At 45.3% G+C, this 115343-nt stretch carries 90 protein-coding genes and 2 tRNA genes (2 of these 92 cut by a window edge); 42 read left to right on the top strand and 50 right to left on the bottom strand.

The window, feature by feature from the left end; translation table 11 throughout:
* The 5 genes in view from AACV12_RS11950 to AACV12_RS11930 are tightly spaced (at most 35 nt apart) and all read right to left on the bottom strand, a layout consistent with a single transcriptional unit that may run on beyond the window.
* Positions 1-703: the 5' portion of a methyl-accepting chemotaxis protein gene (locus AACV12_RS11950; RefSeq protein WP_094126904.1), read on the bottom strand. The gene continues 917 nt to the left of window position 1, outside the view; 703 of the gene's 1620 nt are visible here — the first part of the coding sequence; it begins with the start codon at positions 701-703; its stop codon lies off the left edge, out of view.
* 35 nt (positions 704-738) lie between these two features.
* Complete coding sequence (locus AACV12_RS11945) at positions 739-2934, bottom strand: chemotaxis protein CheA (RefSeq protein WP_094134084.1); 2196 nt, start codon at positions 2932-2934, stop codon at positions 739-741.
* 17 nt (positions 2935-2951) lie between these two features.
* Positions 2952-3263 carry an STAS domain-containing protein gene (locus tag AACV12_RS11940; RefSeq protein ID WP_013856760.1) on the bottom strand — a complete coding sequence of 104 codons (312 nt, stop codon included), beginning with the start codon at positions 3261-3263 and terminating at the stop codon, positions 2952-2954.
* 9 nt (positions 3264-3272) lie between these two features.
* Positions 3273-3656 (bottom strand): response regulator, encoded by a 384-nt coding sequence (locus AACV12_RS11935; protein WP_013856759.1) that lies wholly within the window; start codon positions 3654-3656, stop codon positions 3273-3275.
* A gap of 17 nt (positions 3657-3673) precedes the next feature.
* A complete protein-coding gene (locus tag AACV12_RS11930; RefSeq protein WP_013856758.1) occupies positions 3674-4846 on the bottom strand; it encodes a methyl-accepting chemotaxis protein in 1173 nt (390 codons plus the stop codon).
* A gap of 433 nt (positions 4847-5279) precedes the next feature.
* Between AACV12_RS11930 and AACV12_RS11925 the strand changes: the two genes are divergently transcribed.
* The 4 genes from AACV12_RS11925 to AACV12_RS11910 all read left to right on the top strand — a co-directional run bounded on the left by AACV12_RS11925 (position 5280) and on the right by AACV12_RS11910 (position 11100).
* The gene (locus AACV12_RS11925; RefSeq protein WP_170900380.1) at positions 5280-6734 is read left to right on the top strand and encodes an HD domain-containing phosphohydrolase; all 1455 of its coding nucleotides are present in this window, start codon (positions 5280-5282) and stop codon (positions 6732-6734) included.
* A 291-nt stretch (positions 6735-7025) separates the two neighbouring features.
* Positions 7026-8216, top strand: a complete 1191-nt coding sequence (locus AACV12_RS11920) for an amino acid aminotransferase (RefSeq protein WP_088717991.1) — start codon at positions 7026-7028, stop codon at positions 8214-8216.
* Between the two features lie 269 nt (positions 8217-8485).
* Positions 8486-10375, top strand: coding sequence for a putative nucleotidyltransferase substrate binding domain-containing protein (locus AACV12_RS11915; protein WP_013856754.1), 1890 nt, complete (start codon positions 8486-8488; stop codon positions 10373-10375).
* 5 nt (positions 10376-10380) lie between these two features.
* The gene (locus AACV12_RS11910) at positions 10381-11100 is read left to right on the top strand and encodes a 3'-5' exonuclease (RefSeq protein WP_069571721.1); all 720 of its coding nucleotides are present in this window, start codon (positions 10381-10383) and stop codon (positions 11098-11100) included.
* Positions 11101-11222: 122 nt separating this feature from the next.
* Here AACV12_RS11910 and AACV12_RS11905 read toward each other — a convergent pair whose 3' ends face one another.
* The gene (locus tag AACV12_RS11905) at positions 11223-13106 is read right to left on the bottom strand and encodes a methyl-accepting chemotaxis protein (RefSeq protein ID WP_170900379.1); all 1884 of its coding nucleotides are present in this window, start codon (positions 13104-13106) and stop codon (positions 11223-11225) included.
* Between the two features lie 234 nt (positions 13107-13340).
* Positions 13341-14918 (bottom strand): BCCT family transporter, encoded by a 1578-nt coding sequence (locus AACV12_RS11900; protein WP_013856751.1) that lies wholly within the window; start codon positions 14916-14918, stop codon positions 13341-13343.
* A 393-nt stretch (positions 14919-15311) separates the two neighbouring features.
* Between AACV12_RS11900 and AACV12_RS11895 the strand changes: the two genes are divergently transcribed.
* Entirely contained in the window at positions 15312-15788 is a 477-nt protein-coding gene (locus AACV12_RS11895) for a MarR family winged helix-turn-helix transcriptional regulator (protein ID WP_010320725.1), read from the top strand.
* Positions 15789-15866: 78 nt separating this feature from the next.
* On the opposite strand, the gene AACV12_RS11890 is transcribed toward AACV12_RS11895, so the two are convergent.
* A complete protein-coding gene (locus AACV12_RS11890; RefSeq protein WP_026027541.1) occupies positions 15867-16256 on the bottom strand; it encodes a hypothetical protein in 390 nt (129 codons plus the stop codon).
* Between the two features lie 199 nt (positions 16257-16455).
* Here AACV12_RS11890 and AACV12_RS11885 point away from each other — a divergent pair, with 199 nt between their 5' ends.
* Entirely contained in the window at positions 16456-17121 is a 666-nt protein-coding gene (locus AACV12_RS11885; protein ID WP_013856748.1) for a DUF2982 domain-containing protein, read from the top strand.
* A 47-nt stretch (positions 17122-17168) separates the two neighbouring features.
* Here AACV12_RS11885 and AACV12_RS11880 read toward each other — a convergent pair whose 3' ends face one another.
* The 8 genes from AACV12_RS11880 to AACV12_RS11845 form a co-directional block, all read right to left on the bottom strand.
* Positions 17169-17825 carry an MBL fold metallo-hydrolase gene (locus AACV12_RS11880; protein ID WP_013856747.1) on the bottom strand — a complete coding sequence of 219 codons (657 nt, stop codon included), beginning with the start codon at positions 17823-17825 and terminating at the stop codon, positions 17169-17171.
* Between the two features lie 75 nt (positions 17826-17900).
* A complete protein-coding gene (locus AACV12_RS11875; RefSeq protein ID WP_017044782.1) occupies positions 17901-18443 on the bottom strand; it encodes a YcbK family protein in 543 nt (180 codons plus the stop codon).
* Positions 18444-18663: 220 nt separating this feature from the next.
* Positions 18664-20217: a L,D-transpeptidase family protein gene (locus tag AACV12_RS11870; protein WP_094147795.1), complete on the bottom strand. Its 1554-nt coding sequence runs from the start codon at positions 20215-20217 to the stop codon at positions 18664-18666.
* Between the two features lie 143 nt (positions 20218-20360).
* Entirely contained in the window at positions 20361-21470 is a 1110-nt protein-coding gene (locus AACV12_RS11865) for a DUF1513 domain-containing protein (protein ID WP_170900378.1), read from the bottom strand.
* Positions 21451-22488: an imelysin family protein gene (locus tag AACV12_RS11860; RefSeq protein WP_170900377.1), complete on the bottom strand. Its 1038-nt coding sequence runs from the start codon at positions 22486-22488 to the stop codon at positions 21451-21453. Before AACV12_RS11860 ends, AACV12_RS11865 begins: the two co-directional genes overlap by 20 nt.
* 9 nt (positions 22489-22497) lie before the next feature.
* Positions 22498-23880: a di-heme oxidoreductase family protein gene (locus tag AACV12_RS11855; protein ID WP_170900376.1), complete on the bottom strand. Its 1383-nt coding sequence runs from the start codon at positions 23878-23880 to the stop codon at positions 22498-22500.
* A gap of 78 nt (positions 23881-23958) precedes the next feature.
* A complete protein-coding gene (locus AACV12_RS11850; protein WP_170900375.1) occupies positions 23959-25221 on the bottom strand; it encodes an imelysin family protein in 1263 nt (420 codons plus the stop codon).
* Positions 25222-25387: 166 nt separating this feature from the next.
* Positions 25388-26035, bottom strand: coding sequence for a GTP cyclohydrolase II (locus AACV12_RS11845; RefSeq protein WP_013856740.1), 648 nt, complete (start codon positions 26033-26035; stop codon positions 25388-25390).
* A gap of 223 nt (positions 26036-26258) precedes the next feature.
* Between AACV12_RS11845 and AACV12_RS11840 the strand changes: the two genes are divergently transcribed.
* Positions 26259-27155 carry an ROK family protein gene (locus tag AACV12_RS11840; protein ID WP_047691821.1) on the top strand — a complete coding sequence of 299 codons (897 nt, stop codon included), beginning with the start codon at positions 26259-26261 and terminating at the stop codon, positions 27153-27155.
* 212 nt (positions 27156-27367) lie between these two features.
* Positions 27368-29506, top strand: coding sequence for a TonB-dependent hemoglobin/transferrin/lactoferrin family receptor (locus AACV12_RS11835; RefSeq protein WP_170900374.1), 2139 nt, complete (start codon positions 27368-27370; stop codon positions 29504-29506).
* 191 nt (positions 29507-29697) lie between these two features.
* Here AACV12_RS11835 and hutZ read toward each other — a convergent pair whose 3' ends face one another.
* Both hutZ and hutX read right to left on the bottom strand, forming a co-directional pair.
* Positions 29698-30228, bottom strand: coding sequence for a heme utilization protein HutZ (gene hutZ / locus AACV12_RS11830; RefSeq protein ID WP_094124607.1), 531 nt, complete (start codon positions 30226-30228; stop codon positions 29698-29700).
* A gap of 54 nt (positions 30229-30282) precedes the next feature.
* Positions 30283-30792: a heme utilization cystosolic carrier protein HutX gene (gene hutX / locus AACV12_RS11825; protein WP_029189810.1), complete on the bottom strand. Its 510-nt coding sequence runs from the start codon at positions 30790-30792 to the stop codon at positions 30283-30285.
* Between the two features lie 301 nt (positions 30793-31093).
* On the opposite strand from hutX, the gene AACV12_RS11820 reads away from it, so the two are divergent.
* The 7 genes from AACV12_RS11820 to trhO all read left to right on the top strand — a co-directional run bounded on the left by AACV12_RS11820 (position 31094) and on the right by trhO (position 36716).
* A complete protein-coding gene (locus AACV12_RS11820; protein WP_026028299.1) occupies positions 31094-31804 on the top strand; it encodes an energy transducer TonB in 711 nt (236 codons plus the stop codon).
* Positions 31804-32511, top strand: coding sequence for a MotA/TolQ/ExbB proton channel family protein (locus AACV12_RS11815; RefSeq protein WP_013856734.1), 708 nt, complete (start codon positions 31804-31806; stop codon positions 32509-32511). The genes AACV12_RS11820 and AACV12_RS11815 overlap by 1 nt, the downstream gene beginning before the upstream one ends.
* Positions 32508-32918, top strand: coding sequence for an ExbD/TolR family protein (locus AACV12_RS11810; RefSeq protein WP_013856733.1), 411 nt, complete (start codon positions 32508-32510; stop codon positions 32916-32918). The genes AACV12_RS11815 and AACV12_RS11810 overlap by 4 nt, the downstream gene beginning before the upstream one ends.
* 51 nt (positions 32919-32969) lie before the next feature.
* Positions 32970-33818, top strand: coding sequence for a heme/hemin ABC transporter substrate-binding protein (locus tag AACV12_RS11805; RefSeq protein WP_019280954.1), 849 nt, complete (start codon positions 32970-32972; stop codon positions 33816-33818).
* Between the two features lie 100 nt (positions 33819-33918).
* Positions 33919-34863, top strand: a complete 945-nt coding sequence (locus AACV12_RS11800; RefSeq protein ID WP_232472984.1) for a FecCD family ABC transporter permease — start codon at positions 33919-33921, stop codon at positions 34861-34863.
* Positions 34860-35642: a heme ABC transporter ATP-binding protein gene (locus AACV12_RS11795; RefSeq protein WP_013856730.1), complete on the top strand. Its 783-nt coding sequence runs from the start codon at positions 34860-34862 to the stop codon at positions 35640-35642. Before AACV12_RS11800 ends, AACV12_RS11795 begins: the two co-directional genes overlap by 4 nt.
* A 90-nt stretch (positions 35643-35732) precedes the next feature.
* Positions 35733-36716 carry an oxygen-dependent tRNA uridine(34) hydroxylase TrhO gene (gene trhO, locus AACV12_RS11790; RefSeq protein ID WP_026027546.1) on the top strand — a complete coding sequence of 328 codons (984 nt, stop codon included), beginning with the start codon at positions 35733-35735 and terminating at the stop codon, positions 36714-36716.
* 93 nt (positions 36717-36809) lie between these two features.
* Here the strand turns inward: trhO and AACV12_RS11785 are convergent, their stop codons facing one another.
* From AACV12_RS11785 to AACV12_RS11770, 4 genes are all read right to left on the bottom strand, one after another.
* Entirely contained in the window at positions 36810-37541 is a 732-nt protein-coding gene (locus AACV12_RS11785; RefSeq protein ID WP_094148120.1) for a transporter substrate-binding domain-containing protein, read from the bottom strand.
* Between the two features lie 25 nt (positions 37542-37566).
* Positions 37567-39105 carry a methyl-accepting chemotaxis protein gene (locus AACV12_RS11780; RefSeq protein WP_013856727.1) on the bottom strand — a complete coding sequence of 513 codons (1539 nt, stop codon included), beginning with the start codon at positions 39103-39105 and terminating at the stop codon, positions 37567-37569.
* A 246-nt stretch (positions 39106-39351) separates the two neighbouring features.
* Positions 39352-41031 (bottom strand): glycoside hydrolase family 32 protein, encoded by a 1680-nt coding sequence (locus tag AACV12_RS11775; protein WP_170900373.1) that lies wholly within the window; start codon positions 41029-41031, stop codon positions 39352-39354.
* Between the two features lie 118 nt (positions 41032-41149).
* Positions 41150-42136, bottom strand: a complete 987-nt coding sequence (locus tag AACV12_RS11770; protein WP_010319758.1) for a LacI family DNA-binding transcriptional regulator — start codon at positions 42134-42136, stop codon at positions 41150-41152.
* 273 nt (positions 42137-42409) lie between these two features.
* Here AACV12_RS11770 and AACV12_RS11765 point away from each other — a divergent pair, with 273 nt between their 5' ends.
* The 3 genes from AACV12_RS11765 (at position 42410) to AACV12_RS11755 (ending at position 46497) form a co-directional block, all read left to right on the top strand.
* Entirely contained in the window at positions 42410-43849 is a 1440-nt protein-coding gene (locus tag AACV12_RS11765; RefSeq protein ID WP_026028729.1) for a sucrose-specific PTS transporter subunit IIBC, read from the top strand.
* A gap of 84 nt (positions 43850-43933) precedes the next feature.
* The gene (locus tag AACV12_RS11760; protein ID WP_019280953.1) at positions 43934-44854 is read left to right on the top strand and encodes an aminoimidazole riboside kinase; all 921 of its coding nucleotides are present in this window, start codon (positions 43934-43936) and stop codon (positions 44852-44854) included.
* A gap of 254 nt (positions 44855-45108) precedes the next feature.
* Positions 45109-46497, top strand: coding sequence for an EAL domain-containing protein (locus AACV12_RS11755; RefSeq protein WP_228376473.1), 1389 nt, complete (start codon positions 45109-45111; stop codon positions 46495-46497).
* Between the two features lie 46 nt (positions 46498-46543).
* On the opposite strand, the gene AACV12_RS11750 is transcribed toward AACV12_RS11755, so the two are convergent.
* Positions 46544-47311, bottom strand: a complete 768-nt coding sequence (locus AACV12_RS11750; protein ID WP_013856721.1) for a potassium channel family protein — start codon at positions 47309-47311, stop codon at positions 46544-46546.
* Positions 47312-47775: 464 nt separating this feature from the next.
* On the opposite strand from AACV12_RS11750, the gene AACV12_RS11745 reads away from it, so the two are divergent.
* Positions 47776-49407: a methyl-accepting chemotaxis protein gene (locus AACV12_RS11745; protein ID WP_013856720.1), complete on the top strand. Its 1632-nt coding sequence runs from the start codon at positions 47776-47778 to the stop codon at positions 49405-49407.
* A 121-nt stretch (positions 49408-49528) separates the two neighbouring features.
* On the opposite strand, the gene AACV12_RS11740 is transcribed toward AACV12_RS11745, so the two are convergent.
* Both AACV12_RS11740 and AACV12_RS11735 read right to left on the bottom strand, forming a co-directional pair.
* Positions 49529-52333, bottom strand: coding sequence for a BamA/TamA family outer membrane protein (locus tag AACV12_RS11740; RefSeq protein WP_170900372.1), 2805 nt, complete (start codon positions 52331-52333; stop codon positions 49529-49531).
* 153 nt (positions 52334-52486) lie between these two features.
* Positions 52487-52906: a hypothetical protein gene (locus AACV12_RS11735; RefSeq protein WP_170900371.1), complete on the bottom strand. Its 420-nt coding sequence runs from the start codon at positions 52904-52906 to the stop codon at positions 52487-52489.
* 396 nt (positions 52907-53302) lie between these two features.
* Between AACV12_RS11735 and AACV12_RS11730 the strand changes: the two genes are divergently transcribed.
* From AACV12_RS11730 to cydX, 8 genes are all read left to right on the top strand, one after another.
* Positions 53303-54259, top strand: coding sequence for an MBL fold metallo-hydrolase (locus AACV12_RS11730; protein WP_094147388.1), 957 nt, complete (start codon positions 53303-53305; stop codon positions 54257-54259).
* A complete protein-coding gene (locus AACV12_RS11725) occupies positions 54249-54563 on the top strand; it encodes a hypothetical protein (RefSeq protein WP_013856716.1) in 315 nt (104 codons plus the stop codon). Before AACV12_RS11730 ends, AACV12_RS11725 begins: the two co-directional genes overlap by 11 nt.
* Positions 54551-55414 (top strand): DUF692 domain-containing protein, encoded by an 864-nt coding sequence (locus AACV12_RS11720; protein ID WP_013856715.1) that lies wholly within the window; start codon positions 54551-54553, stop codon positions 55412-55414. Before AACV12_RS11725 ends, AACV12_RS11720 begins: the two co-directional genes overlap by 13 nt.
* Complete coding sequence (locus AACV12_RS11715; RefSeq protein ID WP_013856714.1) at positions 55407-56153, top strand: HvfC family peptide modification chaperone; 747 nt, start codon at positions 55407-55409, stop codon at positions 56151-56153. The genes AACV12_RS11720 and AACV12_RS11715 overlap by 8 nt, the downstream gene beginning before the upstream one ends.
* Positions 56150-56749, top strand: coding sequence for an HvfX family Cu-binding RiPP maturation protein (locus AACV12_RS11710; RefSeq protein ID WP_017044810.1), 600 nt, complete (start codon positions 56150-56152; stop codon positions 56747-56749). Before AACV12_RS11715 ends, AACV12_RS11710 begins: the two co-directional genes overlap by 4 nt.
* A 120-nt stretch (positions 56750-56869) precedes the next feature.
* Positions 56870-58450 (top strand): cytochrome ubiquinol oxidase subunit I, encoded by a 1581-nt coding sequence (locus tag AACV12_RS11705; RefSeq protein ID WP_013856712.1) that lies wholly within the window; start codon positions 56870-56872, stop codon positions 58448-58450.
* 11 nt (positions 58451-58461) lie between these two features.
* Positions 58462-59598, top strand: coding sequence for a cytochrome d ubiquinol oxidase subunit II (gene cydB, locus AACV12_RS11700; protein WP_170900370.1), 1137 nt, complete (start codon positions 58462-58464; stop codon positions 59596-59598).
* A 12-nt stretch (positions 59599-59610) separates the two neighbouring features.
* The gene (gene cydX, locus AACV12_RS11695; RefSeq protein ID WP_013856710.1) at positions 59611-59712 is read left to right on the top strand and encodes a cytochrome bd-I oxidase subunit CydX; all 102 of its coding nucleotides are present in this window, start codon (positions 59611-59613) and stop codon (positions 59710-59712) included.
* 114 nt (positions 59713-59826) lie between these two features.
* On the opposite strand, the gene AACV12_RS11690 is transcribed toward cydX, so the two are convergent.
* From AACV12_RS11690 to AACV12_RS11675, 4 genes are all read right to left on the bottom strand, one after another.
* Positions 59827-60189 carry a RidA family protein gene (locus tag AACV12_RS11690; RefSeq protein WP_013856709.1) on the bottom strand — a complete coding sequence of 121 codons (363 nt, stop codon included), beginning with the start codon at positions 60187-60189 and terminating at the stop codon, positions 59827-59829.
* Between the two features lie 12 nt (positions 60190-60201).
* Positions 60202-61254 carry a lactonase family protein gene (locus tag AACV12_RS11685; protein ID WP_170900369.1) on the bottom strand — a complete coding sequence of 351 codons (1053 nt, stop codon included), beginning with the start codon at positions 61252-61254 and terminating at the stop codon, positions 60202-60204.
* A gap of 309 nt (positions 61255-61563) precedes the next feature.
* Positions 61564-61640, bottom strand: a tRNA-Val gene (locus AACV12_RS11680).
* Positions 61641-61677: 37 nt separating this feature from the next.
* A tRNA-Val gene (locus AACV12_RS11675) sits at positions 61678-61754 on the bottom strand.
* A gap of 272 nt (positions 61755-62026) precedes the next feature.
* Here AACV12_RS11675 and AACV12_RS11670 point away from each other — a divergent pair.
* Positions 62027-63088, top strand: coding sequence for a GGDEF domain-containing protein (locus tag AACV12_RS11670; RefSeq protein ID WP_017048647.1), 1062 nt, complete (start codon positions 62027-62029; stop codon positions 63086-63088).
* On the opposite strand, the gene AACV12_RS11665 is transcribed toward AACV12_RS11670, so the two are convergent.
* The 6 genes from AACV12_RS11665 to AACV12_RS11640 form a co-directional block, all read right to left on the bottom strand.
* Positions 63076-63747: a DUF2726 domain-containing protein gene (locus AACV12_RS11665; RefSeq protein WP_013856668.1), complete on the bottom strand. Its 672-nt coding sequence runs from the start codon at positions 63745-63747 to the stop codon at positions 63076-63078. The two genes, AACV12_RS11670 and AACV12_RS11665, sit on opposite strands and share 13 nt — an antisense overlap.
* Before the next feature lie 319 nt (positions 63748-64066).
* Complete coding sequence (gene pulA / locus AACV12_RS11660; RefSeq protein WP_170900368.1) at positions 64067-70108, bottom strand: pullulanase-type alpha-1,6-glucosidase; 6042 nt, start codon at positions 70106-70108, stop codon at positions 64067-64069.
* Between the two features lie 488 nt (positions 70109-70596).
* A complete protein-coding gene (locus AACV12_RS11655; RefSeq protein WP_026027355.1) occupies positions 70597-71571 on the bottom strand; it encodes a chemotaxis protein in 975 nt (324 codons plus the stop codon).
* Positions 71572-71595: 24 nt separating this feature from the next.
* Positions 71596-72375 (bottom strand): substrate-binding periplasmic protein, encoded by a 780-nt coding sequence (locus tag AACV12_RS11650; protein ID WP_013856665.1) that lies wholly within the window; start codon positions 72373-72375, stop codon positions 71596-71598.
* Between the two features lie 157 nt (positions 72376-72532).
* Positions 72533-73213 carry a response regulator gene (locus tag AACV12_RS11645; protein WP_013856664.1) on the bottom strand — a complete coding sequence of 227 codons (681 nt, stop codon included), beginning with the start codon at positions 73211-73213 and terminating at the stop codon, positions 72533-72535.
* Positions 73210-74829: an ATP-binding protein gene (locus AACV12_RS11640; RefSeq protein ID WP_017044817.1), complete on the bottom strand. Its 1620-nt coding sequence runs from the start codon at positions 74827-74829 to the stop codon at positions 73210-73212. Before AACV12_RS11640 ends, AACV12_RS11645 begins: the two co-directional genes overlap by 4 nt.
* A gap of 360 nt (positions 74830-75189) precedes the next feature.
* On the opposite strand from AACV12_RS11640, the gene AACV12_RS11635 reads away from it, so the two are divergent.
* From AACV12_RS11635 to AACV12_RS11615, 5 genes are all read left to right on the top strand, one after another.
* The gene (locus AACV12_RS11635; protein WP_013856662.1) at positions 75190-75444 is read left to right on the top strand and encodes a hypothetical protein; all 255 of its coding nucleotides are present in this window, start codon (positions 75190-75192) and stop codon (positions 75442-75444) included.
* Positions 75445-75588: 144 nt separating this feature from the next.
* The gene (locus tag AACV12_RS11630; RefSeq protein ID WP_013856661.1) at positions 75589-77025 is read left to right on the top strand and encodes a TolC family protein; all 1437 of its coding nucleotides are present in this window, start codon (positions 75589-75591) and stop codon (positions 77023-77025) included.
* On the top strand, positions 77022-77996 hold the full coding sequence (locus AACV12_RS11625; RefSeq protein ID WP_017042989.1) for an HlyD family secretion protein: 975 nt from the start codon (positions 77022-77024) through the stop codon (positions 77994-77996). The genes AACV12_RS11630 and AACV12_RS11625 overlap by 4 nt, the downstream gene beginning before the upstream one ends.
* A gap of 5 nt (positions 77997-78001) precedes the next feature.
* The gene (locus AACV12_RS11620) at positions 78002-79150 is read left to right on the top strand and encodes an ABC transporter permease (protein ID WP_017044820.1); all 1149 of its coding nucleotides are present in this window, start codon (positions 78002-78004) and stop codon (positions 79148-79150) included.
* The gene (locus tag AACV12_RS11615; RefSeq protein ID WP_013856658.1) at positions 79143-80279 is read left to right on the top strand and encodes an ABC transporter permease; all 1137 of its coding nucleotides are present in this window, start codon (positions 79143-79145) and stop codon (positions 80277-80279) included. The genes AACV12_RS11620 and AACV12_RS11615 overlap by 8 nt, the downstream gene beginning before the upstream one ends.
* 4 nt (positions 80280-80283) lie before the next feature.
* Here the strand turns inward: AACV12_RS11615 and AACV12_RS11610 are convergent, their stop codons facing one another.
* Positions 80284-80658: an ATP-binding protein gene (locus tag AACV12_RS11610; protein ID WP_029189800.1), complete on the bottom strand. Its 375-nt coding sequence runs from the start codon at positions 80656-80658 to the stop codon at positions 80284-80286.
* A 137-nt stretch (positions 80659-80795) separates the two neighbouring features.
* Here AACV12_RS11610 and metA point away from each other — a divergent pair, with 137 nt between their 5' ends.
* Together metA and pilW are read left to right on the top strand one after the other, a co-directional pair.
* A complete protein-coding gene (gene metA / locus AACV12_RS11605; protein ID WP_013856656.1) occupies positions 80796-81737 on the top strand; it encodes a homoserine O-acetyltransferase MetA in 942 nt (313 codons plus the stop codon).
* A gap of 145 nt (positions 81738-81882) precedes the next feature.
* Positions 81883-82596, top strand: coding sequence for a type IV pilus biogenesis/stability protein PilW (pilW, locus tag AACV12_RS11600; protein ID WP_170900367.1), 714 nt, complete (start codon positions 81883-81885; stop codon positions 82594-82596).
* 22 nt (positions 82597-82618) lie between these two features.
* On the opposite strand, the gene AACV12_RS11595 is transcribed toward pilW, so the two are convergent.
* The 3 genes from AACV12_RS11595 to AACV12_RS11585 all read right to left on the bottom strand — a co-directional run bounded on the left by AACV12_RS11595 (position 82619) and on the right by AACV12_RS11585 (position 84440).
* Entirely contained in the window at positions 82619-82840 is a 222-nt protein-coding gene (locus tag AACV12_RS11595) for a hypothetical protein (protein WP_017048653.1), read from the bottom strand.
* Positions 82841-82902: 62 nt separating this feature from the next.
* On the bottom strand, positions 82903-83937 hold the full coding sequence (gene rlmF, locus AACV12_RS11590; protein WP_170900366.1) for a 23S rRNA (adenine(1618)-N(6))-methyltransferase RlmF: 1035 nt from the start codon (positions 83935-83937) through the stop codon (positions 82903-82905).
* Positions 83937-84440, bottom strand: a complete 504-nt coding sequence (locus tag AACV12_RS11585) for a M48 metallopeptidase family protein (protein WP_094145566.1) — start codon at positions 84438-84440, stop codon at positions 83937-83939. The genes rlmF and AACV12_RS11585 overlap by 1 nt, the downstream gene beginning before the upstream one ends.
* Before the next feature lie 165 nt (positions 84441-84605).
* Here AACV12_RS11585 and AACV12_RS11580 point away from each other — a divergent pair, with 165 nt between their 5' ends.
* Complete coding sequence (locus AACV12_RS11580) at positions 84606-84833, top strand: glutaredoxin family protein (protein ID WP_010318599.1); 228 nt, start codon at positions 84606-84608, stop codon at positions 84831-84833.
* A gap of 23 nt (positions 84834-84856) precedes the next feature.
* On the opposite strand, the gene AACV12_RS11575 is transcribed toward AACV12_RS11580, so the two are convergent.
* On the bottom strand, positions 84857-85726 hold the full coding sequence (locus tag AACV12_RS11575) for a LysR family transcriptional regulator (RefSeq protein ID WP_026027359.1): 870 nt from the start codon (positions 85724-85726) through the stop codon (positions 84857-84859).
* A gap of 154 nt (positions 85727-85880) precedes the next feature.
* Between AACV12_RS11575 and AACV12_RS11570 the strand changes: the two genes are divergently transcribed.
* The 3 genes from AACV12_RS11570 (at position 85881) to AACV12_RS11560 (ending at position 88450) form a co-directional block, all read left to right on the top strand.
* A complete protein-coding gene (locus AACV12_RS11570; protein ID WP_170900365.1) occupies positions 85881-87095 on the top strand; it encodes an MFS transporter in 1215 nt (404 codons plus the stop codon).
* Positions 87096-87164: 69 nt separating this feature from the next.
* Positions 87165-87731, top strand: a complete 567-nt coding sequence (locus tag AACV12_RS11565; protein WP_094147005.1) for a DUF1415 domain-containing protein — start codon at positions 87165-87167, stop codon at positions 87729-87731.
* Between the two features lie 143 nt (positions 87732-87874).
* The gene (locus AACV12_RS11560; protein ID WP_010318603.1) at positions 87875-88450 is read left to right on the top strand and encodes a nucleoside triphosphate pyrophosphohydrolase family protein; all 576 of its coding nucleotides are present in this window, start codon (positions 87875-87877) and stop codon (positions 88448-88450) included.
* A 228-nt stretch (positions 88451-88678) separates the two neighbouring features.
* Here the strand turns inward: AACV12_RS11560 and btuD are convergent, their stop codons facing one another.
* From btuD to rtxH, 10 genes are all read right to left on the bottom strand, one after another.
* A complete protein-coding gene (gene btuD / locus AACV12_RS11555; protein ID WP_170900364.1) occupies positions 88679-89434 on the bottom strand; it encodes a vitamin B12 ABC transporter ATP-binding protein BtuD in 756 nt (251 codons plus the stop codon).
* Positions 89421-90416, bottom strand: a complete 996-nt coding sequence (gene btuC / locus AACV12_RS11550) for a vitamin B12 ABC transporter permease BtuC (RefSeq protein ID WP_029388300.1) — start codon at positions 90414-90416, stop codon at positions 89421-89423. Before btuC ends, btuD begins: the two co-directional genes overlap by 14 nt.
* A 155-nt stretch (positions 90417-90571) precedes the next feature.
* Positions 90572-91600, bottom strand: a complete 1029-nt coding sequence (locus AACV12_RS11545) for a succinylglutamate desuccinylase (protein ID WP_047691738.1) — start codon at positions 91598-91600, stop codon at positions 90572-90574.
* Positions 91601-91819: 219 nt separating this feature from the next.
* Positions 91820-92422: a histidine phosphatase family protein gene (locus tag AACV12_RS11540; protein WP_170898512.1), complete on the bottom strand. Its 603-nt coding sequence runs from the start codon at positions 92420-92422 to the stop codon at positions 91820-91822.
* Positions 92419-93018 (bottom strand): bifunctional adenosylcobinamide kinase/adenosylcobinamide-phosphate guanylyltransferase, encoded by a 600-nt coding sequence (gene cobU, locus AACV12_RS11535; protein ID WP_170900363.1) that lies wholly within the window; start codon positions 93016-93018, stop codon positions 92419-92421. The genes AACV12_RS11540 and cobU overlap by 4 nt, the downstream gene beginning before the upstream one ends.
* Entirely contained in the window at positions 93018-93818 is an 801-nt protein-coding gene (locus tag AACV12_RS11530; protein ID WP_013856643.1) for an adenosylcobinamide-GDP ribazoletransferase, read from the bottom strand. Before AACV12_RS11530 ends, cobU begins: the two co-directional genes overlap by 1 nt.
* A complete protein-coding gene (gene cobT / locus AACV12_RS11525; RefSeq protein ID WP_047691732.1) occupies positions 93818-94846 on the bottom strand; it encodes a nicotinate-nucleotide--dimethylbenzimidazole phosphoribosyltransferase in 1029 nt (342 codons plus the stop codon). Before cobT ends, AACV12_RS11530 begins: the two co-directional genes overlap by 1 nt.
* 192 nt (positions 94847-95038) lie before the next feature.
* Positions 95039-108712, bottom strand: coding sequence for an MARTX multifunctional-autoprocessing repeats-in-toxin holotoxin RtxA (rtxA, locus tag AACV12_RS11520; protein ID WP_170900362.1), 13674 nt, complete (start codon positions 108710-108712; stop codon positions 95039-95041).
* Positions 108713-108734: 22 nt separating this feature from the next.
* Positions 108735-109196, bottom strand: a complete 462-nt coding sequence (gene rtxC / locus AACV12_RS11515) for an RTX toxin-activating lysine-acyltransferase RtxC (protein ID WP_017044044.1) — start codon at positions 109194-109196, stop codon at positions 108735-108737.
* A gap of 15 nt (positions 109197-109211) precedes the next feature.
* Positions 109212-109547: a protein RtxH gene (gene rtxH / locus AACV12_RS11510; RefSeq protein ID WP_013856638.1), complete on the bottom strand. Its 336-nt coding sequence runs from the start codon at positions 109545-109547 to the stop codon at positions 109212-109214.
* Between the two features lie 303 nt (positions 109548-109850).
* Between rtxH and AACV12_RS11505 the strand changes: the two genes are divergently transcribed.
* The 3 genes in view from AACV12_RS11505 to AACV12_RS11495 are tightly spaced (at most 1 nt apart) and all read left to right on the top strand, a layout consistent with a single transcriptional unit that may run on beyond the window.
* Positions 109851-111959, top strand: coding sequence for a type I secretion system permease/ATPase (locus AACV12_RS11505; protein ID WP_170900361.1), 2109 nt, complete (start codon positions 109851-109853; stop codon positions 111957-111959).
* Entirely contained in the window at positions 111956-113308 is a 1353-nt protein-coding gene (locus tag AACV12_RS11500; RefSeq protein ID WP_170900360.1) for an HlyD family type I secretion periplasmic adaptor subunit, read from the top strand. Before AACV12_RS11505 ends, AACV12_RS11500 begins: the two co-directional genes overlap by 4 nt.
* A gap of 1 nt (position 113309) precedes the next feature.
* Positions 113310-115343: the 5' portion of a type I secretion system permease/ATPase gene (locus tag AACV12_RS11495; RefSeq protein WP_170900359.1), read on the top strand. 102 nt of this gene lie beyond the right edge of the window; only the first 2034 of its 2136 coding nucleotides appear in the window; its start codon is at positions 113310-113312; the stop codon falls past the right edge of the window.

Below are 115343 nucleotides of genomic sequence, written 5' to 3'. Positions count from 1 at the left end.
CTGTTAAATCACCCACAGCGAGTCGGTTAGCCAGCGACACTGCTTGCTCTAAAGGATTACAGATCCCGCGGATCAAGGTAACCGCAAATCCAATACCAAACAGTAGCCCCAATATAATTGATCCAATGGCTATTATTTGTAGGTTGTCATAAAGCTCAACCTCATGGTTATAAACATTCTGTGCTTCATTAGATTGCAGCTGAATTAATGCATTTACTGTTTTTTCAACGGGTGCATAGAGTGGGCGCACTTTATCAACCGCAAGGCGAGTCGCTTCATCAATGTCTAAACGTCGCAAAGCATCAATGGTGGGCTGTAGAGCTTGCTCAACAAAGACTTTATTTTGTTCTTCAAATTGTGTTGCTAATTCAGCCTCCTCCTTGGTTAATTTAGTTAACTTGTATTTGCCCCATTTGTCATCAATCACTTTGAGGTGGTTCTCAACCGTCTCAATCTGAGCACGAATAATATCCGCTTCTGGGTACAGTTGTGAGAAAGCCAGCGCTATACGATTGCTCAGAAGACGAGATTTAATGTCACCGATAGACAGTGCTGGTACGGTTCGGTCATAGTAGACCGTTTCTAGCCCATGCAGTGTTTTTTGCATGCCATAAAGCCCGAGTGATCCGACTACAATGAGTAACAAACTTAAGATGCCAACTAGCATACTTAGTTTGAATTTAACTGAAATATTTTTAAACATAGCCTATTCCTTTCTGACGATGTAATTGAGCCAAGTTAGTGCATTGCCAATAAGCGATGCTTCGACTCTTCCTTCATAATATGTTGCGATAAACTGGCGATATCTAAGATAAGAGCAATATCCCCGCTGCCCAAAATAGTCGAACCGCTGATTCCTTTAACCCGTGAAAAAATCGGCCCAAGTGGCTTAATTACGGTTTGTAATTCCCCCAACAAATTATCCACGATCAAACCAGCACTTTGCCCCGCACTACTGACCACCACCACATTTTGGCGTTTTGAGCGACGCGCAGTGAGGTTAAATTGCACTCTTAAATCAATTAAAGGCAGCACTTGTCCCCTGAGATTAATATAAGGTTTGCCTTGGCCATCTTTGAGCCACTGGTCATCAAGTTCGACGCATTCTTGAACGGCATCCAATGGCACAACGAAGGTTTCGCTACTCACTTCAATTAGGAAACCATCAATGATCGCGAGTGTGAGCGGCAATACAATGCGGATAGTTGTTCCTCGATTAAGTAGGCTGTGAATCTCTACTCGACCTCGCAAATCAGTAATATTTCGCTTCACTACGTCCATACCGACACCGCGTCCTGAAATATTGGAAACCTGCTGGGCCGTTGAAAAGCCGGGCTCAAAAATGAGCTGAAAAATCTCGTCATCGCTCACGAGTTGGTTTTCATCAAGTAGCCCTTTTTCAATCGCTTTTGCGCGCAATTTTTCGCTGTTGAGCCCTTTTCCGTCATCGCTCACATCGATCACTATATTGCCTGAGTCATGGTAAGCATTGAGCGTGATGGTGCCGTGAGAAGGTTTACCATTTGCGACACGCTCTTCCTCTGTTTCAATGCCGTGGTCAATCGCATTGCGCACTAAATGCATTAAAGGATCGCCAATTTTTTCAATCACTGATTTATCTAATTCGGTATCCGCACCGGTAATCGTAAGATGGATACTTTTGTTTAGCTCCTTCGCCATATCACGAACAACGCGTTGAAAACGGGCAAATGTCGCACCGATAGCCACCATTCTAAGCTGCAGTGCCGCGTCTCTGACTTCTTCGAGAAGGCCATTGAGCCGTGCAACAGATTCAATCATTACATTTTCGCCAATTAGCTCCGCCTGTAATGCACTGCCGGCACCTGCGGTGACCAATTCCCCGACTAAATTAATTAAGGTATCTAACTTTTCAGCATCCACTCGCAAGCTTTTTTGCTCTTTGGTTAGCGCCTCTCGAGCTTTACTTTGTTTATCGACCGCCGCATTGAGTACGGGTGCTAATTGAGCATCAGCCTGAGTGATAATTTCGCCTATGGGTATCGCGTCCGAACTCGCTTCTCGCCGCTCACTTTGTTGCTGCAATGCACGCTTCAATTCAGTCTCAGTGAGCGCGCCACAACGAACTAATATTTCGCCAATTCTATAATTTTCATCGGGCATTGATTGAATGTGATCAATGAAGTCACCCACTTTGGCACTGGGTGGAAAGATGCGAACGTCACCTTCTTCACGAATGAATTCAAACACGTCTTCGATTTGTTGTTTAGATGCCGGCGAATAGAAACGCAGTTCAAAACCCAAATAACAACATTCCGGATCAAAGTTGTGCCAATCAGGTAATTTTCGGTCGACCGCCTCGATATAAATAACCTCTCCCAGCGTAGTTAAATAAGAAAGAAAAGAGAGCGGATCCATACCATCTTGGAATGCATGAAGCGGGAAAGTTAAAGAGATATGCCAGCAGAAATTGTCGAGTGCGGTGTGATCAGGTTCAGATTCCGTGGTTGGTGAATGACTTTCTGGTTCAGATTGACCTAAAAACTCAGACAATCGGGCTCCTAAGCGCTGTCCGGTAACGTCATCTTCTGATGACTCTTGCCCCGTTTGAGCATCATCAATCAAGCTCACCATGTGATCGCGGCACTCAAGCAACAAGGAAATATGCTTTTCATGCAACTTAAGTTGTTCTGAGCGCAATAAATCAAGCAAGCTTTCTACTTTATGAGTAAAACGAACGATCTCATTTAAGTTAAATATCCCTGCTGAGCCTTTTACAGTATGCGCTGCTCGGAAAATTGCGTTTAATCGCTCATTTAAGCCATCAAGATTCCCGCTATCCAGTTCAAGAAGGTCAGATTCCATCCCTTCAAGCAACTCCCTACTCTCATTAAAATAAGTTTGGAGCGCCGCAGCCATCATTTCGTCCATAGTATCTCCCTGGGGCTTCGTCATTAGCTTGTCACTTTGTCTTATTGTGAACTCGAAAGAACGATAGGGTCATGAAACCATCCCACTAGCCCCAGTTTACCCAGCACATCCACCACGACTTCACTGTGATGAATCAGTTCACATCCCTGTTCTATTCTTGCTTTTTTAAATGCCATTAATACTTGTACGCAACTGCTGTCCAGAGCAGTGACTTGGGAAAGTTCAATGGCGATCTTCTCGCTATGAGACACAAAAGGGGTCAGCTGCTCAAACAAATTTCGAGCCTCATAAATCGTCAGTTCACCGTCAAGTTTTAACATTAATTGCTCATCGGTTTGGTGTGGAGTCAGCATAATCCCCCCTTAGGCTTGGATCAGTTTTGCTACGGCGGCAAGCATCTGTTCAGGTGCAAAGGGTTTTACAACCCAAGCTTTCGCACCCGCAGCACGACCCTGTTCTTTCTTCGATGCCTCAGATTCAGTTGTGAGCATAATCACCGGCGTAAATTTTGTGTCTGGCCTTTGCTTCAGCTCTTTAAGTAAGGTAATGCCATCCATATTCGGCATATTTACGTCGCTGATGACCAAATGAACACGATTCCCGGCCAATTTGGATAATGCATCTTTACCATCATGAGCTTCGATCGTCTGATAGCCTGCTCCTTTTAAGGTCATACTCACAACCTGCCGAATTGAAGCCGAATCATCTACAACAAGTACCGTTTTGTTCATCACAGAGTTCCTCATTTATTCATTTACGGTTCTCAAAAGAAAGTAATGTCCGTGCTAGTCACCTTGCTTTTCACCTCAGTAACCTTGCCTTTGTGGCTTTCATGTTGTTCTATCATGGTGTAGTTCTTGGTCATTTTTTCCAGCCATTTTTGCGGGGATAATTCGCCCGCGATCGCATGATTGCTGTCTTGTTTGAGCAGCTCTAATGAGTCACTGAGTTCTTTGAGATTGGTGCTGATTTGCTCTAATATTTGGCTTACTCGGTCTTGAAATTGCAATTTCACAATCACACTACTGATTGTTTCCTTCACCGAAAATGCATCTTCTTTTAACCGCTCAGACTGTTGCTGTAAGGTTTGTGCCATATCTTGGAAGTGGTTAATGACATAATCGATACGCTGCTCGGTTTGTTCCATTTGTTCACTCTCAGCCGCAATAGCCATTTCAGCCGTCTTAAATGTAGTATTAATCGCATCACTGACAACGTTCACTTTCTCCGTCATGCTGCTAGCGATCTCCCTTGAACGCTGTGAAAGGTTACGCACTTCATCGGCCACCACTGCAAAACCTCGACCTGCCTCTCCTGCTCTGGCTGACTCAATGGCAGCATTAAGTGCTAATAAGTTGGTTTTTTCAGCAATGCCCACCACATCGGTTGCCATTTTTTTTAAATCGACTGTGTATTGATCAAGGCTGCGCATTTCATCAAGCATATGCTCTCTTGTCTTTTGGCTTTCTCTAAGCTCATCAACCGCTTTAGAAAGCATGGCTCGACAACGCTCAATTTCGCTCATTAAATTGCGCTCATCTTTTAAGGTTGAACCTTGCGAGAAGGAGAGTGCTTGTGAAAGCTGCGTGACAAGATCACCAAATTGCTGGCTCAGTTGAGTAACAGAATCGGTAAGTTGCACATTGGCTAAATCAATATGACGAGACCACACTGGCAGAGATTGAGCAAAGAGAGGCTCTAAAGAATGATATCCATCCAGTTGGATCTCTTGTGTTTGAGAAAGGTGTTCAATCGTCTTTTTTTGAGCTTTGACTTGGGAAATGAAGGATTCGTAATTCCAAATTGCATAGCTAACACTAGCAAAAGTAACAAATAATAGAGCCCAAACACCAAAATGTGTTGGCTGTGGCATAAGAGCAACTATCGACAATAGCACTAAGGGCACGTAAACACGTACCAGCCTAATGAGGAGCATGATTTATTATCCTTTAGCCATAAAACACTGACGAAAGCTATGACGTTATGTAAGAAGTTGTTATGCAACGCCTGGAGCTCATAACTAAAGATAGGAAAGCTTGGAGGAATCTGCAATGTAGTCGGTAGATGTAATTTTACTTTTGTTGTGTTAGGTAATTTTAAACAGTCCACTCTTATCAGCCAGAGTAACGATTGACTTTCGTTAAATTCGGCTCAGTAACGTCATTGGGCCCTCTCCTCTGTTTCTCATAACATGACGCACTGATCGGATCACATGGGCTTTATTTTATTTAGCTATCTTTCCTAGAAATACATCACTAGAATCCATCGCTTTTCTGATCCTCCGCACATCGGTTAATCACGAAAACACAACATCGAACGAATTTAATCACCTAAACTTAAGCATCACATACTGTAATGAAATCAAATTCATGAATAATACCAAGCGAAACAACAGCCAACTCACCGCACTGCTCTACCTCTTAGCTGCGCTGCTATTTGCCACCTATGGCGGACGAATCTGTCCGATGTTGTCCAGTTTAAGCGCATTAGAAATCACCACTCATGTCACGATTAGTGTATTTTGTGCATGGGTAATGCGTCGATATCTCTTTATTCACCATCATTGGGCAAAAACAGAGCAGTATGCGAAGCTCGATAGTGTTTTGTTTTTTCTTGTCAGCATTCCACTATCCCTTTACTACAACCAGTACTATCAATTTACTCTCGATAGCAACGTAAAAGTCCTGTTTGGTTTAACACTGTTTGGTTTCTTTACCGGAAGCTTATTACAACTCATCGCTAAACGAGCTCAATATCGCCAGCACGCAGTACAATTGAATCGTCAACAACTCCAAGGTGAAAGGCATTCGATTGTTAAGCAGATGATCGGGTTAATGATGCTGATGATCATCACTCTGACAGCCACACTCACGATGGTCGCGGTGAAAGATCTTTTTTGGCTTGAACATAACCCTGCCAGTTTAATCAATGGGCATGGCAAGATAAGTATTATTAAAGAGTTTATTTATGTTTCTTTGGTTTTGGGCGGTTATGTGATCGCTATCCTCTGGCAGTGGGGAAAGCTGATGAAGCAAATATTGCACGCTCAAGAGCATTCGTTATGCCAAGTAACTCAAGGTGATATAGCAAAACGCTTACCGATTTTTGAAAATAACGAGTTAGGCTCTGTGGCTTGGTTGACCAATCAAATGTTGGATAGCCTACAAAACTCACAGGATGAAGTAAAAACCACGCGTGATGTCGCCATCGTCAGCCTGGCCGCTTTAGCTGAATCTCGCGATAATGAAACTGGCGCTCATATTTTACGTACTCAAGAATATGTCAAAGTACTCGCGCAATATCTAAGCCAAAAACCGAAATATCAGCCTTTATTAACGCCCACTTATATTGATTTACTCTACAAATCAGCCCCATTACACGACGTTGGCAAAGTCGGTATCCCTGATGCCGTCCTGCTGAAGCCGGGCAAACTCACCGATGATGAGTTCACTATTATGAAGGGACACCCTGAGATCGGCGCACAAGCGCTGTCGATTGCCGAGCAGCACCTTGGCACAAGTTCCTTTTTAGCAATCGCGAAAGAAATCGCCCTCACTCACCATGAAAAATGGGATGGTTCGGGCTATCCAAAACAACTCAAAGGGGAAGAGATTCCACTCTCAGGCCGTTTAATGGCACTGGCTGATGTATATGATGCGCTCATCTCAAAGCGCGTTTACAAACCCGCGTTTTCTCATGATGAAGCAAAAGCCATCATCCTACAGGGCGAAGCGACACATTTTGACCCACAAGTCGTAGAGGCTTTTTTGAGTGTTGAACAACAATTTGTCGCCATTGCCGCTCGCCATCAGGATAAACATTAATCTCTTGTTACAGTGACTCCTCCGCTCAATGGCAAAATATCGTATTTGATGATGAATTTTGCCGTTGAGCTGACTACTTCTCAAAGTAAAACCTATTTAATTTCCCCACATGAAAACGGTGGATGATAGAGTTTTTTTAAAAAAATCGCCTTTTTGTTCATGATTCTTAGCCAACACAAATTATTTTCAGTTTTTCTGTTTTGTGTGTTGTAACGGATATTTCATAAAGGTATAAATACCTTAATTTTATGTTTCTAAAATCCCTTCTAACACTTTACATGGATGATGATTATGTTTGAAAAAGTTGTCGCAGCTCCGGCCGACCCTATTCTTGGTTTAACCGAAGAGTTTAAAAAAGATCCTCGCACTGAAAAAATTAACCTCGGTGTTGGTATCTACAAAAATGAAGCAGGTGAAACACCTGTTCTTGCGACAGTAAAGAAAGCGGAAGCGGCGTTGCTTGAGTCTGAAAAGACCAAATCTTATCTCACCATTGAAGGTACTGCTGAATATGGGCTCGCGGTACAAAAACTCCTGTTTGGCGATGAATCTGAGATTGTGACGCAAAAGCTCGCAAAAACGGCGCAAGCGCCGGGTGGTACTGGTGCACTGCGTGTAGCTGGTGAATTTATTAAGCGTCAAATCGGCGACGTGAAAGTGTGGATCAGCAACCCAACATGGGCAAACCATCACGGTGTTTTTAATGCGGCTGGTTTAGAAACCACGCAGTATTCGTACTACAATGCCGAAACGAAAGATAAAGATTTCGCAGCGATGCTTACCGATCTTGAGCAAGCTCAAGCGGGTGATATTGTTCTTCTACACGGGTGCTGCCACAACCCAACTGGCATTGATCCAACCGATAAAGAGTGGGAAACGTTAGCAAAATTAGTCGCTGATAAAGGGCTTCTTCCTCTGTTTGACTTTGCTTATCAAGGTTTTGCGAAAGGTGTTGAAGAAGACGCACAAGGCCTACGTACTTTTGCGAAATACAATAAAGAGATCTTAGTGGCGAGCTCATTCTCTAAAAACTTCGGTTTGTACAATGAGCGCGTGGGTGCGTTTACCATCGTTGCTGGCTCAACAGATGTCGCTGAAACAGCTTTCTCACAAATCAAAGCGATCATTCGTTCTATTTATTCAAACCCACCAGCGCACGGTGCTGCGGTCGTTACTTATATCCTCAACAACGCCGAACTGCGCGCAGAATGGGAAAACGAAGTGACGGAAATGCGTGAACGTATTCAAGAGATGCGTGAGCTGTTTGTTACCACCCTAAAAGCCGAAGGTGTGAAGGCTGATTTTAGCTTTATTGAACGTCAAAATGGCATGTTCTCTTTTTCTGGTTTGAACAAGGAACAAGTTGCTCGTCTGAAAGATGAATTAGCAATTTACATCGTCGGTTCCGGCCGTATCAGTGTGGCAGGCATGACGAAATCGAATATGGGCCCACTGTGCAAAGGTATTGCAGCGGTTCTATAATCGATAATGATAAGAAATAGACAACAATAGCCGCCACTTGTCGGCTATTTTTTTATCTTCAATTCACTGACATGGCACTTGATTCACATCGAAGCGCGTACACTTTCCCCTCTTGCCTGCAAAGCACGTTCTTTTCATGTACTATAACTCTCTGAATCCTATGTCCAATGCCACCGATGTGACCTGCTCCCTTTGACCAGTTACATCGTTTAGCTGGCTCACGACGTCAGAATCCCACAATATGAACTCCGAAACACAAGGAAGCCTCCATGGAAGCAGAATTAATTGAAATCAAGAACTTCCTTGCTCAGTATCCACCGTTCAATGAACTACCTGAAGAAACACTGATCGAAGTGACGCAGAGCGTAGAAATCTCCTATTTTCGACAAGGTACACCCATCATTCATTTTGGTGATCATATCCAGGACTTGTATTTGATCCGCAGCGGCGTCGTCGAGGTGTACCGTCGCAAAGGCGAATTATACAACCGCCTAACCGAAGGCGGTTTATTTGGTCAAATGGGGCTATTGACCAATAACCGTGTTCGTTTTCCGGTCACAGCGATTGAAGATACGCTGGTTTATTGTATTCCAGAGGCAAGGTTTCAGGATTTATATGACAACTATGATTCCTTTGCTGATTTCGTTGAAGTGCAAGATAACGCACGCCTTCGCCAAGCCGTACTGAGTAAAACAGAACAGAATGATCTCACCACCTCGAAAGTGCGAACCTTACTCAGCCGAGAAGCCCCTTTCGTTTACAAAACAGAAACCATTCAACATGCGGCGATCAAGATGGCGGAAGAGAGTATCTCTTCGCTGCTGGTGATTGACCCTGATATTTTGCAAGAGAGTGACGACGATAACAGCCCGGTAATCGGCATCCTGACTGACCGAGATCTCTGCACGCGTGTATTAGCCGTTGGCATCGATCCTAATCACCTCGTCACGGAAGTGATGACAACGGAGGTTATCTCATTAGATCATAATGCTTATGTCTATGAGGCCATGCTGAAAATGCTTCGGTACAATGTTCATCATCTTCCTATACTCAAAGAAAAAAAGCCGATCGGTATCATTGAAGCGACCGACATTGTTCGCTACGAATCACAAAACTCATTGCTGCTCGTCAGTCGCATCTTCCAGCAACAAAGCGTTGAAGAGTTAGCCACACTGTCGCACCAAGTCAAAGACAGCTTTGTTCGTTTAGTCAATGAAGATGCAAACTCACATATGATCGGCACGGCGATGTCAGTGATTGGCCGTAGCTTTAAACAAAGAATCATTGAACTTGCCGAAGAATTACTAGGCTCGCCGCCTATTCCATACTGCTTTTTAGCCTTGGGTTCTATGGGCCGTGATGAACAGTTAATTGTCACGGACCAAGATAACGCTTTAATTTTGGACGATAGCTATGAAGAAACACAGCATGGTGCTTATTTCGAAGCGTTCGCCAAATTTGTCTGCGACAGCTTAGATCAATGCGGTTACAGCTACTGTACGGGGGACATTATGGCAAGCAACCCGATGTGGCGTATGACTCGTAAAGAATGGGAAGCCTGCTTTGCCGATTGGATAGATAACCCTAACCCTAAGGCGCTATTGAATGCATCCATCTTTTTTGACTTATACGGAGTGTGTGGCAGGACCAAATGGGCAGAACAACTGAATGGGTTTATTGTACGACGAGCACGCAAAAATAATCGATTTCTTGCATGCCTTGCACGAAATGCACTGAACCGCACGCCACCATTGGGGTTTTTCAAAGACTTTGTGATGGAAAAAGATGGACGACACAATAACACCATCAATTTAAAACGTCGCGGCACGGCACCGTTAGCGGATTTAATCCGTGTGCATGCATTGGCTGTCGGTTCACGTTCTACCAACTCGTTTGAACGTTTAGATGACATCATTGAAGCCGGAATTCTACCCAAAGGACGGGCGCAAGATCTGCGTGACGCAATGGAGTTTATCGCGATGGTACGCATTCGCCACCAAGCGGCTGACGTTGAACAAGAAATAGAGCCAGATAACAATATCGAGCCAGAAAATCTATCCGATTTTGAAAGACGCAACTTAAAAGATGCGTTTCAAATCCTAAGCAATGCGCAAAATTTCTTGAAATTCCGTTATCAAGCCAGCAATAACTTTAAGTGAGAGTGATGATTAAACAATGGTTTCAAAAACCGAGCATCGATTGGGTAGCAAAATATGCCAATAAGCAGTCGTTGGTTAACCATCCGTTACTCAAAGATTTTTATTCAAGGCCGATTGCTAAGGGTAGCACGCCAATCGATGAAATAGAGTTTGTCGCTTTAGATTTGGAAACAACGGGTTTAAGTGCGCAGCATGATGACATTATCACCATTGGCTTGGTGCCTTTTACCTTAAACCGTATCTATCTAAACCGCTCTAAACATTGGATAGTTCGGCCACGCCAAGCGTTAAAAGAGGATTCGGTGGTTATCCATGGCATCACACACAACGATATTTTAGATGCGCCAGATTTGGCAGAAGTGCAGGAGTCGATACTGAAGGCCTTATCTGGAAAAATTGTTGTGGTTCATTACCGTCATATTGAACGTAGCTTTCTCAATCAAGCATTAAAAGTGCGATTGGGTGAAGGTATTGAGTTCCCTGTGATCGATACTTTGCAATTGGAGACGGAAATTCAACAACGGTTGCATGGAGGTTTATGGAACCAGTTAAAAGGGCAAAAACCACAATCAGTGCGTTTAGGGCAAGCGCGAGCGCGTTATGGGCTACCAGCGTACACCCCACACCACGCTTTAGTTGATGCTATTGCCACCGCGGAATTATTCCAAGCACAAATCGCTCATCATTTTGATCGGCAGCAAAGTGTCCGAACGTTGTGGCTATAACTTTTTGATTATCCTTTCAAGGGATTCTTTCAAGGTTTAGTACCGTGCTCGACACGAGCAAAAAAGAGGAACCCATGTTAGGTTCCTCTTTTTAATCACATCTCGGCTTTTACGCTTAGAACTTACAGCTTAAAGCGACGAATTTCATTTTCTAACTGATGCGAAAGCTCAGAAAGTTGTGATGCTTGTTCTGCTGCTTCATGCGCTTCTTGTGCAAGATCGTTAGAAACATCGCGGATCCCTTCCGTATTACGAGTAATTTCCGACGTCACAGAAGCTTGCTCTTCAGCGGCCGAGGCAATTTGCGTCGCCATGTCACTGATGCGCTCAACTGAATTATGAATTTGCATCAAACTTGCTGCAGCGGCGTTCGCATCATCTACGCTGGTTCCAGCAAGCATACGGCTATCACCCATAATGCCAACCGCTTTACCCGTCGTTGATTGCAACGTTTCGATCATCTGCTGAATTTCTTTTGTCGAAGCATGTGTACGTTGACTAAGCACACGAACTTCATCGGCAACCACCGCAAAGCCACGACCTTGCTCACCAGCACGCGCCGCTTCAATCGCCGCATTCAATGCTAGCAGGTTAGTTTGCTCTGCTATGTTTTGAATAGTCGCCAGAATCGTATTGATGTGTTTACCGTGTGCTTCCAGCTCAAGGATAACATCAGTGGCCACTTGAACTTCTTGAGCCAGATTTTGAATCGAACCTTGTGTTTGTGAAACTTGATTCGAACCATGTACGCAAGCCGTTACCGCTTCGCCAGAGTTTTGAGCGGTATGATCTGCGTTACCGGCAATCTCTTGTGTAGCTGCGGCCATTTCATTGATGGCCGTAGCCACCATATTAATTTCATCTTGTTGTAAACGGATACGCGCACTACGCTCTTTGGCTTGAGCGGCCGTCTGTTTTGACTGTTCAGACAACGCAGCAGAAACAAAGCTGAGCTTAGAAACCATGGTGTGCATGTTACCGACAAAGATATTGAAGTTTTGTGCTAATTGCCCAACTTCATCATCACTTCTTGGTTCAAGACGTTGAGTTAAATCACCGTCTCCAGAAGCAATTTCCTCTAAGGCTTTGGATACTCGGCTAAGATCTCTAAACAAAAAGCTCACTAACCAAGAGACGATTACAATCACAGCAATAGTAATCACAAGCGCAGTCACAATCAGGCCGGTAAGCAAAGATGTATGCGCTGCTTCTTCCGTTGCACGATCCATTTGGATAGCGAAAATCCAATCGGTTTGCGGCACTTTGGCGAAGTAAAATAGCTTATCAACACCTTGTAATGACGAGTCTTCAACGGTACCTGAAGCCACTGCTTGCTCTATCATGTTCATCGTCAACGTCTTCGACAATGACGACACTGGTTTTAATAAGAAATTTTTATCTGGATGCGCTAAAAAGGTTCCATCTTGCGCATCAATCAACATCGCGTAGGCGTTTTTGCCCGCATCTAAACTGATGACATCTTGGATGAGCTGATCGATTAACACATCGGCACCAACGACGCCGACAAATTGCCCATTGCGACGCACAGGCTCTGCAATTGTCACCAACAGTGCATTGGTGATCGCGTCTTTATAAGCGGGGGTGATAATTTGTTTATTCGCTGAAACGGCATCTTTATACCAAGGGCGTTGGCGAGGATCATAGTCAGCACGGTTACGCTCAGGGTGTGAACGATACATCTCTCCTTGCGGTGTACCAAAGAAAATATCATCAAAGCCACCCGCTTTGCGAGCTTGCTGTAAGAAAGGGACGACATCATCTTGAGCGGTGTAGTCATTAAAAGCAGTTGAGATCTCTTTACGGACCACAATCCAGTCCGAAATGCCTTTCGCAGCGGCAGCTGACAAGCTTTCTGCCCGCGAATATACGCCATTTCGAGTTTGTTCAAAGAGTTGATCAGCGGCTAGCCAAGTCAACGCGCTCGCCATAACGACGACGGCAGAAAGACTGGCACCGATTAGCTTTTGCTTTAGGGTCAATTTCATTGGGTTACAAAATGTATGAAGCGGAAAAGGTGGCGAATATTAACCAGATTTCGCATAAGTTGCACTAATTATGTATCTATTTTTGACACAATATAACCTTTTGCTTTTACTAAAGTTATTAATTAATGTTGTCATGACGACTGTCAAAAAAACAGCAAAAAGGCGACTAAAAGTCGCCTTGATGATTGAACGTCCATACCCTTCCCACTTAAAGCAGCCTTGGGTATATCTGAATTAGTGCTTAGATAATTCGGTTCGCATACCTAACAGTAGGCTCACACACATCAATAGTAAGACGATGGTAAATGGCAGCGCCGTTGATATTGCCGCAGCCTGCAACGCTTCAATAGCATTGGTGCCACCAATCCATAACAAGGCTACGGCGATAGCGCCTTCCATCAACGCCCAGAAAATACGCTGTAGGACAGGGGCATCCACTTTGCCTCCAGCAGTAATACTATCAATGACCAGTGACCCTGAATCTGATGAGGTGATAAAAAATACCAACACTAACACAACCGCAATCACTGAAAGTAAGGTGCCATAAGGCAGTGCATCAAACATTTGGAACATCGCCAGTGGCACTTCGGTCAAACCATTCGCGCCTAATTGACCAACATTGTTGATGACTTGATCAATCGCCAAACCACCAAATACAGACATCCAAATCAAAGTAACAGCAGTAGGTACTAATAATACGGCGGTGAGGAACTCGCGGATAGTACGACCTTTTGATACTCGCGCAATGAACATTCCAACAAATGGTGACCATGAAATCCACCAAGCCCAATAGAACACTGTCCAACCTTGGAACCAAGCCTCGTCAGTTCGACCGTGCGGGTTACTGAGTGGGATGATATTTTCAATATACGCCATTAATGTGGTTGGAATGGATGAAAAGGTTACGGTATAGCCAATCAGTGCAACTAAAATCAACAGCAAGAACGCAACGATCATATTGATGTTACTGATGACTTTGACACCACCATCAATACCACGCACCACGGAGACCACTGCTAATAAAGTAACGACGGTAATCACGACAATTTGTAAGCCCATTCCGGCATCAATGCCAAACACATGATGGATACCACTAGCCGCTTGTTGCGCACCCAGCCCTAATGACGTTGCTAAGCCAAATAATGTTGCTAATACAGCCAGAATATCAATGATATGCCCTGCCCAGCCCCAAGCACGATCGCCAAGCAACGGGTAAAAAATAGAGCGAATAGAAAGCGGAAGCCCTTTGTTGTAAGTAAAGAACGCAAGGGAAAGCGCTACCACACCGTAAATGGCCCAAGGGTGTAGACCCCAATGGTACATGGTTGCACCTAATGCTAGTTTAGCCGCTTCGGGTGTGTTGGCTGCAACACCTAAGGGCGTCTCATACCAACCGGTAAAATACGCCACAGGTTCAGCGACACTCCAGAACATGAGACCAATACCCATCCCTGCGGCAAACAGCATAGAGAGCCAAGAAATAAAAGAGTAGTCTGCTGTCGCCTCTTGGCCACCTAAACGTATTTTACCAAAGGGAGAAACTATCAAGCCTAAGCAAAACAGCACAAAAAGATTACCCGACCAAATAAACAGCCAGTCAAAAGTGCCAATAATTTTCCATTTAACGCCATCAAGCACGCTCTTCGCAACCTCAGGATCAACGACTAAAGCGGCGACTAAAAATAGCGCAATAAATCCGGCGCTAAAGCCAAACACTGGGTTATGAACATCAAACCCCCACTTTTGCACGTTATCTTGCCCGACGGTGTAGTCAGTACTGTCGATACTGTACTTATCAATACCTTTTGTCATTTTACCTCTCTAGAAATCTAGACATGATTTTTCAGTTGAGATTAATAACCATGAGAACGAAACAATTTTAAGACAAAAACCAAAAATAACTTCGTACTCATAGCAATTTATTTTTTCAATATGCTGAATACCCTACCAAAATCACAGAAAAAATCCACTAAAAAGCAACATAAAATGCCATAGAAGGCAAGAAACAAGCTTTAATGGTTAAACTTCAACCAATTTAGGGTGAAAATCGAAAACAAAAACATTCGAGCACTAATCATTTTACATCTCAACTTATACACTCATCATCTTAGACCAAAACAAAAGAGGTCGAATGCTACTTTTCAAGTGAAAAGAACTGCGCTATGGTCCCCGCTTATTAATAACTTTCTTTTTGGGACAATGAGTTTGGAAAAACATGAAGAAGTTTTGATCTCAATTCGACAAATTATTCGCGCAATTGATCTGCACTCTAAAAAACTGAATAGAGACGCAGGGCTTACTGGTCCCCAGCTTATTCTAATGCGTTCAATTCAAACCCTTGGTGAGGTGACTATCCGCACATTGTCGGATCATACGAACATGAGCCAGGCCACTGCCACCACCATTTTGGATAGATTAGAGCGCAACGGATACGTACAGCGAATTCGCAGCAATACCGATAAACGAAAAGTGCACGCCCATTTAACGGACGAAGGTAAGAAGCTGCTAGAAAAGGCACCGCAACCATTGCAAGAAAGCTTTGTCGAACAATTTAGGCAGCTTCAAGAGTGGGAGCAAAGCTTGTTGCTCTCATCAGTACAACGTTTATCTTCTATGATGAATGCCGAAAACATCGATGTCGCACCGATGCTCGAAATTGGCTCTATTACCAAAGAAGAGTAGCTTTGATTGCATTTTAAAATTTGATCGTAAAAAAGCCTCGGGGCTACCGAGGCTAATTCATTCACAACGAACAGCAGATTAAATGGCTTTATAGATAACTTTGTTGCCTGCTAACTGCTCTTTCACTACCAGATTTTCTTCTACTAGTTTCTTGAGTGCGCCAGTGGCCCAAGCGGCAGCTTTCGCATCTTCTTGACCAGCACTTAAGCCGATCGATTTAGGATTCATACCTTCTGCGTGGTTAGCGACGATATCTAAAACCTGTTGCTGTTTTGGCGTTAACGCAACATCCACTTTTTTAGAGTTCGCCGCAGCTTTCTCCACAACTACTTTTGTTGCAGCGGTTTTTGCTACGGTCGATTGCGCTGTTACAGGCTTTGCTGATTGAGAGGCGATCAAGTTTGCAACAGTCGCTTTAATACGCTTTTGCAATTTTGCCTGCACCTTACGCTTATGAGCAAGTCTCATCGAATATTTCTCCATTTCACTGCGTTTCAAGCAGTGGTGAAAATTTGAAGCGCGTTTTATATCAAAAATCGTCCTCGATTTGTAGGGCATAGCACAGATTGAGGGGCAAAAACGCATTTTGATGCGGTAACTGACTACAATTTATACAGGTCGCAACAGCCAACAACGATGCTGTAGCTCGAAGGAGTTTCACTGTTTTATGCACACCCAACATTTGTCTAATACGCGCTTTTCTCTGCAATCACCTGTGGTTAAATGGATCAATACGACTTGTATCATCGCTTCAATTTGCATTGTCATGTTCTCATCCAACATTATTCATGCGCTGCTGTTAGTAAGTGCACTGGCAGTGACTCTAATCACCTTCTATCTTTTGATTTTGAAAGGAAAAGTTAGCTACACCCTAACCGCTACCCATTTTCAGCAGCATCTCTTTAAAGGAGGTTGGGTCGTAAAATGGAACAATATCAGCCGCATTGGGGTATGCAGTTATGAATATCATGGTTGGCACCAACCTTTGCCTTGGATTGGGATCAAACTGAAGGATTATTCACCTTACCTTGAGAGTGTGTGTCCCAGAATCGCTAGTGAGATCTTGCTCAGCCAGCGCGCGCTGCTCTACTTAGGAGCAAAACAACAGCGCAAAGAGACTCAATTTGAAGATTTGGTACTCGACAACGCACCTTACACTGCGCCAAACGGTAATTACTATCATGGTCTTATGGCAATGTTAGCCAATCGGATGCGCTATCAACGGCAATTTTTTGATTATGATATTTTTATCTCAGCGCACGATCTGGATCGTGACGCCGAGGCGTTTGTGGGGCTGATTCGGCGCTACCTCGCGGCGGCCGAACCAGACTAAGACATGGTTTAATGAGCGCAGAAGGAACACTCTGAGCCTAATCAAGATCAATACAGGGGCATTTCATCTGCGACATAAGGGTTATTGGCACGTTCACGGCCAAAAGTCGATTGCGGACCATGGCCGGGCACAAACGTCACATCGTTGCCAAGTGGCCATAGCTTAGTTTTGATCGAGTGAATCAGGGTATTGAAATCACCTTGCGGGAAATCCGTACGGCCGATACTACCGTTAAACAATACATCACCAACAAACGCCAATTTCGCTTGCTGGCTAAACAGCACAACGTGACCGGGCGTGTGGCCGGGCGTGTGCAATACTTGTAGAGTTTGAAGGCCAAACTTCACTTCATCACCGTCATTAAGCCATTGGGTAGGTTCAAAGGCTTCCGTCAGTGGAAAACCAAACATTTTGCTTTGACCTTCGAGGCCTTGTAGCCAGAAGTTGTCCGCTTTGTGTGGTCCAATAATATCGACGCCGCCCAACTGCTGCGCCAACGGTTCGGTTCCACCGACATGATCTAAATGACCATGAGTAAGAACCAAACTGACCACTTTTACCCCGAGTTCATTGATCAACATCACGAGCTGTTTCACATCACCGCCAGGGTCAACCACGATCCCTTCCATGGTGTCATCACACCAAACGATAGAGCAGTTTTGAGAGAAGGAAGTGACGGGCACCACTTGATACTTTAACGACATACTAAAACCTTGTTCGAATTCGCAGTTGGCCGAACTATGACATTGACACTTTCATTTGACAAGTCACGAACAGCCTTATGACCAATGACGTACAGGCCCAGTATCAATGTGCACAAAATCACTGCTAGGATAATAACCAACACCGCCAGCGCCCAATTCGATCGCCGCTTCGCGTACTTGACTCAACTGAACACCATCTAACCGAAAATCAATTGCTTGGCCTAGCATATGGAAACTTTTCTTAGCAACCCCAGAGGAGTGAGTGCGCAACATCTCATTGGTGGCAGGAGATCGATAACCAGAGATGATTTGTACTTCCGCTTGAGTGCCAAGTAGAGATTGAATTTTCGATATTTGGTCAAATAGATTTTTGTCCATTGGATGGACTTCGTTGCGGCGGAAATCACGGCAAATATGGTTGAGCCGATCAAGCTCAGATCGAACATAACGAACACCGTTGAAATAACAGGTTTCAAGTGTTTCACCGGTATGTAAATTATTCATCGCGAGTATGCGAGAGGTTTCAGGGTACGATGCCAATACTATTTGGGGGGCACACGCCGCTACAACTACACCACTACCAGCCAATTTTATAAAGTGACGACGAGAAACTAACAAGGTTTGATACCTTCACAACTGAATTTATTTTCAACAAGCCCGGACACTACCGGACTCCATTGTGAAGATCAAATGCATAAATTGTGCTCGAAATGCTCAAGAGAGAGCCACAGCATCGTTACTCTTTGAACATAAAAGAGATCTTTATTAAGTCATTTTTTGGTAAATTGAGAGACGCATCCCTGCTTACTTAGGTGACCACTGTTTTAGCGGTATCCATTCACCCATTACTGGTACTGAATGCATCATAACGATAGATATCATCTCGGTAGTGCAGTTCCCCACCTTCATACCAAACGGTTTGATAGATAATGTGTACGGGGATGCGCTGCTTTAATGGGATCGTGCCATTCGCAGGCCCTTCTTTTCCCGTTAATTTATCACCATTAATACCTTGGGTTTCTAATATCATCGAAGCAAACTTATCGGCATTTTGTACTCGAATACAACCCGAACTAAAGGCTCGCGACGTATTATTGAATAGGTATTTACTCGGCGTATCATGTAGGTAAATCGCTCTACGATTGGGCGTATTAAATTTATACAGACCTAATGCATTATCTTGCCCCGCTTGCTGACGCATTCGGTAGGGAAAAGAGGCCGGATTCACCGCAGACCAGTTGATGTTGCTTGGGTCAATTTGATCGTTCGAGCGCCAGCTCGAAACAATATCAATATTGTGTTGACGCAAATAGTTTTGATCTTTTTTTACCATCGGCAGAATATCTTCAACCATGATTTTGTGTGGCACATTCCACGTCGGGTTTAGGATCAAAGAATCTAATTTGGTGCTCATGAGTGGCGTTTTGCGTGAAACTCGGCCCACCACCACTTTAGACTGAAAGACTTCTTTACCTAAATACCAGTAGCGCATATCAAAACTGGGAACGTTGACTACGATCTGTGTCTCTTTTGATTCTGGCCACAAACGAGTTCGCTCTGCATTTAATGCCAACATAGACAGGCGTGCCTGCAAAGACAAATTTAACCACTTTAAGGTCTCGGGGCCAATCATGCCATCAGCTTTTAAACCGTGCATCGCTTGAAACTCTTTCACAGGTTTGACCAAGCTGTTGTCATACCAAGTTACGTCGTCACGCACTGTGCTAACATCGATATTAACTAATGATAAGCGGGCAATAAGCACACTACGTTGTGAGAGCTTATCGCCAGGTTTTTTTAACCCTTTTTGGCTGTACAACGAGAGCGCTGCATTTTCAGTACTGAGCAGAAAATCATAGGCGTGTAGCAGTTGATCATAAGCCGCGTTGTTGGGCGCATAACCATTGAGCAGATCGCCGATACTGTTAACTTCCACCGCAACATGAAGAGCGAACAAGGCTTCTTGGCTTGGTGGAGCAATGGCAGAGTTGAGCTTACGCTCAAAGAACCAAGCCATACCGACTTTGGGAGCTTGCTCGGCATAACTCAAATACAAAAGTAAAGTATCGGTCGCCAGCAGATCGTATTCGTTGAACGCTTGCTGATTCCGGTACGCTTTCATTTGCGCTAACTGGCGTGAAAATAAAGGGCTAAACCCCGCTCGGCGAATCACTTCCAATTGATGTTCAAATTGACGAACAATCTGCTCATCTTGCCAAATGCGCCGATTCTCATTCTCTTGGTAAATTCGTTCGACTAAATGCGGATATTGGATAAAAGATTGCAACGAGGCATTCTCTTGCGAGACAGCAAAAGGCTGTACCTTCTCGGCAGAGTAAAGAGAAAAGCTACTAAAAATCAATAATAAAGCAAATAGGATGCTTTTACTCATTCCGATCTATCCAACAACGCTGATTCACGTTTCAGTATGGCAAAAGAAACGGCTATCTGCTAAACGTTGTTGTCGATATCAACAATATATTCATAAACTCTCATGCAATGAGAATCATCATTAAACAAATTTAGTTCGCTTACTCAGCTTTTTTGGCGAGAGTAATCAATGGCAGACCAGTGATTGTCCCATTGGACATTACTACGCATGCGCATTTCAGGTTGAGGATAGGGTGAATTAACGACCAAGCCAGCTCCTGAACTGACTTGGAACTGCTGATCTTGCACTACCACGCCAGAAGCATCCGGCAAAGAGGCCAACTCAACCAGTTGCAGTGTCTCTTTTGACCAAATACCGTAACAGTTACCTCGTGGAGAAGTCGCTAAAATCCATTGGTCGGTCGCCGCAATACTGGCAATGTAATGGTTGAATCTTGCCCATTGTTCAGGCTCTGCAAAGAGCGGAATTAGTTCGCCACCTTGGTGATGTAGCGCTACCAAAGGTGGATACTCTTCCGGCTGACCTCGGTATTGTTGGCCACACAGCACAGTATCTGCACCATCATGAGCAAGATGGCGGATGCTCAAGTGGTGGTCGTTCAATATCCGTTGCTCAAGCACTTCTCCTTGATGAGAAAGGTAGGTCAAGCTTGGCATCATGCTCTCTACGTTGAGTGGCTCGCGGCCGAAGGTATGCACCCCACCCACCCCAATCGCGAGCCTGCCATCTGGCATCACAATGACTTCGTGAGGGCCAATACCAAAACCACTGAACTCAGCCACTTTTTGGTAACTGTGCTGCACATCATACACACCAATAATGCCGCGACTTGTCGCTTTCTCGCCTTCAGTTGCATAAAGCCACGCACCATCATTTGAGTAAACGCCGTGCCCATAAAAATGTCGCGTGGGTTGCGCCAGTTGCAATTTGATGAGTTCTCCATTTTGATAGTTAAACACCATCAAAAACTCACCGGGACGACGGGCAAAAGCGACCGCATGCGTCAAGGTAGGATGGATAGCAACACCGTGTCCCCTTGCAGGCAAAGGTAATTGGTGAATCGCTTGGCCTTGGGCGTCGGCTACAACGGCGCGAAACTGCGAGCCTTTATGAATAGCGCAACCAATCAAAGCGGGTTGTGAGTCGTCACGACGAGTAGTGGCGCACCCCAGCGGCAGCAGAGGCGCTGAAGTGCTCAATAACGCCGCTTTCAGCAGCGTACGTCTTGTTAGATCAGTCACCATCGGTTGCATTAAATCCTATCACTACGCCTAGCTCTACCGCGACTTCGTCATGCAGTAAATAATTGAGTTGTTCGAACTTGTTATAGAGCGCAAGCACCTCACGGTAGCCTGCTTTCGTTTGCAATAAATCAAATAAGCTGGCCGTTTGCGGCCACGTTTCCAACATCAAGGATAAATGTGCTTTTACGCGCTCGGCCATGGCGACTTGATCTCTTTCCCGCAACATCTGATCTAAACCGTCTTTTGCTAAATAGATTGCTTGCATCGCTTGAACATTCTTTTGCAGGTTATTCAAAGAGACTTTGGCGCGCCACGATTCTGAAAAATAAGGGCGTGGCTGGCCGATATTGGCTAAGGGGCGGCTCAGTTTTTTCATGCTGTAATCAAGCTGATTGGAGAGCAGCGCAATGTATTCGGCTTGCCAAGCGCTCAGATCCAGCATCAACCATGGATTCTGTTGCCATTGCTCAGCAATCAAATGAGATTTCGTCGCCAAATTCGCGCTGATCGCTTGTCCAATCATACAGCCAGTTTCTAATGGCTGGTTTTTCAGAAGCGGCGATTGAGCATCGTAGAGTAACCATTCCAATGCACCAATCCCCTGCACTGTGACACTCTGGTTTGCAATCTGCTCCTCACTCAAGTGCTTGCCACTACTCGCTAACAGGCTCATTTTTCGTCCGGTGGTGTCTTTTTTATCTGGCCAAAATTGTACGTTCCAACTTTGCTCGAGTGCTTTAGCTGGCCCTCTCTCTTGCCCTTGTAAAAACATCCACGCCCCAATAGTTTGCTGCCACTGTTCTTTCAGCAAGGGCAATGCGATATCGCCCAGCTGACATTGCTGATCAAATAATTGAGCAAGCTGGTGCGATTGTTGAGCAAAACGCTGCGCCGCAGCAAATTCAACCTCATAAACACCTTGGCTAACATGATTGTTTTTTTGCGGCTCAAGCGCTGATTTCGGCGTGGGTTGACAAGCCGAAAGTACGCTGGTAACCGCTATCGAAAATAACAGAGGAAATTTCATGCTCGCACCCTATAAAGAATTAAGAAAAGCGATCAACGCGTTGCGTTCGCTGGCATTGAATTGACGTACTTTCTCTTTGGCACTTTGCGCTTCACCACCATGCCAAAGTACCGCTTCCATGAGATTACGCGCTCGGCCATCATGTAAAAAATAAGTATGGCCGCTCACCTCTTGCGTATAGCCGATCCCCCACAAAGGCGGGGTACGCCACTCTTGTCCATTAGCTAAGGCTTCTGGACGATTATCGGCTAACCCTTCGCCCATATCATGCAGTAGTAAATCACTGTAAGGATGGATTTCTTGCTCTGACAAGGCTGGGCGATCCATTCTTTTTACCGTTTTAAGGTCAGTGCGGTGGCAACTCTCACAGCCAACTTGTTTGAACAATGATTGACCCAGCTTGACTTGTGAATCGTCGACATTGCGACGCACTGGAACGGCTAAATGCTGAGAATAGAATTCGACAAAATCAAGAATGTTGTCACTGACCTCAGGGTCGCCGCCGTTAGGTAAGGTTTGACAGAGTGTTTGCTTCTCGGTGCAGTTTTCTTTTGGGAATAAACGGCTGGTCAATCCTAAATCGCCGTTAAACGCCGCGGCATTCTGTTGCATTAAACTAGGCTGCCCGGCTTTCCAACCAAAACGCCCGATGGCAAAATCTTTTTTTTCTACATCCCAAACACGGTTCACTTTGCCAGAGATACCATCGCCATCACTATCTTCAGGGTCTGCCATTGCTAATAAGCTGGCATCAGCAATGCTTTCAAGTAGGCCAAGGCCAATCATTGGCGGAGCGACACGCGCCGAAAACTGGGTGTCAGGATGCATATCGCCATAACCAAGTTCAGCAATTTTTAAATTGGGTTTACGTAACATCACTTGGTGGCCATCCGTAAAAGCAACCGCAATCTCTTGATAAGTGATGTGGATTTGTCCTTCTGCTTTTTGATCGGGCAAAGCGAAATCTTGTAACTGTCCACCATAGATGGGTTCGGGGATCCCCCCTTCTTTGGCGTAGATCGCTTTTTGTTCATCCGTCACCGCTGGAATACTCAGGCGAACCAACATCGAAACGGCATGTGTGTCATTTTTTTCTGGCGGATGGCCGCGACCATCTTTGATGTGACAATTTTGGCAACCATTGGTGTTAAAAAGCGGCCCTAAACCATCTCTTGCATCAGTGGATGATGGCGCTGGCACCCAAGGGTTACGAAAGAAACTGTTTCCCACGCTAAAATCGAGCCGTTTACTCATGGGCAAATTGGCCGCAGGAAGCGAGTAAGCATTCGGCCCAGCTTTGGTTGTACTGGTTTTGCCACCCGATTTCACCTCATCGGCATAAACGGGGTTGGCAAGCAAGGTTAGGAGCGCGACGGTAAAAAACGATCTCATTGGGCTTTTCTCAACATCTTTATTCAGTGTAAACGTGGAAAAGGGCTCATCTGAGCCCTTGGATCTTTCATCTTATTATTAGAATTCGTGGTCTGCAGTATCTGGATTAAGGTTATCAATCCCAATCACTGAAGCGGTACGTTCTATCGAAGCGGTTTGAGCCACTAAAGCCATAATGGCTCCATTGACTATCGCGTTGCCTTGAGGATTGTTAGCCGCAATCAATTGATCGAAATGCTGATTATCTTTTTCAGCCGACGTGACTAATTTACCGACTTCAGCGCGCGCACTGTCAAACTGCTTTTGAATCTCTTTGGCTGCTTGTGCATCCTTTTGTGCCACTAAATCATTCAGGCTTGGGCCTGTTAGTACCTTTCCGTCTTGACGCTGGTAAGAACCCGTATAAAGGTTGTAAATACCTTGTTCATTATAGTAATGAGAGTTATGGGTATTATCCGAGAAACAATCGTGCTCATCTTCAGTCGAGTTTGCTTCTAGCGCCACTTTCATACGCTCGCCCGCTAATTCGCCCAGTGATAAAGACCCCATACCAAATAACATCTTACGCAAACCATTGTCTGCTGATTCCGCAAGCAATTCATGACGGTAATTGGCTTTTTCATCCGCAGACCACTGTTTTTCCATCCATGCCAAATCTTGCACGAGCAGTTGAGCAGCCGCTTTTAAGTATTGAGCACGGCGATCACAATGGTTATTGGTACATTCGCTACCCACGACAAAATCCGTGTAAGCACGAGCACCGGCTCCCGCATTGATGCCATTTAAATCTTGGCCCCACAGTAGGAACTCAATGGCATGATAACCTGAAGCGACGTTAGCTTCAGAGCCACCGATTTCGTTTAAGCTGGCAATCAGATCTGGTGTGATAGTGGAGACATCAATCGTTGTCGCACCAATTTTCAACGTTTGGTTGGCAATGATGTTGGCGCTGGCTCCTTCATTGCCCAGTTCATATTGGTAATCAGTAGCGACGTAGTCAATCAGCCCTTCATCAAGAGGCCAAGCATTGAGTTGTCCTTCCCAATCGTCAACAACGGCATTGCCAAAACGGAAGACTTCGGACTGCTGGTAAGGCACTCGCGATGCTAACCACGCTTGTTTCACCTCTTCCAATTTAGCCGCCGAGGGAGTCATCAAGAACTGATCGATTGATTTTTCTAATGATTGAGCGGTCGTCAGCGAATCAGCAAACACGGCATGGGCAATATTGGCATAATGTTCGACCACCTGCTCCTTAGTGACGGTAGCCGCAAATGACGCACTACTTGCGATGGCAAGTGAGGCCGCAATTGACTGAATAAGAAGCGTGTTAACTTTCATGGGAGCATCCTTGTTGAGGCGATTTGAGCGTTATCTTATGGTAGTGCTAATTATTATCATTTGCACTTTTAGTCGCCGATAATACAAATTATCCATTTTTTTGCAAGGTAAAAACGCCAAAAACCTCACCGAAATGAGGTTTTTGGCTATCATCTATAAGTCTGAGTTATAGTTTTAAGTTGTGTTTGCCATGGGAAACTTTGGCCTTGAGGTAATTTTCATTACCCGACTTAATATGTGCCGCGGTATTCACGACCTCTACAATTTCAATACCATGCTCCTTCAACTCACGACTTTTTTTAGGGTTATTAGTGACTAAACGAATCTTGGTCACATTTAACGCTTTCAACATCTGCGCCGCTTCAGTGAAATCACGCAGGTCGTCACCAAAGCCAAGATGATTGTTGGCTTCATAGGTATTCATCCCCGCACTTTGTAAGCGATAGGCATCAATTTTGTTGTACAGACCAATGCCTCGACCTTCTTGACGCAAATAGAGGATAATGCCGCCAACTTCGCCCATTTTATTAATGGTTTCTTCTAATTGTTCACCACAATCACAGCGTGATGAGTGAAAAACATCGCCCGTTAAACACTCTGAATGCATACGGACTAAAGGAGTTTCCTGAGTAACGTCAGCGGATTTAAAAATGACCGCAACATGTTCTTTGTCTGTTTTCAGTCCTCTAAAAGAGAGTATTTCGGCGTCAATATTGCTTTTTAGACCGACTTTGAAATCCACTCTGGCTCGTACTTCCGCCATATCTACACTCACTTGAATAATTGCTTGTTGCAATGCTGAATTGATTTGCATTCGAATTGACCCATTGATGACCTAACTATGGGGATAGATACTCCCCTTTTCAATAAAAAGATCACTTGCTGAGAAATGTTATAATATAACATTTCTCAGCAATCAAAAGAAAAAATCTCACCATTTCACGTTATCTTGTTCAGTTCAAAGACAAAACACGTTGATTATTAGACTATATTCCATAGTCAGGATTCACACTCAACATCCAAAATAAGGAAAAATCATGCTGATAGGTTTCGACATTGGCGGCACCAAAATTGAAATTTGCGTACTGGATAAATCAGGAAACACCCTCTTTAAACACCGAACCCCTACCCCACATGAGTACGAGCTTTTTCTAAGCACCTTATGTCAACTGGTTGCAATGGCCGAAAGCGAAACGCAAACTCACTGCCAAATCGGGATTGGACTTCCCGGAGCCATCAGCCCAGCGACAGGGCTTATCAAAAATGCCAATTGCACTTTTTTAAATGGTCGAGATTTAAAAGCCGATCTGTGCGCTCGCCTGCAGCGCAACGTTGTAATTGCCAATGATGCCAATTGCTTTGCGCTGTCTGAAGCGGTCGATGGAGCCGCCAAAGATGGCAACGTAGTCTTTGGCGCGATTTTGGGCACAGGTTGCGGTGGCGGTATTGTGATCAACAAACAGGTATTGGTCGGTGCGAACGCCGTATGCGGTGAGTGGGGGCACAATCCGCTGCCAAGTTTTACCAGTGAACGTGATGGGCCTACTCGCCACTGTTATTGCGGACGCGATAACTGTATTGAACTCTTTATCTCCGGTTCTGGCTTAACAAAGAGTGCTCAGTTGATTGGTCAACAAGAGTGGAATGCAGCCGAAATTATCACTCGCTACCAGCAGCAAGACCCACAAGCAACAAAGCTTTATCAACAATTGATTGATCAAATGGCGCGCAGCTTTGCTTGCATCGTTAATGTGTTGGATCCTGATGTGATAGTGCTTGGCGGAGGATTATCAAACGTAGCATCGCTGTATGTTGATCTACCTCGGGCAACAGCGAACTACGTTTTTTCTGATAGTGCACAGATTGTGTTTACCCAAGCGAAATATGGTGACAGCAGCGGCATCCGTGGTGCAGCTTGGCTAGGTTTGAACTAGCAGAAAGTGATTAAAGTCACAACTTTAGTCATCGAAAAATTAAGTAAAGCAAGTGTTTTACATATTAAATGACTGATATTTAAAACATACACTCCTAATTCTGTTTATATTTCACATTAACATACAAATACAAATGATAGTAATTACCATTTAGATCCAATATCATTGCGCACAGCTTGAATCTGTTATTGATGAATAAGGTAATAACTCAGATGTACACTAAAACACTACTATCAGCCTCCATATTGCTAGCGCTTTCCCCTGCAGCTCTCGCAGAAGAAGTTTCTCGATTCGATGAGGTTGTTGTTTCGGCAACGCGAACCGAGCAGAGTAAAAAAGATGTATCGTCATCCATTGAAAGTATCTCCTCTTCTGAGATTGCAGAAGTAATGGCTGATAATATTCAGCAAGCTCTAAATTCCACCCCTGGTGTTGAAGCGGAAGGTAATGGCCGCTTTGGAATAGCAGGATTTAATATTCGCGGCATGTATGGAAGCCGTGTAAAAATGATGGTTGATGGTGTACAGCAACCTGTACCTTATAACCCTGGCGCAACTGAACAACGAAAATATCCAAACGCAATAGAGATTGACACTCTACAAGCTATTGAAGTGAACAAAGGTGCGTCATCTACACTGTATGGATCTGACGCTTTAGGTGGTGTGGTATTGCTACGCACTAAAAATCCAGAAGACGTTCTCGTCACAGAAGGAAATGAGCAACGCTTCGGTATCAAGTCTGGTTATACGTCCGCTAACGAGCAATTTAAAACGACATTAACGTGGGCAATGCGTCAAGATAAACTGGAAACCTTACTGATGGCAACTTATGCCAATGGCAGTGAGACCCAAACTCATGGCTCAGGTTCAGAAATCGAAGGCCCTGATCGCGGCGCTCAAAACCCGGCTGACTCCAAACTTGGCAACCTGTTGGCAAAAGCATTTTATCAAGCCAATGATAACCATCGACTTGGGCTAACCGCCGAGTATTACAACAAACGGTATGATGAAGACGAGCTAAACTATAACGGTTATTCCATTATGCCCGGCTTTACCTATACCGATAACTACAACCAAGATACCAATGAGCGTCTTCGTGTCGGTATAGAGCATCAATGGTTGATGAATACCCTGCTTGCTGACTCTTTAGATTGGTCATTGAATTTCCAAGATTCTAGCGCTCTCGCTAAGAACTACGACACAACGCCATCTAATGGCCGCCGGTTACGTGAACGGGAATCATCAGATCAATCGATTCAATTTGATGGACAGCTCTCCAAAGCCGTAGATCTCAATGGCAACCTTCATGAATTTACCTATGGTGCCAGCTACATCAACAACGACTTCGACCTCGATAATACTGACTATAAATTAGATGCAGGTACATCTACCCCGGGTAGCTCTGGCATTCCTGATGCGACTATCGTGCAATGGGGGCTATTCCTACAAGACCAAGCCTACTTCATCCAAGACCGTTTAATATTAACCGCTGGTCTTCGATACGATTCTTTTGAAGCGACACCCAGCGTTGATGCTGGCTACACTCAGTCTTATGAAGCCAATAAAGACAGCGCATTCACTGCTCGATTGGGTTCTGTTTACCACGTCAATCCTAACCTAGCGGTATTTGGTCAAATTAGCCAAGGATTCAAGGCACCAACTGTTTACGACCTTTACTACTTCTATAATCAGGGGGCAATCATTGATGCGAACCCAGATCTTAAAGCAGAGAAAAGTTTGTCCTATGAACTTGGGCTACGTGGTCAAAATGACTCAACTAATTTTGAAATCACCACCTTCTATAACGAGTACACCGATTTTATTACTCAGTCAAAGACAGGCAAACAAGGTGGCAAGGATATCTTTACCAAAGAGAACTTGGATGAAGTCACGATTTATGGTGCGGAATTTAGCTCTCGAATTGATTTAGATAAAGCGTTTAATGCCCCACAAGGGACTTACACCCATCTAGCCATTGCCTATGCAGAGGGAGAAGATAAGAAAACAGGTGATGCTTTAGATTCAGTCGCGCCTCTAACCAGTAATGTAGGCTTAGGGCTGGATCGCGACCAATACGGAGCACTGCTTAATGTTAAGATGGTTGCAAGTAAGACGGACTGGCAATCAAATACAAATGCAGATGCCGCTGGTTATACACTTATCGATTTAACGGCCTACTATAAACCAATGCAAGACCTAACCATCCGCGCTGGTCTATTCAATGCACTCGATAAAAAATATTGGCTGTATAGCGATCTCACGGGCCGAGATGCTACTGGCGAAACCTTTAACATCGATAGCAAATCACAGCCTGGGCGTAACTGGGGTTTAAATGTAGATTATCAATTCTAACGTTCTCTCATCCAAGCCACAAAGCCAAGCTCTACGCTTGGCTTTGTTTTATCTACATTTCTCATACTCGATTAACGATCCCACGAAGTCACAGATAAATCATTAACTCGTAACAACGGTAAATCACGATCAAAAAAGGCTAGATAACTAGCCTTTTCTTACAATGTCCAATGTATCTTGAGCGATTAAGATTACGCGTTGGAAATTTTCTTATGCCCTTCATCAAGGTGCACAAAATCAACCATGTCATCACCAGACACTTGATACGCCTGGCCAAAGCCTTTCACATAAAGACCTTTTTCTACTTTCAACTGGAATAAAGCAAAGTCTTGCAGCTGGCTTAAGCCGTCAATGATCTCGCCAAAACGAGCTTGCATTTGACCAATGACTTGCTGCCATAATGCCGTTTCACGTGGTACGACACTCGCAACGGCGTCAAACGTCAACCGTTGACGGGCAAAAATCTGTTTTGATGAGCTTTCGTCTGCAATCATCATCAAGGAGACGTGCGGGTTCACCTCTAAGTTACGCGCATGACGAGCGATGTGCGAAATCAGCACAAAGTAACCTTCTTGGTTTTGTACAAATGGCGCGTAACTCACATTCGGACGACCTTCCGCGTCCACTGTAGCCAATTGCAATGTACGACGTTCTTGACGAAACTCTTGGATTTCAGGTTCCAATCGTCCTTGTAATCGCTCTTGTTTGATCTGCTGATCCATGACTTTCTCCTCGACCCTTTCGCATTGCGTTCAGGGCTTATCGTTATATCAATATTATTGGTTGGAATGAACGTCTTGTTGTAGTGCTTTAAAACGTGCGACTTGCTCTGCAATCAGTTCGCGCTTTTCATCTCGGCCTAGATAAATTTTAAAAATGTTATCGCCTTGCTCACTAAAGAAACCAAAGTAATGACTTTCACGTCCCATAAAAGGCTTGCTGACTAAAGCAACGTGTTGGATGGATTCCAACTTTAAGTGGCCGTGTAACTCGCCCTCTTTACCCATCAAGTTATAATAGCCACGAGCCAACTTCCCTTTTGGAAAAGGTGCTTTCACTTCAAATATAGAGCCAAAAGAGTGGACAATCGTTGTGACCATTCCCCAATCCGCTAATGATTCCAACAGCGATTGAGCTTGAGCACCATCAACAATCGCAACCATCTCTTTAGGCAATGCCTGCACCACTTCAAATTCAGTCACATTCAACTCTTGCGCCATCGCTGTCGGCAATAAGGTCGGTTGTTGCTCTAATAAAGAGGCCACTTTCTGTTCAAGTAAATCCATATTCATTTCCAGTTCGTTCTTCGCTTTAAATCGCCTTACGCTGGCTCAGTACATCACATTAATCGCCACTAAAAACCCGATCTAGTAAGTAAAATTATGGCAAGGGTGAATTAATTCAGGTTGTTTATGATTGATTGTGGTTGATCGAAAACCCTGTGCTAACAAGGCATTTCTAACCCAGCTTTTAAATTCGTAAAATCATAATTTGATGCAAATGATAATGCAATTGATAATTGATCTTATTTTGATGTTGAGTAATAATCCCTTCATCAGAACGCTTTGTTGTTATATGGAGTACCACGTGAATTTCACTAGATATCTTGTCGCTGGCAGTCTATCTCTCGCGATTCACGCGGCGATCTTGTTCGTTGATGACGAATCAAAAGTGTTTGCCATGCCTGCGGGAAATCAATCCACCTCAGTGTCGATTAACTTTGTGGCTCAACCTCAAGCTCAGGTAGTACAAGAGCAAGCAACAAAAACCCCACCTCCAGAAAAGAGAGCCAACAAGCCCAAACCAGCAAAAAAAGAGCCGCAAAAAGTGGTGCAGAAAAAGAGCCTGTCAAAACCGGTAAAAGACAAACCGGCTCCTAAAATACCGACAAAATCAGCACAAGTGCAAACTCCTGTAAAGGAAGCTGTGACATCCTCTGTAGAGAATGAAAATAGCGCTGAATCGACACCGAAAACCGCCGCCGCCCCAAGCAGCAGCGGCGCAACTAATCAACCGAAATTAGTCGATGCGCCGTCTTTTGTTACTCGCCCAGCCCCTCCTGTTTATCCAAGGCTTGCACAAAAACGAGGAATTGAAGGGGTCGCTATGTATGAGGTGTGGTTAGACGAAAACGGCCGCCAAATCAAACAGGTTCTACTCTCTTCGTCGGGCGCGGCGCTGCTAGATGAATCGGCTCTTAATGCCATCAAACAATGGAAATTCTCTCCTCAAGTGGTGAACGGTGAAAAAATAGCCCACCGAGTGCAAATCCCAGTACGTTTTAAATTGGAAGGATAATGGAACTACTTACTCAACTAGAACAACAACTTGGCCTGATGGCCTGGCCTCTTTTTGTCTGCTCAGCACTTGCGACCATGATCATTACTGAACGGCTTTTCCAAGTACTGCTTAGCCTTGGTGTTGGAAAAGGTGCGATCGGTAGTGCGCTCAACCAAATATCACCGACCAATACAGCGCAAATTGAGGCGTTAGCCAGTGAATTTTCCAGCAAGCGCCCATTGCTTTATAAAGGGGTTGCCATGCTACTTGCTCATCACGATTTCTCTAAAGGATTACGTGAAGATGCGGCGGGCATTTGGTTGCAAGAAAAACGTCATCAACTGCATTCTGGACTGCGTATTTTATCTTTGATTGGTGTGATCAGCCCGCTGCTAGGCTTACTTGGCACTGTGTTAGGTTTGATTGAAATGTTCAAAGGGGTGGCGCTCTCTTCTGGCAATATTACGCCAAACGACCTTGCGGATGGCCTAGGCATTGCGATGCGAACCACGGCTGCAGGTTTGCTGATCGCACTTCCCGCAATTACCGGCGCTCAGCTGCTTGGCGTATGGGCTGACAGAGTGATGGCAAAACTTGAGCACACACTAAATTATGTCAACTTATGGCTCGAAGGTGTTTCTTTACAGCATGATTGCACCACCAAACAAGAGCGGGTAGCTAAGTATGAAGACGTCTCTGACAATGATGTGGTTAATGCATCATGATTAAGACACCGCACTCTCACTCATCCGCATTAATGCCAGATTTAACGCCATTGTTGGATATCATTTTTATTGTCATGGTGTTTTTACTGCTTACAGCCGCAGTTAAATTTGAGTCATTAGACGTTTCACTGCCAACAACCGACTCACCCACCGTGAGTGAAGTGAACAAGCAGTCAATCACAGTGAATCTTCTGGCGCACGAACCTTACTGGGCTATCGATGGCAAGCAGTATATCGATTGGAATAACTTCACATTGGCGTTGTTAGAACAAAGCAAAGCGAGTGATCGCCCCATCGTGATTGGCGCAGACAAAACCGCCGAAGTGCAGCAGTTGGTTAAATTGCTGGCGTTCTTGCAAGACAATGGCATCGCTGCCACTCAGTTATTAACCGACCATCCCCAATAGCCTATTCATACACGCTTTTAAAAACCGTATGATTTTCATGAGTACAACACGATGACACACAAATCTCTTTCTCATTGGCTTGTTGCCATAACGCTCTTCATCTTATCACCTTGGCTCTGCGCGCAAGAACGGATTATCAGTGCGGGCAGCGCGGTGACCGAAATCCTCGTTGCGTTAGGCGCACAAAATAAACTTGTTGCGGTCGATGTCACCAGTGAAATTCCAAACGATCTTGCTCTCCCAAAAATCGGTTATCATCGCCAATTATCCGCAGAAGGATTATTAGCCTTAGCACCAACACAATTGATTGGTTCTAGTGAAATGGGGCCAGAAAGCACATTGCAACAGCTTAAAGGCGCTGGCGTTAACGTCGAGGTGGTGAATGATGAATCCACACCACAGGGGTTGTTGGCACGCATTGACCAAATCGCGACGCTCGCTGATGCAAAGCCTCAAGCTAAAGCGCTCAAACAGCAAGTTCAAAGCACAATAGCGGCGTTAACCCACCATCAATCTACCCACAAGACTCCGAAAAAAGTGCTATTTCTTCTTATCCACGAAGGAAGAGCAGCCAACGTAGCGGGCAGTGACACCACGCCAAACAGCATTATTGAGTTGGCTGGCGCGGTTAACCCAGCCGCTGAACAAGTGACGTCTTATAAACCACTGTCGATGGAAGCGATAATTGAGATGCAACCGGACGTGATTTTAGTCAGTGGCCGCAGTTATGAAAAACTCGGAGGAGCAGACGCCATTTTGCAATCCATACCGACGTTAGTAGCAACTCCGGCTGGGATAAATAAGCAGATCATCACCATCGATGGCCACGCTCTCGTCGGCGGGTTAGGCCTTAAAAGCTTGGCTGAAGCGCAACGTCTAAACGCATTGCTCTATCCTTAAGGAGCTTATTTTGTTACGTCATCTCTCAAAAAATGTGGTGAATGCAACGCTGTTAGTTTTGGTAATCTTAGTGAGCCTCTATTCTGTCACCGTTGGTCCAATGAATATCAGCTTCAGTGACAGCATAAAAAGTCTCGTGCTGCACTCCAATGACATTGCCGCGCACATCAATTTAGTCATCCACGAGATACGCTTTCCGCGGACCCTGCTCTGCTTGTTGGTCGGCGCAATTTTGGCGCTGTGCGGAACGGTGATGCAAGGCTTGTTTCGTAATCCATTAGCTGAGCCTGGCATTATCGGTGTTTCGGCAGGTTCAGCCCTCGGAGCCGCACTTGCGATTGTGCTATTCGCCAATTTAGCGCTGTTTTCCAACCCGTGGATGAGCACTGCGGTGGTACCTATTTTTGCCTTTTTAGGCGGTGCATTGACTACCTTGTTGGTTTACCGATTAGGCACCAGTAAATTTGGTACTTCCGTCACCATCATGCTACTCGCAGGCGTCGCCATCAGCGCGCTATCGGGGGCGGGTATTGGCTATTTGAATTATGTTGCAGACGATCAAATGCTACGCGATCTCTCATTGTGGTCAATGGGATCACTGGCGGGTGCAAACTGGCAAAATATTCTCTTGTGCGCTGTGACCTTACTGCTGCTGCTCGTCTGTTTCTCTCGTCAAGCGATGGCGCTCAACGCATTATTACTTGGCGAGTCTGAAGCGCGTCATCTAGGCATTTCTGTGCAACGGCTTAAACGTTCAATGATTTTACTCAGCGCACTCGGCGTTGGAGTGACCGTCAGCGCGGTGGGTATGATTGGTTTTATCGGTTTAGTCATCCCTCATCTAGGCCGGATGCTGGTTGGCCCCGATCACCGTAGTTTGATCCCCATTTCAGCTTTACTTGGTGCACTCTTACTCACTGTCGCCGATATGTTTGCCCGTATAGCAGTGGCACCTGCGGAGCTGCCTGTCGGGATTGTGACTGCGCTGGTGGGTGCACCTTTCTTCCTTTATCTTCTGTTTCAACAAAAAGGCAAAGTATTTTGAGTACAACGGCAGCGATCCAAGCCAGTAATATATCGGTTACATTTGGCCATCGAACCATTTTGGATAAGATTGATATTGAGATTTTTTCAGGTCAAGTCACGGCGTTACTTGGCCCCAATGGTGCTGGAAAAAGTACCTTGCTGAAAATACTCAGCGGTGAAATCTCATCAACAGGCAAAATGGCTTACTTCGGTGTTCCGCAAGCGCTGTGGCAACCGAATGAGTTAGCAAAGCACTTGGCTATTCTTCCTCAGCAAAGTACGTTGAGCTTTCCTTTTATCGCTCAAGAAGTGGTGGAATTAGGCGCACTGCCATTAAATTTAAGCCACCAACAAGTCAGTGAAGTGGCACTACACTACATGCAACAAACCGATATCAGCGATAGAGCGAACAATCTCTACCCGGCTTTATCGGGTGGTGAAAAACAACGTTTACATCTGGCGCGGGTATTAACTCAACTTCACCACTCCGGTGACAAAAAAATCCTGATGCTGGATGAACCAACGTCAGCATTAGATCTGGCTCACCAGCACAATACACTGCGCATTGCACGTTCATTAGCACACCAAGAACAGTGCGCTGTTGTAGTCGTGCTGCACGATCTCAACCTTGCGGCTCAATATGCAGATCGCATGGTGATGCTGCACAATGGCAAACTGGTTTGTGATGCGCCACCTTGGGAAGCGCTCAATGCAGAAAGGATTGAGCAGGTATATGGCTACTCGTCGCTTGTCGCCGCACATCCAACCATGGATTTCCCAATGGTCTACCCCATCTAATATTGTCCTTAATAATTGTCCGTATTTGTGGGCGCGTCCCTTCGCTATAATGCGCCCCAATTCTTTATATCGTTTTTTAAAAGGTACCCCATGAGTCAGTACGTCGTCTGTGCACTCTATAAGTTTGTTGAACTCAATCACTACCAAGAGCTGCAAGCACCGCTTCTTGAACTAATGGAGGAAAACCAAATTCGTGGCACGCTATTATTAGCCAGTGAAGGAATTAACGGCACCGTGGCATCAACACGCAAAGGGATAGATGTGCTACTGGCTTGGCTTGATGCTGAACCGAACTTGAAAGGTACTGTTTACAAAGAATCACAAGCCTCAGAGCAGCCATTTAACCGTACCAAAGTGAAGCTAAAAAAAGAGATTGTCACTATGGGCGTTGAAGGTATTGACCCTCGTCACGTTGTGGGCACTTACGTGAAACCAGAAAACTGGAATGCGCTAATTTCAGACCCTGATGTGCTGGTTGTCGATACCCGTAATGATTATGAAATCCAAATCGGCACCTTCAAAAATGCGCTTAACCCACACACTGAAACCTTTCGTGAGTTTCCTGATTATGTGAAGAAGAACCTCGCACCAGAGAAACACAAAAAAGTAGCGATGTTTTGTACTGGCGGGATTCGCTGTGAAAAATCCACGGCTTATTTAAAAGAGCAAGGGTTCGATGAGGTGTACCATCTCGAAGGTGGCATTTTGAAATACTTAGAAGAAGTGCCGCAAGAAGAGAGCTTATGGCAAGGTGACTGCTATGTGTTTGATGGCAGAGTGGCTGTAGGGCACGCTTTAAAAGAGAGTCACTACGATGTATGTAACGCTTGCCGTTTGCCGATTACCGATGAAGACAAACAGAGCGAAGTCTACGAGCAAGGCGTCAGTTGCCCATCCTGCTTCGGTACTCACTCTGCGGAACAACTGGCCCGTTTCCGTGAGCGAGAAAAACAAGTTCAGCTCGCAAAACAGCGTGGAGAAGCACACATTGGCGGCGATACCGCATCACTGATCGAGCAAAAGCGTGCGCAAAAATTAGCACGTAAAGCTGAGCAGCGCGGCTCAAAACGCTAATATTTACCCCAATGCTTACTTCAAAGGATTCAACTCCTATTGGAATAGAAAAAGGCCGCAGCGTTAAAACTGCGGCCTTTTTTTTAAAAAAAATCACTGAATACCGTATTTCGCTAAAATGGCATCAAATGTTCCGTCAGCTTTAATCGTAGCTAACCCTTTGTTATACGCATCAATATATTTCTGCGCATTAGGGTTCGCTTTGCCTGAGGTAACATGTAAAGGATTTTTAGACAAAGATGCCGTGGTAAACTGAAAATCACTGCTATTTAAGCCCGCCTCTTTCATGGTCGATAACGCAACCAACTTATCTTCAAGGGTAAGATCAATTCGTTTGGCTTGCAGTTTCTTCAAGTTAGTCGTGAGATCATTAGCGTCTGGTTTGTTGAAATTAGTGGCGGATAAAAAGTCATCCCCATAACCATAGCCCCTAACGATGCCAACTTGTTTGCCACTCAAACTATTTAAACCTGAAAATTCGAAAGTATCGCCTGCTCTTTTAATAAAGCTCAGTTCATTTTCTAAATATGAGTCACTGTAAAGTAAATAAGCCGTTCTCTCCTGCGTATACCAAGTTGCGGGCAACAGATCAATTCTGCCTTTACTCACCTCATCTAATGCTCGTGACCAAGGCATGATTTGAAAATTGACGTCATAGCCCTGTGTTTTCATAGCCGCAACAGCGATTTCTACCGATAGCCCCGGCATGCTTTTATCCGGTGAAATGAACGGTGGCCATGGATCTTGCGCAGCCGTAATAGTAGCAGCAAAGCTACTCGGTAAGGCCATCATCATACTGAAAATAAAGATCAACAGACGCTTCATACTTTCTTCTCCTTGAAGGTGGAACTTATGTTTTGAACTTACGCATATGAGTTTTGATGTTTGAGCTCAGTTGAAGAACTTCTTTCGTTCTCTGAGCATTATCTTGACCACTACTCGACAGCTCATTAGTGGCCTCTGATGCTTCAACAATCGCCTGACTGACTTCATCAATGGCTTGTTTCTGCTCTTCTGTAGCATGCGAAATCTCGCCATTTCTTTCAGAAATTTCAGAGATAGTATTTTTCACCTGCTCAACAGAATGTTGTGACTCTGATACTCGCTTAGCGGTGCTTTCTAACAAATTAGAGATGCGAATAATTTCTTGCTCAACCGATTCTGTTGCACTGCTAAGTGAGCGAATATTGGTTTGGATCTGTTCGGTGGATTGGCTGGTTTTGGTCGAAAGGTTGCGCACTTCGTCAGCCACTACTGCAAAACCACGACCATGCTCACCTGCGCGTGCCGCTTCAATAGCAGCGTTCAGTGCCAGCAAGTTGGTTTGCTCGGAAATGTCATTAATCACCCCGACCACCGTTGATATTTTTCGCCCTTCATCAAGCAGCTTATGCATCTCCGCGTTTACCGAACCCATTTCGGAACGCATGTTTACAATCTCGGCGGCAGAGCGTTCTATTGAGTGGTAAACATTATCGACCAATTGAGAAGCCTCACTTGCTTGCCTTGCGGCGTCATTAGCGGTTTCAGCCACTGTTGCCACCGACTGACTCATCTGTGTGGAAGCGGCAGCGACGGTCGATAAACTGTGTTTTTGTTGATCAATTTGCTGCGCATTTCTCATGGCAACCTGACCACTCATCTCTGCAGTGTCTTTTAACTGCACAGAAGCATTCGTTACTTGTACAACTATCTCCCTTAGCGACTCCGTAAAATGATTAATACTGCGGATGATCTGCGAAAACTCTCTATATTTGGGTTCTGGAATGATGCGACTTAAATCCCCTTCACCGGTTGCAAGATCGGCCACTCGCTCTGTCAAATCGTTGAGCGGGCGAAGGACGGTTTTCGTTAACGCCAAAATTAGGAATACAATCATTACGCTATCTAAAATCAGCAACTCAATCAGGCTATATTGCAGACTTTGTAACAAGGTTTTTTCTAGCCTATCTGTGTTATAGAAAAGCTCTACCTGACCAACTTCATTTTCCTTTTCATACTCAACAAAGGTGAGCTTTTGCACCGAAGAGAGCATGGATTCGTATTGTTTCCCCTCATTGGGTTCCATCTCTTTCACATCTTGAGAGTCGGGTGATGTACTCAGGAAAAGAAGCGGTGTACCACCCGCATCTTTCACTCTAACCGCTTGTATGTCTGGGTTATTTAACTCTGCTGAAATAGTGAGTTTGGCGGCATGTAAATCAAAATCCCAAATTGCTTTAGGTAGGCTGTAGCTCAAACGCTCTTTTGCATTCAAGATTGATGTATCTAGGCTATGCTGCAACTCCGCTTTCTTTGACTGGTAATCAATGTAACTAGAAATGCCCAACACAATGGACACTGCCAGAACAACTTGGGTAACAAAGATCACTTTGACACTTTTCCACATACTTCATTTCGCCTTAATCAATGGTATGAGTTAAGCACTGTGCGTTGACTTCATCGCACCGCATGATAGCCATCTGACTCTTGTGTTTAATGAATAGGACGCAGACCAGAAGAGAGGTCAATATCATCTCTGCTATTGTCTGAACTCATACCGATCATATTGATCTCACTTATCTTTTACTTAAGGATAGACCAAGAAATAAAAAGGTTATTATTTTTTAAGCCGAAAGTTTACTTTCGGCTTAATTTAGAATTGAGTAGCGAATGAAGAAGCGCTGACGGGCTGGATAGGCGAGTATTTGGCCGTAACCAACGCATTTAATAGTGATACCCCTGTCGCCTCTTGTTCGGTAAACACTCTTGCACTCATCACTGCTTTTCCGCCGTTGATGAACACTTCTAATGAAGAATTATCCGCGAGAATCTGCAGCTCAACCTGTTCACACTCTAAGGCCAATTCACGAATCACATCACCTTGACGTATCAAAGTATGGGAACGATCAAAACGTAATACTTTTTGCTGGGCATCCAAACTCAGTTCAACGTATTGCTCACCTTTTTCAAACAAACGTAAGCTTGCCCCCCACGGCAAAGTGATACACATTTCAAAACTTTTGGTGTTGAGAATGGTGCATTTATCGCTTAACTCCAAACTTACCGGCTGGTTACATAACTGCTCTAGCTCCTTTATAGGCCTTTGAATAAGTTGACCATTCTCAACACTCAACTCTCGCAGTGCCGTAAGTTGATGCAGCCAGCCGTTGTCACAACTAGGATGATTAATTTCGTCAGGCAACCCCATCCATGCACACAAGACACGCCGCCCGTCTGCCGTCTGCATTGTTTGAGGAGCATAAAAATCAAAGCCGTGATCCAGTGGTTGCAGATGACAAAAGTGAGGATGATCATTTTCATCCCATAAGACTTTTGCAATACGATTTTGATGGACAACTGTGTGGTTCACGTTATCTGAAATAATCCCTTGAGGGCCAAAAACAAAATAACTTTGGCTCGCGATTTCAAACATATCGGGGCATTCCCACATGTAACCGAGCGGTGCGATTTCTTCACCAAATAGACCATCGAAATGCCACTCTTTAAGATCATGTGAATGATAAATAGCGAGCCGACCTTGCAATTGCGTTGTTTGCGCGCCCAATAACATGAGCCATTTGCCTCGGTGGCGCACTATTTTAGGGTCGCGAATGTGTTCCGTGACACCCGTTGGCAAATTACGGATCACTGGGCCACGTTTTTCAAAACGGAGACCATCTTGCGACACGGCTAAACATTGCGTTGTTTGACGCAATCGCTGGTCACCTAACCGAACATTGCCAGTATAGAAGAGCATCAACTCATCGTTGTGACTTAAAGCATGACCAGAAAAAACTCCGTGGCTGTCATACCAATCTGATGGAGTCAGTGCAATACCTTGCCATTGCCAGTGAATAAGATCAGTACTCGTCAGTTGTACCCAATATTTATCCTTGTGCTCACACCCATAAGGATACCACTGATAAAAAAGATGATATTTTCCTTGGTGATAAATGAAACCGTTTGGGTCATTGAGCAGCCCTTGCGGCGGAGAAATATGCCAAGTAGGACGAAATGGACAATCGTTTGGCGAGGAATAGGCGTACGCATTAAGCCGCAGCTGAGAATCAATCATTCGACCTAAACTGTTGATCAGTTCATCGGCATATTCATTGATGTTATCTTGTTGAATCAAAAATGAAAGCTGCCATTCACCGAGCACTTCTCGCAAGCGCATATGACTCGGCAAAACATTGACTAAAGCTGGATCTCGCAGCGCAATAACGATTTCGCCTCTTGGTGCGAGTACTCGCTGAATATTGGCTGGGCCGCCAACTAATCTCACCATCTCTTCAAATGACATTTTTTCTACTGGCACTGTTTCTAATGACATGACTTACACTCAATTTTTGGGAACGATTGCAAAATATAAAAAAATAAGCCTGCTTGCAAGCATTGGTGAAATATTGCCCTCAATTATGCGGGCTTCCCCTCAGCAAATACCTTCAGCCTTAGCCGGTTTCACGTTCGATATTTTGGAATGTTAACACGACTTTACTCATCTCCTGCCCACGACCAGCAATACGTTCAAGCAACATCTTGGCTGCATTTTCACCTGCTTTATCAAAGGCATAGTTGAATGTTGATAAGCTTGGGTTACTGACAAATGCGAGCTCATCATTGCCAACTCCTAATACTTTTATTTGCGATCCAACCTGAACTCCAGACTCTTGCAGTGCTTTCACCGCTCCAACCGCAATTCTATCGGTTGCGCAAAAAAGACCATCTAATTGTGGGTATTGCGTGATTAATGTTTTAGCTTGTAAGTAACCAGATTCAATCGAAAAATCACCACGCACATGAAACAACAGGGTTAAATTGTTGATACCCAGTGCTTGCTCTAACCCTTGAGAACGCAAGCAATCCACCGCTACATCATCGCTCTGAACACCAATAAACCCAATGTGTTGACAACCTTTTGCTATCAACCGTTTACCCGCTTCGAATCCAACGCGAAGATCATCATGAACAATACTCGGGATATCGTGCAGTGAGCCATCTTGCCCAACCAATACCACCGGGACATTAGATTGTTGGATTGCTTTCACTAATGGCATATCAAGGTGTGTGGCGTAAAGTACAATGCCTTCGACCCTCTTTTGATTAAATATTTGAATATATTCCAATTCTTTAGCGTGATCTTGATGAGTATTGGCAAGCAACACGTGTTTGCCCGCTTGTTCAAATATGGCACTTAAACCATCAACGCCTTGTGCTGTCGCATGCGAAGAGACTCGCGGAACGATGACTCCAATTAAATTGGTTTTTTGTGATTTGAGATCTTTAGCGACTTGGTTGACCATATAGCCGCATTCGGAAATTGCCTTTAACACTTTGATTTTTGTAGACTCTTTAACACCATACTCATCATTTACAACGCGTGAAACCGTCGATTTAGAAACTCCGGCCAGCTTAGCGACATCGTGCAAACTCGACATACATAACCTTACTCATTCTGTTTTGGGATTGTTTGCAAAACTCAGCGCGGCAAACGATCGAATAGTGTGATTCTAACGCTGTTTGTAGAATTATCGATCTCTCTTTTACTGATCTAATTCACAGAATCAATGGTTGGCTTTTGACTACTTTGAATTATTCATCAAAAATGCATTCTGCAAACGTTCCCAAAAATACTTATTTTAATTTTATCCACCATGCTTATCTTAAAGAGATCAAGTCATCTGGATACCAAACAACAACCGGGGTGGGTTATGAACTATCCAGTCATAGCAAAACAATTATTAGAGCAATTAGGTGGCAGAGAAAATATCCAAGCCCTTGCTCACTGTGCAACACGTTTAAGATTAGCGCTAAAAGATGACGCATTGGTTGATGAACAAGCCATTGATTCACTTGAAGGTGTCAAAGGACAATTCAAAGTCGCTGGCCAATATCAAATTATTTTTGGCTCCGGTATCGTGAACCAAGTTTATGCGGAAATGGCCAAGTTGACCGGCCTTGCTGAAATGTCAACCAATGATGTTGCAAGCGCGGGTGCACAAAAGCAGAACCTAGTGCAGCGCGCCGTTAAAGGGTTGTCGGACATTTTTGTCCCTATTATCCCGGCCATCGTTGCTGGCGGTTTATTGATGGGGTTATTTAATGTACTGACAGCCACTGGGCTTTTTATCGAAGGGCAGTCACTGATTGATGCCAACCCGGGCTTGGCTGATCTTGCCAGCATGATCAACACCTTCGCTAACGCCCCTTTTGTTTATCTTCCTGTTTTGTTAGCATTTTCTGCTTCTAAAAAATTTGGCGGCAACCCATTCCTTGGCGCTGCATTAGGTATGTTGATGGTTCACCCAGACCTGCTTAATGGTTGGGGATTTGGCGGCGCGTCTGTCGCAGGCACCATCCCTACTTGGAATATTTTTGGTTTTGAGATCCAGAAAGTCGGCTATCAGGGCTCTGTCTTACCCGTTTTAGTCTCCGCCTTTATTCTTGCAAAAATCGAAAATGGCCTGCGCAAAATTATCCCTTCTGTACTGGATAATTTACTGACGCCTATGCTCTCGATTTTCATTGCAGGCTTTTTAACCTTCACACTGGTAGGCCCGATTACTCGCGATATCGGCTTTCTATTGGGTGATGGGCTGAACTGGCTATACGATTCTGCTGGCTTCATTGGTGGTGCACTGTTTGGCTTTATCTACGCGCCGTTTGTGATTACTGGCATGCACCACAGCTTTATTGCTATCGAAACACAACTATTGGCTGACATCGCCATTACTGGCGGTACGTTTATTTTTCCTATTGCGGCCATGTCAAACGTCGCACAAGGTGCAGCAGCTTTAGCGGTTGGTATGAACACCAAAGATATCAAATTAAAAGGCATTGCGATTCCATCAGGTGTGACCGCCCTTCTGGGCATTACCGAACCCGCTATGTTCGGTGTAAACCTGAAACTTCGCTACCCATTTATTGCTGCGATCATCGGTTCAGCTTGTGCCAGTGCATTCATTACCTTGTTTAATGTCAAAGCACAAGCGTTAGGCGCGGCTGGGCTTCCAGGAGTGATTTCTATTAACCCAGAGAAAATCAGCTACTACATGATTGGTATGCTGATTTCTTTTGTCATTGCCTTTACCTTAACACTTGTTTTGGGTGCCAAAGAGCGCGCAAAGCTTGATAAACAAGCAACAGCGTAACCCCCAAGGCTGTTATGCTCCTAAGCCCGCTCGATGTGAGTGGGCTTATTTCTTCAGCGAATAACACGGATATTGGAAGAAAAAATGAATCGAGTTTGGGTGACAGGCGACGCGGTCGTCGACTTAATTCCTGATGGTGAAGCACACTATCTCAAATGTCCGGGCGGTGCTCCGGCGAATGTGGCTGTTGCCATCGCAAGATTGGGGGGTAATAGCGCCTTTTTTGGCCGTGTGGGTAATGACCCTATGGGGCGCTTTATGCAATCCACATTAACCGAAGAGAAAGTGGACACCCGATATTTGCAGTTGGATGAGCAGCAAAGAACATCAACCGTCGTGGTCGATTTAGACTCGCACGGCGAACGCAGTTTTACCTTTATGGTGAAACCGAGCGCGGATCAATTTGTCCAATGTTCAGACATTCCCACCTTTTTAGCGGGCGAATGGCTGCATTGTTGCTCCATTGCACTGGCCAGTGAACCGAGTCGCAGCACTACCATTGAAGCGATTAAACGCATCAAAACCAACGGGGGATTTGTCAGTTTTGATCCCAATCTACGAGAAGAGGTTTGGCCTAACCCCGAAGAGATGATCCCAGTGGTGATGAGCGTAGTGGCAATGGCGGATGTGGTTAAGTTTTCCGATGACGAACTGCTCTTGCTCACGCAGCGCCCTAGCCTTGAGCAGGGATTAATCTCAGTGAAAGAATTGAACATTCCGCTGATTGTCATTACTCAAGGCGCAAAAGGAGCGCTGGTGATCACAGCAGAGATGCAAACAATGATTACGGGAAAAGCCGTAAAACCTATCGATACAACAGGTGCCGGAGATGCTTTTGTCGGTGGATTACTTTGCCAGTTGTCATTACATAAAGAGTGGTTTACTAAGGGTACTATCATAAACGCAGTGCAATGGGCTAATGGCTGCGGAGCATTAGCCACCACCCAAAAAGGGGCAATGACAGCGCTACCAGATAAACACATGCTTGATCAATGGATTGGCTAAAATGATGGCTTGTACTTACAAAGACGTAAGTCGTGTTGAAGTTCAAGCAAACTGCGAAATAAACGGATGATTTTCAGAGGATATTTGCTACGCTTACTGCATGATTAAACAAATAGCACTCGGACCAGATGCAGACATTTATAAAATATGAACGATGTAGACGGTGGATAGTTAGCTTACTATTTTGCTTACTGCCCATCGTTGTAGCTAGCCCAATTATCGCTTGGCAGACACGAGCTGATTTGAATCATCACATGCAAAACGTTTTGGTAAAAGGTACGGATTACATTAATCTACTGCTAAGAAATGCTCATGTTGCCAATGAACGTGCAGCGCCCTATCTCAATATGGATTGCCTAGATGCTATTCATTATTTACGCGAGCTAGTGGCGACAACTCCCGATATCCGGACCATCAATTTAGCCAAACAAAATACGATTTATTGCAATTCGTTAAACGGTCAAATAAACGATCACTACCAAATCGACAGCTATGTCAGTGGTGAGCTCTATTTAATGGCTGGTAATCGACTCACACCTCTCCGGCCTGTGTTAGCTTTTCACAGAACTTACGAACAGGGTATGGTGATCACTGGAGTTAGTTCCTATTACCTAACTAACATGCTTATTTTACTAGATGGCTATGGCAAATTTTATTTTCACGTTGGCAAAAATCATCTCGACGAGACCGGCGTTGTAACTTCCGAACCGTTATTTCCCACAATCATTAATACTTCAGAACGCTACCCTTATTCACTATCGACCCTATTAACTATTGATGACTACTGGCTTTATTTTAAAAACACCAAACAAACCAGTGCGATGTTAGCTCTCTTAATGGGAATCGGTTTAGGCGGATTTGTTTTTTGGAAACTCGGCCAAGCTTCGTCAATGCAAGGAGAAGTAAAACGCGCTATTCAATCCAACGAATTCGTTCCGTATGTACAACCGATTGTTGATGGTAGTGGTCAGCTCTGCCATATCGAAGTGCTTGCCCGTTGGCAACATCCTGTTCATGGATTAGTGAGGCCCGATCTTTTTATTCCCTTAGCGGAGGAATCTGGGCTAATCATTCCTATTACGACTCAGTTAATGTCCCAAGTAGAGCATGAACTTTCATTACATCAGTCACAATTTCCAGAGCATTTCAGTATTGGATTTAATATTTCAGCCAAGCACTGCGTAGCTTCCAATTTGTTTGATGATTGCAAACATTTCATTGAAACCTTCAACAATCGTAAACATATTTTAACGCTAGAGCTCACTGAGAGAGAGTTGGTTATTGATAGTGATGAAGCAAAAAAGCTCTTCCAGTCATTGGATAAAATAGGTGTGTTGCTAGCAATTGATGATTTTGGTACGGGTCATTCTAGTTTGAACTATTTGCAAGAGTTCAAGTTTGACATTTTAAAAATCGACAGAAGCTTTATTACCATGATCGGTAGTGATGCGATCTCTAGCCATATTGTTGAAAACTTAGTCGATTTGGCTAAGCGACTTGGGTTAAAAACCATCGCCGAAGGTGTGGAAACCCAAGATCAAATTGATTTTTTGAACGAAAGAGAAATTGACTATTTACAAGGCTATTTCTTTTATAAACCTATGCCGCTCAGTGAGTTTATCACTCTGCTTAAAACCACCTAGATCAATCTCTGGCATTCCAATACGATGATAACTAGAACTTCAGTGGTTATTTCTTATGACGAGAGGCCAACTGAGCACGGTAGCGAGCTAAATGAAAACGCTTGCGAACAGGTTGTTGAACAGAAAGTTGTTTTAACACTTTATTAAGCTGTTTCGTGTGATGTGCACTATTATGCTCTGCTGATTGCCCATCTTCTTCAATGAAAAATGAGGCGACACTCGCGGTCAATAAACCGAAAAGTGTAATACCCGTCAACATCAGAAACACGGCAACACCACGCCCAAATGGAGTGATTGGATACATATCGCCGTAACCAACAGTAGTAATCGTGGTCATTGCCCACCAAATCGCATCAGAAAAATCATTGATTGGGCTATCCGTGCCTTTTTCGACCAAATAGACAAAAGCCGCGGAAAGAAGCACTGTCGATAAGCTGGTTAGCCCAATAAAGCTGAGCGTTTTTTGTCTCAGTACCGCCTTTGTTTGACGCCATGCTCTTGGCAAGATCAGTAAAATGCGTAAAAAACGGAGCGGACGTAGGAATGGCATGGCCACAATCAACACGTCAGGCCAATTCTTAATCATATAACGGATAGGATTGGGGCTCAGCAACACTTTAATAAGTAATTCTGTTGCAAACAATGCCCAAATAATCCAAAGCAGATGCTCCAGAAAATCAAGCTCTTCGGGTTGTAAAGGTGCAATATCTGGTAGTAAAGCGACGATCACATACACTACCGATAATAGCAGCATCGGAATTTCAGTTTTATGTTCGATCGCAGACAGTAGTTGTAAACGTGTTTTTAATTTCATGATTCAAATACCTTTTTCCGTTTACCTTAACGCCAAAAGTACCAAGTGAACAGTACAACCATCCCTTTCGGTTACCCAATTAGCACCCAATTCAAAATGGAAATCACTATAAACTAGGTGGTTGAGATGTAAAGAATTGTGACCTTAACAAAGCTTAAAATAACCGTCTTGAGCGTTATTCTAAGCTCTCCACACCCAATATCTCACTCACAAAAATCTCAAAAACACCATAGGAGTCAAGTTTCAATTGTGATACGATGCACAACTTTATGGATATCTCTCTATTTTCATATGGACGTGACCCGATACCCAAGCCACTTAGGATGCTGTCGATGACCAGTAAGTGAGGCCGAAAAAACATCAATAAAATGGTGGAATTGGCGTCAATGAACGTGATCAATACAGCAATACTGCAAGTGGGACAGGTATAACTCCGTTGTTTTACTCCGAGGTCACTTATTACCATGTCTTTTTTAAAAGATTTAGCCATTCGCAAAAAAATTGCGCTTGCCTTTACTATTATCGCGTTAGTCAACATCGCCTTCGGTTATTACCTATATCGTTCATTGAACGAAATACAAGATGACCTACTCAATCTAACGGATGACACACTCCCATCAATGATGATGGTCAATAACGTCAAATACAATATGGCTTCTGTGCGACGTGCTCAAATCAGTTTGCTTTCCGCAACCGATCAAGCCGAAATTACGGAGGATATTCGTTGGATGCAGGAACACTATCAAGCAATTGATAGTGCACTAGCCACCTATGAGCGTGCGGTTTGGACCGATCACGAGCGTTCGATTTTTATGCCAGTTAAAAACCTCTGGCGTGACTACTTGACTGCGCTTGGCTCTTTTAATGACGATATCCTCAATCAAAATATCGTAAAAGCTCAAGGGGATATCTCAGCCTCTTTGGTTACATTTGAACGCCTAGAGAGTGCGATTGACGATCTTCTCAATTTAAACCAAACCTTTGTTGCCAAAAATCGCTCTGAACTGATGACGCTTATTCAAGCTATCACCTCATTTTCCACAGGCAGCATCGTTGCGCTGATAGCGTTTATGGTGTTCATTACACTATTACTTTCTCGCTTAATCTGCCAGCCACTACAGTTGGTTGTACAGCAAGCGAACGCCATTGCTGGAGGTAATTTAAGCCATCGATTAGCACGTCAGCATATTGGGCAAGATGAGCTAGGTGAATTGGCCGATGCGTGTTCAAGTATGCAAGAGAATTTACGCTCAATGGTGGAAGAGATCATCGCCGGAGCGACTCAACTATCTCATGCTGTCGATGAAGTTAGCGCCGTCTCTGAACAGACATCACAGGGCATGCAAGAGCAACAGGTCGAGGTGATGCACATTGCTACGGCCATGACGCAAATGAAATCAACGGTTGCAGAAGTGGCACGAAGCACAGAAGTCGCTTCTGACGCCGCTCGTGAAAGTAACCAACAATCCATCCTTGGATCAAAACAGATGGATTCCGTCGCTAATGCTATCTCTCTTGTGACTCAAGAAATTGATCAAGCAGAACAACGCGTATTAGAACTTGAGCAGCAAGCACAGCAAATTAACGTTGTCGTTGACGTGATAAGCAACATCGCCGACCAAACCAATTTGCTTGCACTTAACGCAGCAATTGAAGCGGCGCGTGCTGGTGAACAAGGGCGTGGTTTTGCGGTTGTGGCTGATGAAGTCCGTGCTTTAGCTGGCAAAACTCAACAATCGACGGGCGACATCGTCAATATTATCCAAAGCCTACAAACATGTGCACTGCGTGCTCGTGAAGCGACGTCACAAAGCAGTGTACTTATGGGACAATGTGTGGAGCAAAGTGGCCAAACTCAAATCGCGATTGACCACATTAGTAATCAAAGCGCGCATATTGCTGATATGACCATTCAAATCGCCAGTGCGTGCGGAGAGCAAGATTCGGTTAGCGAAGAGCTCAGCCGCAATATCGAACGCATTAGTGAATCAGCCAAGCAAGTTGCACAAGGTTCTTCCAGCGCCGCTCAAGCGTGCGTCGAACTTAGCCAGTTAGCGGCGATGTTGCAAAATACCGTGAGTCGTTTTCAGGTATAACCCTCGCATTGTTAGTTAAAAATAACCATGCTCTCATGTTTGAGTGGTCAGTAAGCCTTGCTTCGGCTTACAACGCAAAAAGGGTCGCATTTGATGCGACCCTTTCCTCCTCAACAAACGGTTAAAACTGAGCAGTTAGCTTGATATACACTTCATCTTTGCCTAATTTACTGTCTAATCCATGAGCGTAACCAATCCGTACTGGTAACGTGCCGCCATAAAGTACGATGGTATCGATCTGCATTTCAGCACCAATCCCCGTCAGGGCTTGGTAGTTTTGGTTATCGTTCCAGCTTGATCCTGAGTCGACAAATACAGAACCTGAAATATCCCCCAAGCCAATTGGCCACAAATTCCAGTTTCGTTCAGCGCGATACAATAAGCGACTTAGTTCAACACTTTGTGTCGCGTAAGCTTGCCCTACTTGAGCCGCAGAGCTGTAGCCACGCAACGCTATCTGTTGGCGACCATAGAGCTGCGCGCTGTCGCCTTCGTAACTGCCTAGCTCAAACGCTTTAGCTTTTGAATCTGCATAACCTGCCGCAAGGTGAGTGGTAAGATTGAAGCTCCCCGGGAGGTCCCAATGTGCTTGCCACTGCGCCTGCCATTTTTGTCCAGAGTAATCACCGCCAACATTGGACTCCCATACCAAATCAGCGTAATGACCCCACGCATAACCAGGAACATTCAATAAGCCTTCACGGTTATCCCATTGCAGCGCAGTCCCTGCTAGCCACTCATCACTGGCTTGTGTATAGCGCGTACCTTGAGGCGCTTTGATCAATGACTCTTTCTGCCAATAAGTTCCGATACCAAACGTTAAGTTATCATCGAGGCCATGCCATAAATAATTACGTTGTAACGTCAAGTCATCTTGACGGACAATGCGATCGTCTTTATTGGTCAATGGGTTTAACTTAAACTCATGCTCTCGGCTGAGCGTCGCTTGCCAACGGTTGTCATATTGATATCCCAATTGGTACGTCGCCAACGCATTTTTTGTATCCCAAGCAGCTTGGATTTCATATTGATGTCGCCCTAACACATCTGAGCCACTGGTCGAGAAACCAAGTAACGATTGGTTATCATCCCCTTGCCAAACGGGAACCCAATAACGTGGCGTTAAAGTCGACAACGGTGAGTAGTCGGTAGTGTCACTTTTTTCGACCTGAGATATCGGCGTCGAAGCAACGGATGTCACCTTGGCAAAGGAAGACAACGGAGCCTCATTGAAAGCCGTCACCGCCGGAATGTGGCGCAAATGGTAACCATCATGCTCATAAGCTTGGTAGATAAGCCCTTGCGATTGATTCCATTGCGGAGAAAAAGCACCACCAATTTCATTGGTTAACTGCTCCAACTGCAAACTGGCCAAGTCCATTCGGTAGATCTGATAACGCCCCGTGTAATCGGCGCTGAACAGCAACTCACCCTCTTGGGTAAAACTCAATTGATGCTCGGTTGCTGATGTTTCAGTGACAGCCAACCAGCGCTGCTCTTTGGCGACAAAACGCATGATATTCCAAGCGCTAGACGGCTGCTTCACGGAAGCATAAATGTCGCCTGTCGGAGACAGCGCCATATCACCGATAACCCAACCATATGTGCCTTGCCATAGGCGGGTTTGCTGCCCATCCAGCGTCACCTGCCATAACTCAGGCAACCCTTGTTCATGACGGGTAGCGAAAACACTTTGCCCATCTCGGCTCCAACGTACTTGGGTAAAGCGCTGTTGCTCGGTTAAACGCTGCCACTGCCCATCAACGTAGCGATAAAGATCATTCAACACTCGTCCATCAAGATAACTATTCACTTGTGACACGACGATACCTTGCTGGGGATGAACATCGAGGCTAGTTAAGCTTTTTGTAGTCAATAAACGCTGCCATTGATTTTGCTTACTATCCCACATCGCTAAATTTGCTCGATCAACCCCATCACGACGCCAAGCCAGTAATTGCTCTGATCCACCATTGGCTAATAGATATTCAAACGGCTGGCTATCGAGAGATTGAGCCTCTGAAGGCTGTTCCTTACTTTGCACAATTTGATCTGAAAACTGCGTGATTAGATCGGCACGGAACTCTTGCCAAAGCGCAAAAAAGTCTTTACCAAAAGCACGTTGAGCGCTTCGGTTTAAGAAAACGCCCGGAATTAGGTAGCCACTATAATCGCTTAAAAAATGTTGGAGTGCGTCTTCGCCATACGTTTTGGCTAAATAATCAATAAAATACGCGCCGTAGAGGTAATTACTGCCAAGCGGTAAACGTTTGTTCGCTACCACGATTTGGTTGAGATCAGCTAGTTGTCCGCTCGCCACTTCCATGCGCATTTGCATCGCAAAATGGCTATTGTGCAAACGTCCATAACCTTGTTCATTTTGGCTTTCCATGTAAACCGCTAACCCTTCTAACAGCATCGAGGGTGTCATTGCATGCGGGAAAAGCAGTGTGTGACGGCCAAAAATACGCCGAGCTCCGGTGACCGCACGCTCATTTAATTCCATATGAACAATGTGAGTGTACTCATGGCGGATAAGCATGTGCAACCATTCATCATTGCCTTCCAATCCATTGATATCGCTGGGGGGATTTAAGATCAAGCGAATTTGAGCATAAGGCAGCGGCGTTGCCCAACCGTTGGAATAGTCGTAGTCATCCACCAGCGTTAGGTGCGTTTTTTCAGCTGGCATCTTTGAAAATTGACTGGCAAGGTCTTGATGCACTTTCTCGGCAATATCTAACGAACGCGCCGCGTACTGGGCCAATTCACTGCGAAAGTGCACGATAAAATGTTGCGATTGTTGAGTCTGCCATTGCTGACCAGCTTGATCCCAAGCGACTGACTCAGCCAATACTGTTGGTGTATGCATACCCAAACAAACCATCAAACCCATAATGGGTGAGAGTACAAATTTTGCTGACATCGTTACAACAACCCTTTTCAATAATTAAGTGCGGCGATTGTACGTTGAATGAGAAAAGGATTGGGTATCGAAATGTATGGCTTTGTCAGGATAAGGCCTGACTATCATTTGCTCCCCCATTTAAGGAGATGGCACTTAACATTGCTAAGCAATCTATCTTATATCGCACTCTATTTGACTGATCGGAACGCTCGATTGACCAAAACAGACATAAGCGGTAATTGGTTGATTTACCTTAATTTTCACGTAGCCAGCTTTTACATCATCCTCTCGAAATCGAACCATATTGGACGTTGCTTCTGAACCATCGACATAAATCGCCGTGAAATCATCATTCATCCAAGCAACCACTTTGTCGTAACTCTGTTTGGTCTTAAACACGATCTCGGCGCAGCGAATAGGCGGATTGTCACGAACGCTGTACCCGTCAGAATGTTCAACCGCTTCAGAGCCATTGCTCACATCGTGTAACTGGCTGGAAATCACATCACACTGACTGTCAGCCGCATGGACATTAAATGCAATAAGCATAGGAATCACGTAATAGCTTGGCTTCATCTTCATCATAAACATTACTGACATCATAGGTATTTGTAAAAAATAATAGCTTTACCCTATTCAAAACCACCCAAAAATAACATCACTTAAAAGTAAACGTGGGTTAAATATCACTGAACACTGCAGTGATGCCGTTCTAAATAGAACATTTGTTGTTTTTTTATGTGTATTAATTGGTTCTGGCTATGCGGTACAAACCTAGAATCTAACAGGCTTATCATTGCATCACACCACATCGTTCAATTTACCTTAACCAATAGGTAAGAAAATCAAGATTGACCAAACATCCTCGTAAATCATATCTTTCACCTACACCTTGACGAGAATCAAAAAGCTTGCACTTTTATCGCAAGTCTCTTTTCGCCCTAGGTATCCACATATCATAAAAAAGACAATCAAAAGGTAGTCAGCATGAAACAACCACTCAAGGCGCTGGTGCTCGCAATCAGTTTGTCGTGCGGTGCCATCGGTGCTTACGCAAACTCGTTAGAACCGCTCGACAAAGAGTTCACTTTACAAGTTTTAGGATCGGGAGGGCCAATTTCAGATGATCTGCGCTCTTCTTCAGCGGAAGTAATTTGGTGGAAAGGCAAATCTAAAATCATGATTGATGCTGGCGGCGGCGCGTATCTGCGCTTTGGCCAATCCGGCTCTAAACTGGAAGATTTGGATTTTCTAGGCATTACCCATTTTCACACCGACCACGTTGCAGACTTGCCCGCGCTGCTCAAAGGCGGCTACTTCTTTAAGCGAGAAGACCCGCTAGATATTGCAGGCCCGCAAGCGGGATCGGCCTTCCCTAGCCTATCAGGCTATATGGACGCACTCTTTAATAGCAAAGATGGCGCTTACGCTTATTTAAATGGTTTGTATGATGGCAGCGATGGTTTGTTCCCAGTCACCATCACTGATGTTTCTTACAAAACCACGACACCAACTAAAGTGTATCAACAAGACGGTTTAACCATTTACGCACTCGGTATTCCTCATGGGGACGTGCCATGTTTGGCTTATCGTATTGAAAGTGATCAGGGCGTTATTGTTATTTCTGCCGATCAAAACGGCAGTAACCCAGCATTTCTCGATTTTGCTCAAGGCGCTGACATTTTAGTCATGCCGATGGCTGTTCATGAGTCAGCCGATGAAGTTTCCGCATTTATGCACGCTAAACCTTCAGTGATTGGCGAAATTGCAGCCAAAATCAATCCTAAACTGCTCGTGCTCAACCACTGGATGGGAGTCGGCCTTAAACATAAATCAGAGTCCACCAAGATCATCAAACAGTTTTATCACGGCGAAGTTATTGCCGCCCGTGATCTCTCAAGCTACCCAATGAGTTCCGTGAAGGAGATAACCCATGAATTGTAAAATTGTTTTGTCTATTGCGATGACTTCGGCCATTGCTCTTCATCCTGCAATGAGCGTTGCAGAAACGTCAACGGAAGCACCAGTGAGTGCGCAACCCACCTCTCAAAATGGTGGCAAATGCGCGGCTGGTAAATGTGGTACTGAAAAACGCTTTGAGAAACAGGATTTAAAAAGCGATCCGCAAGGACGTTTAGTACGCGCCAGAGATGGTAAATGCGGCTTAACCGCAGAGGGAATCGCACCTTCCGCTGAAACCATTACTCTAACCAACAGCAAAATCACTGGTGGTGTATGCGGGCAATAGATCGCACTTCAAAAGGCATCGGCTTGCGTAGCGAACACATCGATTTGCTATGCCAGTTGCCTGACCATCCCGACATCGATTTCCTTGAGCTTGCTCCGGAGAACTGGATGAACATGGGCGGACTTAAACGCGAGCAGTTACAGCAGATAGCAAAGCACTATCCTCTGCTTGCACATGGGCTGAGTTTGTCGATTGGCGATTGTCAGCCACTGAACAAAGCGTTTGTGAAAAAGGTAGCGGCATTTTTAGATGAATTTAACATCGACATTTACAGTGAGCATTTGAGCTTTTCGCGTGATGCCCAAGGGTACTTGTATGAACTGCTGCCTATCCCGCGCTATAAAGAGAGCATTGCTTACTTGGTCGATCGCATTCACTGCGTTCAAGATCTTGTGCAACGCCCTTTGGTGCTGGAAAACATCTCCTACTACCACAGTTACGGCAAGGAGATCCCCGAAGGCGAATTTATTGCTGAGATAGTTGAGCGCAGCGGCTGCCAGCTGCTGATTGATATCAATAATGTGTATGTGAATAGCCGTAACCACAATTACTGCCCGTTTGACATGCTGGCCACTTTACCGAGCGAAGCGATCGGCTATTACCACATCGCAGGTCACTTAAAAGAGCGCGAAGATTTCTTGCTCGATACCCATGGCAAACCAGTACAACAAGAGGTGATTGACTTGGCTCGTTATGCTTACGCTCAACAAGGTAGCCGTCCTTTGCTGCTTGAACGTGATCATCATGTGCCTCCTCTGGTGGTTTTGACTGAAGAGTTGCGCACTATCCATCACGATATTATGCAACCAGCGCCATCATTAGTTATCGATGTGGAGCGTAGCCATGCTTAAACCACCAATGAACATGAGTATGTCAATGCACGCACTGACCTGCGTGATCCGCTCTCCTGTCGCGCAAGGCGAACCGCCCTGCCGTTATCGAGAGTTCATTCGAGCGAATATCTACTCTGTCATTAAGCACACTTTTCCTCTGTTTTACGCTCAACTTAACGAGGAAACACTCTACATTTTGACGGACGAATGGCTGGTAATACATGGCGCTATGGAGCCTGAGTTCCATCAGATTGCGACTGAATTTGTTCAGTTTATCCAACAGCAAAATAACCATAACGCCAGTGTTAACCTCAGTGCTGAGCAAATCGCACTGCTTGAATATGAATGGATCGTTTTCAACGCTGAAATGGATAGCGCTCATGTGCCGAATCTCAAAGTATGGTGGGATGATGTTGAAGCTCAACCGGAGGCGTTTTGCATACAGCTTAACCCAACGTTAAAACTGGTCGAAGTGCCTTTTCTTGTCCATCCAGAATCGGTCACTTTTTTGATTCAAGAACAGAAAACGGTCTGTTATGGGGTATTTCGTCATGCATCGCATCAGGTGGTATCACAAAAACTCAGAGAAGTGGATATCGCCCTAATTCAGATGATTCAAAACGCCCCAGCGCAGTCACTAACGCAACTAGAACAACAGATAGCTCAACACCTATCCAACTTCCATTTTTTGGCGTGGGTTCAAACGTTTCAGCAACAAGGACTCATCAGCCTGTATTTATTAGGAGAAACTCTATGATTCACTCAGCCCTCAATTGGTACGATGGCGTGATCGAAAAATTTAAAAAATTCGATTTTATAGTACTACTTGCGATTCGACTTTTTCTCGTGCCGGTGATTTTTGTCGGTGCTCATTCCAAAGTGGTTGGTTTCGCTGGAACCGTTGCTTGGTTTGGCGCCTCAACCGCCGATGGTGGTTTAAATCTACCTTTTCCAGAACTGCTGGCATTTTTAGCTGCCGCGACAGAAGTTCTCGGCTGTATATGCATCGCACTTGGTCTTTTTACTCGCATTATGGCTATCCCTATGATTCTCATGATGAGTGTGGCGAGCGCAATGGTGCACTGGAAACATGGCTGGGACGCGATTGCCACCAGCAGTATGGAAGCGACGGTGCGCTTAAACGGTTTTATTGAATGGTTGGCGGTCAATTTTCCGGGCCGCTACAACTACATCACAGAACTTGGCGACCCTGTGATGCTCAATAACGGGATGGAATTTGCGGCTACTTACTTTGTGATGCTGATGGTTCTTTTCATCTACGGTGGTGGCCGCTACGTCAGCCTCGACTACTGGCTAAAAAAACCATTCACTCGCACGCCTCAAACTGCTTAACACCTAATGATGCCTACTAACTTGAAGTTGCCGCCCGCAGCTTCAAGTGGCAGGTGTTATCAATCACACATTCATCTCTGACTATCTTACCTGCCATTTTGGTGGCGGGAGGGAGACTTTATGCTTACAGATGTGGTGGAACTGTCACGGTTCCAGTTCGCCAGTACGGCGCTTTACCATTTTATTTTTGTTCCGCTGACCATTGGCTTATCGTTTTTACTGGCGATCATGGAATCGCTGTATGTGATGACCGGAAAAACCGTTTACAAAGACATGACTCGTTTTTGGGGCAAGCTGTTTGGCATCAACTTCGCCGTTGGCGTTGCCACCGGTCTCACTATGGAGTTTCAATTTGGCACCAACTGGGCGTACTACTCTCATTATGTGGGTGACATTTTTGGTGCCCCGCTGGCGATTGAAGCTTTGATTGCCTTTTTCCTTGAATCTACCTTAGTTGGGTTATTTTTCTTCGGCTGGGATCGCCTTTCTAAGCGTCAGCATTTAAGCGTGACTTGGTTAACCGCTTTAGGCTCTAACTTTTCTGGATTGTGGATTTTGATGGCCAACGGCTGGATGCAAAACCCCGTCGGTGCCGAGTTTAACTACCAAACCATGCGTATGGAAATGATCAACTTTGCTGAGGTCATTTTTAACCCAGTAACCCAAGTGAAGTTTGTGCATACCGTTGCGGCGGGTTACACCACAGGCGCGCTGTTTATCATGGGTATCAGCGCTTACTACCTATTGAAAAAGCGCGACCTTCCCTTTGCGCGTCGCTCATTTGCTGTGGCTTGCGCTTTTGGCATGGCATCCATTACCGCCACTTTATTGCTAGGTGATGAGTCAGGTTACACCTTAGGTGAAGTGCAACAGGTGAAACTGGCCGCCATTGAAGCCGAGTGGGATACCGAACAAGCCCCTGCCTCTTTTACTCTGTTTGGGCTACCTAACCAAGAAACCATGCACACAGACGCGGCGATTAAAGTCCCTTATTTGATGGGTATTATCGCCACGCGTTCATTGGATGAGCCCGTCATCGGCTTAAAAGATTTGATGGCGCGCAGTGAAGAGCGCATTCGCAATGGCATGCTCGCTTACGGGCTATTAGAAGCCTTACGCAATGGTGACGATTCACTGCAAAACATCGCTCAGTTTGAAACGCTAAAAGAGGATTTGGGGTACGGTTTATTACTCAAAAAATACACCGATAAAGTAACTGATGCGACTGAAAGCCAAATCAAACAAGCCGCGCAAGATACCATTCCGCAAGTTGCACCTCTGTTTTGGAGCTTCCGCATCATGGTGGCCTGCGGTATGGCGATGTTCGCTGTCATTGGGCTCTGTTTCATCCAAATTTGTCGGCGAAAAATCGGCACTCAGCCTTGGTTACTTAAGGCGGCATTATTCGCTATTCCACTTCCCTGGATTGCCAGCGAAGCGGGTTGGTTTGTCGCTGAGTTTGGCCGCCAACCTTGGGCTATCGGTGAAGTGCTTCCGGTTAATATGGCCGTATCTAACCTATCAACCAGCGATTTATGGATTTCACTGGGCCTAGTTTACTTACTCTATAGCGCATTTTTGGTGGTGGAAATGTACCTGATGGTGAAGTTTGCTCGGCGCGGCCCAAGTGCCCTACATACCGGACGTTACCATTTTGAAACGCAAGATGGGCACGGATATCTATCTCACGTACACCATTAAGGGAGAACACAATGTTTGATTACGAAACCTTACGTCTGCTGACTTGGGCGATTGTCGGTGTGCTATTGATTGGTTTTATCATCACCGATGGCTTTGATATGGGCGTTGCAGCGCTACTGCCCATTTTGGGACGCAGTGATGTTGAACAAAGAGTGATGATCAACAGTATCGCGCCTCATTGGGATGGCAACCAAGTGTGGTTGATTACTGCTGGCGGTGCGATTTTCGCTATCTGGCCACTGGTTTACGCCACCGCATTTTCTAGTTTCTATTTAGCGATGATGTTGCTACTTGCTGCGTTATGGCTGCGCCCAATTGGTATGGATTATCGCTCAAAAATCGATAACCCCTCATGGCGCAAGGCGTGCGATAACGCACTGTTCATCAGTGGCGTTGTGCCGCCCCTCATCTTTGGCATTGGTTTTGGTAATTTATTGGTAGGAGTCCCTTTTCAGCTCAATAACTTATTGATGCTCGATTACCAAGGCCATTTTTGGGATCTATTCACACCATTTCCACTACTGTGTGGCCTGCTCAGCCTTGCCATCGTCGTCACTCAAGGCGCAACGTTTTTACAGCTCAAAACTTGTGATGTGTTATGCGAGCGAGCCCATAGCGCGTCGGTCGTCAGTGCCAGCATTGCGGTGGCTTTATTTCTCATCGGCGGATTCTTGGCAGCCAACATGGCGGGTTATATTATCGTGAGCCCAATTGTCACGGATGCCGCTTCAAACCCCTTGCATAAAGAGGTGGTTAGCATCGCTCGTCATTTACTGCATAACTATCAAGCACACGCCATGCTGTGGTTGATCCCTTGCGTGGGCATCGCGAGCTTATTGGCGTGCATATGGGCAAGCCTGAAACGAGCATCTGGCGGGGCATTCTTATTCTCTAGCCTTGCTATTGCATGCATTATTTTTACGGCAGGCGTGGCGCTATTTCCGATGATCATGCCGTCAAGCTTAATGCCATCACACAGTTTGACGATTTGGGATGCCACATCCAGCCAGAAAACACTCAATATCATCACGATTGTCGCCATCTTAGTGGTGCCAGTCATCCTCAGTTACACGGCTTGGGGTTACTACAAAATGTTCGGTCGATTGAGTGATGATTACATTCGCAACCACAGCACATCGCTGTACTAAAGGAGATGACTGATGTGGTATTTCTGTTGGGTTCTTGGCGTATTACTCGCCTGCGCATTTGGTATAATCAATGGATTGTGGCTTGAGCAAGCTGAGCATTTCGATGAATCGTAACTCACTCATATGCAAGCAGATAACCTGTTAAGAAGCGTTAAGATCATCAAGCTTTGAGATAAAAAAATGGCGCTGTTTTTAGCGCCCTTTTTTATCACATCGTAAGAAACGTATTTACTGAAATTTTGGGCCAGCTGCGGCAACAAAAGCCATTTCAACCAGATAGTCAGGGCTTGCCAATTGCGCTTGAACGCAGGCTCGGCTTGGTGCGCATCCTTCTGGAAACCAGCTATCCCACACTTCATTCAAAGCGGCGAAATGAGCAAAATCTGTGACATAAATTGTCACCGATAACACGCGGCTTCTGTCGCTGTCGATCGCCGTCAACTGCTGCTCAGCTTGGGCTAAGATCTGCTCAACCTGCCCTTTCATATCGGCTTTTGTATCGCTATCAGCCACTTCCACAAAGTGGGCAATGCCGTTGAATACGGTAATGTCAGACCAACGTTTACTTGGATTAATACGATGAATAGTCATTAATTTCTCTCTTTATGGTAAAGATAACTCGCAACAGTGCTGTTCGATCACACAGACTGGCGCGCCAACTTTGCAGCTAAAGCCGCTGGCAACCAACCTGCCTGTGGTTTCATCTCGGCGATAACTGGCAATTGTGTGTGAATGTTGGCTAGCAACCAACAACCAATCTCCATCCGCAGACAAAGTAAAGTCACGCGGGAATTGGCCACCGACATCAAATGCGGCAATCCATTGCGGTTGTGGCTGGCATAGTTCAAAAAGAACGATTTTATTTTGCTCTCGGCAGGAAGCATAGAGAAAACGTTCATCGGGCGACAACTTAATTGCCGCAGCCGCTCCACTTTTCGCCTCATTCGGCAAGAGATCGCACTCAGCCTCTATTTGCCATTGTGTCCCGGAAAATACTAAGGTGACCAAAGTCTCCGACAATTCACAGACCACAAAAGCTCGGGTTTCTGCGTGATTAAACACCACATGGCGCGGCCCACTCCCCGCAGGCATCTCTACAGTTTGCGCCAATGAAAATGCCTGATTATCACTGTTGATGGCGAAAAAATGAATTGCATCACTCCCTAAATCGACCACAACCAGTTGCGACGACTGTTTAAGGAAAACCACCTGATGAGCGTGAGGTGAGGTTTGGCGCTCTGCATTTGGCCCCTGACCATCAATCCATAGATCAGCGATGCATAACTCAGGTTTGCCAGTGTCGTCCAAACGAACAATGTTCACATTACCCGACCCATAATGCGCCACAGCGCAATAGCACTGCTTGGCATCAATAGCAAGATGACATGCATAGCTACCCGACAGTGGCATTTGAGAAACCAAACCCTTATTAATGTGTATCAATTGTGGATTGTCGCTCGCTTCTACCTCGTTAAAAGTGTAAAAGCCTTTCGTTGTTTCAAGAAGGTAGGAAGGGTTACGCGTCGCCATCACCTCTTGCAAAACACTAAGTTCACCCGTGATGGTGTTAAGCTCAATCAGCTCAACGCCGTTACTACTGCTTGGTGCATCCGTATAAGTACCAATGTAAAAACGCGCGGCATTGTGTGTACTCATTTTCCACCTATCATCAAAAATAAAACACTATACCCAAATTTCACCTTAATCTGGGATAATTTAATTAAGCTGCCTGTGTGGCAGTGATGAAAACCGCCATACAGTCCAAACTTAAATCCAATCGGGCGATTGCGGAACACAATCAATGAACAACATGCTCGGAATAATGTTTATTTTTCCTAGAGGATAAAATCCATCTTCGCTGTTAAATAATTTTCCGCGATAACGTTGCGTGGGTTTTTCGTATAATACTGATTTGGTATGTCATAGATACAACAAAGCCCGCACGTGGCGGGCTTTGTTTGAATTTGGTGGGTCTTATTGGATTCGAACCAACGACCTTCTGGATGTCGACCAGACGCTCTAACCAACTGAGCTAAAGACCCAAATTTTTGTTCTTGAGCATGATACATGCAACTGAAATGGTGCGTCCGAGTGAACTCGAATCACCGACCCCCACCATGTCAAGGTGGTGCTCTAACCAACTGAGCTACGGACGCATATCTTCAGAACGGAGTGGATATTAACGGCTGTTTTTGCTGTGTGCAAGTCTATTTTCTTTGTTTTTGAGCCAGTTGGCTTATCTATCACCAGCTTGTCTGTTTTTTATTCACAACTCTGGGTTTAAGCACAATAACCGGATCAACAATAGGTGTAAGCTGTCCAATTTATTTCATTGTATAAGTTATGTGAGATTATCCATTGATTCGGACCAATTATCTCGTACTATAAGCTTTATCAATATCTTCGATATGCAATACGGTGACGTAACATGGATGCGCGATTATTCAACCATTCTCATCATTTGAGAGCCTCTGTACTTTGTGGGTTAAGCTTACTGCTAACCGCTATTGCATTTTTCTTCGTCCTATTTAACGTTTTTTACACTTACAGCTACGGGCTAGCAGCATTAGAATTTATCTTCATGTGCTACTCCTATTACGTTTACTTGATTGCAAAACAACAAGCACATTCAGTCACTCACATTCGTGTCTACGTTTATTTTCTGATCTTTATCATCAGTGTAGGAACTTTTATTCAGCCTTTAAGCAATGGCCTATTTTTATGGACAACGTTTTTCCCAGTACTTTTTTACCTATTGCTAGGGGTTAAGCATGGCCGTCTCGCTACAGGCATCGCACTCATTCCGCAACTGTTCAATATCCATTCTCAAGGCTCATGGAATGTGGATTATGACCCAACCCCGTTGATGATTAACCTACTTCTTTGTTATTGCGGGATTTGGACGGTGGCTCATCTTTTTGAATCTAGCCGTAAGAAAACCGAAAACTCGCTGCGCTACCTCGCTTCTCGTGATGCGCTGACGGGCTCTCACAATCGTTTGGCACTCACTCACGCCTTTGCTCACTTCGTGCAAAATAAGGTGGATACGACGTTGTGCCTTTTAGTGATTGACCTTGATTATTTTAAGCAAGTGAATGACACCCATGGGCATGATGCCGGTGACAAGGTGCTGATCGATACGACGCAGGTAATGTCTCAAATTGTGGGCGACGATAACCTCTACCGTATCGGCGGGGAGGAGTTTTGTGTGACTTTGTTTAATAACAGCATCGCGCAAGCCGAACATGTGGGAGAAAAACTGCGCGAGGCGATTAATCAACATTTGTACGCTTATGGATCGAAGCGAATCCAACTGACCTTAAGTGTCGGTATTTGTGAATACCGTGAAGGTGACAAGTTGGATGTACTACTGAAATTAGCCGATGTTGAGCTTTATAAAGCGAAGAAAAATGGACGTAACCAAGTTTGTATTTGCCAAATCAATGACACAGTGGATGATTCGACACTTTGGATTTCTCAGAGCTCTTGATCCTCGCCTACTTCATACACCACATTATAATTTTCAGTATAGGTACACTGTGGTTGACGGCTACACGTAAAGAATCGTCGGCCTTTGAATTCGCCTTGGCTGGCAATTTTTATCACCATTGGGCTGCCACATTTTTTGCAAAAACGCACTTCTTTATCGGTTTCGATCAAATCAATATGCGCGGCCAGTAACCTTCTTAGTTTACTCACTTGATAGCTGTGTTTGATGTTCGCACCAATCAATGGAATGTTGGCAGACTTACACACATGCATCAGCAATTTTTCACGCTCTACCTTGCCTTTATGCAGTTCTTTTCCGTTATCCAACTCAATGATAACTCGCGGCTCTAAGGTTCTTGCATCACACACCACAAAATCAAAATAGTTTTTGGCGATTCGGTTATTGGCGATGAACCACTGCTTTTTATTCAAGTTCGCCGCTGGGGTAACCACGTTGGCCATTGAAACTTTAGCCAACACCACACCGTGTTCCCCTACTGCAGATTTCAGTGCGTTATGAAAGGCGCCTTCAGACATATTGAGTAACGCCCCTTTCTTCTTATAAGCGTAATCTTTGGTATCGTCGTGTTTGATCACGTACTTTTGGATAAAGACAAAAAACAGCACCAGCAGTGCAACAATGATAAAAATGTTGGTCATACGATAAAAACCATTTTGAAGTAATTAGCTAACTCGCTAATTAATAAACGAAGTACCGCCCAAAGGCCAGTTTATTACTATGGATTTGTTGAAGAGGGTGACCTAATCCACATGGCAGCAGGCTCTCTTGTAAGCTGAATCTAGAATGTGTACCAGAGTGTCATTCAGGTTGATAAGCTACGCCAATGAGTGAAATGTCGCAACTTGTGTTTTCTGTCAATGGACAATGACCAAACGAGAGGCTCATTAATGAGAGCCTTGGTAGGAAAAAGTAGAGAAAGAAAAAGCTCGCCGCAGCGAGCTTTCATTGCTTTAACGATTAGTCCAGTCGAAGTAAGCGGCCAGTTAAAGACGGAACGATGATTGTCGTTGTACCGATTTGCGTGGCGATCGTCTCTTCAGTCATTAAATCCTTCAATTGAGTCGCAGCTTTTACGCTTCCCATATCAAGAGATAATCTCCGCTCCGCAGTGCTGGTGTTCAGCACATAGAGGATCTGCTCATCACCGTACACTTTGAGATCCGCGTACAAACTCTCGTCAATCCACACATTACGCCGCTCCCCTTTAGCCAGTGACGGGTATTGGCTGCGCAGTAGCATTAATTGACTGACGCTGTTTTTCAGCGCTTGCTGTTGTGGTGACAAGCTTGAAGCATCTACTTTGCCACTAGAACGAGCAACGTGATCATCACACAAACCAACAGCGGCACAATTTTGTGTCACTTGCGCTGCAAAGTTTTCGACTTCATCCCCAATCTCTTCACCATAGTAAAGCGTGATTGGCCCAGAATAAGCAGCAAGAAAACTGAACGCGGCAAGATGTCGCGCATAATAATCACCTAAATTACCTCGTTGGATCAGGTCACCAAAGCGAACCAAATCATGATTACCTAACATTAGATTTGGCATGGCGTGATAAGGCGATTTCGCTCGGTTATTCCAACTGGCTTCTAGACTCAGAGCGCTACCGCTTGCGCCAGATTCTTCCACTGCTAGTGCTTGCATCACACCATAGCGTAAAGGAAAGTTGAAGGCAGAGGAGAGCGCTGGGTTTGTATCACTGCCATACGCAGTTAGGGTAATGTCATCAGCCCCTTGCCACACTTCACCGACCATATAACCTAATGTGCCCCATGATTTCCCTGCATTGAGGTTATCTTGCGATGCTTGTTCAACCGCCGCGCGCAGCGAACGCCAGCTCTCAAGCGGAACTTGATACGCTTGGTCTAAACGCCAGCCATCAATGCCAAACTCACGGATCCAGTAGCTGGCAACTTCAGTGAAAAATGCCTCACTCGCTTGGCTAGGATAAGTGACCAACTTGCCCGGATAACCACTTTCTCCGTCACGAAGCTGAGGTAACTTGCCGCTCGGTGACGCTTTCACGCCAACAGAGCTGGTGTGGCCAAATACGCCATCCAATAACACGTACAGCCCTTTGTCATGCGCACTATCAATCAGCTCTTTTAGTTTAGCGTTGCTGCCAAAGTTAGGATCTACGTTGAAATAATCACACGCAAAATAGCCAGTAGCGTCAAGCTTATCATCGCCATTTTGACCCGCACAGGAATCAAATACTGGCGTTAACCACAACGCATTAACGTTCAAGCTAGCAATATAATCCAAGCTATTGATGATGCCTTGCAAATCACCACGGTGGTGCGAGTTGCCGTAACCAACGCCGTAATCAGCGTTTGAATCTCCATCAACAAAGGATTCCACCATCACTTGATAAATTCGCAAATCACAAGCGGGGTTATTGTCTTGATAACACGCGTAGTCAACACCCGTATCCACAACGCCAACCACCAGTTGCGATGTGTTGGATGCATCCAGTGTGAACTTCCAAACACCTTGCTCTGTTACGGTAAGCTTGATATTGCCATTTCCTGCATTTTCCAATGTCGCGGAACCGCTAGCGATACTAAAGCCACCAAAACCAAGGTTTAGTGTGCTCCAATCTTCAGAAGCAATTTTGAATTCATACACTCCGGGAGTCAGATAACCTTCAAACGTGTAGAGACCATTTTGCTGATAGGATAATGGATTTGAAACTCCCCAACCGTTCATCGAACCACGCACGTACACCGTGGTTGAACCATAAGGTGCAACATCAATTGGTGGCGCATCAATGCTTAAGCCAGCACCCTGCTCGCCCTGCTGCGGCATCACAAACACTGCCGCCGTTAAGGCTGGAACGGTAAAGCGGCCATTGTTAAACTGGCTCGATTTAACACGCACATCTTGTGCTGTGCGTAAAACAGGATGTAATTCAAAGCGCTGCGCATTCGGGATCACCACACTTTGCTCAACGCTATTGGCGTTGATGGCGACAACGATGGCCTCAACGTTAGGGTCGAGATCCGCACCAGCTGAAATACCATCATTCACCGACATCACTATCATGCCAGGTTGCGCATTTGGCCCCGTATTATGGAAACGAACACGGTTTAACACTTCTTGCTCAGAGATTAGCTTGAGCAACGGTGTTTGCGCACGAATTGCCAGCAAAGCTTTGAAGGCATTATCTGTCCATACAATATCTTGCGCGGAAGCCACCGTATTGGGGTTGGCTATCACACTTTGAATCGCACTCCAGTTAGCCTGATCTTTATCTGCTCTTGGCAAGCCGACATTCCAGTTGTTGGTCTGCTTGCTAAAGTCAACACGGTTGTACCAATCACCACTGTCGTAACTGTCGCGCGCCATCGATTTTGAGCGAAGTAGTTCTGAACCCATATGGAAGAAAGGAACACCTTGCCCAAGCATTACTGGCGCAAGACCAATGATCTGCATGCGCGCTCTATCCGCTGAGCTGGTTTCTGCTTTTGCTTTATATTGGTTGAAGTCCCACAGGGTTTGATTGTCGTGTTTAGAGACGTAGTTAATCGACTCTTGTGGGTCAAGTGTATAGGCCGCGCCTTGACCACCGTATTGGAAATCACGGCCAAGCACTGTCATGCCGCTGGCGGTTTGCAATGGATAGGTTTGTAAATTGCCAGCCATGCCATAGCGAATTAAGTCCATTTTCGATTTCAGCTCATCACTAAATCGATCACCTGCATTAGCAAAACCCGGAGTGGTTAATAGCGCCTCACCGCTATCAAATGGACCACCGCCACGCACACCGTCACGTAAGCGATCGTTATAAGTCCCTATTCCCGTTCCAGCCATTGGCCATTGGGTGGCATTTTCACCTCTGGCACCGTTGGCGACTTCACCAAAGTTCCAGCCTTCACCATAGAACCAAGTGTCAGGATCAACCGTTTTCGCCGCCTCATAAATCTTGAGCATGCTTGATTTCATCAGGTGTCCCATAAGATCGAAACGGAAACCGTCGATTTTGTAATCTTGCGCCCACATCGTGACGCTATCGGCCACCAGTTTCTCGAACATACGGTTTTCTGAAGCGGTATTGTCACAGCAGCTAGAATTTTCAACCGCACCTGTGATGGGGTTCAAGCGGTGGTAATAACCGGGCACGGTTTTATCCAGTACTGATTTGTCATACAAACCTGACGAGTAGGTATGGTTGTAGACCACATCTTGCACGACTCGAAAACCAAGCTGATGCAGTTTTTGTACCATTTGGCGGTACTCTTTCACCCGTGACACACCATCACTTTGCACCGCATAACTGCCTTCTGGCGCGCTGTAATGGAATGGATCATAACCCCAGTTGAAGCTGTCAAGCGGCCGCACATCCGCAAGTAATGCTTGTGCTTGCGGTGTATTCGGGTCGGTTTTTTCCAACAAAGAAAGTATGGTCGCGCTCATCGACGTGCCATCAGAACAAAGCGACGCTTGCGAGTTAATACCACACAGTTTTGCGACCGTATCATTAAGATCGACCCGCTTTTGCTCATCTTCCGGAATCGACGCTAAATCATAGCTTGGCAGTAAGTGAATAGTGGTTAAACCCGCTTGTTTTAAACTTTTCAGGTGCGCAACACTGTCACGTTCTTCTTCCAAGAAGGCGAGGTACTTACCGTTGTATTCCGCTGTTCCTTTGCTATCACTGTTGCTGAAGTCACGAATGTGTACTTCATAAAGAATGTTATCTTCAGGATGACTCAGTTCAGGAATAATTTGAGTATCCCAATCGTCCGGTTTTGACTCTGCTGCGGTTAAGTCCACCAATTGAGAATAAAGGCTGGATGTACTGAGCGATTGCGAATACGGATCGGTCGTCATCATCCATTCAAGTTGCGCCGTTTTAGGATGGTAGGCCTGCACGCGGTAACGATAGAAACTGTTTTTCAGCGAGCGCTCACCTTGATAGTGCCAAACTCCGGTGTTGAGATCTTCAACCATCGGCTGAGGGGAGGTACTGAGAAGGGTTTTATCTTGATCATACAGATACAACTCCACTTGCTGCGCGGTCGGAGCCCATAGCGCAAAATGCGCGCTATCACCGTCTATCCAAGCGCCAAGTTTCGCTTCATCGGCATCATCGCTGCCAGCCGTGTAAAGATTATCGACTATTCCTGGGATCTGTACTTTTGTTGCAACCAGTACTTTGCCTTCAGCATCTCTCGCTACTGTGAGTAGCTGCGTTTTCAACAGCGCTTTAGCTTGTTCGTTGCTCACATCCAATGTGAAGGCTGCTCGACCCGCTAAATGTGGGAAATGCGCATTATTTGTCACGCCTGACAAGGCTAATGGGTAATGAATGAATTGTTCAGGATGGGCGATATCACCATTGCCTTGCGCGCGGCTCCAAAGCTCATAGCTTGCCGCTTCGCTGTGATCGAACCACGCCAGTTGATTTACCGCAAGCCAATGTGCAGCTGCGCCCTCAATGGCAACTTGAATTTGCTCATTAGGAGAATAGTTCAATACCGCACTACCGTGGCGCGTATAAAGCGTATTGCCTTTGACAAAATCCAGCACTAAATCATCGCCGCCCAGCGCTTTATCATTGCCACTGTGCACAATAAAGTTCATGCAGTTGCCATGTTCTGCTTTAAGTGGAATGCGATATATCGCTCCATAAATCGGGTCGATTTCTGAGGCTAAGTAAGGATTTCCCCAATCCACACCATTAAGCGCAGATTCAGAAACAGAATCACAGCTACCGTTGTTCCAAAGGTGTAGTCCCCAGCCGTCATAATTATTGTCATCACGCAGGTAGTAAATGATCGCTTCTTGATAAGTTGGGGTCGGCTCGGTTGTCGAGTTATCCGCCTGTTTCGGTTGTGGATCAATGCTGTCGGGGATGCCATCACCGTCATCGTCGCTTGAGGCAAAATCCCCTAGCCCATCGTTATTGGTATCAAGGCTTTCTAAGCGATCTCGTGGGAATACATCCTGCGCGTTGCTCACGCCGTCACCATCAATATCGTCATCTTCGCTATCGGCAATACCGTCACTATCAAGGTCAGCAGGAACGCTTGAAACATCATTGGCGTCCGTTCCTAAACGCGCTTCATCGGCGTTGCTCCACCCATCACCATCAATATCATCATCTTCGACATCCGCAATGCCATCGCCATCGAGATCGGCAGCAAAGCTTAAGGCGTCATAAGGATCTGTCCCTAATCGCCATTCAGTTTCATCAGGCCAGCCATCGTTGTCATCGTCTAGGTCTGCGTGATCGCCAATGCCATCATTATCGGAGTCAATACTCTCTTGGATGTCGTAAGGAAAGTGGTCAATCAAATCGGCTACGCCATCTCTATCGCTATCAAAGCCAATAACAGGCTCACCATTTTCAAGCATCAGTGTTTTATCGCGAATATCGCTCTTTTCTCGCTGTGCTTTTTTGATCTCATCGCCAAACCGTTTACTGGCTTTTTTCAAGGTATTGGCCAATTCAGGCAAGCTGGAGTCATCGATAGTAGCAGGTAGCAGTTGCGCTAGCGCTTTAGCAGATTGAGCAACCAAGATGTGGTTATCGACATAATCCGCTTTGATATCCAGAGTTGGAATACGCAGCGCCTTTTTCAGCTCAGCCAACGCTTTACTCTCTCGCTTACCATTTTGCATCTGCACGCTGAGGTAAGTCGTAAAAGGGCTGATCACCGGATAATTTGCTGGCGCCATCATTAAATAATTGCGCGCCGTTTTGACGGTGGGAATATCTTGGTCAACGGTTTTTCCCTTGATAGCAGAAGCCATCAGATAATAATTTTTTACGTCACCACGCAGCCCCGCCACGTTAATTTTTGCGATACCTTTTTGGTCGGTATACGCTTGAGGTTCGTTTTGTTCAAATTGACGATTGCCGTTCACATCCAGCCAAACTTGGGCATTGGTTAAATACCCATCCATGACTTGAACGTCTAACGAGTCATTACAACCCGCTAGCATACCAATTGAAGCAAACGCTAAAGTCATTCTCGTTAGGTTTGTTTTCATTGTTGTAATCCGTTTTATAACGTTAGTGCTCGTCCTGCTCTCACTGCTGGCAGAAAACCTATAAATCAGTAGACATATGCCTATATCTACCTAAGCTAACGTTATAATTTTGACACCGCCAATTACCTCCCCCTTGCCATTTTGCTCTCAGGGCGTAGAGCCAAGGGAGGAGAAGAAAAACACAGAGTTCACTCACGCTCAGGGTAAATGAGATGAAAGGAAAGCAGAGAGAGCAAGATAAAAACGTGATCGGAAATACAAAGCGTAGAATGAGGAATGATAAAGTGTGAAAGAATATTACATTTTGACCAATCTAATAGAGTTTGATCTTCCTCCCATCTCTCCTTACTCATCACTCGCTATTCGCGCCGCTGAGCTTAGCGTTCAAAATTGTGATAAAACAAAAAGAGCCTCAAATGAGACTCTCCTTAATTGGTCACAGACTGACCGCTATACCCAAACAACTCTAAGTGGGAAGAGTATAAAGGTTAAGCAAATACATATTTATCCATCAGGGTGACCATTTTGCCAATTTCGGGTTTGGTCAAGGTATCATCAGCACCCAGTGCTAATGCTTTTGCTCGGTTATCATCACTCATGATCGAGGAGAACATCACTATCGGCGTTGTTTTATAAGTTTCGCTGTCACGCAAGCGCTTCAACAAGTGCATACCATCCATGCGCGGCATTTCTACATCCGTTACGATCGCATTCACTAACTCTGTCACGGGTACGTTTTCGGACTTGGCTACTTTTTCAATTTCCATCAATTTCTCATAGGCTTCACCACCGTCTTTACACGCAATAATGTTGTAGCCTGCAGAGCTTAATGTGTCTTGTATTAAACTGCGGATAAACGCCGAATCATCCACCACCATGATGGTTTTCGCATTACGTTTGCTGATCATTTTTTGGTTGAGGTCGACCGATCTGTCCACCGTGACATCGTATTTTTCCATACTCAATTCAGGGTTGATGTCAGCGATGATTTTCTCAAAATCCAAAATCATGATCAGGTTGCCGTCTTTGCGAACAACCGCCACGACGCAATCTTGCTCACCCGCTTCTAAAAACTGACTCGGCGATTCAACATCGTTCCAAGAAATACGGTGAATACGACTAATGCTGTCAATCAAAAAGCCATTGGTCATGCGGTTAAAATCCGTCACGATAACAAACTTTCGATCAAGGCTTGGATTAGTAGGCACACCAAGCCAACCGGCAAGATCAACTAACGGAGTCAGTACATCACGTGACGAAAATACACCGATCATATGCGGCTGAGCATTGGGATAATCGGTGGTATCAGGAACTTGTATCACTTCCCTAACTTTCGCAACGTTAATGCCGTAATAGCAGGTTTTCGTGCGTCCATCTGGCAGTACCTTTTCTAAATGGAACTCAATAATCTCAAGTTCGTTGGTACCACTCTCTGTCAAAATTGTACTACTTGGGTTGCTCATACTGGTCACTAATCTTAAGAATGGTTATTGGTATTTGTTTAATATGGCTTGATATCGATTAACACCGTCTTCATTAACCGTGTTCTTTACTTTATCAATACCCATTTGTAAATCGTCTAATAGTGTTTGGTCTATATTTTTATTAAAAGCATAGTAAAGTAATCCCTGCTTTAACACATAAAGTGTTTCAAATTGATCGGGGGCATATCCTGCTTGTTTTATCCACCAATGGGCTGACCGTTCATCGTATGCAATCAAATCAATACGCTTTTTCACTAACTGCTCTGCCAACATAGTGACATCCGTTGCTTCTTGCATTGAGTCTCTCGGAACACCATATTGCAACAGCATTTGTTCGCCGACGTCATCTTTTATCACCCCGATCTTATAGGAGGTAATTTCTAAAGGTTCCCCAAGTTTGATATTACTGCCTTTACGTGCAATTACCGAAACTTTGATGTCATCAATTGGGCCTACCCAATGAAATAATTCCTCTCTGTGTGACGTCCTTGTTGTCGAGAAAAGTACTCCGTCTTTTTTCAAAATGGTAGAGCGATAAGAACGAGCCCACGGTTGCAATACGATCTGGCTCAATAATACGTCATGTCCTGAGAATTTAGCGGCTTCTTGAAGTAAATCAACCGAAATTCCAGTGATTTTGCCCTGATTCATAAAATTAAAAGGGGGATAGGCCTCTGTATAATACGTTAGTGTTTCAAGACTAGCGGGATAAGCAGGTGATGATGCCAACACACTGATTAGCCACATAGGTAGAATAGTACGCAGATATTTGATTACGTTCATCCTCTCTCCTACATGATGTTATCTGCCTTTTGTCCTTAAACTTTAGATGGGGTTTGAAACGCCGTCTAGTTGATCGCAAGCATTCATCATCAACAATACGAACGACGTGATTAAATAGCATTAAATTTCATGCGGTTAACCCATTAAATCTCTCGGCCTAACGCACAACTTTTTTATAGCAACGCTCCGGGCGACCAACCGTGCCGTAATTTAAGTCGGCGGTTAGCTCACCACTGCTGATTAAATATTCCAGATAACGCCTTGCCGTGGTTCGACTTGCGCCAATTTTTTCTCCCGCTTCGTCCGCGGTCAAACTGCATGGTGTATTAAAAAGATGGCGTATTTTGTCTAGCGTAACCCCATCAATTCCTTTGGGAAGACGCAGATGAGTGGGAAGCTCACTGGTATTGGCTGTCAACATTTTATCAACTACGTTTTGGTCAACATCAGCCACGGAGCCCAGCTCTAATTGTTGGGTTTGGTATTTCTTCAATGCCGATTCAAGACGGGGAAACATGACTGGCTTGAGCAAGTAATCAACTACGCCACCACGCATTGCCTGTTGTAGCGTCTCAACATCGCGCGCTGCAGTAATCAAAATTACATCACAGCCTTGGTTATTGCCTCGAACTTTCTGTAAGAGATCGAGCCCCGTACCATCCGGTAGATAAACATCCAGCAATACTAAATCGGGTTTGAGGATATCTAACTGCAATTGGGCATCGGCGTGAGTCGTTGCAATGCCAATGACTTCAAATCCCTCAATTTGTGTCAGGTAACGATGATGTAATTGCGCAATCGCGATATCATCTTCAATGATCATGACACGGGTATTCATACTTGTTCTTCCTTAGGCAGATAAACCGTAACTCTTGTTCCAACATCTTGATTACTTTTCATTTCTAGCTGCCCTTGATAGCGATCAGCTAACTGTTTTACCAGGTGTAAACCCACACCTCGGTTATGTTTTGCTTTGCTAGATACTCCCTTTTGCCATAATTGCTGTGGCGACATTTGTTCGGGTAAACCACACCCTTTATCATCCACTTCAAGAATAATTTCGGCACCATAATCGCTGAGTGACACTTCAATGATGCGTCGTTCTTGTGTCACCCGTTTTTCATTGCGGATCATCGTGAGTGTCGCATCAAATGCATTGTCAATCAGGTTACCCAAAATAGTGACGATATCTTCAGCATTAATACGCTGCGGCAAAGGTTCTAGACGCGATCCCTCTTCAACGACTAACTCCAAACCAAGTTCACGAGCTCGCTCAGTTTTACCCAGCAGCATTCCGGCAATGAGTGGATCTCTAACTGTCTCGCGTAGAAATTCAATGAGCGATTGGTAATGAGCCGTTTCTTGGCCGATTAAATGCTGAACCGCTTCCAGCTCTCCCATTTGTACAAGCCCACTGATGGTGTTGAGTTTGTTGCGATGTTCGTGAGTTTGAGAGCGCAGCATTTCAGCATACTCTTTGGTTTGGGAGAGTTGCTCGGTTAACTCGTTGATTTCATCTCGGAGGCGGAAGCTGGACACCGCCCCAACCACTTTACCGTCAACAATAATCGGACTTCGATTGGCGATCAGACGCTGTTGATTGAGGTACAGCTCGATGTCGTGATCAGGCGTGCCACTTTCAATAACACTCATGAGATCACTTTCAGGTAGAAACAGAGAAAGTGGTTGATTCAGTGCTTTCTCTCGGTTAATCGCCAAAATCTCACACGCACTTTTATTAATGGAACGAAGAATACCCGCCTCATCAATACTTAAAATGCCTTCCTTTAAGGTACTCATGGTGACATCGAGTTCGACATACAATCGGCCAATCTCTTCTGGTTCAAAACCGAGTATCGCTTTCTGAAAACGGCGTGAGGCGTAGCTGGAAAGTACAGCATTCGCCAGCACCACCAGCAGTGCCATCCCAATTAGGTAGATGAGAAAAGGTTCAATTTTATCTTGTAGTCGTTCTATTAAGTAACCAACTGACACCACACCAACGATTTGTCCTTGGGCATTTTTTACCGCCGATTTTCCACGCACGGATTTACCCAATGAACCCTGAGCAAAAGAAACGTATGACTCACCATGTAGCAAAGCTTGATCATTATCTCCCCCTTTCATGGGAAGACCAATTCGTTCATCAACAGGATGGACTAAGCGGATCCCATGTTGATCGCCGATAACAATGAAGGTTGCACCGATTAATTTTGTTAACTCTCGATAACGCTGTTGGTGATCCACCCCACTACCAGATTCAAGCATATCGACCACTGATGGAGTTTGAGCAAGAAATGAAGCAACCCCTAAGGCCTTTAAGCCCATCTCTTCTTCTTGAGAATGTTTGATATACACAAAACCAGCGGCAACTAACAGCAGTAATTCAATCAACCCTGAAAGGGTCATTATGATCAGCATACGCTTACGAAAACTGATACTACTCCACACCATAAATCCCTCTTTAACTCTGCATACAAGCTAACACTTATTTAACATTTGAGCGAAGAGAGAAACGAATAACTGTGAACAATACTACGCATTCCACGCACCATTTTGGTTCGTTTTATTGCAATCTATTTCGAAGACTTGCCAAGCAGAATATGCACAAGGTTTTATAAAAAATTATCATGGTTATTTCGTGATCTATATCACGCCTATTTTAGAAAAATTTTATCTTATAATGCAAAAGCATTTGTATACTAATTGTGCAGTGAAGAAGATGATGAGGAAACCTCACAAAAAGATAGCCCTATAATAACCATACCAATTGCTATCGATTCCATTCATAACATTGTCAGAAGGACACTTACAATGAAACGCGATGCCTTTGGAATTTGCCTTTCCCGAGATATGCTGTTTAACCATTTACAGTCAACCTTTACTCATGTTCGGGCTTATGAAGAAATAGCGACTGAGTCAAATGATGACCTGAGAGTGCTACTCGCTTTCCCGCAGATGTCGGGTAAGGACGTGCTGACCACGATGCAAGGTAGTACAAACGTGAGAGGTAGTAAAAAATTGGTTTGGCGGGCCGATTATCTCTGCCCTTCTTACCATAAGTATTAAATTTAAATATTGAATTTTGATGATATGCGCTTCATGCTAGCGCATATCACTTGCTGTTGTTTCGACATTTCAACCCATCACACTGTTGACTTCCGCAGCAAAAAACTAGAGCATTAACTCTAATTATTATTACTCGAGCTTAGCATGAAAGCGAAAACACTCAGCCTATTCGTCTTTACTCTGCTTGGTGCAGCCCCTTCTTTCGCCGCGCCGATTTCCTTTCAACAAGCATGGGATCTTTTGCAACAGAGCAATAATTCACTTGCCGCTGGGCGGGCAAATGTCGAACGCTATCAGCATATTGAAAATTCCACAGACAGTCTCAATTTGCCTGCTGTTTCTATTGGTGCAAACTACACGCGTTTAGACCAAGATGTTACTTTGTCAGGAAAGCAGATATTCGATAGCACTGGGCAATCTATCCCATCATCTTTGGAGCCAGTTTTAGGACCGATACTCGCCAGTGCAGGCTCCATCACATCAACCATCACCGAACGTGATATTTTCAGCTCTTCGATTCGCGCTATTTGGCCCATTTTTACAGGCGGACGGATCAGCGCCGCACAAGCCGCTGCGGAAGGTAAAAAAGAAGAAGCACAAAGCCAGCTCGCAATGGAAACACAAGCGCGCTATGAAGACTTGAGCAAATATTACTTTAGTGTTCTTTTGGCAAAAGAGGTTTTAGTGACTCGCCAAGCCGTTGAGCAAGGGTTAACCAAGCACCGTGATAATGCACTAAAGTTAGAGCAACAAGGACAAATTGCCCATGTGGAACGGCTACAAGCTGAAGCCTCATTAGATAAAGCAACGGTTGAACGCAAAAAAGCACAAAAAACCTTAGATATTGCCCAAAGCGCACTAACCCAAATTCTAGGTCAAACAGAAAAAGTCGAGCCAAGTGGTTCACTGTTTGTCAATGACCGTTTACCGCCACTCTCTGTTTTTGTGGAGCAAACGCTCAATACCTATCCGGGCTTGGCACTACTTGAAGCAAAAGAAAAGCAAGCAAGCAGCTTGATCAAAGCTGAACAAGGCAAATACTATCCAGAAGTCTACCTTTACGGTGATTACAGCCTACATGAAGACGATTCGCTGGCCAGCCAAATGAAACCGGATTGGTTAGTGGGTATTGGGGTCAACATTCCGTTAATTGAAACATCGGGTCGCAGCGATCAAGTCAAAGCAGCGCACAGCGCAGTCTCACAAGTACGTTACTTAAAGGCGCAAGCTAAGCAAGATTTGAGCGTGTTGGTGGAAAAAACCTATTTGGAAGCCGAACAAGCATTGGAAGAAGTGATGGGACTAAACTCAAGTCTCACACTGGCTAATGAAAACCTGAACCTACGCCAAAAGGCATTCAGTCAGGGTTTAGCAACGTCTTTAGATGTAGTGGATGCAGAGCTCTACCTTGCGAGTATAAAAACGCAACAGTCATTAGCCAGCTTCAACTACTTACTTTCTTTAAATAAGTTACTGGCATTGACCAGTGAAATGAATACTTTCCCTATCTACACACAATCAGCGATTTTGTTGCACTCATCAATGACTCACGAATCACCTGCTCAAAAGGATGCCTTATGAAAGCCGTAAAACCAACACTGATTGCTCTTGCTGCTGTGGTGGCGATCTCTTGGGTAGGCTATCGCTTTTACCAAGCATCTCAACCTAAACCTGTCCGCTTACAAGGTCAAATTGAATCTCAACAATACAGTATTTCCTCAAAAGTTCCCGGCCGTATTGATCAGGTACTGGTGCGCAAAGGCGATAGCGTTGAACGTGGCCAGCTCATTTTCACGCTGCACAGCCCTGAAATTGAAGCCAAATTAGATCAAGCGATTGCGGGTCAAAAAGCGGCGGGCGCACTGGCTAAAGAAGCAGAAACAGGCGCACGCGATCAGCAGATCCAAGCGGCAAAAGATCAATGGCTTAAAGCCAAAGCCGCAGCGGATTTAATGGAAAAGACCTATTTGCGTGTCAATAATCTTTACCGTGATGGTGTCGTCGCTGAACAAAAGCGTGATGAAGCGAATACCCAATGGCAGGCCGCTAAATATACTGAAAGTGCCGCTTTTCAGATGTATCAAATGACCAAAGAAGGCGCACGCTCTGAAACTAAACTCGCTGCCGCGGAAAAAGAACGTATGGCTGCTGGTGCCGTAGCGGAAGTTGAAGCTTATGCCGCGGACACTAAAATTGAGAGTTGGTTTGACGGTGAAGTGTCCCAAGTACTGCTGCAAAGCGGCGAACTGGCTCCACAGGGCTTCCCTGTCGTCACTGTCGTGGATACCCAAGACTCATGGGCGGTGCTCAACGTACGCGAAGATCAACTCAAGCATTTTACGAAAGGCACAACATTCACGGCTTACTTACCTGCTTTAGAAGCCAAAGTAGAATTTATCGTTTCCCACATTGCAGTGATGGGTGATTTCGCCACGTGGCGATCAACAGACGCCTCACAAGGGTTTGATTTACGCACCTTTGAAATCGAAGCTCGCCCTACCACACCTGTCGAAGGTTTGCGCATGGGAATGAGTTTAGTGGTTGAGCTATAAGCCTTATGTCGATTCAGGTTCGCCCTCAATGGCCTCTGCTGCGCCATGATCCTTGGCTATTGTCTAGCCTAAGCTGGATACCAATAGTATTGGCATTCAGTATTTGGTGGATTTTCTCACAAGGGATAGTGCGCGATCTGCCGATTGGCGTGGTCGATTTGTCTCACAGCCAATTGTCACGTCAATTGATAAGAGATTTCGATGCAACCTCGACCATGGCAGTCACGCACCAGTTCCAAGATGTCAATCAAGCCAAAACTGCGTTAATTGAAAGTGACATTTACGCGTACGTTGTCATTCCGTATCAATTTGATAAATCAATATTTCGTGGTGAGCAGCCACAAGTATCGACCTTCTTCAATAGCCAATACATTTTGGTTGGACGATTGATCAACTCTGCTATTGTTCAAGCACAAAGTACGTTCAATGCCCAAGTGGATGTCGTAAAAAACCTAGCGACTAGCCAACAAACCACATTGAGTGCGATGGGGCGAGCCGTACCAATCAGAACACAGATTACACCCCTGTTTAATCTCAATACAAACTATGCGCAATTTTTAGTCTCGGCGGTTGTACCCGCTCTTTGGCAAATCGTTGTCGTGGTCAGTACCATTATGATTTTGGCAGCAAACCATCGTCACTTTGGTTTGCAAACGTGGCTTGGAGAAAAGCCATTACGAATTTTAACGCTGACATTGATGCGTTATCTGCCGATTTTTATGTTGCAAGGGATTGGTTTTTTAATCTGGTTTTATCAAATATTAATGTGGCCAATGCACGGCAGTTTTGCTCTATTGATTATCGCACAACTTGCAATGACGCTCGCCTGTATGATCATGGGTGCACTCTTTTTCTTTCTAACACTCGATCCAGCAAGAGCAATGAGTTTTGCTGGCGCTTTTACCGCACCAAGTTTTGCGTTTATGGGCATTACGTTCCCAGTGACGGATATGAATACTCTAGCGCAGTGGTGGCGAAGCCTGTTACCGGTGAGTCACTACATTGAAGTGCAAGTAAGCCAAGTAAGTTATAACGCTGAATTGCTGTCATCACTTAAGTATTTAGTGCCAATGCTGGGCTATGCATTGCCGCTGCTGCTCACTTTGATTCTTATCCGTAAACACAAGCAAGCCGAGCGAATCAACCATGACTGAAACTACGCGATTCATTGCTCTACTTAAAGCAGAGCTAAAAGCGCTATTCACTAACCCTGTGGTGCTGTTGACTGTCTTTGGTGGCGTGGTTTTTTACTCCTTTTTATACCCTTTGCCTTATACGCAGCAAACTCCACGCGAGCAGACACTCTCGATTGTCAATCTCGATAAAAGCCAAGCCAGTTACCAACTAGAACGCATGGTTGACGCAACACCACAAGTCAAAGTGATTCAACGCGACAGTACCATTGAAGATGCCAAGCAGGCGTTTCTTAACCGCAAAGTTAGCGGTATTTTAGTGATTCCTGAACATTTTTATAAAGACCTACTGCTTGGGAAAAGTCCAACACTGGCCTACGCTGGCGATGCCTCTTACTTTCTAGTGTACGGCACCATCGTTGAGGGCTTATCACAAGCTGGTGGAACCTTAGCCGCGAAAAGTAAAGTGTCACGTTTAGTGATGGAAGGAGAACCGCTTTCTCTGGCCGCTCAGCACTATTCCGCCACAAGCATCAACTTAAAACCGACCTTTAACCCACGCATGGGTTATGTTGATTACGTTGTCCCAGCGGTGTTTGTTTTGATCTTACAACAAACCATGATCATGGCGGCAGGATTAATGGGCGGAACACAAAAGCACGGAAATGGCTACTGGAGCCATACCACACCGCTACGATTAATATTGGTACGCAGCATTGTCCTTGTTGCTGTTTATTATCTACTCAGCATGTACTACTTTGGTGCCAGTTTTACCTCACATGGTGTCAACACCCTCGCCAGTGCGGGGCATTTATTGCTACTTCTACTGCCTTTCTTACTGGCCTCTTGCCTATGTGGCATTTGGCTTGGTTCAGTTACACCGCGGCGAGAATTGGTGACGTTAGTGGTATTAATCAGCTCAATGCCACTGATTTTTTCAGCTGGTTTTATTTGGCCGTTAGAAGCAATTCCACGCCCTATCATTTGGATATCCAACCTCTTTCCAAGTACGCCTGCCATTCAGAGTTTTCTCAGTTTGAACCAAATGGGCGCATCATGGGATCAAATCAGCACTCAGTGGGGGATCTTGTGGGTTCAAGTGTTTGGTTGGGGAGCCCTTGCTTTTTACCAACTCCAGCGGAAGCGTTAATTAATCATTCCTGCCACTGCTGACGCATACGCTCAACAGTGGCATCATCGATACCATGAACATTCTGGTATTGCGCACGGCAAACATTAATCACTAAGGTTGCATGGTAACGTTTAGCCAACTGCTGGTAAGCTCGCATCTCCCACTGTCGAACAAAAGTATTCGCCACAACAACGTCCTCACCTTGCGCTAAACAGCGCTCCACTTGCTGTTGACACCACCGATGAGCTTGCTCGATTTTATCTGGCTGATAACAATAGTTGCCTTTCTCATTGATAAAATACATATCCGCTTCAAAATGCTTTGCATGTAGCGTCCTTGCTAAGGTGCTTTTGCCTGAGCCGGGTAATCCCCTGATCAAAGTTAAGGTTAGCGCCATGTGTATCCAACAGGTAAGTAAACGGATATCCAATAGTAACCAATTTCACAGCAAGATTCATTTTGCTATCGACATCTGGTTTTGATTGAGTTAAGTTCGGCAGTATAGACGTCCAAAAATAGCTTAGGGAGAAAGCTGTGCCGATTAAGATCCCCGACCAACTGCCTGCCGGTGATGTACTGCGTCATGAGAACATTTTCGTGATGTCAGAAACACGTGCCGCCACACAGGGCATCCGTCCACTGAAAGTTTTGATTTTGAATTTAATGCCGAAGAAAATCGAAACCGAGACTCAATTTTTGCGCCTGTTATCCAATACTCCGCTGCAAGTGGATATTGAATTACTGAGAATTGATGAGCGCCCAAGTAAAAATACCCCCACTGAGCATTTGGAGAACTTTTACCGTCAATTTGAGATGGTAAAAAATCGCAACTTCGACGGGCTCATCATCACCGGAGCGCCTTTGGGGTTGGTCCAATTTGAAGATGTGATTTATTGGGAACACTTAAAAAGCGTGATGGAATGGGCTAAAAATCACGTCACTTCCACACTCTACGTTTGCTGGGCAGCGCAAGCGGGGCTAAAACTGCTCTACAATCTGCCCAAACGAACTCGCAAAGAAAAATTATCGGGCGTTTATCATCATGAAATCCACCATCCCTTTCATCCGATATTACGCGGCTTTGACGACACCTTTTTAGCGCCCCATTCTCGTTATGCTGATTTCTCACCAGAATACTTAGCCGAACATACGAATTTAGATATTCTCGCCACCTCTGATGTGGCGGGTGTGTACTTAGCCTCAACCAAAGACAAACGTAACGTGTTTGTCACAGGTCACCCTGAGTACGACGCACATACACTGCATGGTGAATATATTCGAGACTTGGGTGAAGGGATGGAACCCGCAATCCCAGTCAACTACTACCCCAATGATAATCCAGATAATAAACCAGTAGCCAGTTGGCGAAGCCACGGTCACTTGCTGTTTGCAAACTGGTTAAACTACTGTGTTTACCAACAAACACCTTACGACCTTGAACACTTTAGCGAAGATAAATTTACCAAAGACGATTAGTGTTTCATGCCTGATCATCTCAGTAATGAGGTGTTCAGGTTTTCATCAAACATAGTGCATACTGACTCGCATTCTTCTCTCCTCTTTCTCCCTCAATCTTCTGATTTCCTTATCATGCGTCTAAGCGATTTAGGAGCTGCAGATAATGAAAAAAATACTGATGATATTGATAATGTTCACGTTATCGGCCTGTGTCACCGTGAACGAAAAAGGTGAGCCTGAAGTAAAAGCGGATCCGGTTGAAATGGCCGAATCTCGCATTGCGCTCGGCCTAGGCTATTTAGAAAATGGCAACATGAGCAAAGCACGTGAGAACTTAGAAAAAGCCACACAACATGCGCCGACTTACTATCGCTCGCAACTTGCGATGGCTCACTACTACGAAACTGTCGGTGAAACAGAGGCCGCACGTAAAACCTATCAAGCCGCGCTTCGCGCTCATCCCAAAAACGGCAATATTCTCAATAACTACGGCACATTTTTGTGCAAGCAGGGCGAATATCAAAAAGCCGATGAATATTTTAACCGCGCCATTGCTCAACCCTATTATTACCTTGTCCCTGCAAGCTATGAGAACGCAGCCTTTTGCGCGTTAAAATCTGGCGATAAAGAACAAGCGCGCTACTATTTTACAAAAACATTAGACCATGACCCTAATCGAGCTCGTTCATTGTTGCAATTAGCTAAATTGGAAATTGACGCTCAACAATACACGCAAGCTCGCATCCGCTTGATGCAATTTAATCAGCGCTACGGTAACCAAAAAACATCGCTTCAATTATTGGTAGAGTTAGAGAAAAAGGCAGGAAATAAAGCGTTAGAGAAAAAATATCAAGCAGCGCTCGATACCTTTTCCTAACATCGTATTACTAGGGCAAGGGTTATTTGATATTGGTGGGTCTACCGTCTTTGCCACCATTACGGTCACGATAGTGGATACGGCGAAGACGTCTGACTTTCTGAGCGCGCTGAATTTTTTGATATTCGCGATAGATAATACGAATAAAAAACCCAAGCCCAATCATCGCAAGCAAGGCAAACAGATAAGCGAAGGGCTGGCAGATCCATCCGGGTTGGCAAGGTAAATAAAGGTCAAAGTCCATACCTTACTCCTTCTATTGCTATCTCAACTCACTGACCAATATAGTCAATCAACGAAGTCAGCCTAGCACTTTGCCGCTAACCATTGTTTGCGTTGACTGTCATTTTGGAAACTCCATGCGATGAATCGACTCACTTTTTGCCCTTGTTGCATTTCAACAACCTTCACCACTGCAGCACCCACTTTATCTAACTGTTTTTGCATCCAACGTACATTCTCTTTTTTAGAGATCAATGTGGTGAACCACAGCACTTGCTGAGCGTAGTGTTGACTTTCAAAGGCCATGTTTTTAATAAAGGCAGCTTCACCACCGGGGCACCATAACTCAGCTTTTTGTCCACCAAAGTTGAGCGTGACCGCCTTACTTCTGTTAGCGTCTTGCCCCGCAATTTCTTGACCTTTTTTGACTCGATTACGCTGTAAATTTTTCAACTTACGTTCGCTGCCTTGCTGCGCCTCTACTTGTGACGCGTGGAAAGGCGGGTTGCACGTGGTGAGATCGTAACGCTCATTTTCTTGAATAATCTGCTTAAAAATGTGTTTTGCATCACTCTGCAAACGGCATTCAATACGCCCATTGAGTGAAGCATTGCCATTAACCACCAGATTGGCGGATTTAATAGAGATAGGATCAATATCGCTACCAACATAGTGCCAGCCGTACTCTGCCACGCCCACTATCGGATAAATACAGTTCGCTCCGACCCCAATATCAAGTGCTTGAACCTTCTCATGCTTGATTGCTGAGCACTCATCTAGCAGCAGATCGGCCACGCGATGAATATAATCAGCTCGACCGGGGATCGGCGGGCACAAATACCCAGCGGGAATATCCCAATGGGTCACATGATAATGATGTGTCAATAACGCTTTGTTGAGCATTTTCACCGCCATCGCATCGGAGAAATTGATGCTCGGTTCACCACTCGGGTTGCGAATAACAAAGGGCTTCAAAGCAGGCAGTGTATTAATCAGCGCGGGGAAATCGTATTGTCCTTGATGCTGATTACGAGGATGTAACCCCTGCTTTGCTTTTAACGCAGGTTTTTTATGGCTCGCTTCTGGTTGGCTTTTCTGCGGCTTCGCTTTGGCTGACATTACTGATCCTCTTTTAAATCGAGATACATCATAAATAATCGTGCATCAAACTCGAGCTGATGATAATTCGGTTCCATATGGCAACACAGTTGATAGAAAGCCTTGTTGTGCTCTTTCTCTTTGATGTGAGCCAGCTCATGTACCACTAGCATGCGCAACAGCGGCTCCGGTGCTTCTTTAAACATGCTCGCTATGCGGATCTCATTTTTAGATTTGATTTTCCCACCATGCACTTTGGCAACATAACTGTGCAACCCTAGTGCGTTATTGATAATGTGGATTTTATTGTCGTACACCACTTTACTGATCGGCGCCGTTTTCTTCATGTATTGATTTTTGAGATCAATCGCGTAGTTAAACAACGCTTTTTCACTTTGAATCGAATGGCGCTGTGGGTAACGTTGCTCAAACCAACTAACGAATTTACCGGCCGTGATCAACTGTTCAACTTGTGAAACGAGATGAGGCGGATAGTTTTGTATGTAACGAAAAGATGGATGCATAGCCCAGCAACTGACTCATAAAAAAGGCGCTAAGTGTAACTGAATCAAGCCTGCGTTTCATCTTTCCAATCACAAGGAGCAAGGCTTCGCATCCGAGAGAGTTGAAACTCAGCGCCTCGGTGGGTAAACTTGCCGCCCTTTATGTTCGGTTAATGAGTGAATTGGATGAAACGTATTGTGCTCTACGTCAAAGATAAATGCCCGCACTGTAAAGATGCTCAGCGCTATCTTGACGCCAAACAGATCCCCTACCGCTTATGTAACGCAAAAATGCAACGCGGCCGGAAGGAACTGGATGCGATCGGCGCGCGCAGTGTACCGGCTTTAAAAATTGGTGATCGAATTATGATTGGCTGGAACCCAAACAACTTTGAAAAAATCTATCAAAGTTAATCGAACGATACACATCACCCCTTTCACACATACTGTTTCACAAATTCAATAAAAGTACGGTCGGCATTAGACAAATAGCCCTCTTTGCGCCATGCGAGGGCTAAATCTAACCAGACTGGCGGTTCAAAAGGGATCGCTCGTACATCCGGTTCATGCTCCGTTACAAGCTCTAATAACGCAGTCACTGCGTACTCATGTTTGACAATACTTAAAATCATTGGCAACAGATTGGTTTCAAAAGAGAAATGTGCGCTGAGCTTATGCTCTTTACACACTTTATCAATGAAGTCGCGGTGGAAATAACCGGGCTTAAACATTACCAATTCATGCTCAAAAAAGGTCTTAAAATCTATCGATTCTCGTTGTGCTAACTCATGTTCTTTCCCCACTACCGCCACCATTTGCGATGATAAGAGGGGATCAACCTCTAAATCCGGGGGCAGATCATGATTGAGGATCACGCCAATATCTAGCTCACCACTGAGCAACATTTTTCTAATCGACTGAGTTCCCGCTTCTATCACCGTCATTTTTAGCAAGGGAAAGTGACTTTTAAAAGCCATTACAATTTCTGGAAAGAAATAGGATCCCATCATGCTCGGCGCGCCGAGCCTCACTTCGCCTTTGACGAGCCCTTTAAGCTCATCCATCGCCAATTGTGCATCTTCAAGTTGCTGCAAAATACGAGTGGCGTGTTCATATAACACTTGCCCTTCATGGGTCAGCGTCACTTTTCGCTCATCTCTTTTTAGCAAAACAACCCCTAATTGCTGCTCAAATTTTTTAATCGAAATACTGAGTGCTGGCTGCGCAATGTGCAGTTGCTGGGCTGCTAAAGTAAAGCTGCCGCATTGAACTACAGCCGAAAAATGTTTTAGATGGCGAGTATCCATAGCTTTATGGTTCCACAAAATCAAACGAAGCGAGATTCGTCCAACGAGGTTGGGATATATTTTATATATCACGACGATATTTTTAATATATTTTATTAATCACCAAGCCACTGCTACTGTGATCACAGATACATAACGTAAGTGAAGCGTAATCATGATCGAAATTGGCAGTAAAGAATACCGAAAAGTCACTTGGGGACTTGCGCTCGGCTCGTTCTTAGTCTTTTGTAATCTCTATCTTTTTCAGCCAATGTTGCCCTACCTTGCTACGCATTTTGCGGTTTCGGAAACCCAAATTAACTGGTTATTTGCCGCATCAACCCTCGCACTCTCCGTCAGTTTAGTCCCTTGGGCAATCAGCTCTGAATCCTTTGGCCGCCGCAAAGTGATGTTATTAGGGCTATTCATTATGCCATTAATCGGCAGCTTAATGTTGATCAGCCAACAGCTATGGGTGCTGGTTTTAACACGTGCACTAATGGGCGTCGCATTGGCCGCCTTTGCTTCGGTTGCCGTGGCTTACATGGCTGAGGAGCTTTCGCCTCAAGCATTTAGCCAAGCGATTGGCGGTTATATTGCTGCGAATTCATTAGGTGGCATTAGTGGCCGAATTTTAGGCGGTATATTGACCGATGCCTTTGGCTGGCAACAAGCCGTGATTGTGATTGCCATACTCACTTTCGTATGCGCCATGATTGTGCTGTGGTTACTGCCCATTCAACGCAATTTCACGCCGCAACGAGGCTTGTTCTTTCACCACAACCGTGCGCTAGTAAAACATCTTTCTAACCGCACACTGTGGCTAGCGATGCTGATTGGTGGTACTAACTTCGCGCTGTTTGTTAATCTCTACTCAGTGATGGGCTTTCGGCTTGTCGCCGAACCCTACTCGCTACCGATTGGCTTAGCATCATTGATCTTCCTATGTTATTTGGCGGGAACACTCAGCTCGAAACTGACCGCTAACTGGACAAAACGCTACAATGCCATTTCGGGCATGATGCTGGGAGCCTTGCTCAGTTTATCGGGGATGTGGCTAGCCTTGGTTGAATCAATCCCGTTTATGCTGATCGGTTTAATGTTGATCAGTTTCGGCGCCTTTTTTACTCATACGCTCGCCTATTCATGGGTGAGCCAAAAGGCCAGCAGCGCAAAAGCAACCGCGACCGCTCTGTATTTGGTTCATTACTATGTGGGTGGCAGCCTCGGCGGGTTTTTCCTACTCTATTGCTGGCAAAATGGCGGTTGGCCGGTGGTGGTTTCGGGTGGAATGGTGTTGTATGTGACGATGTTTTTTCTCTGTTGGAAATTGCGCCATGATGACCGCGCCCTTGCGCACCGCCAGCCGCTGCATGAATTGATCAAGTAGTGTTATCCACTCACTTTATCAAAAGACTCATGTTATGCTTACGCCAAATTGACTGTTTTAATAAGCACTATGAGCGTAACGATAAATAAAACCGCCATCACAACTGAAGTCGAACAGTGGCTTAACGATGTGGTGATTGGCTTAAATCTCTGCCCTTTCGCCGCAAAACCACAACGTAACCAGCAGATCAAAATTTTCGTCAGTGAAGCCGTTACTGAAGAACAGTTGCTGCAAGACATTTTGCAACAATTGCTAGAGTTAGAAGGCAGCTCGGCACAGTCTCTTGAGACTACCTTAGTGGTAGTGCCAAACATGCTCGAAGATTTTTTTGAGTACAACTTTTTTATCGATTGGGTCGAAGCATTAATTACGCAACAAGATTGGCAAGGCATCTTTCAAGTTGCTACCTTTCACCCTCACTACTGTTTTGGCGGCACACGCCCCGAAGATGACGAAAACCTAACTAACCGTTCGCCGTACCCGATTTTCCATCTTATTCGCGAAGAGAGCATGGAAAAAGTACTCAAACACTACCCTAACCCAGAAGCGATTCCCGATACCAATATCGCTCGTGTTAGTGCTCTAAGTGACCAAGAACGCCGCCAACTGTTTCCTTATTTGTTTCTCAATAAGTAACTCTGTTCTTTGACCAAACTGATGGCATGGGTCGCAGCTTTGCCATCAGTTTGTTACTATCCATTTTCTTACTATCAGTTTATTACTATCAATTTGTTACTACGCGTCACAATCCCTGTTAACCAAACCAATGGACCGAGATAATGCATTTATCCAAGCTTACTCAAGAGATTTACGATCATCTTTACCGCGATATTACCGAGTTTCGTAGCACCTTTGATCTCCCCGTTGCTGATGCCAGCAGCTTAAACGATAAAGCTGACACGTTGCATACTTCGCTCGCGATTGAAGAGTTGACTGAACTTGCTGAAGCTGACAATAAAACAGAACAAGCGGATGCGATCATCGATACTGTGTATGTTTTGATGGGTCGTTTAGTCCACCTTGGACATAGCCAAGTGAGTGACAACTTAGCGATCAGCTATTTGATTGATCTTCTGCTCAATGTTGCCGTAAATCGTGGCATCGAATTTATTCCATGCTGGGATGAAGTACACAGCTCGAACATGAGTAAAGTATGTCGCAATGAAAAAGAGTATGCCGATACCCAAGCCTACTATGCTGAGCAAGGTATTGAGCTGATGGCCGTACAAAAAGGCGACTACATTATTGCTAAATGCGCACAAGATTTTGTCTCTGAAGGCAAAACGATTCGCCAAGGTAAAGTGCTCAAATCAGTCTATTACCGTCCTGCTGACCTTGCTTCATTGACGCAATAACCTTGCAAAGACTCAGATAAAAAAAACCACCTTGTGGGAGCAAGGTGGTTAAGAGACTTATAAAAAGCCTAACAAGAACGAGAATGTATCGATTCTATTAATGCGATTGGCGTGCCAACTTTCACATAAAACCTAACTATTTGTTTTTAATAGACTTACTATTTTTATCATTCTATCTTCAGCACATTGATGCGCTAAAAGTGTGCTAACTGCACGACAGTTGTGCTTTTAATCAAAGATAAGGTAAGGCTTTCCTTCAACAACAACCTGCTTCACCTGAGTCTGAAACGCTGCACTTAACGCTTGGCTCTCTAATACTTGTTCAACCGAGCCGGAACTTTGCAATACGCCATCTTGCAGTAACAGAGCGCGATCGGCATGGCGCAATGTTCGATTGAGATCGTGATTGGCCATCACTACCGCTATCCCTTGCTGTGCAACCTCTTCAATCAAACGATAAAGCAACCCTTCTTGAGCAATATCAAGAGGCGCCGCAGGTTCATCTAATATCAATAACTGCGCGTAAGGGTTTAAGGTTGGCCAAATTTGCAAGCAAATACCGGCCAAGCGGACACGTTGCCATTCGCCGCCTGACAGTTGGTGAATGGATCGATGCAATTTATCTTGAATATTCAATCGTTGAGTGAGATGAACCACAGCTTGATTAACAGCCTGAGAATGTAAATCGGCGCAACTGGGGATCGCTAAGGCAAGATATTGATAAACATCGACATTAAAAGCAGGCTTGTCGTTTTGCGACAGATAAGCTCGGTGCAGTGACAGCGCCTCTAACGATGCGCTTGAAAGCTGAAGATCACCAATGTAGACCTCACCTTGGCTCTCTGTCACGCCAGCTAACGCCGACAGTAAAGTGCTTTTTCCGCTGCCATTAGGCCCAATAACATGCAGCACCTCTCCCGCTTGGCAGGTAAAAGAGAGTGGCAATAAACGTGATGAAACCTGCAGGCTATTAACGTGAATCATGGTTTTTCAACAACATCCAAATAAAAATCGGCGCACCAATGGTGGTAGTGACGACACCAAGTGGAAGCTCAGCAGCATTAAGCGCCGTTCTGGCAACGGTATCCGCGCAGACCAGTAAAAGTGCGCCGAACAGAGCCGACATAGGTAAAAGGTAGCGGTTTTCAGAACCAAACGCCAAGCGCAATAAATGCGGAACAACCAACCCAACAAAACTGATCACACCGCCCAATGCCACCGCAGCTCCTACCAGCAGCGACACGGCAAAAATCAATTTCCAACGTAGTCGATGCACATCCACACCTAACTGCTTTGCATGAGTTTCGCCCAACATCAGTTTGTCTAACGTTTTTCCTTGCAGAGCAAGCCAGATGATCACCGGAAGCGCAGCTAATGAAAGCGTATGTTGATACCAGCTTGCACCACCAATACTGCCCATCAACCAGTAAACCAGTTGCCTTAAACTGAGATCATTACTGAAATAAAACGCCCATGTCACCACAGCACCAGATAAAATACCCAGCGCCACACCGACCAACAGTAAGCGAGTTGTGCTTAAACGCATCGCTTTAGCCATGCTGACCAGTAAAAGAGTAAACACCATCGCACCGGCTACGGCACAAAGCATGAAAATTTCAGGTGAGGCCAAAGCAGGGAAGAAAAACAGCACCACTACCATCGCCACACTGGCGCCACCAGAAATACCAAGCACGCCCGGCTCTGCCAAAACATTCCCTAATAACACTTGCAGCGCCGCGCCTGATACGGCTAGTGAAGCACCAATGATGACGGCAGAGAGCAGACGAGGAGCACGAAGTTCAGTCACTAACTGCCATTCCAGTGGTGACCAAGTGTGAAATGGGCTGATAAAGAGTTCACCCACCATCAAATAAAACGCACTCATCGTAATCAACAATGCCAGCATAGCGTAGAGGGCGTAATGCCAGCGACGCTGTTTTTTTAAGAGTAACTGATTGAACGTCATGCGCTTATATGTAAGTAAGAGAAACAATAATGGCCTAACCTTACCGTTAAGCCATTTAAATAGAAAGTGATATACCAAAGCAATCGCCTGTTAACCTTGTCAACAGACCAAAAGGTTAACAGGTCAAAAGATTAACAAGCCAAAAGTACCATCGGTTAATCGTATACCAATTGATCGTCTTCATAGCGTGTCGCCACTTTGCACACCATTAACGCGGCGCGCTGGCCTAATGCCACTTTTCGGTTAGGAAATACGATCGCTTCATCTTCATTTTTCGCCATGAGTGGCTTTTCACCATCATGACCAAATACCTCACCATGTTTAAACGCGGTGAAGTTTTCGACGTTATCATCAAACATGAAATCAAAATCGTCATGCAAACGGACGATGGTACGGCTGACACGATAAATGGTTGGCTTTCTTGGCAAATGTTCAGGTGTCGCATTGGCTACCAAATCGCGCATGGCTAAGTCAAACGCGACTAATCGCTCTAGGTTGTTTTGACCAAGAGGTGCGACTTGCCCCAGCTCAAGCGTTAAAGCTTGCGCGGCAAAATTCTCTGCACTGTACCAACTGAAGGTACTCGAGGGTGAATTTGAAAGCAGCACCGCTTCGATATGCGCACTTTCAATCAATGCCATCAGTGCGCGGCTGCGGACAGGATGGCGAGATTTGGGGCTGACGGCAAACGAATAATGTTTGGAGTGACGAATCGCACAGTGCAAATCAAGATGCCACCGGTTTTGCTCAGCGGTGTGTTCGAAAAAGTCTTTCACTGTCTGTTTGAGATGCTGTGCAATCTCTCTTTCTAGAGAGGTATTGCCCTTTTTATCATCAAATAAACGGTTCAAATTTTCTTGCACGAAACGGGTATGTTGATTCGTCGCCTGAGGATGAGCCACAATAAATAAGCAGCGGTGTTGGACCGCTTGAAAACCTGACTGAATATCATCCACCAGCTTATTTACTAATTCCATTGGCGCAGTTTCGTCACCATGAATACCGCAAGAAATAATGATGTGCTTACTCTCATCGTTGAGATGAGCGGGAATCACTTCGAGCACTCCACGCGAGAGCACTTTAAGCGTAATACCAGCTGCCGTTTTGATTTCGCCAGTGACCATTTCTTGGTCTAAATCCAAACTATCAAATAGGAAAGATTGGCGGAAAAGGGACTTCGTCATGCGTTACTCCTTTATTGCACAGCGGTATGTTAATGAATTGTAGAAGCAATTTATGTTGAGGCGATCCCACTTATCAAGATAAGGGTAAACTTAACTCATCAACGATCGTCTCAATACCTTATACAAAAATACGCTTAACCAGAGGCCGGCGTTAATTGCCGGGAATTCTACCATTAAATCTGATAGTTACTCCATACTCTACTGCATGCTCACCCGGTGCTAAATTTGAATTCCGATGCTCTTCACACTCACATTCTTAGCGTTATCTTTTCCTATTTGGATATGAGTTAATGATTGATAGTCGATATTCAACACACTATACCAATGGCGGTTTTGCCAATCAGTGCCTAGAACATTGGCAAGTATCATTCTGATTGTTCCACCATGAGCGATGATTAAAGTGTCTTGCTTAATCTCTTTAATCTGAGCCTCCCAAGCACGAGTCACACGCTGATGAAAATCGGCCAAGTTTTCTGCATTCGGTAGTTGATGTTGGGCCGGATTGGTCCACAAAGTTTCCACTACTGGCCACATCGATTGCAGTTCATCAAAGGCCACACCATCGACATCACCAAAATCCATTTCTTGGAAATCAGGCTCAATTTGGTAATCCAATTTCGGCTGCTGTAAAACCAGTTGCTGCGCTAAATCATGGCAACGGCGTAGCGGCGAAGTAATGATGTTTGAGAAGGAGTAAGGGGATTTCAGCAAAGTGTGAGCGATCTGCTCTTGCCGATGCGCTTCAACGAGCACATCTGTTTTACCATTGAGCGCAGGCCGACCGACGGTTTTACCGTGGCGCATCAAATAGAGATTGATCATTGTGAGCCTTTTAAAGCGATGTCGTTTAGAGCAGTGTTTTTTAAAGCGATGTCTTTTAAAACAATCGGTAAGCCCGCCGCAATAAAGCTCACTCGGGTTGCTAACTTGGCTAGCGCTTGGTTAAGCCAGCCCGCGTTATCGACAAATAAGCGCGAAACCTCCCCCATCGGGATCACGCCAAGGCCCACTTCGTTAGCGACGATAACCAAAGTGGCGGGTGTTTGCTCAACGGCAAAACATAGTTGCTCGACTCGCTTTTTTATCTCCGCTTCGTGAGCTTGCTGGCCATTGTTGTAGATAACGTTATTCAGCCACAGCGTTAAGCAGTCCACCAATACCACATCATGTGCCGAAAAAGTGGCAATTAACTCAGGTAGTTGTTCAGGGCATTCGTGCTCTTGCCATTCCGACGTTCTTTGCTGCTGGTGGTGAGCAATCCTTGCCTGCATTTCATCATCAAACGCAATCGCGGTGGCAACATAGTTAAGCTGAGCCTGCGGCAGCCGCATTAGCAGGGCTTGGTGTTCTTGCTTTGCGGCCTGTTCAGCGAAACAAGACTTACCGCTACGCGCGCCACCCAAAATCAAATGCACCATTATTCAATCATTCCCATGCTCAAATAACCCAACCCAGCGAATACAATAAGCAGCAGATAGATCAGCAGTTCCATAATCTGTTGTGCAGCGCCAAGGCAATCACCCGTGAAGCCACCAATACGCGCCATCAACCAAGCTTTGAAGAAAATACGAAAAACTACAGCAACCAATACCAAACTTAAGCTTACCTGCCAACCAAACCATAACGCAGGCGCTAAGCCGCACAGCAGTAGAAAAATGAGCTCTGGAAGGGTTTGTTTATTGGCTAGCGGCTTACTTTTGCTGCTATCGAGATCGCTTACATACGGCATGTCGAAAATCAACGATGCCGCTATCGCACGGCTAAAACTGTAGCCTAGTACCCACACCATTAATACGTTGCCATAACCAAGTAGCGCCTCTAAAAAGAGAAACTTACACAGTAGCGCCATCACTAAACTGGCCGCACCATAAGTGCCAATGCGGCTATCTTTCATGATGCTCAAACGGCGCTCAGCCGTCATTCCTCCGCCAATGCCGTCCGCCATGTCAGTTAAGCCATCTTCATGAAACGCCCCTGTTAATAGCAAACTAACCACCATCGTCAGTGCGATGCTTACCTCGTTTGGTAAAATCAGGATCAGCACACTGTAGATGGCACCGCAGATCGCGCCGAGTAATAGACCAACCAAGGAAAAATAGCGCCCAGATCGGTTCATTCGTTCACTGCAATAGGGCGTATTGTTAGGAATAGGAAGGCGCGAGAAAAAACTCAACGCCAACCAGAACAGCTCTAATTGATAAGCGAAAACGCGCAGCATTACACTGTCACTCCTGCGTCGGCAAAACTGGCCATGGTGTTGTAAAACTCGGCGGCCGCTTTGACCAAAGGTACCGCTAATACAGCACCCGTTCCCTCACCCAACCTCAACCCTAAATTAAGCAGTGGTGTCGCGTTTAACAGTTCCAGTACGCGTTGATGGCCCGATTCATGGGACTGATGAGCAAAAATCATCAACTCGCGGCAATCTGGTTCAATAAGTGTGGCCACATACGCGGCTACCGTGACGATAAATCCATCCACCAGAATCGGCGTTTGCTGCTGGTAAGCGCCTAAAAATGCTCCGACCATTTGCACAATTTCAAAGCCGCCTACTTCCGCAAGGACCGTTTCTGGATCCAAACCACGGCAGCGTGTTACGCCTTGCTTCACCAACTGTATTTTTTTCTGATATTGCTGTGTTGAAATGCCAGTGCCGTAACCAACGCACTGCTCAACAGAATGTTTAGAAAGCGCTGCTAATATCGCAGAAGCGCTACTGGTATTGCCAATGCCCATTTCACCAAACATCACTATATTGGACTCCGCACGGATCACCTGCTGCACGGCCTGATTGCCTAGCAGTAGCCCTTGCTTCACTTGCTCTACAGACATCGCCGCTTGGCGAGCAAAGTTCTCCGTTCGGTTACCTAAGCGCTGCACAAGAAAGTGCGGATTGTCGCTTTCTACAGGGAGTAAGATCCCGCAATCTATCACTTTCATCTCGACTTGATTGCTGCGACAAAAACAGTTGATGGCCGCACCACCCGCCAGAAAGTTAAGCACCATTTGCTGAGTCACCGCGCTTGGCGCAATGCTAATGCCTTCATCTGCAATGCCGTGATCGCCAGCAAAGATCAGTACTGTAGGCTTATGAATGGTGATCTGCTGAGTGGGCTGAGGCTGATTTTGACTTTGGATTAAGGCGAGCTGGTGTGCTAATGACTCAAGTTGGCCCAGCGCTCCTAACGGTTTGGTTTTTTGATCGATTCTTTGTTGTATTGCTTGGCTATGATCTTGTTTTAACATTGCTTCTGGGCTCTTCCATGAAAAGAGAAGAGTTTACTCGTATTCGCTAGTATCGGCTAGGTTTTGCCTATTTGAGCCTAAAAAAACACCCCCTGTTTTCTATAAAATCAGGAGGCGTTTTTAGGTTTATATGGGCACTATTGTCAAACAGACACGCCCACAAAGGCTGGTTTTAACCCGTGAAAGACATGATTACGACAAGCTAAACTTCCCGGTATTCACATCCGACCATGCGGCCATAATCGCTTGCTGAGGCTGAGAAGCTAATCCATCCATAAAGTTGCTTTCTCCCACCTTAGGCGCGAAGGAACTCATCGCTTGAATGAGGTTGTCTAACGCATTATCAGTCAAGCAGGTATATTCCTGCTCGCCTTGAGCGTCTTTTTCACCTAAACCGATAATAAGTTTGGCTCGATTATTTGCAAAATAATCATTGAAAGTAACACAACCTAACGCATCAAATAGCGTTTGATCGGAAGAAGTATCAGTATGGCGTGCCATAGAGATTTTCAGATCGTAACCACTACGCTCAAACCATAAACGGTTCCAATCAATACCGTTGAAGATGATGTTTTCACCTTGGCGAATATCTTCAACCACGTTATCGATCACCTGACCACTGACCACAAAACTGTCTACGCCAGCACCGCCTTTGAACGTATTTTGGTAACCCCCAAGCACCATGACATCGTTACCTTCTCCACCGTTTAATGTGCTGAATTTTGAGATGGCGGCGGCAATTAAGTAATCCTCGCCCTCGCCAGCATTAATCGAAGCATGGTAACCCATCAGTTTGACTTCATCGTTTCCTTGGCCAGCATCAATTCGGTTGTGATTGCCAAAGACTCTCGCAAAGTCATTGCCTGCACCAAGATCAAGTTGGTTGTTATTACCGATGGTTACAGCAAAGTCTTGATCGTCTCCCATGTCCACACGGTTGAAGTTACCTGAAGTGACCGCATAGTCATTACCTGACCCCATGGTGATCTCACCACCTTCGCCAAAGACAAAGGATTGATCATCACCCGCGCCCATAAAGACGTGGTTAATGCGTCCGGCCACAACCGCCGTATCATTACCATCACCGCCGAACATCATGTTCTCGCGACCCATTAAGACGCCCATATCGTGGCCTTCACCGCCGGTGAAAATATTGGAGACTCCCGTTGCGTAGAACACATCGTCATCTCGGCCGCCCCAGAAGTTATTATTGTCGCCTAGATAAGCGCCGAGATCTTTACCGTCACCACCCCAGTTGAAGTTGTAATTGCCCAGAGAAACGTTCATATCGCCATCCCCTTGCAAATGCCCACTGTTACGAAGGAAATCAAACGTTTTATCCTTCATATTGAGCAAATCGGCGGTGAGATTCTGCTTCAGATTACTGACCAATGATGCCATCTCTGCCTGCTTATCTTTGCTAAACATGGTGGCAAATAAATTGGGCAAATTGAGCGCATTAAAACCAAATGCGCGCTCTGGTTTGGTTTCTTCAACAGTGGCTGATACGTTTTCCGTTGCCGCAGGCGCGCCATTGAGAGTCACTTGCGCTGTATCGTTTTCCTCTGGTGCTTTCTCTTTCAGTCCATGACTTTCAGCAAAGGATTGAAGACCATCAGCCCCCATATCGATTCCCGCTTTGAGGCTATCTAGCAATTTTTCTGGGTCAGTAAATGCGCTGAGCTGCTCACCACCAAACTCGCCTATCACTTCTAGCATCTCTTTTAAAATGGCAACGCCATCTACCGCTTCATCAGTACGAGAGACTATTTTGCCATCAGCGGTGTAATTGACACCGAAGATATCACCTAAAGTCGTCTCTGCACCGACCTCAGCAAATTTACCCAGCAGCTTATTCTTAAGCTGACGAGGCAAGTCTTGCGGATTATAGGTAAAGGTCGTTTGAGCCATTCCCGTTGCTGAGAATTGTTGGGTTAACACGCCAAACAATGAACCGAGATTGGTATCCAAAATCGCTTGGATGTTGTCTCCGAACATAAAGTTACAGTTGCCCGTGGTGACCTGAATATCGGCTCCTTGGCCACCGACCGCGAAGTTAAAGGCCAACTTCTCGTTCATTTGACGGAACTTATCCGCGCGGCTCATCTTGCCAGTATCATTATTACTATTGCCACTTAGCCACTGGTTGTACTTTTTATTCAACGTTGCTTCAGCGTCAGACTTCAAGCCGCGGCTGCTGCGCTCATTCTGAGAGTCCAAATCAACCAAACTGGTGTAGTCAACACTGCTGGTTTGATCGAGACCAGACATCTCTTTGACAAATTTTTTCGCACCAGAGAGTGTCCACTGCTGTTCTTGAGCCGCTAACCAATCGGCACCCTTTCCTGATTGTGCGATGCTTTGTAATACTCCTGAAATACGTGATGCACCATCAAATGGATTGACCAGTGGCGGTGTCGGGATCGACTTATCCATCATCACGATAAGGTCATTACTGCGACCCATATTGAAACTTACGTTGCGGTTACCCATAAACATTTGAGCACCTTCAAGCGCCTGATAACCAGCGATGTCGACACTATGTTTGCTGTCACCATTACCAATATGAACCATGACATTGTTGTCACCAAAGGCAAGCGACTTAAAGCCTCCCGTACCCACTTTAATACCAACATTTGACGTACCCCAGTTAACTGCGGTGAACTCACCATCACCGACGTTGACCTGAATATTGCCCGAGTAACTGAGCTTATTGTCACTGCCCGCCGATGCCGTAGTATCCGTTTCCGTTTTACGCTTTTCAGGTGCTTCAAACACCTCACTGTTGTCGCCGATGGCACCACGTGCTGGCTCATTAACCTCACTCGCACCAACACGAGAAAGATGGATATCCCCTTCCGCCACACCGTTACGAATGATCTCGTCACGTGCGGTAACTTCGCCTTGCGTATTCCAAGTCAGTGAGACTTTATTGTTTGCAGCCTTTTTTACCCAATTTCCATTGGCATCTTGAGTATGTTTGCGCCCTGTTGTGTCTACCGCTACATCAGAGTTGCGAACAGACACATCCACGCGAAGACCATTGGCATCCATGGCATTGATAAATTGATGACCAAAGCCTTTCTGCTTGTCATCACTCACTAAAGAGCAACCGACAATACTGATATGGTCAGGCTTGTTGCTGATATTTTCCGCTTGGCCGAATGCCTGCTGGAACTTCGCCAATTTCACTGCAAGTTCATCGGCACTGTAGCCACTTAAGCGACTGTTGTTGTATTCTGAATCATCACGCCCATGGCCAACCAATTGCCAGCGCAGCTTTCCATCCAGTTTCGATGGGTCACCATACACCACGCGATAATTCCCCTCAGAATCGAGCTGAACGACCACACTGTTTTCAGGATGCTTGCCAGCTAGATTTGCCGCCGCTTTTGCAACTACTGAATCGTTTTCCATTTGAACAATCACTTGGCCGTCAAAGCGCGTTTCACCGCCGTCCGCTATTGGGATGACGACAACATTTTCCCAGTTTTCTACGTTGTGATTCTGCACCTTGGTTAGAGAATTCAGGCTGGTAAGATGTAGGTTCTTAAATAGCGCTTTAAGGTTATCAAAAGAACGATGGACTTCTACTTTTTTCTCTTTCGGGTTGTAAAGGAAAGTTTTAATCTGGCTATGGGCAAAATGCTGACCAGTCCAAGGGTCAATAATTTTTGCAGAATCTGATGTCCCACCAACTCGGACAAATACATGATCACCCGAACCTTTCAGTTTCAGAAGCTCCACTTCACCTTGAAAATTGTACTTATCCATAATGAGATGAGCTGCATATAGTGCACGATCACCACAGTTACCTACTTTGTAGTCCTTCAGTGCTTCAAAGTAACGTGCCATGTCATGTGGGAAATACATGCTTCTAATATTATTAATATTAGTCAGCGTCTGCTTCCACTCTACTTTTACACGCACACTATCTGACTCAAACTTCTTAGGATCATAAAAATTCGTTTCACTCATGAGAGTAGAGGATTTATTCAGGTCTCGAATAACTTGATCCAATATCTCCGAAGATGGCAAAGTGTCAATTGTATGTACAACTTTACTGCCTTGTTCGCCTTCACGAGCTTCATTGTGATTTATAACAGAGCCAACAGTACGACGCTCAGCAATTCCTTCTAATTCAGAGTCGTTGCCTAAATCGCTAGACTCATTGCTTAACATTTTGGCTATCTTGTCTCTTGCTACAAGGAACTCATGAGACAATTTACGTTTTGGTGTAAAGAGTGGGTCATCAAGGCCAGCATTCCACTTATCATTGAGTGATGCTCGGTAACTGACATTAATCGCTACCTGCTGGAAATTAGAAAACTCCTGCGGATCACGAATCACCACCGCACCTTGCTCATTCACATTGAAATACGTTTGGATAGAGCCCTTTCCTTCGCCTAAACCATCTTCCATAAAGAAGCTTTTAGGTACAAAGAAAGTCGCAGGGAAATTGTCCGCCATTACCGCATAAGGGTTTGCGTCGTCTGCACCATGATGCACCATCTCTAGGCCATCGGTTCTGCCCAAGCTGGTATTGATCACATCTTTCAGCGTTTTTAAGCGATCGCTCACAACGCCAAGGCTCGCCCCATCCTTCTTGTTATAAAGCACCTCACTGTCGTATAGCTCTTGATACTTAGGCGTTAAGTCTTCGTAAGTAACAGACTCTTTCCACTGTTCCCAAGTTAATGGTTGCTTGACCTTATCTTGCGGCCCTAGATCAGCGTAGGAATACATCACCGTCAACAAATCATAGTCTGCTGTCATCGGCTGTTTAGATACAGGATCACCAATCACTTTGAACGGCGCTAGCTCGCCATCTTTCATGTAATGAACCTGCCACAGATCTTTACTCTCAACAGTCACTTTATTCAGGAAGAAAGTGACTGTTTGATCACCATTGGTTGCCGTTGTTTTGTACATACCGCTTTCTGCATCAAACTCAAGAGCTGTCAGTGACTGATATTTAGACACCAACTCATCCATTCGAACCTGATTTAGATACAAATCGGCACTTACCGCATTACCAGACTCAATAGATTGTTCGGCATAGCCGTTAAATTTATCGAGATCTCTTCTCGCAGATGCTTTGGCAAATGACTGATCTACAGGAATAAAACCAGACATTGGCCCCCAATCAGAGCTTTTCGCCTTAACGAATAAACCTTTACTGCTATAGAGCTTAGAATCAATCAGTGACTTCGACTTCTCATCAACTGGTCGAACACCGATAATGACATTTTCACGCTCAGCAACCTCCGCCAATATTTTCTGATCGATATCAGGCATACCAAGCTCGATGGTTTCTGGTTGCACGATTGGCTCGAGAACTAAATCTCGGGATTGATAATTCTTATGGCGAGAATCTGCGTTTGATATCGTCTCCGCATTATCCAATACAGGCTTGTTTTTCAGTAATGTGGTGATTTCATCGTGATCATTCACATCTTGGTTGTGAAGTATCTTTCCATCAGCCAATGCTTCTTTCGTGTCATCTACAACTTTTGCATCGACATCTGAAGTACCTGGTTTTTTAATCGGCGTTGCGTCAAACACAGGTAAATCGAGGATCCCCTGCATAGTGGTTTTGTCGCCGAAGGTTGGCTTGTAGCTTGCTAACGTGTTGCCATCCATTACCACCACGCGGTTGAAGATTGCTTCACCTGCGTCGTTTTTAGCCAGCTTATAGCTTTGAGCCATGTTCAGATCGGACTTGCCGAAGAAACGCGTTAGGTAGGCGCCAAACTTCTCTGCTGACGAGAACTCAACGATGCCAGCATTTGGATCGTAGAAGCCGTAAACTCGCTCGTCACCTGAGCCTTTTGCCCAAGCCGCCATCGCATGTCCCGGAGCATCAAGTTCCAGCAACACCGATTTACCGTTAGCCGATGCATCAGTGATTTTCTCAACCACACTGTTTACGGTCAGCGCTTGCTTCCCTTCCAGCTTTTCCTGCCACACTTTCATCGACGTATCATGCATTGGGTTCTTTGCATGAATGGCCGCCAAGCTGCTGAGCAGTTTGCTAGCGTTGGCTTTTTCACTGTCTGAGTAAAGCGTTGGATTGCTCAGCACTGCTGCCGCAGAGTACATCTTCTCTAGCAGTTGTCTTGCAACGCCAATTTGGCCATCGTTTTCGAGCTGCTTTGCAACCAGAACGAGTTTAGAAAGTGGATCACAACGACCACCAAAACCGTCGTTCGATAGGTTCAACAGCATTAACTGTGGCGCAAGTTGCTCGGTCGCTTTCGCATCCACGACGCCAGCAGAGGCAATCTCACGGAACAGTCGGTTGTACTTCTCAGACTTGTTCTGGAACGTCACTTTCAGTGCACGACTTTCAATTTCCCAAGCAAGCGCACCTTTTTGCTCTGCACTCCAGTTTCCTTTAACAAACAGATCCACCAGTTGCTTGATGTTCATGTTTGAACGGAAGCCGTCAACGATATCCTTCGCATGGTCGTTTTTATAACCATTCAAGAAATCTTCGGTTGTCCGAATGTCTTTCAATTTGCCCGGTACGCGAGTATCCGGTTGCAGCGCTTCGCCATAAAGTTTGAAATCTTTCTCGAGTCCTTTAAGCACTTCGCCCGTTTCTACCGTCGTTTGTGTTGACGTGCTCGTCTCATTACTTTCGATATAAGGCGCTGTCACTTTCGCCCATTGCTCGGCATGCTGCGTCATCAACCATTCTGCTTTATGATTTGCAGAAGCACTGAATTTAGGGTTTTTAACTGGAGGCTGGCCTTTGCTTGCCCGATACTCCTGATACCAGGCATTGAAATCATCACTATCGCTCACCAGAGCATTCACTTCAGTAATGATGGCTTTGCGGCTAGCAGAGTCAAAATGATCGAGTGCCTTAACATCAACTTTTGCGGTGGACTCTGTTTTAGGCACAAATTTACTTAAAACACTCGGCACACTGCGAAACTCAAACAAAATCGCGGGTTCAGGCTGCTGCGAACTTCCTGTCGTTGCATTGTTGATTCCATGCCCCGCCACTTCTCCGCCATACTGGAAGTATTCAAACACGTTCTTAGCAAGGCTTTCTGAATGTGAACCTTTCAGCTTCTCAATAATTTGTTGTCGCACGTATCGTGAGTCGTCTGCGCTCAGAAGCTCCAGCATTTTTACTGGCTTAGTTCTCGGCAAAATCTCCCAAGCATTTTTCACTTTCGGATCGGTTAACCCTTGAGCATTCGGCGAGAAGCCTTCAGATGCAGGATCCCAATCATTAATATAGATACCGTACTCTTTCGCCAGATTTGCTGTTTTTGAATACACCGATGTTAGATAGGCATACACATTTTGCGCTACCACTGGATCATCTAATTTAGCTTCGTTCGCATTTACTAAAAATTCATCTCTCAGTCCTGACTGATACCAAGGCGCAGATTCTAGAAGTCTCACTTCCAATGACGAGCTTGAACCAAATTCTTTCGCACTGATGGCCATCGTGGCTTGTTGCCCACTAGGGGTCATTCCTATTGTCTGCCCTTGAGCTTCAATAGAAGTACCGTTACCCGCCGCGATGAAATGCTTCGAATTCGATATAACCAGCGTAAAACGCCCGTCATCACTAACCAAACTAGGTAAGCTATGGTGGTTCGATTGATTGATATGGCCTGTAAATTCTTTCGCTAGCCATAACATTGCCTCTTTGCGACTTTCAATCGCAACCATATCACTGGTTTCACTAGGATATGTAACCAATTCAATGGTATGAGTCTGCCAGTTGTTCACCCCTTTGATATCAGTGATACCAACTGGGTTACTGTAACCACCTTGATTCATATCTTTGGTCAACATAAACAATGGGTTACCTTGTGAATCATGCACATATCCAAACGTCTGTGCTGAGTTCTTAGGTAAAACAACAACTAGGCCAGATAGCTCATTTTCTATACCAATGGATGTCGATGCAAAATGGCTTTTAAACCCAGGAACGCTTTTAGAACCAAGTAGGCCAGTCGGTTGACTTCTCTTAACAGCGCTCAACCCTTCTAGGTTCACCCCTGAAATGTGAATCTCTTTTCGGCTCACATCCTGAGAGGCCGTTGTTGGCACAACAATGCTGTCGGCGTTTGTCTCAGTGAACATCGAAGTGACAGAACTACCCGTATTTTTCGCTCGAATTCCTGCGTTAATTTGCAGGCGGTTGACTGCATTGGTCGCACCTTCTAAGGCTTCTAGCTCTTGCTCGCTCAAGCCTTCGCTAAAGCGGCCATCAGCGTTTGTTTGACTGTCAGCGTTGATATGGCGGCCCGCAGCGGCTTCGACGCGATGTGCTTGACCTACAAGGCCGCTGCCCGCAACACCTTGACGATCAGGGCGATCGCTTTCGTTTTGCTTAGCCCCTTTCGCATCATTCTGCACTTGGTTGGCTTTATGTTCCGCGTTCATCGCATCGCGATCACCACGCGATTGCGCGTCGTTTGCTGCGCTGTGTGCGTCAGATTCGGCCTGTTTCGCGTCGTTACTTTTCGCTACAGCATCGGCTTTGCGTGTTTCTGCATCGGCTTTAGCATCAGCAATGCCTTGCTCTGCACCCGCCAGGTTTTGCTCACCTTTTGCGACGCCTACTTCCGATTGTGCAACCGAATCTTTGGCTTTATTTTGATTGTCCGAGTGCGTCTGTTTCGCGGCAGCAATCTGCTCACCAGAAACCTGTTTTGCGTTGTCCAATTGGGTTTGAACACCATCAAGCAAGCCACCGGCAAAATCGTTGCGCCATTGGTCGCCCGACTCACCCGTATGCGTGGCTTTGTCATCGAGCACATCGAGACCTTGTGCCAGTTCGGTCAACTCAGCCATCACGGCTTCCGACTCTTCTTTCACTGCATCGCGTTGAGCTTGACCATTATTTTCCAGAGCTTGTTGGTCGGTAGATTCCAGTTGGCTTTGCGAACCTGCGACAGCATCGAGCTGTTTCTGCTTTTCTTGTTCTAGACGCTGGCGATCCGCTTCTGCGCGCTCTTTGTCTGATAGGGCATTCTGCGACGCTTGATTTTGCGTTGCATGCTCACTCACCGCATTAGTTTGCTGTAGCGTTTCTAATTTCGCAACTACGTTATCTAAGATATAGCCCAACCCATCATCGTGGCCTGTGCCTTTGAATTCGATACGGTTGCTGCCAGCTTGAGCGGTCAGTTTTAAGGTTTTTTTCTGCCAAGCAGATTCATCACCAGACGATGAGAAAACCACTTCGCCGTTCCAGAGAACGTCAATGCCTTCGTTATTAGAAATGCCTGCACGTTTTGCAAAATCAAAGCTCAGCGTAATAACTTCGCCATGATTGAGATCATTCAGATCTTGAAAAATGGTCGTGTTGATGTAGGTGTCAAGCTCACTGACTCGGTTGCCGTGTCCTTCACTTGCAACGCCATAACCGTTGGCAGAAAAACCTGCTTCAATACCGTTAGAGGCCCTCCAACCGTACTCCCCCTGCTCAAAATCGCCATTAACAATGAGATTTGGCCCTTGAACTTGGTCCGAAGAGTCATCAACGCTGAGCGCATTTTGCATTTGATTGAGATCAGGTGCGTCTACCTTGGTCACACTACCTGTTAGGCTGTCTCCCAAATCAGAGCCCACTTCTTCAATCGCCTCCATTTGGAAGCCATCCAGCTTGGTGATTTCAGGTGTCGCAATCGCACCACGGCCTTTATGCGTGCCGGATGATGATGCTTCATCGCCTTGCACTAAGTAGTTGATTGCTTGGCTACCACCTACACCAAGTACGGTTTGCTTGATGTTATCAAACAGGGCGGAGAGCTTGTTGCTACTGGTGTTGCTCGACGCGACCGCCAAACTGTAGAAATCACCATTACCGATTTTGATCGCCACGTTGTTTTGAGCGTAAGAAGCATTAACCCCTAAACCATCACCAACATGAATATTAGCGTTGGCTTTACCTTTCATGACCGCGACGTTCAAACCATCGCCGATTTTGGTATTGACGTTGTATTGGCCCCAAGCAACATTGACCGAAATACCGTCACCAACCACGGTGTTAATATTGGCATCACCATAAGCGGCGGTGACGTTTAGGCCATCTCCCACTCGAGTCGTTACGTTCGCTTTACCTTTCGCGGCGGTCACCTGCATACCATCACCGACTTTGGTGACGATGTTGCCCTTACTCCAAAGTGCGTTAAAGCTATCGCCATCACCCACTTGAGTCACGATGTTGGCTTCACCTTTGGCTAGCACAACATTTCGGCCATTACCCACTTTGGTGATAACGTTGGCTTTGCCCCAAGCACCGGTATAATCATCACCATCACCCACATGGGTAATGATATTGGCTTGACCTTGCACGACAGAGACTTCTTGACCATCGCCCACTTTGCTGATGAGGTTGGCTTCACCTTTGGCAAAGTTATAGCGATCACCGTCGCCCACTTGGGTAAACACGTTGGCTTGCCCCCAAGCGACATTAACACCTAAACCATCACCGACTTTGGTAATGAGGTTGGCCTTACCTTTGGCAATACCAATGGTGGTGCCGTCACCAACGTGGGTCATCACGTTGCCGACATCGGAGATCAATAAACCAACGGTTGTACCTTCACCCACCTTGGTGAGGATATTGCCTTTACCCGCCAATACGGCTGCGGTGGTAGCATCACCAACATGAGTCACGACGTTGGCTTTGGCCGCGGCCACCACACCCATGAAATCATCACCCACTTTGGTAACGATATTGGCTTCACCCAGTGCGAGTACACCGGTTAAACCATCGCCGACATGGGTCATGATGTTGGCTTTACCGAACATCGCCGCTAGCGTAGTGCCGTTACCAACCTTAGTCATCACGTTCACTTCGCCAGCAAACAGCCCTAGGCTGGTACCATCGCCAACATGGGTCATGATGTTCGCTTTGCCGACCATCAGCGCCGCCGTGAGATCATTGCCCACTTTGGTCATGATATTGGCTTGGCCGATCATCGCCGCAAACGTGCTGCCATGACCAATATGGGTAAAGATGTTGGCGTTCCCCACCATCGCCGCGAGTGTGGTTCCATTACCCACTTTTGTCGCAATGTTGCCTTTGGCTAACATCAGTGCCACCGACATGCCATCACCAATGTGAGTGAAGACGTTGGCTTCTGCTACCATTAACGCGAGAGCATCACCGTTGCCTACTTTGGTAAAGACGTTACCCAAGCCGCCCATCAGCGCCCAAGCATTCCCTTCTCCCACATGGGTAAAAATGTTGCCAGCACCAATCATGACCGCAATAGAGGTTCCATCACCCACTTTGGTGAAGATGTTACCCGCCGCGCCCATTACGCCAAGGGTTTGGCCATCACCCACATGCGTCAGCACGTTGCCAACGCCAAGCATAATGCCGGTCGTGTCGCCGTTACCTACTTTGGTGAGAATGTTCGCACCGCCGACCATGACACCCGTTGTGGTGCCATCACCAACATGGGTAAGCACGTTTGCGCCACCACCCATCACCGCAAGGGTATTCCCTTTGCCTTTTTTGGTGAGAATATTTGCACCGCCAAGTGCCACAGCCGTGGTATTCGATAATTGATCATCATTGCTGATGTGGGTTATTACGTTCGCGCCACCCAGCATACCCGACGTGAGTTCACCCTCACCCATTTTGGTCAGTACGTTTGCACCGCCAGCGAGTACCGCAGCCACATCGCCTTGACCGACTTGCGTCATGACATTGAAACCGCCAGCCGCTAGCCATAGTGCATCACCACTACCGATTTGCGTGTGCGTGTTATAGCCGCCCAGTAGAGTAACTCGACTATTGCCTTGGCCTTTCTGTACCGAGATGTTGCCGTAAGCCAATAAGTGAGCCAGATAGTCGCCGTTACCGACACGAACCAGCACGTTCAACGCACCACCCGCGTAAACATCCATCTTGCCTTGCTGACTTTGGTGCACTAATACGTTTGCCAAACCTGCGCCGCGGAAGGTGAGATCCCCTTCTTCGCCACTTTTGACAATCACGTTAGCCGCGCCTGCACCGTTAAATTCAGTGTTACCGAACTGAGAGCTATGCAGGATCACGTTGGCAAGACCGCCACCGTTAAAGTAAACATGACCGCGTGTTACGTTGGATTTAATAACGTTACCGCCACCGACACCATTGAAATGAATATCGCCAGAGCTTTCGCCGCTATCGCTTACGGGTTTGAATAAGGTTTGATCCGTGTATTCGTCGATATCAGCCACGGTTTCGCTGGTACTTCTTACCGCGTTAACGCTGTAATGCAAGTCGCTGAGCGAGTAATCCCCTTTGCCCATTGCGTGATATCCATACGCAGACGAAATATCTTGGTTAGCTAAATTGGCAGTGTGATCACCTTCTTTATACCAAGAGCGAGCTTGATATTTCAGCGCGCCAGTTTCGGCATCGTTAGCCAGTTCAACCACAACGATTTTCGTGTAGGGTCCCAGCACTTTAGCGTAAACATAAGTGTTGGGTTTGCGGTTTGATTTCACCGCTTTGACATCAACCTTAGTGCCATCAGCATAAATCGCGTGACCACCCATTTTTGCATCCGACAATGACACATCTTTCGCATCAATCACCGCACCATTGGCGTAAGTCACCCACTCATATTCAGTCAGGCTTTTTTCAACGGCATGAACGGTGACAGATTGTTGATGTTCAACTTTGAGATCAGATAACGTGTAAGCACCATTGATATTAACGGCTGTGAAACCACCGTTGTTGGAAATATCTTGATTCGCTAAGTTGTTTAAATGGTTACCCTCTTTATACCAAGCCGAAGAGTAATATCTCAGTTCTCCGGTTTGAGGATCATTACGCAACTGTACTTTGTTAATTTTGGTATACGAGGAGTCTGCGAAAGCAAAAAGATAAGTATTAGGCTCGTTAGCTGATTTTACTGCCGTGACTTGATGATTTTGTCCTATCCATGAACCACTCATCACCGCCTTAGTTAATACAACTTTATCAGCCTTGGCATTGGCCATTCCTTCTTTCGCAAAGTCATCCCCAGAACCTTTACGAGTAATGGTGTTATAAGCACCGGCGCCCGAGAAATGAATATCACCATGTGCCACATCAGAGTAAAGGCTGTTGTAACCACCCACACCTTCGAAGCGAATATTACCGCGTGTTTCGGTATACACATCGTTCGCATTGTGCGTACGCTCAATTCGATTGGATGCCCCGGCACCCTCTAGGGTAACATCCCCAACCTTGCCTTTGCGAACCAAATGGTTATCCGCACCAGCTCCACTAAAGTGCAGGTTACCGCTTTCAACACGTGAGCTAATACTGTTAGCAACCCCCGCGCCGACAAAACGCACATCACCTTGAGATCCTTGATACTGGTTAAACCAAGTACGATCGATTTTATTGCCCGCACCTGCACCTTCGAAACTCAAGTTTCCATGATTGGTTTCATGCCAGATAGCGTTGTAGCCACCAGCACCTTGGAAAGAAACATGGCCTGATAACCCTTGGCGCTTAATGTGGTTGTAAGCCGCAGCACCTGCGTAGCTGATGTTGCCATGCTGGCCGTCATGACCAATGTCTACACCACCAGCAGCACCTGAAAATGAGAGATTACCGTCTCCGTTTTTCTTGATATCAGCATAACCCGCAGCGCCTCGAACGCTCAGGTTCCCCGTTGTATCCTCAACTTTTAGATAGCCGGCCCCCGCCGATACCGTATCGTTACCTGAACCGGTATATACCGTGGCTCCGATCGACCCCAGATGAATATGATCATCTCCACCATAAGCATGAATTTCGCCGCCAAAACCGATGGCAACAATGTCGTTATTTCCATCGTCGGCGGAATAATTTCCGGTGAAGAAGTATTCGACACTTCTCCAAAATGGTTTTCCCATAGACTGTGGCTCTTATTATTATTTAAATAGAAAACCACTGTACCTTACGGATACAGCGGTCGTTTTGCGTGTCGATTTTGCCGCGGACAGTACACACTTTTTGCCCTTTCCACGGCAAGAAAACACGCTGTCGTAAGTCATTGACGATTTGACGTCCGTGACCAAAAGGAGCAAGCATTTCAGGAATGTAGATATGATCACCAGAGCGCCAGTCAGCGGCTTCGATTTCTCGTTCACCGGACAATAGCAACTCTCTCACTTGCTCAGACAAAAACGCCCAATTACAAAATGCAATTGGACGTCCTTGTTCATCTTCGTAATAGCAAAACTGATTTAACTCAAATGATGGCATAATCCGTTGCTGCCATTCACTGATAAGATACCGCTGATGCAGAGGAGAATATTGGCTGAGCAGAAGAATCCCACCCATCATTTTCTGCATCATTGCACGATCCAGTTTTGCCGCGTGATGTTGAATCAACATACGCTAAGCCACCTTTTATTTTTTCGTGCGTGTCACGCGTTTTTTAGCAGGCTCAATACCACTCTCGTTCTCTTGAGGTGCTTCACTCGGTGATGGTAGAAAACCTGCGGCAATTAATTTTTCTAACTCTTCGTTCATACGAGGATCTTCAAGCATATTCTTAACCATCGAAACCATATACATAAAACCAGAAGCAGGCATATGAATCACTTCTTTTAGCTCTAAGTCCGTATCACTTTCCGCCATAATACCGTTTGCCATGTTGGATTGATTCTGTCCAACAAAATAGAGAGAAAAAACACCTTTATTATAATTAACACTCGATACAGTTTGAACGAATTTCTCAGACATAAATAAATCACCTCATAATTTAAAAAGAAAATAAAAAAAGATTAAAGCCACTTATAAAAAAGTAGCGATAACCCAAAAATGATTTTTAATGTTATACAGCATTTCAATGGCATGCAACCATACAATAACGCTAAGTCATGAATAAATTAACAAAACCAAAATATTACCGAATACAAGCAACTGATAATTAAAACCTTTAAAAACCGCAATTAACTAATCAGACCAGATAATATTTGAGCATCTATTGATATTAATGATATGATCCGCCCCCTTTCTTTTTCTGGCCCTTGAAGAATCAAATATATGACTGATTTAAATGAAAAAAAAGCCATGCTACATTGCTTATCAGTCTACTTACCGCTGATCGGAATTCGTGAGATAAAATTAGACATCTCTAATGAAACGCCATCCAATGCAATTGATTCAATAATAAAAGATTTAAAAGGAAGAAATTATTTAGTCACTGCTAATAAAGTGAAGTCTTTTACTGGAATTACTAAAATAAAGAAACCGATTATTTTATTTAACCAAAATAATCACCCATTTATTTTGGCTAAAGTTGAACAGGATAAATGTTTAATTCACCCATGTAATTCAGATACCCCAAAAGTAGTAGATGCAAGCTATTTAAAACAGAATTGGAATGGAAAAACGCTAGATATCAAAAAAAAGCAATCCTCTTTTGATATTCGTTGGTTCTTACCTGAATTATCGCAACATAAACATTTAATCGCTGAGATTGTTTTATTCTCTTTCGTACTGCAAGTTATTGCACTTATTACACCGCTATTTTTCCAAGTCGTGATGGACAAAGTATTAGTGCATCAAGCCCACTCGACACTCGATGTTTTAGTGTTCGTCTTAGTTATTTCTGGAATAGCTGAGGTATTGCTACGCGGTTTACGCGAATATCAATATGCTCATACCGCTAACCGCATTGATATTAAGCTTGGCATTAAATTGGTTCACCATCTGTTTGGTTTGCCGCTGCTGTTTTTCAAATCAAGGCAAGTTGGGGCGATTGTGACTCGAGTAAGAGAGCTCGATACCATACGCGAGTTCATCACAGGTTCGATGTTTACCCTTACGATTGATCTCGTTTTTCTCGTGATCTTTTTCTATGTGATGAGCTTACTTTCTGGCGGGCTAACCTTATTGGTATTGGCCACACTGCCGTGTTATCTCTTTTTGGCTTGGTGGCTAACCCCAAGGCTGCAACAAGCGATTGAACAACAATTTACCCATATGGCGCACAACACTTCGTTTCTAACTGAAACCGTCGCGGGGAGTGATACCATTAAAAGCTTAGCGACTGAACCTCGCTTTATTCGACGTTGGGATACTCAAACCGAACAGATGATATCGAGCAACTATGTGGTTCAGCAGTGGAATAACCGCTCTAGCCACGCAGTGCAGTTCATCCAAAAAATAACGAGCGTCTTTCTACTATGGATTGGTGCATCCGAAGTGCTCGCGTTACAAATGACCATAGGTCAACTGATCGCTTTTAACATGCTCGCCAGTCATGTTGCACAAACTCTTGCCCGGCTCGTCGAGCTGTGGGGGCAATTTATACAAGCGCAAATTGCAGTCGATAAACTTTCCGACCTACTCAATTTGCCCACCGAGCAGCAGCAAGCCAGCAATCCCCTACAACTGCAAGGTGCGATCACTCTCAATCAGGTGAGTTTCCGTTATCAACCCGATTTACCGCTGACCATCAATCAGCTTTCACTCAATATCCAAGCGGGTGAGAAAATTGGTGTGGTCGGTGGCTCGGGGTCGGGAAAAAGCACCTTGGCTCGGCTTTTACTCAAGCTGTACAGCCCTGAATCAGGCCAAATCATGTTCGATAACACCTCACTCAAACAGATCGGTGTTCATGAATTGCGTCGCCAGCTGGGGGTGGTATCACAAGAGAACTTTCTCTTTAGTAAAAGTGTTAGTGACAACATTGCCCATTCAAAGCCACAAGCCAGTTTGGATGAGATTGTGCAAGCAGCAAAATTAGCGGGCGCTCATGATTTTATTTTAAAGCTGCCACTGGGTTACGACACGATTTTAGCTGAAGGGGGGCAGTCACTTTCAGGCGGACAACGACAACGTTTAGCCATTGCCCGCACACTGCTTGCAGACCCTAAGATTTTGATTCTTGATGAAGCCACCAGCGCTTTAGATGACGAATCACAAGCCATCATTCAAACCAATATGGAGCAAATTGCCGCCGGGCGTACCGTTATTACCATTGCACACCGCCTCTCTACGGTAAGAGAGTGTGACCGGATTATCGTGCTGGAAAAAGGCGAGATTACAGAGCAAGGCACGCATCTACAACTTCTCGCAGAGCAAGGCAAATATTTCCAGTTGTGGCAACTGCAACAAGCATTAAAACAAGAGGATGAGCGAGTATGATCTCTCAGTTAAAGAAGCTTCGCTCTAAGCGCCCGAAAACGAACGGCTACTTTGAGTTTTTACCCGGCCATCTTGCTCTACAGCAGAGCCCACCCTCTCCGTTTGCTCGCATCACCGCCATCACGCTAAGTGTAGGGTTACTGCTCACCTTACTTTGGACCTATTGGGGGAAATTGGATATCCAAGCGACCGCAAACGGGCGGCTGTTAGTCCCTGGGCGCTCGCAAGTGATTCAGTCTTACGAACAAAGCCGAGTAGCACAAATCCATATAGCAGACGGCGAACGTGTCGAAAAAGGGATGCCCTTACTGACTCTGGACACGTTAGGCGTTAGCCAAGATATTGAACGTTTGCGTCATCAAATACGCTATCAAACCCATGAATTTCTAAAGTATCAAGCGTTGCGTGGTAAGGCTGTTCTAGCTCAACATCCCCTGTATTTGGCATTGGCACCTTCGGCGCAGCAAGAGGTCATTGACAGCTTTGATACTGAAAAGAACGAATTCACATCGGTGTTGGAAAACTTGCGTGCTGAAATGCAGGTCAATCTTGCTTCCCAATCCTCACTTGAGGTCGATATCAGAGGCTTAAAACAGTTAGTGAGTAATATTACTCAGCGCCTTGATGCTCAAAAAAAGCTCAAGCAACAGCGTTTGATCGGTCAAGTGCAGTATCTGGAGCAGGAAAAAGAGTTATTAGAATCCGAACGAGCGTTAGCCCAGCAAACATCACAACAACATGTGCTGCAAAAGCAATATCTCAACCTAGAAGAGCGTTTAAAAGCGCTGCGTGCGCAAAAAGCCAGAGAGTGGCAAGACAAAAGTCAGCAAGCACACCTACAACTCTCTGCGCTGCGACATGAACTGGACAAAGTGCGTGAACATGAAGGATTACAAGTGGTTCGCTCTCCTGTCACTGGCACTGTACAGCAATTGAGTGTTCACACCCTTGGGGCAGTCTTACAACCAGCACAAAACTTGATGATTATTGTACCTGACGATTCGGTACAAGTCGCCGAAGTTAAAATTCTCAATAAAGACATTGGCTTTATTTATGCTGGCCAACCCGTGACGTTGAAAATTGATGCCTTTCCCTATACGCGTTACGGCACCTTATCGGCGACATTGGTCCACGTCTCTAGAGACTCGACAATGGATGAGCAACTTGGGTTGGTTTTTCCCGCTCAAGTGCAATTGTTAAACCACACAATTGAGGTCGATGGTACCTCTGTTGCCTTATTGCCCGGTATGTCTGTCGTGGCTGAGATTAAAACCGACCAACGTCGGATCATCGATTATCTACTCAGCCCAATCCGAGAATATCAAGCTGAAGCATTGCGAGAAAAATAGAGTGGATACCTTAACCAACACCGTCTCAACGGTTCATGATCAAGAAAGCCATGGCGCATTAGCGGCCCTCTCGTTTGCCAGCCTTTCATTTGATAAGAAAGTCACGCCATCACAACTGATTCATACGCTAGGCGTTGCCGAAAATGAGCTCAGTGCTCTCGACATTCAGCGGGCCGCTCAATCTATTGGTCTGAAAAGCCAAATGATCACCGTCAGAGGAAGCGAGCCAATCCCGCTACCTGCATTGGTCAAAGTCCGTCAGCAGTGGCATGTCATTCATGCATTAAACGAGTATGGTTGGACCTTGTACGATCCCATTAAACAGCGCTATTTCGAATTTCCGTTGGCGCAAGGATCTTCAAGCTCTTGTTATGAGGTCTTATTACTGATTGAGCAGAATATAGAGCCAAGCGATGTCGCTTTTGGCCTCCGCTGGTTTATGCCTTCGGTACTCCGTCAGTCAAAACAGCTACGTGATGTGTTTCTGTATTCGATTGTGCTGCAACTGTTTGCCCTGTTTGGTCCCAAACTTTTTGAAACCGTTATTGATAAGGTTCTTGTGGGGCGAAGTTTGTCGAGTTTGCACGTTTTAGCGCTGGCTATGCTTGCGCTGGCTATTGCTGAACCTCTTTACAGTTATTTGCGCAATACGGTTTTTGGTCATCTTTCTAGTCAAGTCAATGCAGAGCTATCGGGGCGATTGTATCGGCATTTGATTAATCTTCCATTAAGTTATTTCAAGCAGCGTCAAACGGGGCAAATCATCGCCCGCGTACGGGAAATGGGGCAAATACGTCAGTTTTTGACGGGCTCAACCTTAATGCTGCTCTTGGATCTCATTTTTATCACCCTCTTTATTGGTGTGATGTTTCATTATGCGCCAGCGCTCACCGGGCTGATTATCGGTTCATTAGTGATTTATTTTCTGCTGTGGTTAGGTATTGGACCTTGGGTTCGTCACAAGGTAACGACAGAGTATGACGCAGAAGCAGAGACAACCACCTTCCTGACTGAATCTATAACGGGTATCGAAACAATCAAGACAACCGCAACGGAAGCTCGATTTTTAGAACGGTGGCAGCAAATACTCAGTCGACAAATTGAATGCGCGTTTTCAGCCCAAAAAGCCAGTTTAATTGCTGGGCAATTGATTGCCTTAGTGCAGAAAATAGCCGCTGCCATTTTACTTTGGTGGGGAGTCAACTTAGTACTCAATGGGCAGCTCACTCCCGGTGAATTGGTTGCCTTCAATATGCTAGCAGGGCATGTTACTCAACCCGTTTTGCGACTTGCGCAAGTGTGGCAAGATTTCCAGCACACCTTAGTAGCCTTGCGTCGCGTTGGCGACATTCTTAACGAACCGGCTGAAAATAGTAAAGATGGCCTTGCTTCCATCCCTTCTGTTCAAGGAGGCATTGAGTTTAAAAATGTTCGCTTCCGTTATCATATCGATGCACCGGAAGTCTTAGCGAATCTCTCGTTGACCATCGCTCCGGGGCAATTTATTGGTATTACCGGGCCTTCCGGATCAGGCAAAAGTACATTAACGAAACTGCTACAGCGTCTTTATGTACCTTTGCATGGGCAAGTCTTGGTCGATGGTATGGATCTCGCCATTGCAGATCCGGTCTCGTTAAGGCGCAGCATGAGTGTGGTGCTGCAAGAAAGCATGCTATTTGCAGGCAGCGTTGCCGACAATATTCGTCTTTGTAAACCCGATGCAAGCGATGCAGATCTGATAAACGTTGCAAAGCTTGCTGGTGCATTAAGCTTTATTGAAGCGCTGCCACAAGGGTTTGAACAACAAGTAGGAGAAAGAGGTGCCAACTTATCTGGCGGGCAACGCCAACGCATTGCACTGGCTCGCGCATTGTTAGTTAACCCAAAAATCTTACTGCTTGATGAAGCGACTTCAGCGCTCGATTATCAGTCAGAGGCGGCCATCATGAGCAATATGGAAACCATTTGCCATGATCGAACGGTGATCAGTATTGCACATCGGTTATCGACGATTCGTCATGCCGATAACATCATC

This window comes from Vibrio sp. 2-2(8) (assembly GCF_963888495.1).
Classification (GTDB): domain Bacteria; phylum Pseudomonadota; class Gammaproteobacteria; order Enterobacterales; family Vibrionaceae; genus Vibrio; species Vibrio anguillarum.
Note: the sequence above shows the minus strand (reverse complement) of the source record. Positions and strands in the feature narration are given on the sequence as shown.

Bases quoted from the DNA above. Each gene is read 5' to 3' on its own strand.
- AACV12_RS11945 (WP_094134084.1), bottom strand. From the start codon at position 2,934: ATGACGAAGCCCCAGGGAGATACTATGGACGAAATGATGGCTGCGGCG.
- AACV12_RS11940 (WP_013856760.1), bottom strand. From the start codon at position 3,263: ATGCTGACTCCACACCAAACCGATGAGCAATTAATGTTAAAACTTGAC.
- AACV12_RS11935 (WP_013856759.1), bottom strand. From the start codon at position 3,656: ATGAGGAACTCTGTGATGAACAAAACGGTACTTGTTGTAGATGATTCG.
- AACV12_RS11930 (WP_013856758.1), bottom strand. From the start codon at position 4,846: ATGCTCCTCATTAGGCTGGTACGTGTTTACGTGCCCTTAGTGCTATTG.
- AACV12_RS11925 (WP_170900380.1), top strand. From the start codon at position 5,280: ATGAATAATACCAAGCGAAACAACAGCCAACTCACCGCACTGCTCTAC.
- AACV12_RS11920 (WP_088717991.1), top strand. From the start codon at position 7,026: ATGTTTGAAAAAGTTGTCGCAGCTCCGGCCGACCCTATTCTTGGTTTA.
- AACV12_RS11915 (WP_013856754.1), top strand. From the start codon at position 8,486: ATGGAAGCAGAATTAATTGAAATCAAGAACTTCCTTGCTCAGTATCCA.
- AACV12_RS11910 (WP_069571721.1), top strand. From the start codon at position 10,381: ATGATTAAACAATGGTTTCAAAAACCGAGCATCGATTGGGTAGCAAAA.
- AACV12_RS11905 (WP_170900379.1), bottom strand. From the start codon at position 13,106: ATGAAATTGACCCTAAAGCAAAAGCTAATCGGTGCCAGTCTTTCTGCC.
- AACV12_RS11900 (WP_013856751.1), bottom strand. From the start codon at position 14,918: ATGACAAAAGGTATTGATAAGTACAGTATCGACAGTACTGACTACACC.
- AACV12_RS11890 (WP_026027541.1), bottom strand. From the start codon at position 16,256: ATGAGACTTGCTCATAAGCGTAAGGTGCAGGCAAAATTGCAAAAGCGT.
- AACV12_RS11885 (WP_013856748.1), top strand. From the start codon at position 16,456: ATGCACACCCAACATTTGTCTAATACGCGCTTTTCTCTGCAATCACCT.
- AACV12_RS11880 (WP_013856747.1), bottom strand. From the start codon at position 17,825: ATGTCGTTAAAGTATCAAGTGGTGCCCGTCACTTCCTTCTCTCAAAAC.
- AACV12_RS11870 (WP_094147795.1), bottom strand. From the start codon at position 20,217: ATGAGTAAAAGCATCCTATTTGCTTTATTATTGATTTTTAGTAGCTTT.
- AACV12_RS11865 (WP_170900378.1), bottom strand. From the start codon at position 21,470: ATGCAACCGATGGTGACTGATCTAACAAGACGTACGCTGCTGAAAGCG.
- AACV12_RS11860 (WP_170900377.1), bottom strand. From the start codon at position 22,488: ATGAAATTTCCTCTGTTATTTTCGATAGCGGTTACCAGCGTACTTTCG.
- AACV12_RS11855 (WP_170900376.1), bottom strand. From the start codon at position 23,880: ATGAGATCGTTTTTTACCGTCGCGCTCCTAACCTTGCTTGCCAACCCC.
- AACV12_RS11850 (WP_170900375.1), bottom strand. From the start codon at position 25,221: ATGAAAGTTAACACGCTTCTTATTCAGTCAATTGCGGCCTCACTTGCC.
- AACV12_RS11845 (WP_013856740.1), bottom strand. From the start codon at position 26,035: ATGCAAATCAATTCAGCATTGCAACAAGCAATTATTCAAGTGAGTGTA.
- AACV12_RS11840 (WP_047691821.1), top strand. From the start codon at position 26,259: ATGCTGATAGGTTTCGACATTGGCGGCACCAAAATTGAAATTTGCGTA.
- AACV12_RS11835 (WP_170900374.1), top strand. From the start codon at position 27,368: ATGTACACTAAAACACTACTATCAGCCTCCATATTGCTAGCGCTTTCC.
- hutZ (WP_094124607.1), bottom strand. From the start codon at position 30,228: ATGGATCAGCAGATCAAACAAGAGCGATTACAAGGACGATTGGAACCT.
- hutX (WP_029189810.1), bottom strand. From the start codon at position 30,792: ATGGATTTACTTGAACAGAAAGTGGCCTCTTTATTAGAGCAACAACCG.
- AACV12_RS11815 (WP_013856734.1), top strand. From the start codon at position 31,804: ATGGAACTACTTACTCAACTAGAACAACAACTTGGCCTGATGGCCTGG.
- AACV12_RS11810 (WP_013856733.1), top strand. From the start codon at position 32,508: ATGATTAAGACACCGCACTCTCACTCATCCGCATTAATGCCAGATTTA.
- AACV12_RS11805 (WP_019280954.1), top strand. From the start codon at position 32,970: ATGACACACAAATCTCTTTCTCATTGGCTTGTTGCCATAACGCTCTTC.
- AACV12_RS11800 (WP_232472984.1), top strand. From the start codon at position 33,919: ATGAATATCAGCTTCAGTGACAGCATAAAAAGTCTCGTGCTGCACTCC.
- trhO (WP_026027546.1), top strand. From the start codon at position 35,733: ATGAGTCAGTACGTCGTCTGTGCACTCTATAAGTTTGTTGAACTCAAT.
- AACV12_RS11785 (WP_094148120.1), bottom strand. From the start codon at position 37,541: ATGAAGCGTCTGTTGATCTTTATTTTCAGTATGATGATGGCCTTACCG.
- AACV12_RS11780 (WP_013856727.1), bottom strand. From the start codon at position 39,105: ATGTGGAAAAGTGTCAAAGTGATCTTTGTTACCCAAGTTGTTCTGGCA.
- AACV12_RS11775 (WP_170900373.1), bottom strand. From the start codon at position 41,031: ATGTCATTAGAAACAGTGCCAGTAGAAAAAATGTCATTTGAAGAGATG.
- AACV12_RS11770 (WP_010319758.1), bottom strand. From the start codon at position 42,136: ATGTCGAGTTTGCACGATGTCGCTAAGCTGGCCGGAGTTTCTAAATCG.
- AACV12_RS11765 (WP_026028729.1), top strand. From the start codon at position 42,410: ATGAACTATCCAGTCATAGCAAAACAATTATTAGAGCAATTAGGTGGC.
- AACV12_RS11760 (WP_019280953.1), top strand. From the start codon at position 43,934: ATGAATCGAGTTTGGGTGACAGGCGACGCGGTCGTCGACTTAATTCCT.
- AACV12_RS11755 (WP_228376473.1), top strand. From the start codon at position 45,109: ATGCAAAACGTTTTGGTAAAAGGTACGGATTACATTAATCTACTGCTA.
- AACV12_RS11750 (WP_013856721.1), bottom strand. From the start codon at position 47,311: ATGAAATTAAAAACACGTTTACAACTACTGTCTGCGATCGAACATAAA.
- AACV12_RS11745 (WP_013856720.1), top strand. From the start codon at position 47,776: ATGTCTTTTTTAAAAGATTTAGCCATTCGCAAAAAAATTGCGCTTGCC.
- AACV12_RS11740 (WP_170900372.1), bottom strand. From the start codon at position 52,333: ATGTCAGCAAAATTTGTACTCTCACCCATTATGGGTTTGATGGTTTGT.
- AACV12_RS11735 (WP_170900371.1), bottom strand. From the start codon at position 52,906: ATGTTTATGATGAAGATGAAGCCAAGCTATTACGTGATTCCTATGCTT.
- AACV12_RS11730 (WP_094147388.1), top strand. From the start codon at position 53,303: ATGAAACAACCACTCAAGGCGCTGGTGCTCGCAATCAGTTTGTCGTGC.
- AACV12_RS11725 (WP_013856716.1), top strand. From the start codon at position 54,249: ATGAATTGTAAAATTGTTTTGTCTATTGCGATGACTTCGGCCATTGCT.
- AACV12_RS11720 (WP_013856715.1), top strand. From the start codon at position 54,551: ATGCGGGCAATAGATCGCACTTCAAAAGGCATCGGCTTGCGTAGCGAA.
- AACV12_RS11715 (WP_013856714.1), top strand. From the start codon at position 55,407: ATGCTTAAACCACCAATGAACATGAGTATGTCAATGCACGCACTGACC.
- AACV12_RS11710 (WP_017044810.1), top strand. From the start codon at position 56,150: ATGATTCACTCAGCCCTCAATTGGTACGATGGCGTGATCGAAAAATTT.
- AACV12_RS11705 (WP_013856712.1), top strand. From the start codon at position 56,870: ATGCTTACAGATGTGGTGGAACTGTCACGGTTCCAGTTCGCCAGTACG.
- cydB (WP_170900370.1), top strand. From the start codon at position 58,462: ATGTTTGATTACGAAACCTTACGTCTGCTGACTTGGGCGATTGTCGGT.
- cydX (WP_013856710.1), top strand. From the start codon at position 59,611: ATGTGGTATTTCTGTTGGGTTCTTGGCGTATTACTCGCCTGCGCATTT.
- AACV12_RS11690 (WP_013856709.1), bottom strand. From the start codon at position 60,189: ATGACTATTCATCGTATTAATCCAAGTAAACGTTGGTCTGACATTACC.
- AACV12_RS11685 (WP_170900369.1), bottom strand. From the start codon at position 61,254: ATGAGTACACACAATGCCGCGCGTTTTTACATTGGTACTTATACGGAT.
- AACV12_RS11670 (WP_017048647.1), top strand. From the start codon at position 62,027: ATGGATGCGCGATTATTCAACCATTCTCATCATTTGAGAGCCTCTGTA.
- AACV12_RS11665 (WP_013856668.1), bottom strand. From the start codon at position 63,747: ATGACCAACATTTTTATCATTGTTGCACTGCTGGTGCTGTTTTTTGTC.
- pulA (WP_170900368.1), bottom strand. From the start codon at position 70,108: ATGAAAACAAACCTAACGAGAATGACTTTAGCGTTTGCTTCAATTGGT.
- AACV12_RS11655 (WP_026027355.1), bottom strand. From the start codon at position 71,571: ATGAGCAACCCAAGTAGTACAATTTTGACAGAGAGTGGTACCAACGAA.
- AACV12_RS11650 (WP_013856665.1), bottom strand. From the start codon at position 72,375: ATGAACGTAATCAAATATCTGCGTACTATTCTACCTATGTGGCTAATC.
- AACV12_RS11645 (WP_013856664.1), bottom strand. From the start codon at position 73,213: ATGAATACCCGTGTCATGATCATTGAAGATGATATCGCGATTGCGCAA.
- AACV12_RS11640 (WP_017044817.1), bottom strand. From the start codon at position 74,829: ATGGTGTGGAGTAGTATCAGTTTTCGTAAGCGTATGCTGATCATAATG.
- AACV12_RS11635 (WP_013856662.1), top strand. From the start codon at position 75,190: ATGAAACGCGATGCCTTTGGAATTTGCCTTTCCCGAGATATGCTGTTT.
- AACV12_RS11630 (WP_013856661.1), top strand. From the start codon at position 75,589: ATGAAAGCGAAAACACTCAGCCTATTCGTCTTTACTCTGCTTGGTGCA.
- AACV12_RS11625 (WP_017042989.1), top strand. From the start codon at position 77,022: ATGAAAGCCGTAAAACCAACACTGATTGCTCTTGCTGCTGTGGTGGCG.
- AACV12_RS11620 (WP_017044820.1), top strand. From the start codon at position 78,002: ATGTCGATTCAGGTTCGCCCTCAATGGCCTCTGCTGCGCCATGATCCT.
- AACV12_RS11615 (WP_013856658.1), top strand. From the start codon at position 79,143: ATGACTGAAACTACGCGATTCATTGCTCTACTTAAAGCAGAGCTAAAA.
- AACV12_RS11610 (WP_029189800.1), bottom strand. From the start codon at position 80,658: ATGGCGCTAACCTTAACTTTGATCAGGGGATTACCCGGCTCAGGCAAA.
- pilW (WP_170900367.1), top strand. From the start codon at position 81,883: ATGAAAAAAATACTGATGATATTGATAATGTTCACGTTATCGGCCTGT.
- AACV12_RS11595 (WP_017048653.1), bottom strand. From the start codon at position 82,840: ATGGACTTTGACCTTTATTTACCTTGCCAACCCGGATGGATCTGCCAG.
- rlmF (WP_170900366.1), bottom strand. From the start codon at position 83,937: ATGTCAGCCAAAGCGAAGCCGCAGAAAAGCCAACCAGAAGCGAGCCAT.
- AACV12_RS11585 (WP_094145566.1), bottom strand. From the start codon at position 84,440: ATGCATCCATCTTTTCGTTACATACAAAACTATCCGCCTCATCTCGTT.
- AACV12_RS11580 (WP_010318599.1), top strand. From the start codon at position 84,606: ATGAAACGTATTGTGCTCTACGTCAAAGATAAATGCCCGCACTGTAAA.
- AACV12_RS11575 (WP_026027359.1), bottom strand. From the start codon at position 85,726: ATGGATACTCGCCATCTAAAACATTTTTCGGCTGTAGTTCAATGCGGC.
- AACV12_RS11570 (WP_170900365.1), top strand. From the start codon at position 85,881: ATGATCGAAATTGGCAGTAAAGAATACCGAAAAGTCACTTGGGGACTT.
- AACV12_RS11565 (WP_094147005.1), top strand. From the start codon at position 87,165: ATGAGCGTAACGATAAATAAAACCGCCATCACAACTGAAGTCGAACAG.
- AACV12_RS11560 (WP_010318603.1), top strand. From the start codon at position 87,875: ATGCATTTATCCAAGCTTACTCAAGAGATTTACGATCATCTTTACCGC.
- btuD (WP_170900364.1), bottom strand. From the start codon at position 89,434: ATGATTCACGTTAATAGCCTGCAGGTTTCATCACGTTTATTGCCACTC.
- btuC (WP_029388300.1), bottom strand. From the start codon at position 90,416: ATGACGTTCAATCAGTTACTCTTAAAAAAACAGCGTCGCTGGCATTAC.
- AACV12_RS11545 (WP_047691738.1), bottom strand. From the start codon at position 91,600: ATGACGAAGTCCCTTTTCCGCCAATCTTTCCTATTTGATAGTTTGGAT.
- AACV12_RS11540 (WP_170898512.1), bottom strand. From the start codon at position 92,422: ATGATCAATCTCTATTTGATGCGCCACGGTAAAACCGTCGGTCGGCCT.
- cobU (WP_170900363.1), bottom strand. From the start codon at position 93,018: ATGGTGCATTTGATTTTGGGTGGCGCGCGTAGCGGTAAGTCTTGTTTC.
- AACV12_RS11530 (WP_013856643.1), bottom strand. From the start codon at position 93,818: ATGCTGCGCGTTTTCGCTTATCAATTAGAGCTGTTCTGGTTGGCGTTG.
- cobT (WP_047691732.1), bottom strand. From the start codon at position 94,846: ATGTTAAAACAAGATCATAGCCAAGCAATACAACAAAGAATCGATCAA.
- rtxA (WP_170900362.1), bottom strand. From the start codon at position 108,712: ATGGGAAAACCATTTTGGAGAAGTGTCGAATACTTCTTCACCGGAAAT.
- rtxC (WP_017044044.1), bottom strand. From the start codon at position 109,196: ATGTTGATTCAACATCACGCGGCAAAACTGGATCGTGCAATGATGCAG.
- rtxH (WP_013856638.1), bottom strand. From the start codon at position 109,547: ATGTCTGAGAAATTCGTTCAAACTGTATCGAGTGTTAATTATAATAAA.
- AACV12_RS11505 (WP_170900361.1), top strand. From the start codon at position 109,851: ATGACTGATTTAAATGAAAAAAAAGCCATGCTACATTGCTTATCAGTC.
- AACV12_RS11500 (WP_170900360.1), top strand. From the start codon at position 111,956: ATGATCTCTCAGTTAAAGAAGCTTCGCTCTAAGCGCCCGAAAACGAAC.